The 115,343-nt window shown below is 71.7% G+C and carries 84 protein-coding genes, 1 tRNA gene and 3 rRNA genes (2 of these 88 cut by a window edge); 27 read left to right on the top strand and 61 right to left on the bottom strand.

Annotated features, from left to right (window positions below; genetic code table 11):
* Window positions 1-565, top strand: partial view of an FAD-dependent monooxygenase gene (locus tag PS271_RS22210; protein WP_398384016.1) — the 3' portion only. It extends 593 nt beyond the left edge of the window; the window shows 565 of its 1,158 coding nt (coding positions 594-1,158); its start codon lies off the left edge, out of view; its stop codon occupies window positions 563-565.
* 78 nt (window positions 566-643) lie between these two features.
* On the opposite strand, the gene PS271_RS22205 is transcribed toward PS271_RS22210, so the two are convergent.
* Complete coding sequence (locus PS271_RS22205; protein ID WP_398384015.1) at window positions 644-1,495, bottom strand: YwqG family protein; 852 nt, start codon at window positions 1,493-1,495, stop codon at window positions 644-646.
* A 116-nt stretch (window positions 1,496-1,611) separates the two neighbouring features.
* Window positions 1,612-1,845, bottom strand: coding sequence for a hypothetical protein (locus PS271_RS22200; RefSeq protein WP_398384014.1), 234 nt, complete (start codon window positions 1,843-1,845; stop codon window positions 1,612-1,614).
* A 349-nt stretch (window positions 1,846-2,194) separates the two neighbouring features.
* On the opposite strand from PS271_RS22200, the gene PS271_RS22195 reads away from it, so the two are divergent.
* Window positions 2,195-3,193 carry a TAXI family TRAP transporter solute-binding subunit gene (locus tag PS271_RS22195; protein WP_398384013.1) on the top strand — a complete coding sequence of 333 codons (999 nt, stop codon included), beginning with the start codon at window positions 2,195-2,197 and terminating at the stop codon, window positions 3,191-3,193.
* A 70-nt stretch (window positions 3,194-3,263) separates the two neighbouring features.
* Window positions 3,264-4,106, top strand: a complete 843-nt coding sequence (locus PS271_RS22190) for an NAD(P)H-binding protein (protein ID WP_398384011.1) — start codon at window positions 3,264-3,266, stop codon at window positions 4,104-4,106.
* Window positions 4,107-4,133: 27 nt separating this feature from the next.
* Here the strand turns inward: PS271_RS22190 and PS271_RS22185 are convergent, their stop codons facing one another.
* Together PS271_RS22185 and PS271_RS22180 are read right to left on the bottom strand one after the other, a co-directional pair.
* Window positions 4,134-5,576, bottom strand: coding sequence for a sensor histidine kinase (locus PS271_RS22185; protein ID WP_398384010.1), 1,443 nt, complete (start codon window positions 5,574-5,576; stop codon window positions 4,134-4,136).
* Window positions 5,577-5,591: 15 nt separating this feature from the next.
* Window positions 5,592-6,299: a response regulator transcription factor gene (locus tag PS271_RS22180; protein WP_398384008.1), complete on the bottom strand. Its 708-nt coding sequence runs from the start codon at window positions 6,297-6,299 to the stop codon at window positions 5,592-5,594.
* Window positions 6,300-6,569: 270 nt separating this feature from the next.
* Here PS271_RS22180 and PS271_RS22175 point away from each other — a divergent pair, with 270 nt between their 5' ends.
* The 8 genes from PS271_RS22175 to PS271_RS22140 all read left to right on the top strand — a co-directional run bounded on the left by PS271_RS22175 (window position 6,570) and on the right by PS271_RS22140 (window position 13,354).
* The gene (locus tag PS271_RS22175) at window positions 6,570-7,346 is read left to right on the top strand and encodes an amino acid ABC transporter ATP-binding protein (RefSeq protein WP_367130331.1); all 777 of its coding nucleotides are present in this window, start codon (window positions 6,570-6,572) and stop codon (window positions 7,344-7,346) included.
* A gap of 206 nt (window positions 7,347-7,552) precedes the next feature.
* The gene (locus PS271_RS22170; protein ID WP_398384005.1) at window positions 7,553-8,476 is read left to right on the top strand and encodes a glutamate ABC transporter substrate-binding protein; all 924 of its coding nucleotides are present in this window, start codon (window positions 7,553-7,555) and stop codon (window positions 8,474-8,476) included.
* 114 nt (window positions 8,477-8,590) lie between these two features.
* Window positions 8,591-9,241, top strand: a complete 651-nt coding sequence (locus PS271_RS22165) for an amino acid ABC transporter permease (protein ID WP_030368700.1) — start codon at window positions 8,591-8,593, stop codon at window positions 9,239-9,241.
* A complete protein-coding gene (locus PS271_RS22160) occupies window positions 9,238-10,146 on the top strand; it encodes an amino acid ABC transporter permease (RefSeq protein ID WP_398384003.1) in 909 nt (302 codons plus the stop codon). Before PS271_RS22165 ends, PS271_RS22160 begins: the two co-directional genes overlap by 4 nt.
* 234 nt (window positions 10,147-10,380) lie before the next feature.
* Window positions 10,381-12,180 carry an FAD-dependent monooxygenase gene (locus tag PS271_RS22155; protein WP_398384001.1) on the top strand — a complete coding sequence of 600 codons (1,800 nt, stop codon included), beginning with the start codon at window positions 10,381-10,383 and terminating at the stop codon, window positions 12,178-12,180.
* Window positions 12,181-12,212: 32 nt separating this feature from the next.
* A complete protein-coding gene (locus tag PS271_RS22150; protein ID WP_398386985.1) occupies window positions 12,213-12,299 on the top strand; it encodes a putative leader peptide in 87 nt (28 codons plus the stop codon).
* 84 nt (window positions 12,300-12,383) lie between these two features.
* Entirely contained in the window at window positions 12,384-12,938 is a 555-nt protein-coding gene (locus tag PS271_RS22145; RefSeq protein ID WP_398384000.1) for a cysteine dioxygenase, read from the top strand.
* The gene (locus tag PS271_RS22140; protein ID WP_398383999.1) at window positions 12,935-13,354 is read left to right on the top strand and encodes a rhodanese-like domain-containing protein; all 420 of its coding nucleotides are present in this window, start codon (window positions 12,935-12,937) and stop codon (window positions 13,352-13,354) included. Before PS271_RS22145 ends, PS271_RS22140 begins: the two co-directional genes overlap by 4 nt.
* Window positions 13,355-13,394: 40 nt before the next feature.
* Here PS271_RS22140 and recX read toward each other — a convergent pair whose 3' ends face one another.
* From recX to PS271_RS22120, 4 genes are all read right to left on the bottom strand, one after another.
* Entirely contained in the window at window positions 13,395-14,021 is a 627-nt protein-coding gene (gene recX / locus PS271_RS22135) for a recombination regulator RecX (RefSeq protein ID WP_398383998.1), read from the bottom strand.
* Between the two features lie 3 nt (window positions 14,022-14,024).
* The gene (recA, locus tag PS271_RS22130) at window positions 14,025-15,146 is read right to left on the bottom strand and encodes a recombinase RecA (RefSeq protein WP_398383996.1); all 1,122 of its coding nucleotides are present in this window, start codon (window positions 15,144-15,146) and stop codon (window positions 14,025-14,027) included.
* A gap of 217 nt (window positions 15,147-15,363) precedes the next feature.
* A complete protein-coding gene (locus tag PS271_RS22125; protein WP_398383994.1) occupies window positions 15,364-16,506 on the bottom strand; it encodes an AI-2E family transporter in 1,143 nt (380 codons plus the stop codon).
* 67 nt (window positions 16,507-16,573) lie between these two features.
* Window positions 16,574-16,768, bottom strand: a complete 195-nt coding sequence (locus tag PS271_RS22120) for a DUF3046 domain-containing protein (RefSeq protein ID WP_030368707.1) — start codon at window positions 16,766-16,768, stop codon at window positions 16,574-16,576.
* 80 nt (window positions 16,769-16,848) lie between these two features.
* Here PS271_RS22120 and PS271_RS22115 point away from each other — a divergent pair, with 80 nt between their 5' ends.
* From PS271_RS22115 to PS271_RS22105, 3 genes are all read left to right on the top strand, one after another.
* Entirely contained in the window at window positions 16,849-17,769 is a 921-nt protein-coding gene (locus tag PS271_RS22115; RefSeq protein WP_398383992.1) for a prenyltransferase/squalene oxidase repeat-containing protein, read from the top strand.
* A gap of 211 nt (window positions 17,770-17,980) precedes the next feature.
* Complete coding sequence (locus tag PS271_RS22110; RefSeq protein WP_495656758.1) at window positions 17,981-22,729, top strand: ATP-dependent helicase; 4,749 nt, start codon at window positions 17,981-17,983, stop codon at window positions 22,727-22,729.
* A 54-nt stretch (window positions 22,730-22,783) separates the two neighbouring features.
* Window positions 22,784-23,653, top strand: coding sequence for a DNA-formamidopyrimidine glycosylase family protein (locus tag PS271_RS22105; RefSeq protein WP_398383989.1), 870 nt, complete (start codon window positions 22,784-22,786; stop codon window positions 23,651-23,653).
* A gap of 444 nt (window positions 23,654-24,097) precedes the next feature.
* Here PS271_RS22105 and PS271_RS22100 read toward each other — a convergent pair whose 3' ends face one another.
* The 10 genes from PS271_RS22100 to PS271_RS22055 all read right to left on the bottom strand — a co-directional run bounded on the left by PS271_RS22100 (window position 24,098) and on the right by PS271_RS22055 (window position 38,689).
* Complete coding sequence (locus PS271_RS22100) at window positions 24,098-24,310, bottom strand: hypothetical protein (RefSeq protein ID WP_398383987.1); 213 nt, start codon at window positions 24,308-24,310, stop codon at window positions 24,098-24,100.
* 76 nt (window positions 24,311-24,386) lie between these two features.
* Window positions 24,387-24,857 carry a Dps family protein gene (locus tag PS271_RS22095; protein ID WP_398383985.1) on the bottom strand — a complete coding sequence of 157 codons (471 nt, stop codon included), beginning with the start codon at window positions 24,855-24,857 and terminating at the stop codon, window positions 24,387-24,389.
* A gap of 189 nt (window positions 24,858-25,046) precedes the next feature.
* On the bottom strand, window positions 25,047-25,430 hold the full coding sequence (locus tag PS271_RS22090; protein WP_030368713.1) for a helix-turn-helix domain-containing protein: 384 nt from the start codon (window positions 25,428-25,430) through the stop codon (window positions 25,047-25,049).
* Window positions 25,431-25,524: 94 nt separating this feature from the next.
* Complete coding sequence (locus PS271_RS22085) at window positions 25,525-26,073, bottom strand: CinA family protein (protein WP_398383984.1); 549 nt, start codon at window positions 26,071-26,073, stop codon at window positions 25,525-25,527.
* Window positions 26,070-26,699: a CDP-diacylglycerol--glycerol-3-phosphate 3-phosphatidyltransferase gene (pgsA, locus tag PS271_RS22080; RefSeq protein ID WP_356287113.1), complete on the bottom strand. Its 630-nt coding sequence runs from the start codon at window positions 26,697-26,699 to the stop codon at window positions 26,070-26,072. The genes PS271_RS22085 and pgsA overlap by 4 nt, the downstream gene beginning before the upstream one ends.
* Window positions 26,696-28,171 (bottom strand): 30S ribosomal protein S12 methylthiotransferase RimO, encoded by a 1,476-nt coding sequence (gene rimO / locus PS271_RS22075; RefSeq protein ID WP_398383981.1) that lies wholly within the window; start codon window positions 28,169-28,171, stop codon window positions 26,696-26,698. The genes pgsA and rimO overlap by 4 nt, the downstream gene beginning before the upstream one ends.
* 128 nt (window positions 28,172-28,299) lie before the next feature.
* Window positions 28,300-29,121 carry a helix-turn-helix domain-containing protein gene (locus PS271_RS22070; RefSeq protein ID WP_398383979.1) on the bottom strand — a complete coding sequence of 274 codons (822 nt, stop codon included), beginning with the start codon at window positions 29,119-29,121 and terminating at the stop codon, window positions 28,300-28,302.
* A 198-nt stretch (window positions 29,122-29,319) separates the two neighbouring features.
* Window positions 29,320-32,100, bottom strand: coding sequence for a DNA translocase FtsK (locus tag PS271_RS22065; RefSeq protein ID WP_398383977.1), 2,781 nt, complete (start codon window positions 32,098-32,100; stop codon window positions 29,320-29,322).
* Window positions 32,101-32,239: 139 nt separating this feature from the next.
* The gene (locus PS271_RS22060) at window positions 32,240-32,926 is read right to left on the bottom strand and encodes a response regulator (RefSeq protein ID WP_398383975.1); all 687 of its coding nucleotides are present in this window, start codon (window positions 32,924-32,926) and stop codon (window positions 32,240-32,242) included.
* A 255-nt stretch (window positions 32,927-33,181) separates the two neighbouring features.
* Entirely contained in the window at window positions 33,182-38,689 is a 5,508-nt protein-coding gene (locus tag PS271_RS22055; protein ID WP_398383973.1) for a HAMP domain-containing protein, read from the bottom strand.
* 214 nt (window positions 38,690-38,903) lie between these two features.
* On the opposite strand from PS271_RS22055, the gene PS271_RS22050 reads away from it, so the two are divergent.
* Window positions 38,904-41,570: a SpoIIE family protein phosphatase gene (locus PS271_RS22050; RefSeq protein WP_398383971.1), complete on the top strand. Its 2,667-nt coding sequence runs from the start codon at window positions 38,904-38,906 to the stop codon at window positions 41,568-41,570.
* Window positions 41,571-41,619: 49 nt separating this feature from the next.
* On the opposite strand, the gene PS271_RS22045 is transcribed toward PS271_RS22050, so the two are convergent.
* The 8 genes from PS271_RS22045 to thyX all read right to left on the bottom strand — a co-directional run bounded on the left by PS271_RS22045 (window position 41,620) and on the right by thyX (window position 51,906).
* Window positions 41,620-41,695, bottom strand: a tRNA-Thr gene (locus tag PS271_RS22045).
* Window positions 41,696-41,749: 54 nt separating this feature from the next.
* Window positions 41,750-42,433: a DegT/DnrJ/EryC1/StrS family aminotransferase gene (locus PS271_RS22040; RefSeq protein ID WP_398383969.1), complete on the bottom strand. Its 684-nt coding sequence runs from the start codon at window positions 42,431-42,433 to the stop codon at window positions 41,750-41,752.
* Window positions 42,434-42,526: 93 nt separating this feature from the next.
* Window positions 42,527-42,643, bottom strand: a 5S ribosomal RNA gene (rrf, locus tag PS271_RS22035).
* Between the two features lie 76 nt (window positions 42,644-42,719).
* Window positions 42,720-45,842, bottom strand: a 23S ribosomal RNA gene (locus PS271_RS22030).
* Between the two features lie 277 nt (window positions 45,843-46,119).
* A 16S ribosomal RNA gene (locus PS271_RS22025) occupies window positions 46,120-47,643 on the bottom strand.
* Together the 16S, 23S and 5S rRNA genes form the textbook arrangement of a ribosomal RNA operon.
* 565 nt (window positions 47,644-48,208) lie before the next feature.
* The gene (locus tag PS271_RS22020) at window positions 48,209-49,894 is read right to left on the bottom strand and encodes a ribonuclease J (protein ID WP_030369805.1); all 1,686 of its coding nucleotides are present in this window, start codon (window positions 49,892-49,894) and stop codon (window positions 48,209-48,211) included.
* 177 nt (window positions 49,895-50,071) lie between these two features.
* A complete protein-coding gene (gene dapA, locus PS271_RS22015) occupies window positions 50,072-50,974 on the bottom strand; it encodes a 4-hydroxy-tetrahydrodipicolinate synthase (protein WP_398383967.1) in 903 nt (300 codons plus the stop codon).
* Window positions 50,975-51,156: 182 nt separating this feature from the next.
* Window positions 51,157-51,906, bottom strand: coding sequence for an FAD-dependent thymidylate synthase (gene thyX / locus PS271_RS22010; protein WP_398383966.1), 750 nt, complete (start codon window positions 51,904-51,906; stop codon window positions 51,157-51,159).
* Between the two features lie 224 nt (window positions 51,907-52,130).
* Here thyX and PS271_RS22005 point away from each other — a divergent pair, with 224 nt between their 5' ends.
* A complete protein-coding gene (locus PS271_RS22005) occupies window positions 52,131-52,373 on the top strand; it encodes a hypothetical protein (RefSeq protein WP_120759614.1) in 243 nt (80 codons plus the stop codon).
* A gap of 124 nt (window positions 52,374-52,497) precedes the next feature.
* On the top strand, window positions 52,498-53,067 hold the full coding sequence (locus tag PS271_RS22000; protein WP_398383965.1) for an SCO5741 family PH domain-containing membrane protein: 570 nt from the start codon (window positions 52,498-52,500) through the stop codon (window positions 53,065-53,067).
* Window positions 53,068-53,083: 16 nt separating this feature from the next.
* Here the strand turns inward: PS271_RS22000 and PS271_RS21995 are convergent, their stop codons facing one another.
* The 6 genes from PS271_RS21995 to eccD all read right to left on the bottom strand — a co-directional run bounded on the left by PS271_RS21995 (window position 53,084) and on the right by eccD (window position 60,331).
* Window positions 53,084-53,542 (bottom strand): hypothetical protein, encoded by a 459-nt coding sequence (locus tag PS271_RS21995; protein ID WP_398383963.1) that lies wholly within the window; start codon window positions 53,540-53,542, stop codon window positions 53,084-53,086.
* A gap of 5 nt (window positions 53,543-53,547) precedes the next feature.
* The gene (gene dapB / locus PS271_RS21990; protein WP_398383961.1) at window positions 53,548-54,300 is read right to left on the bottom strand and encodes a 4-hydroxy-tetrahydrodipicolinate reductase; all 753 of its coding nucleotides are present in this window, start codon (window positions 54,298-54,300) and stop codon (window positions 53,548-53,550) included.
* Between the two features lie 51 nt (window positions 54,301-54,351).
* The gene (locus tag PS271_RS21985; protein ID WP_398383959.1) at window positions 54,352-55,731 is read right to left on the bottom strand and encodes a M16 family metallopeptidase; all 1,380 of its coding nucleotides are present in this window, start codon (window positions 55,729-55,731) and stop codon (window positions 54,352-54,354) included.
* A complete protein-coding gene (locus tag PS271_RS21980; RefSeq protein ID WP_398383957.1) occupies window positions 55,728-57,953 on the bottom strand; it encodes a polyribonucleotide nucleotidyltransferase in 2,226 nt (741 codons plus the stop codon). The genes PS271_RS21985 and PS271_RS21980 overlap by 4 nt, the downstream gene beginning before the upstream one ends.
* A gap of 265 nt (window positions 57,954-58,218) precedes the next feature.
* Entirely contained in the window at window positions 58,219-58,506 is a 288-nt protein-coding gene (gene rpsO / locus PS271_RS21975; protein ID WP_045934183.1) for a 30S ribosomal protein S15, read from the bottom strand.
* Between the two features lie 370 nt (window positions 58,507-58,876).
* Entirely contained in the window at window positions 58,877-60,331 is a 1,455-nt protein-coding gene (gene eccD, locus PS271_RS21970; protein WP_398383954.1) for a type VII secretion integral membrane protein EccD, read from the bottom strand.
* Between the two features lie 240 nt (window positions 60,332-60,571).
* Here eccD and eccCa point away from each other — a divergent pair, with 240 nt between their 5' ends.
* Both eccCa and PS271_RS21960 read left to right on the top strand, forming a co-directional pair.
* On the top strand, window positions 60,572-64,528 hold the full coding sequence (gene eccCa / locus PS271_RS21965; protein WP_398383953.1) for a type VII secretion protein EccCa: 3,957 nt from the start codon (window positions 60,572-60,574) through the stop codon (window positions 64,526-64,528).
* Between the two features lie 179 nt (window positions 64,529-64,707).
* On the top strand, window positions 64,708-64,938 hold the full coding sequence (locus PS271_RS21960) for a DUF397 domain-containing protein (protein WP_356286905.1): 231 nt from the start codon (window positions 64,708-64,710) through the stop codon (window positions 64,936-64,938).
* Window positions 64,939-65,061: 123 nt separating this feature from the next.
* Here the strand turns inward: PS271_RS21960 and PS271_RS21955 are convergent, their stop codons facing one another.
* The 4 genes from PS271_RS21955 to eccB all read right to left on the bottom strand — a co-directional run bounded on the left by PS271_RS21955 (window position 65,062) and on the right by eccB (window position 69,392).
* A complete protein-coding gene (locus PS271_RS21955; protein WP_398383951.1) occupies window positions 65,062-65,370 on the bottom strand; it encodes a WXG100 family type VII secretion target in 309 nt (102 codons plus the stop codon).
* 76 nt (window positions 65,371-65,446) lie between these two features.
* Window positions 65,447-65,833 (bottom strand): WXG100 family type VII secretion target, encoded by a 387-nt coding sequence (locus tag PS271_RS21950; RefSeq protein WP_398383950.1) that lies wholly within the window; start codon window positions 65,831-65,833, stop codon window positions 65,447-65,449.
* A 260-nt stretch (window positions 65,834-66,093) separates the two neighbouring features.
* Window positions 66,094-67,533 carry a type VII secretion-associated serine protease mycosin gene (mycP, locus tag PS271_RS21945; protein WP_398386983.1) on the bottom strand — a complete coding sequence of 480 codons (1,440 nt, stop codon included), beginning with the start codon at window positions 67,531-67,533 and terminating at the stop codon, window positions 66,094-66,096.
* 263 nt (window positions 67,534-67,796) lie between these two features.
* Window positions 67,797-69,392, bottom strand: coding sequence for a type VII secretion protein EccB (eccB, locus tag PS271_RS21940; protein ID WP_398383948.1), 1,596 nt, complete (start codon window positions 69,390-69,392; stop codon window positions 67,797-67,799).
* Window positions 69,393-69,573: 181 nt separating this feature from the next.
* Between eccB and eccE the strand changes: the two genes are divergently transcribed.
* The 3 genes from eccE to PS271_RS21925 all read left to right on the top strand — a co-directional run bounded on the left by eccE (window position 69,574) and on the right by PS271_RS21925 (window position 75,129).
* Entirely contained in the window at window positions 69,574-70,854 is a 1,281-nt protein-coding gene (eccE, locus tag PS271_RS21935; protein ID WP_398383946.1) for a type VII secretion protein EccE, read from the top strand.
* Window positions 70,854-71,615, top strand: coding sequence for a hypothetical protein (locus PS271_RS21930; RefSeq protein ID WP_398383944.1), 762 nt, complete (start codon window positions 70,854-70,856; stop codon window positions 71,613-71,615). The genes eccE and PS271_RS21930 overlap by 1 nt, the downstream gene beginning before the upstream one ends.
* Window positions 71,616-71,964: 349 nt before the next feature.
* Window positions 71,965-75,129, top strand: coding sequence for an SCO5717 family growth-regulating ATPase (locus PS271_RS21925; protein ID WP_398383942.1), 3,165 nt, complete (start codon window positions 71,965-71,967; stop codon window positions 75,127-75,129).
* Window positions 75,130-75,215: 86 nt separating this feature from the next.
* On the opposite strand, the gene PS271_RS21920 is transcribed toward PS271_RS21925, so the two are convergent.
* The 9 genes from PS271_RS21920 to rimP all read right to left on the bottom strand — a co-directional run bounded on the left by PS271_RS21920 (window position 75,216) and on the right by rimP (window position 87,947).
* Window positions 75,216-76,181 carry a bifunctional riboflavin kinase/FAD synthetase gene (locus PS271_RS21920; protein ID WP_398383940.1) on the bottom strand — a complete coding sequence of 322 codons (966 nt, stop codon included), beginning with the start codon at window positions 76,179-76,181 and terminating at the stop codon, window positions 75,216-75,218.
* A 51-nt stretch (window positions 76,182-76,232) separates the two neighbouring features.
* On the bottom strand, window positions 76,233-80,414 hold the full coding sequence (locus PS271_RS21915; RefSeq protein WP_398383938.1) for a serine protease: 4,182 nt from the start codon (window positions 80,412-80,414) through the stop codon (window positions 76,233-76,235).
* 456 nt (window positions 80,415-80,870) lie between these two features.
* Entirely contained in the window at window positions 80,871-81,773 is a 903-nt protein-coding gene (gene truB, locus PS271_RS21910; protein ID WP_398383937.1) for a tRNA pseudouridine(55) synthase TruB, read from the bottom strand.
* Window positions 81,770-82,225, bottom strand: a complete 456-nt coding sequence (gene rbfA, locus PS271_RS21905) for a 30S ribosome-binding factor RbfA (RefSeq protein WP_398383935.1) — start codon at window positions 82,223-82,225, stop codon at window positions 81,770-81,772. Before rbfA ends, truB begins: the two co-directional genes overlap by 4 nt.
* 51 nt (window positions 82,226-82,276) lie before the next feature.
* Window positions 82,277-82,573: a DUF503 domain-containing protein gene (locus tag PS271_RS21900; RefSeq protein WP_030369830.1), complete on the bottom strand. Its 297-nt coding sequence runs from the start codon at window positions 82,571-82,573 to the stop codon at window positions 82,277-82,279.
* Between the two features lie 165 nt (window positions 82,574-82,738).
* Window positions 82,739-85,801, bottom strand: a complete 3,063-nt coding sequence (infB, locus tag PS271_RS21895; protein WP_398383934.1) for a translation initiation factor IF-2 — start codon at window positions 85,799-85,801, stop codon at window positions 82,739-82,741.
* A gap of 196 nt (window positions 85,802-85,997) precedes the next feature.
* The gene (locus tag PS271_RS21890; protein ID WP_398383932.1) at window positions 85,998-86,279 is read right to left on the bottom strand and encodes a YlxR family protein; all 282 of its coding nucleotides are present in this window, start codon (window positions 86,277-86,279) and stop codon (window positions 85,998-86,000) included.
* A 118-nt stretch (window positions 86,280-86,397) separates the two neighbouring features.
* On the bottom strand, window positions 86,398-87,399 hold the full coding sequence (nusA, locus tag PS271_RS21885; RefSeq protein ID WP_120759658.1) for a transcription termination factor NusA: 1,002 nt from the start codon (window positions 87,397-87,399) through the stop codon (window positions 86,398-86,400).
* Window positions 87,400-87,401: 2 nt separating this feature from the next.
* Window positions 87,402-87,947, bottom strand: a complete 546-nt coding sequence (gene rimP, locus PS271_RS21880) for a ribosome maturation factor RimP (RefSeq protein ID WP_398383930.1) — start codon at window positions 87,945-87,947, stop codon at window positions 87,402-87,404.
* A gap of 169 nt (window positions 87,948-88,116) precedes the next feature.
* On the opposite strand from rimP, the gene PS271_RS21875 reads away from it, so the two are divergent.
* The 3 genes from PS271_RS21875 to PS271_RS21865 are packed head-to-tail and all read left to right on the top strand — an operon-like array spanning window position 88,117 to window position 90,319.
* The gene (locus PS271_RS21875; protein ID WP_398383928.1) at window positions 88,117-88,866 is read left to right on the top strand and encodes a hypothetical protein; all 750 of its coding nucleotides are present in this window, start codon (window positions 88,117-88,119) and stop codon (window positions 88,864-88,866) included.
* Window positions 88,863-89,360, top strand: coding sequence for a ferritin-like domain-containing protein (locus PS271_RS21870; RefSeq protein ID WP_398383926.1), 498 nt, complete (start codon window positions 88,863-88,865; stop codon window positions 89,358-89,360). Before PS271_RS21875 ends, PS271_RS21870 begins: the two co-directional genes overlap by 4 nt.
* A gap of 29 nt (window positions 89,361-89,389) precedes the next feature.
* Complete coding sequence (locus PS271_RS21865) at window positions 89,390-90,319, top strand: aminoglycoside phosphotransferase family protein (protein WP_398383924.1); 930 nt, start codon at window positions 89,390-89,392, stop codon at window positions 90,317-90,319.
* A gap of 387 nt (window positions 90,320-90,706) precedes the next feature.
* Here PS271_RS21865 and PS271_RS21860 read toward each other — a convergent pair whose 3' ends face one another.
* From PS271_RS21860 to PS271_RS21800, 13 genes are all read right to left on the bottom strand, one after another.
* Window positions 90,707-92,404: a proline--tRNA ligase gene (locus PS271_RS21860; RefSeq protein WP_398383923.1), complete on the bottom strand. Its 1,698-nt coding sequence runs from the start codon at window positions 92,402-92,404 to the stop codon at window positions 90,707-90,709.
* A 210-nt stretch (window positions 92,405-92,614) separates the two neighbouring features.
* Complete coding sequence (locus PS271_RS21855; RefSeq protein WP_398383921.1) at window positions 92,615-93,148, bottom strand: GNAT family N-acetyltransferase; 534 nt, start codon at window positions 93,146-93,148, stop codon at window positions 92,615-92,617.
* 45 nt (window positions 93,149-93,193) lie between these two features.
* Window positions 93,194-94,039: a GNAT family N-acetyltransferase gene (locus PS271_RS21850; protein WP_398383919.1), complete on the bottom strand. Its 846-nt coding sequence runs from the start codon at window positions 94,037-94,039 to the stop codon at window positions 93,194-93,196.
* Between the two features lie 262 nt (window positions 94,040-94,301).
* Window positions 94,302-95,459 (bottom strand): flavodoxin-dependent (E)-4-hydroxy-3-methylbut-2-enyl-diphosphate synthase, encoded by a 1,158-nt coding sequence (ispG, locus tag PS271_RS21845; RefSeq protein WP_194960363.1) that lies wholly within the window; start codon window positions 95,457-95,459, stop codon window positions 94,302-94,304.
* Window positions 95,460-95,645: 186 nt separating this feature from the next.
* Window positions 95,646-96,947 carry a M50 family metallopeptidase gene (locus tag PS271_RS21840; RefSeq protein ID WP_398383917.1) on the bottom strand — a complete coding sequence of 434 codons (1,302 nt, stop codon included), beginning with the start codon at window positions 96,945-96,947 and terminating at the stop codon, window positions 95,646-95,648.
* A complete protein-coding gene (gene dxr, locus PS271_RS21835; RefSeq protein WP_120754033.1) occupies window positions 96,944-98,221 on the bottom strand; it encodes a 1-deoxy-D-xylulose-5-phosphate reductoisomerase in 1,278 nt (425 codons plus the stop codon). The genes PS271_RS21840 and dxr overlap by 4 nt, the downstream gene beginning before the upstream one ends.
* A 351-nt stretch (window positions 98,222-98,572) precedes the next feature.
* Entirely contained in the window at window positions 98,573-100,507 is a 1,935-nt protein-coding gene (locus PS271_RS21830) for an acyl-CoA dehydrogenase family protein (protein WP_398383915.1), read from the bottom strand.
* A gap of 306 nt (window positions 100,508-100,813) precedes the next feature.
* On the bottom strand, window positions 100,814-101,539 hold the full coding sequence (locus PS271_RS21825) for a response regulator (RefSeq protein ID WP_398383914.1): 726 nt from the start codon (window positions 101,537-101,539) through the stop codon (window positions 100,814-100,816).
* A complete protein-coding gene (locus PS271_RS21820) occupies window positions 101,505-102,767 on the bottom strand; it encodes a sensor histidine kinase (RefSeq protein ID WP_398383913.1) in 1,263 nt (420 codons plus the stop codon). Before PS271_RS21820 ends, PS271_RS21825 begins: the two co-directional genes overlap by 35 nt.
* Window positions 102,768-103,238: 471 nt before the next feature.
* Complete coding sequence (locus tag PS271_RS21815; protein WP_398383911.1) at window positions 103,239-104,198, bottom strand: NADP-dependent oxidoreductase; 960 nt, start codon at window positions 104,196-104,198, stop codon at window positions 103,239-103,241.
* 206 nt (window positions 104,199-104,404) lie between these two features.
* Window positions 104,405-105,850 (bottom strand): aldehyde dehydrogenase family protein, encoded by a 1,446-nt coding sequence (locus tag PS271_RS21810; protein ID WP_398383909.1) that lies wholly within the window; start codon window positions 105,848-105,850, stop codon window positions 104,405-104,407.
* A gap of 356 nt (window positions 105,851-106,206) precedes the next feature.
* Complete coding sequence (locus PS271_RS21805) at window positions 106,207-107,862, bottom strand: PucR family transcriptional regulator (RefSeq protein WP_398383908.1); 1,656 nt, start codon at window positions 107,860-107,862, stop codon at window positions 106,207-106,209.
* Window positions 107,863-107,961: 99 nt separating this feature from the next.
* Complete coding sequence (locus PS271_RS21800; protein WP_398383907.1) at window positions 107,962-110,214, bottom strand: ATP-binding protein; 2,253 nt, start codon at window positions 110,212-110,214, stop codon at window positions 107,962-107,964.
* A 282-nt stretch (window positions 110,215-110,496) separates the two neighbouring features.
* Between PS271_RS21800 and gabT the strand changes: the two genes are divergently transcribed.
* A complete protein-coding gene (gabT, locus tag PS271_RS21795; protein WP_398383905.1) occupies window positions 110,497-111,846 on the top strand; it encodes a 4-aminobutyrate--2-oxoglutarate transaminase in 1,350 nt (449 codons plus the stop codon).
* Between the two features lie 99 nt (window positions 111,847-111,945).
* Window positions 111,946-112,992, top strand: coding sequence for a phosphatase PAP2 family protein (locus PS271_RS21790; protein ID WP_398386981.1), 1,047 nt, complete (start codon window positions 111,946-111,948; stop codon window positions 112,990-112,992).
* On the opposite strand, the gene PS271_RS21785 is transcribed toward PS271_RS21790, so the two are convergent.
* The 3 genes from PS271_RS21785 to PS271_RS21775 form a co-directional block, all read right to left on the bottom strand.
* A complete protein-coding gene (locus PS271_RS21785) occupies window positions 112,919-113,380 on the bottom strand; it encodes a hypothetical protein (protein WP_398383904.1) in 462 nt (153 codons plus the stop codon). The two genes, PS271_RS21790 and PS271_RS21785, sit on opposite strands and share 74 nt — an antisense overlap.
* A 304-nt stretch (window positions 113,381-113,684) precedes the next feature.
* Window positions 113,685-115,097, bottom strand: coding sequence for an NAD(P)/FAD-dependent oxidoreductase (locus PS271_RS21780; RefSeq protein ID WP_398383903.1), 1,413 nt, complete (start codon window positions 115,095-115,097; stop codon window positions 113,685-113,687).
* A 4-nt stretch (window positions 115,098-115,101) separates the two neighbouring features.
* Window positions 115,102-115,343, bottom strand: partial view of an ABC transporter permease gene (locus tag PS271_RS21775; protein WP_398383901.1) — the 3' end only. 589 nt of this gene lie beyond the right edge of the window; only the last 242 of its 831 coding nucleotides appear in the window; the start codon falls outside the window, past its right edge; its stop codon occupies window positions 115,102-115,104.

Genomic DNA, 115,343 nt, shown 5'->3' with positions numbered 1-115,343 from the left:
GGGGCACGGCGCCGAGTTCGGGCACATCGCCTTCCACGACGGGCGGGCCGAGTGGCACGCCGTCCTCAACCTCCCCGCCGGGACGCGGTTCGCCGACCCACTGGACGAGCTACGCAGACGATTCCGCACCTGGCACGACCCGATCCCCGCCCTGCTCGACGCGACCAGGCCCGACGCCGTGCTGCACCACGACGTCAACGAACTCCGCACACCGCTCCCCGCGTATGCGGTCGGCCGGACCGCGCTGCTCGGCGACGCGGCACACGCGATGACGCCGAACCTCGGGCAGGGAGCTTGCCAGGCGCTGGAGGACGCGGTCACCCTGGCCGCCGCGCTCGCCGGCGAACCCACCGTTGAGGCCGCGCTCGCTCGCTACGACGCCGAGCGCCGCCCGCGCAGCCAGGCCGTCGCGCGGGCCGCCCGGCAGGCCGGGCGGATGGGCCAGCAGCTCTCCCACCCACTGGCCGTCGCCCTGCGGAACACGGCGATGCGGCTGACACCGTCCCGCGCCGCCACGCGCATGCTTCTTCGGCACCACGCCTGGGTCCCACCCCGACTGAACTGACCCGATTCACGCCCTCCAACTCACCACCGGGCACCTTCCGCCCCTCGAAGGCCGTTGTTTTGAGCAGGCCGGTGCTCGTCAGCCGCACTGCCAGGTGAACATCGCCCGGTCGAAGCGGCGCTCGGCCAGGTCCTGGGGGCGGATCAGCCAGTACAGAGCTCCGCAGTCACCCCACATCATGTCCGCGGCGTCCTCGCTGTCGAACTGGGCCAGCAGCACCCACCCGCCCGCTTCCTCCGCCAGCCTCGGGTCGTCCCACGAGCCGTCCAGAACCGCCGCGGCGATCTCGATCTCCACGGGGTTCTGCACCGGGTGAGCGTGGCCGCCGATCTGGTGGCCCACCATGCCGTCGAAGTCCCACACCGCGTCGAGGAACTCCTGCGCGCACACCGGGTGGTCGTACCGCTGCCCGAGAGGCGCCTCCGGAGCGAAGGCTCCGCGTATCTGCGGATGCCACGGCTCGGCCGCCGTCATCGCCGGCCGTGCTGTCAGGGGAACCGCGGGATACGGCCGGATTCCTGCGGGTGCTTCCCGTTCGGACCCGCCGGACACATGGAGTACGCGTGCGCCGGGCCAGGTCTCGCGGTCCTCCGCCAGGACCAGGGCCTCCCCGTCGTCCAGCTGACCGTCGAAATAGAAGAAGAGCAGCGTCCCCTCGGCCGGCAGGTCGATGTCGAGACCACCGGCGGGCAGCGCTCCGCAGTCCACCGAGGCGATGAACGACAACGGCCCGTACCCCTCCCAGACAGGCCAGTCCACACCATCCGGCAGCCTCGGCAGCCCACCGAGCCGCCCGATCACCCCATCCGGTCCGACGGCTGCCTCAAGGCGTAGTCCAGGGCGCAGCAGGCCGGCCCACCGCTCTGCCACGTCCGAGGGCAGGTGCTGCAGAGCGAGATCACGCAGGGCGTCGGAGGATCCGTGAGTCATGCGTCCGATCATGCACGACACCACTGACACGCGACTCCGCGCTCCTCGCGGCTTCTTTCATGCCGACTTCCATGCCGACTTTCCTGTCGACTTTCATGGTGTCTTTTATGCCGCCTCTATGTCGTCAGCGCGAAGAGCGCAGCGAAGAGACCTATCGACAGCAAGGCCACCAGCAGGCACACGGTCAGCATGAGCCATCCGGCTATCAGCCCCGCCAGTGCGATCCAGCGGCCTTCCCCGCCCAGGCGTCGCGCTCTCCACCGGCCCACGTGTCCCGTGATGACGGCCCCGAGCGCGGACACGAGGGAGAACGGGATGAACAAGTGGGGGAAGAGGTACCAACTGCCCACCGCGGCCACGCTCGCGAAAGCACAGATCGCACTGAGTCCGGCCGCCTGGTTTCGGATTCCGGCCTGCTGCCCCGCTCCCTCGGACACCGGCCGGACGCTTTCGCCCCTGCTCATCCCATCCCCTGACTGTGACACCACCACCGGAAAATCCGGATGCTACCCGTCCGCCTTCTGAGCGGCGTGACTGCCGGGCGAGCTCCTGGCCGCCGGGGGGGGGCTCGATGACCAGCGCGACCTGGCGGCTCATCCGAGGTCACCGGATTGTCCCGGCTCGCCGACGCCGCGTACCGGTGTGAACCGTTATGCCGTTCCTCTCCCGCAGGCCGCCGGGGCCTGGCAGGATCCGGCCATGCTTCCCCGTTCCCTGCGTCCCGGCGGACGACGTGCCGCTCGTACGGCCGCTCTGGGCGCCGTGGTACTCGCTCTGCTGGTGTGGTGGCTGTGGTCCGTGCACGGCGACACGTCGCCCGCCGGGCGGATGACGTTCGCGACCGGGGTGCCGACCGGGGTGTACGCGAAGTACGGGGACCTCCTCAAGGAGGACCTGGCGCAGGACATGCCCTCCCTGGACGTACGGCTGCGGCGCAGCCAAGGGTCGATCGACAACCTGCGGCAGCTCACGTCCGGCGAGGCGGACTTCACTCTGGCCACCGCCGACTCGGTCGCCACCTACCGCGACGAGGGGAAACCGGGCGCCGGGAGCCTGCGCGCGTGTGCGCGGCTGTACGACGACTACATCCAGCTGGTGGTGGAGAAGGGCTCGTCCGTGCAGTCGGCGCGGGACCTGCGGGGCCTGCGGGTGGGGGTGGGGACGGACGACTCGGGGGTGCAGCTGATCACGCGGCGGCTGCTGAAGGCGGCGGGGCTGGACTTCGACAAGGACATCACGCCGGTGCGGGTCGGGATCGACAAGATGCCGGGGCTGCTGGAGCGGGGGCAGCTGGACGCGTTCTTCTGGTCGGGCGGGCTGCCCACGAACGCCGTCCAGTCGCTCGGCCTGCGGCTGTCCATCCGCCTCGTGCAGCTGGCCGATCTGATCGAGCCGCTGCACGCGCAAGGGCCGCAGACGCGCTACTACAGGGCCGCGGTGATGCCCGTGGACGCGTACCCGGAGCTGCGCGCGTCCCAGGCGGTGAAGACGCTGGCGGTCGCGAACCTGCTCGTCACCATGGACCACGCGGACGCGGATCTGGCGGAGAGCGTCACGCGGTCGGTGATGAACAGCAGGGACCGCATAGGGCAGACAGTGCACGCCGCGCAGAAGGTGGACCTCCGTACGGCGATCTTCACCGACCCCCTCCAACTGCACGTGGGGGCGCGGCGCTACTACGCGTCGGTGAAGCCCTGAATCCCGAATCCCCGAATCCCCGAATCCCCAGGGGCGGAATAGTCCGGGCACGGCCGAGGCTGAGCCGATCATGAATGAGATTCTCGTGACGGGCGCGACCGGCAACGTCGGCCGGCAAGTTGTTCTTCAACTCCTGGCCGGCGGCAGCGCCGTGCGCGCGCTGGCGCGTAACCCCGCATCGGCCGGGCTGCCGGACGGCGTCGATGTCGTAGGCGGGGATCTGTCCGACCCGGCCGGCCTGGAGCGGGCCCTGACCGGGATCAGCACGGTGTTCCTGATCTGGCCCTTCCTGACGACCGAGGGCGCTCCCGCCGTTCTGGAGGCGATCGCGCGGCGCCCCCGCCGCATCGTCTACCTCTCCTCGTCAGGCGTGAACGAGGACGCCGAACGGCAGACCGACCCGATCAACCAGCTCCACGCCGGCATGGAGCGCCTGATCGAGGAATCCGGCGCGGAGTGGACCGTCCTGCGGTCGGACACCATCGCCTCCAACGCACGAGGCTGGGCCGGGCAGATCCGCGCCACGCACGTCGTCCGCGGTCCCGGCATCGCCGCCACGGCGGTGATCCACGAGGCCGACGTCGCGGCCGTGGCGGTACGTGCCCTGACCGAGGACGGGCATGCGGGCGCGAAGCACGTCCTCACCGGTCCGCAGGTGCTGAGCAGGGCCGAGCAGGTCCACGCGATAGGGGAAGCCGTCGGCCACCCTGCGCGCTTCGAAGCGGTCCCCTTGCAGGTCGCACGACAGCAGATGCTCGCCGACGGCAGGCCACCCCTCCTTGTCGAGGCCCTGCTGGCCGCCGCAACCCGGCCTGAATCGCACTTGATCACCTCCACGGTGGAAGAGATCACGGGAGCGCCCGCCCGTACGTTCCGCTCGTGGGCGGAAGAGCACGCGGACGCTTTCCGCTAGCCGGCCGGCCCCGCCCCGCAAAGAGGCCTACGAATGGGCCTCCACCGCCCGCGGCCGCCCCGTTCCGCCCTCCCCGCCGTGGCGCGGCACCTTGATGACGGCGCGCAGGCCGCGCGGCTGGTTCGGGGCGTAGGTGAGCGTGGCCCCGCCGGCCGCCAGCAGGGCCCGGGAGATGGAAAGCCCCAGGCCCGAGCCGGAGACGTTCTGGTGGCGGCTGCTGCGCCAGAAGCGGTCGCCGATGCGGGTGAGCTCCTCGTCCGTAAGCCCGGGGCCGCCGTCGGCGACCGTGATGCCCACGCAGTCGCCCTCCACTTCGACGCTGACGTGCACCGGGGAGCCCTCCGGGGTGAACTTCAGGGCGTTGTCCACGACGGCGTCCAGGGCGCTGGAGAGGGCGACCGGGTCGGCCCAGCCCGTCACCGCGGTCGGGCCGCTGTAGGAGAGCGCGACCTGCTCGCGGTCGGCGACCGGCGACCAGGCGCCCACCCGGTCGATGACGATCTCCGCTATGTCGGTCAGCTGGAGGTCGGCCTCCGCGTGCTCGGCGAGCGCGAGGTCGAGGAGGTCGTCGAGCACGCGCGCGAGGCGCTTGCCCTCCGTCCGGACGGAGGCGACCTCCGCGTGCCCTGAGGGAAGGTCCAGCGCGAGCAGGTCGATGCGCAGCAGGAGCGCCGCGAGCGGGTTGCGCAGTTGGTGCGAGGCGTCGGCGACGAACGCGCGCTGCTGCTCCAGGACGGACTCCACGTTGTCGGCCATCTCGTTGAAGGAGCGTGCCAGGCGGCGCAGTTCGGGCGGCCCGCTGTCGGCCGCGACACGGGAGTTCAGCCGCCCCGTGGCGATGCCGTGCGCGGCCACGTCGAGGGTCCGCACGGGGCGCATCACCCACCCCGTGAGGCGGAACGCGGCGGCGACGGCGAGGAGCATGGCGGCCGTCTCGCCCGCCCCCAGCAGCAGCCAGGAGTGCAGGATCCGGGAGCGCAGCTGCCCCGTGGGCGAGTCGGTGACGACGACGGCGACGACGTCACCGTCCCGGATGACCGGGGAGGCCACCGCGAGCCGGCTGTGCTGTAGCGGCCAGACCTGCCCCGGATCGTGGCTGCGGCGCCCCGCCAGGGCCTCCTGGAAGGCCCGCTGGCCCTCGCCGTCGGCCGGCACCGTCCAGCGCCTGGGAGCGACCGCCATGGCCTGTCCGTCGCGGTAGAAGATGCCGACCCGGATGTCGTACAGCTCCTCGTAACGCAGGAGTTCGGAGCGCAGGGTGTTGAGCCGTTCGTCGGTCCCCGCCTCCGGGTCGAAGGGGCGGGTGGTGACGAACTGCGCGAGGGCGGCGAAGCGGGCCGTGTCGTCGATGCGGTCGACGACCACGCGCTGCTGCTCGGCAGCGGCGATGCTGCCGGCCAGCGGGAAGCCGAGGGCCAGCAGCACGCCCGCGAGCAGGACGATGAGGAGCGGGAGGAGTCGGGTGCGCACGGGTCAGGCCGGTCCTCACCGGGCCGGGACGACGATTTTGTAGCCGACCCCGCGCACCGTCTCGATGAGGGCGGGCAGGCGCAGTTTGGAACGCAGGGAGGCGATGTGCACCTCCAGGGTGCGGCCCGTACCCTCCCAACTGGTCTGCCACACCTCGCTGATGATCTGCTCGCGGCGGAAGACGACGCCGGGCCGCTGGGCGAGCAGGGCCAGCAGGTCGAATTCCTTACGGGTCAGCGAGACGGCCTCCCCCGCCACGGACACCTCGCGGTTGGGGAGTTCGATGACGAGGCTGCCCAGCCGCAGCGAGCGCGGGCCGGACGCCTCCTGCGCCTCCTCCGCGCCGCCGCCCGAGGGAGGCTTGCGGCGGGCGACCGCGTGGATGCGGGCGAGGAGCTCACCCGTGTCGTACGGCTTGACCACGTAGTCGTCGGCACCGAGGTTCAGGCCGTGGATCTTGGACCGGGTGTCGGCGCGGGCGGTGACCATGATGACGGGTATGCCGGTGCGCTTGCGGATCCTGCCGCAGACCTCGAAGCCGTCCTGATCGGGCAGGCCGAGGTCGAGCAGGACGACGGCGAAGGGCGCGCCGGTGTCCGGGAGCAGGGCCCTGAGCGCCTCCTCGCCGCTCCGGGCGTGCGTGACGTCGAAGCCGTGCCGGGCCAGCACCGCCGCCAGGGCCGCGGCGACGTGGTCGTCGTCCTCCACGAGCAGCAGTCTCATCCAGGCCCCCTCCCTGTGACCGCGGCGTGGGCACCCCCGCATCCACGCTGATGGACGCCCGGTCCGTCAAGGGGGTTCCGGGAGCGAAGGGGCTTCCGTTATTCACCCGGTACGCCCGCGCTACCGGCGTGCGCGCCGTGCGCCCCCTTCACGCAGAGTGTCCCTTTGCGGCCGGATCGTTATGCTCAATTTCAGCTCAGATGTAATGACGCTGTTCGTCACCGCTCATTAGGGTCCTCCCAATCGAGGAGGATGGAGCGAGGAACGCCGATGAGCGAAGAATCGGTGGCCGGGCAGGCCACGGGCGCCGCGGTCCCACTGGTCGTCCTGAAGAGCGTCAACAAGCACTTCGGCGCCCTGCATGTCCTCCAGGACATCGACCTGACCATCGCGCGGGGCGAAGTCGTCGTCGTGATCGGCCCGTCGGGGTCCGGCAAGTCGACCCTGTGCCGCACGATCAACCGCCTGGAGACCACGGACTCCGGGACGATCACCATCGACGGCAGACCGCTGCCCCAGGAGGGCAAGGAGCTGGCCAGGCTGCGCGCCGACGTGGGCATGGTCTTCCAGTCGTTCAACCTCTTCGCGCACAAGACCGTCCTGGAGAACGTGACGCTCGGCCAGGTCAAGGTGCGCAGGACGGACCGCCGCGAGGCCGAGGAGAAGGCCCGCGGCCTGCTCGACCGCGTCGGGGTCGGCGCCCAGGCGGACAAGTATCCGGCGCAGCTCTCCGGCGGCCAGCAGCAGCGCGTGGCCATCGCCCGCGCCCTGGCCATGGACCCCAAGGTGATGCTGTTCGACGAGCCGACGTCCGCGCTCGACCCGGAGATGATCAACGAGGTGCTGGAAGTCATGCAGCAGCTCGCGCGGGACGGCATGACGATGATCGTCGTCACCCACGAGATGGGCTTCGCCCGCTCCGCGGCGAACCGCGTCGTCTTCATGGCGGACGGCCGCATCGTCGAAGAGGCCCGGCCGGACCAGTTCTTCAGCAACCCGCGCAGCGACCGGGCGAAGGACTTCCTGTCGAAGATCCTGCACCACTGACCCGGACCCGCCGGAGCCCGCACCGCCGACCCGCGCCGGCGGGTTTCCTCCACCGGACTCGCGGGCGCGAACCCGTACCGCTGGAGCCCGCACCACCGGCCTCACGGCCGTCAGGGTCGTACGGGCCCTCTCACCTCTCGCCGCCCCTCCCCCGCCACGGCTGCCCGACCGCTCCGTACCACCTGCTGACGCAAAGGATGTTCACCATGAAGCTCCGCAAGACCGTCGCAGCCGCCGCCGTGGCGCTGGCGCTCACCACGGCCGCCACCGCCTGCGGGAAGTCCGGCAGCCCCGATGACGACAAGGACGGCAAGCCCAGTGACGGCAAGTCCGCGCCGGCCGTGCCGACCTACACGGTGAACACCGCGGCCGACGTCAAGGGCTCGCCCGTCTTCGACCGGATCAAGGGCAAGACGATCACCATCGGCACCAAGGCCGACCAGCCGGGCATGGGCTACGAGAACCCGACTTCCAAGAAGCGCTCCGGCTTCGACGTGGAGATCGCCCGGATGATCGCGGCGGACCTCGGCTTCGACGAGGCCCACATCAAGTTCAAGACGGTGCCGTCCGAGGCCCGCGAGACGCAGATCGCCAGTGGCGGCGTCGACCTCTACGTCGGCACGTACACGATCAACGACGAGCGCAAGAAGCAGATCGACTTCGCCGGCCCGTACTACGTCGCCGGCCAGGACCTCCTGGTGAAGTCCGACAGCAGCATCAAGGGCCCGGACGACCTCAAGGGCAAGAAGGTCTGCTCGGCCACCGGCTCCACGCCGCTCAAGCGCATCAAGGAGCCCAAGTACGGGGTGGGCGAGGCCAAGGCCCAGCAGGGCTACCAGCTGTGCGTGCAGGAGCTCGTGTCCGGCACGGTCGACGCCGTGACGACCGACGACGCGATCCTCAAGGGCTACGCCGCGGAGAACAAGGGCGCCCTGAAGGTCCTCGGCAAGCCGTTCTCCGAGGAGCCGTACGGCGTGGGCATGAAGAAGGACGACAAGGCGCTGCGGGACGCCGTCAACAACGCCCTTGAGGCGCACGAGAAGAACGGCGACTGGAAGAAGGCGTACGACGCCACCATCGGCCTCGCCGGCAACCCCGCGCCGAACCCGCCCGCCGTCAACCGCTACTGACGGCCGCGGCCGCGGCAGGCCCCGAGCCCCGCGGCAGGCCGCACGCCGCACCCCGCACGCCCCATCACCGCCCCGTCCGCCGCCGATCCGTAACAACCCGCCGGGAGAGCCGCCTTGAACGTTCTGTCGGACCACTTCGCGGAGTTCCGCGAAGGTTTCCTCGGCACCGTCGAGCTCACCGGGCTCAGCGGTCTGCTCGCCCTGGTGCTGGGCATCCTGATGGCGGCGTTCCGGGTCTCCCCGGTGCCCGCCCTGCGAATATTCGGCACCGCCTGGGTGACCCTGCTGCGCAACACCCCCCTCGTGCTGCTGTTCCTCGCCGTCACCCTGGGGCTGCCCGCCCTCGGCCTCAAGGGCTGGGACTCCTTCTGGCTCGCCGTGCTGACGCTCGGGTGCTACACCTCGGCGTTCATCTGCGAGGCCGTCCGGTCCGGCATCAACTCCGTGCCGGTCGGCCAGGCGGAGGCGGCCCGCTCCATCGGGATGACCTTCAACCAGACCCTGGGTCAGGTCGTCCTGCCCCAGGCCACCCGCACCGCCGTGCCGCCGATCGGCAGCCTGATGATCGCCCTCACCAAGAACACGGCGATCGCCTCCGGCTTCAACGTCACCCAGCTCGGCTCCGTGCAGAAGTCCCTCAACGCCGACACCGGCTACAACATCTACGTGATCTTCCTGTGGATCGCGGTCTGCTACATCATCATCACTCTCGCGATCAGCGGCCTGTTCCGGCTGCTGGAGAACCGGCTGGCGGTGGCCCGATGAGCGCGAACGTCCTCTACGACGCCCCCGGCCCCCGGGCGCGGGCCCGCAACCGCCTCTACGGGGCACTCTCCACCGTCGCGATCCTCGGCCTGGTGGCCTTCGTCATCTACAAGCTGGACGACACCGGCCAGTTCCAGCCCGGCCTCTGGGACGACTACGAGTACGCCGACACCCACCAGCGGATCGTCGACGGGCTGCTGACGACCCTGAAGACGTTCGCGATCGCGGCGGTCCTGTCGGTCGCGCTCGGCGCGGTCCTCGCGGCCGCACGGCTGTCCGACCACCGGCCGGTGCGCTGGGCGGCCACGGTGGTGGTCGAGTTCTTCCGCGCCATGCCGCTGGTCATCATGATCTTCCTGCTGTTCGCGGGGGTGTTCACCTCCGACCCGATGTGGGCGCTGGTCCTCGGCCTCACGCTCTACAACGGCTCCGTGCAGGCGGAGATCTTCCGCTCCGGGATCAACGCGGTGCCCCGCGGGCAGAGCGAGGCGGCCTACGCGCTCGGCCTGCGCAAGTCGCAGGTCATGTCGAGCGTCCTGATCCCCCAGGCCGTACGGACGATGCTGCCGTCGATCATCAGCCAGCTCGTGGTGACCCTCAAGGACACCTCGCTCGGATTCATCATCCTCTACGAGGAACTGCTCTTCGTCGGCAAGGCCTTCGCCGAGCAGACCAAGCCGGTGAACGGCGTCTACGCCTTCATCCCGATGGTGATCGTCTTCGGTTCGATCTACATCGTGCTCTGCCTCGCGCTGTCGTCGGTGGCCACCTGGGTCGAACGGCGCACGCAGCGCTCGCGCAAGGGCGCCCCGCCCGCGATGGCGACCGTCGGCGGCGCCGTCACGACCGGCTCCGCGGCAGGCGCGGACGGCGCCTCCGGCGCAGACGGAGCCCACACCGGCTGAGCAACCCCGCAGGTGACGCCCCGTCGGCCGGTCCGGTCGGCGGGGCGCGCCCCGTGCGGCGCGCCGCGGCGAGCGCCCTGATCACTTGACGCACGCACCCGCAGTGGGTTGCATACGTTCTGTGATCGAGCACCGCGTTCCCCCCGTCGGATCCCATACGTCCCGTACGCCCCGTACGTACCGTGGAGCCCCGGGCAGGGATCTCGGCCGCAGCGGATGCCCGGGAGCCGTGCCGTGGACCCGGTGATCGTCGTCGGGGCCGGCCCCGTCGGCCTCGCCCTCGCCCTGTCCCTGGCCCGCCACGAGGTGCGCGTCGTCCTCCTCGACGAGACCGGCGGGACCCCGGGCGAGGGGCCCGCGCCCGACGAGGAACGCCCGGCCCGCACGGCCGTGCTCGCCCCCGGCACCGCCGCCCTGCTGGAGCGGCTGGGGTGCGCGACGGACGAGGGCGCCCGGTGGACGGGCTGGCGCACCATGCGGCGCCGCGCGGTGGTCACCCGCCTGTCGTTCACGGCCCCCGGGGCGGCCCCGGCGGACGGCACGGCCGAGGGCACGGAGGACGCCGGGCCGTCGCCGCTGCACCTGCCGCAGCACGTCCTGACGCGGGAGCTGCGGGCCGCGCTCGCCCGCGAGGACAAGGTGCGCGTCGTCCGCGCCGGCCGCCTGGAGACGCTCCGCCAGGACGCCTACGGGGTCACCGCGCACCTTCGCGGTGACAACGCCTCGACCTGGCGGGGAAGTTACCTCGTCGGCTGCGACGGCGCCCGGTCGACCGTGCGCAAGCTGCTCGGCGCGCGCTTCCCGGGGCGAACGGCCGTCGAGCGGTACGCGGTCGCCGCGCTCCGCGCCGAGCTGCCCTGGCCCGGCGAGGCCGTGCTGCACCGCTCGCCCGCACGGGGCGGCGAAGTGAGCGCCCGCCCGCTGCCGGACGGCGTCTGGCGGCTCGACTGGCCCCTGCCGCCCGGAGGCGAACTCGTCACTCCCGACGCGCTCCTCACCCGCGTACGCGACTCGCTGGCCGCCTGGTGCGGCGACGTACCCCCGTACGACCTTCTGGACACCGGCGTGCACACCGTCCACCACCGCCTCACGCGCCGGATGCGCACCGGCCGCGCCTTCCTCGCCGGGGACGCCGCCCACCTGCTGGGCGCGCTCGGCACGCAGGGCCTCGACGAGGGCCTGCGCGACGCCGAGAACCTGTCCTGGAAGCTGGCCCTCGCCTGGCACCACGGCGCCTCCGAGATGCTGCTGGACAGCTACCAGGCCGAGCGGCGCGAGGCGGTCGGGGCGCGGCTGCGCGCCGCCGACCGGGCGCTGCCGGCGGTACGGGGCGCGGGAGGGTGGAACAACGTGCGCCGCGCGCTGCTGCCGGGCGCCCTGCGCGGGCACGACGAGTTGCTCACCGACGGCCACGTCGGGCGCGGGCAGCTGGGCACACCCCCCTCGTACCCCCGGACGCCCCTGGCCCCCGCGGCACCGCCCGCCGCGTCCGTCGCGGTGGCCACGCCCCTGGGGGCGCCGGCCGAGAACGTGCGGGTGACCGCTCCGGACGGCTCGCGCGTACCACTGCGGGAACGGCTGGGCGGCGACCTCCTGGTGGTCCTGACCGCCCCGGGCAGCGGCGTGTGGGAACGGCGGCACTGGGCGGACGCCGGCCTCATGCCGATGCTGGAGGCCGCCGTCAGCGCCCTCCCCATGCGCGCCGAACTGCTGGTCACCGACGAGTACCCGGGCGCTCCCGCCCACACGGTGCTGGTGGTGCGCCCGGACGGGCACCTGGTGGCGGCGCTGGCGGGCGTGCGGCCCGCGGAGCTGTACGCGTGCGCCGACGCCGTACGGGGCGGGGCGGCGGGTGAGGGGCTGGAAGGCCAGGGCCGGGCCGGCGGCAGGCGAGCGGACGGCACGCAGGCCGGCGGCGGCTCCGAGGGCACGGCGGCGGGAGCAGTTACGGGGGCGGCTTCCGGGAGCGTTGAGGGCTCAGGGGGCGCGCAGGCGCCGAAGGAAGCCCCCAGTGAAGCCACAGCCAACCATTGACCCGCACCGACCGCCATGATTGACTACGGAACGTGACTAACAGCGGCGCGCACTTCTGGCGGAGGGTCCACCTGGACCTCGTCCGCTACGCGGGCTGCGTCTGTCGTCCGTCCTGCTGATCCGCATTTCCTCCGCGCGGCCTGCGTGTGCGCTCTGTGCGCCGGCCGCCGCGCGCTCCTTCGCGATCACTCAGGACGGTCCCTGTGTTCCTTCCCCTGCCCACACCCGTGCCCGGCTCCTCCCCGGTCTCCTCCGGCGCCCCGGGCGCGCCTTCCGAGGCGGACCTCCTCGCCTTCGCCCGGCGCGCGGCCGCCGACGCGCAGCTGGTCTCCTCCCTCCCCCTGGATCCCGAGGGCCGCACCTGGATGCGGCTCAACGGGCCGGGCGACAGCGAGGCCTGGCTGATCGGCTGGCCGCCGGGCAGCGGCACCGGCTGGCACGACCACGGCGGTTCGCACGGCGCGCTGGCCGTCGCGGGCGGCGTGCTGACGGAGCACTCACTGGCGGCCCCGCTCCCCGCGGACGGCTGGATGGCGCTGGAGCTGGCGGACGGCGTCGACCGCGAGAGGCGGCTCTCCGGAGGACAGGGCCGGGCCTTCGGCGCCCACCACGTGCACCAGGTGCGCAACGCCTCGGCGGAGCAGCATGCGGTCTCCGTGCACGCGTACTACCCGCCGCTGCCCCTGATGCGGCGGTACGGCCGCAGCGGGCAGGTGCTGCGGCTGGAGCAGGTCGAGTGGCCGGAGGAGTGGGCGTGAGGGTCGAGGAACTGCTGGCGGCCGCCCGCGAGGGCCTGGACCGGCTCGGCCCCGCCGAGGCCGCGGCCGCTCAGGCCGCGGGCGGGCTGCTGGCCGACATCCGCTACGCGGCACTGCGCGAGCGCGACGGGACCATCCCCGGAGCGCTCGTGGTGGAGCGCAACGAGCTGGAATGGCGGCTCGACCCGCAGTGCGAGCACCGCGCGCCCGAGGCGACCGGGCACGACCTGCGGGTAGTCGTGATCTGCAACGAGGGCTACGCGTCGAGCCTGGCGGCGGCCTCCCTGCGCCTGCTGGGCCTGCACCGCGCCACGGACCTGGCGGGCGGCTTCCAGGCCTGGCGCGCGGCAGGACTGCCGGTGACACCGAGCACGGCGGCCGGGGCCCGTAGTACCGCGACTCCAGAGGCCCCGTAGTACCGGGGGCGCCACGATGCGGGGGAGGGGAAGGCCGGGCCTACCCCTCCGCCAGGTAGTCCAGCAGCTCCGGGTCCTCGCCCTCCTCCTCCAGCGCGCGGCGCACCACGCGCAGGGCGAGGCCCTCGGCATAGCCCTTGCGGGCCAGCATCCCGGCGAGGCGGCGCAGCCGCTTCTCGCGGTCCAGCCCGCGGGTGGAGCGGAGCTTGCGCTCGACCAGCTCGCGGGCGGTGCGCTCCTCCTGCTCGGCGTCGAGCTGCCCCACGGCCTCGTCGATCACCGCGGAGTCCACGCCCTTGGTGCGCAGCTCGCGGGCGAGGGCGCGGCGGGCCAGGCCCCGGCCGTGGTGCCGGGACTCGACCCAGGCCCCGGCGAACGCCGCGTCGTCGATCAGGCCCACGTCCTCGAAGCGGGAGAGGACCTCCTCGGCGGCCTCGTCCGGGATGCCCCGCTTGGCCAGGGCGTCCGCGAGTTGCTTACGGGTGCGCGGGGTCCCGGTGAGCAGGCGCAGGCAGATCGCCCGCGCCTGCTCCTCGGGCGGCAGCGGCGCCCCGGTGTCCCCGGCCCTCGACGAGGAGGGGGCGCCGCCGCCGGCTCGGTCATCCGCATCCGGTCCCGGCGGGTCTTCCCCGGCGCCCGGCCGGGGGTGCTCCCATCGGCGTGTCATGGATCAGCTCTTGGCAGCCGTGGCCTTGGCCGCCTTCGCCGTGGACTTCGCCGCCGGGGCGGGCACGGACTTGGCCGGCGCGTCCGCCTCGGCACCGGCCGCGGCGGGCTCGCCCTCCGGGGCCTCGGACGCGCCGCCCACGCCCAGCTTCGCCTTGATCTTCTTCTCGATCTCGTCGGCGAGGGCGGGGTTGTCCTTGAGGAAGTTGCGGGCGTTCTCCTTGCCCTGGCCGAGCTGGTCGCCCTCGTACGTGTACCAGGCGCCGGCCTTGCGGACGAAGCCGTGCTCCACGCCCATGTCGATCAGGCCGCCCTCGCGGCTGATGCCCTGGCCGTAGAGGATGTCGAACTCGGCCTGCTTGAAGGGCGGCGCGACCTTGTTCTTGACGACCTTGCAGCGGGTGCGGTTGCCGACGGCCTCGGTGCCGTCCTTCAGGGTCTCGATGCGGCGGATGTCGATGCGCACCGAGGCGTAGAACTTCAGCGCCCGGCCACCGGTCGTGGTCTCCGGGGAGCCGAACATCACGCCGATCTTCTCGCGGAGCTGGTTGATGAAGATCGCGGTGGTCTTGGACTGGTTGAGCGCGCTGGTGATCTTCCGGAGCGCCTGGCTCATGAGCCGGGCCTGGAGGCCCACGTGCGAGTCGCCCATCTCGCCCTCGATCTCCGCGCGCGGCACCAGGGCCGCCACGGAGTCGATGACGATCAGGTCGAGCGCGCCGGAGCGCACCAGCATGTCGACGATCTCCAGGGCCTGCTCGCCGTTGTCCGGCTGGGACAGGATGAGGTTGTCGATGTCGACGCCGAGCTTCTTGGCGTACTCGGGGTCGAGGGCGTGCTCGGCGTCCACGAAGGCCACCGTGCCGCCGGCGCGCTGGGCGTTGGCCACGGCGTGCAGGGTCAGGGTCGTCTTGCCGGAGGACTCCGGGCCGTAGACCTCCACCACGCGGCCGCGCGGGAGCCCGCCGACGCCGAGGGCGACGTCGAGAGCGGTCGACCCGGTGGGGATGACCTCGATCGGCTCGTTCGGCCGCTCTCCGAGGCGCATCACGGCACCCTTGCCGAATTGCCGTTCAATCTGTGCGAGCGCGGCGTCCAGCGCCTTCTCGCGGTCGGTGCCTGCCATGGGTTCCACCCGGTTTGCTTGAGTCGATCGCTTCACGTCCACGACGCTAACGCCTGCCACTGACAATGCGCCCGGGCGTCGCTCCGGCCTGTGGATAACCCGGCCCCCGAAGGAGCCCGGAACACGGTTCCGCACACGGCTCCACGGCGCCGGGAAACCCATAAGAATGGATGTTCGATTTTGCTGTCAAGCGCGCCACTCCGGGCCCGCCGCCCTGTCAGCCCCCCGTCTCTCCCGCCGTCCCCGTCACCTCGTACCGCCTCACGTACGCGCTCAGGAACGCCTGCAGCGTCGCCGTCGCCGGGATGGCCACCAGCGCCCCCACGGCCCCGAGCAGGGCGGCGCCCGCGACCACCGAGCCGAAGGCGACGGCGGGGTGGATGTCGACGGTCCTGGCGGTAATGCGCGGCTGCAGCACGTAGTTCTCGAACTGCTGGTAGACCACCACGAAGCCGAGCACCCAGACCGCGTACCAGGGGTCCACCGTGAAGGCCAGCAGCACGGGCAGGGCGCCCGCCAGGTAGGTGCCGATCGTCGGGATGAACTGCGAGACGAAGCCCACCCAGATCGCGAGGGCGGGCGCGTAGGGCACCCCCAGGATCACGAGCAGCACGTAGTGGGCGACGCCGGAGACCAGCGCCATGAGGGCGCGCGAGTAGATGTAGCCGCCGGTCTTGGCGACGGCGAGCTCCCAGGCGCGCAGCACCTCGGCCTGCCGGCGGGGCGGCAGCACGGAGCACAGGGACCGGCGCAGCCGGGGCCCGTCCGCCGCGAAGTAGAACGAGAACAGCACCACGGTCAGCAGCTGGAAAAGCCCGCCCAGGACGGTGGCCGAGACGTCCAGGACGCCGCTGGCGCTGCTCTTCACGTACCGCTGCAGCCATTCCGAGTGCAGCAGGCTCTCCTGGACCTGCACGCGGGACAGGCTCGTGCGGAACACCCGGTTGACCCACTTGATGACCGCGTCGAGGTACGAGGGGAAGTTCTCGACCATGGTCATGATCTGGTCGGCGAGCATCGAGCCGAGCAGGGCGAAGAAGCCCGCGACGACGATGGTGACGGCGAGGAAGACCAGGCCCGTCGCCAGGCCGCGGCGCATGCCGCGGGCGGAGAGCCGGGAGACGGCCGGCTCGATGGCCAGGGCGAGGAAGAAGGCGATCAGGATGTTCAGCAGCAGCCCGATGAGCTGCTGGAAGGCCCAGACCGCCAGCATGAAGCAGGCGACCAGGGCGAGCGCCGACACCATGGCACGGGGCAGCCAGGGCGGTATGCCGGCGGCGGGGCCGGGCGGAGTCGGCGGGATGAGCGGGGGCGGCGGGGCGGGCGGGGCGGGTTCCGGAGCGGGATCGTCTGCTGCCACGCCGCAAGTGTGGCCTACCGGGCGAACCAGAAGAATGTCATCCCGCGGCGCCGGCCCGGCATGTCCGTCAGCGTCTGTCGTCGGGGATCTCCAGGGCCCGGCACACCGCCCGCCACACGTCCTTGGCGTTCCAGCCGGCGTCCAGCGCCTCGTGCACCGTCCTCCCGCCCAGCTCGGACATCACGTGGTCGCGCGCGAAGGAGTCGGCGTACGCCGCGCCGAAATGATTCGCCATCCGCTGCCAGAAAACCGTCAACCGCATGCGCCCAGTATCCCGCCCCTGAGGGTGCTGCCCGCCATGAGCCGCTGACCGGGGGGCGTTTTCCGGCCTACGGTCGGTGCATGGCCCGATCCGGAACATCCCCCGCAGTCCGTGCCGAACAGTTCATCTGGCTCACCGCCCGCGTCCTGGAGCAGCGGAGATTCGCCTTTCACTTCCTGGACGGCGGTCCCGACGCCGTGGAAGCGGCCCTGGCGGCGTATCTCGGCGAGGACGGCGGCTACGGCTTCGCCCTGGAGCCGGATCTGCGCGGCCCCGTGAGCCAGCCGCTGCACACCGCCCACGCGCTGCGCGTCCTCGACGAGATCGGCCGCTGCGGCGACCGGCGCATGGAGCGCGTCTGCCGCTATCTGACGGCCGTCTCCACCCCCGACGGCGCGCTGCCCGCCCTCCACCCCTCCCTGCGTGGCTACCCGGCGGCCCCGTGGACCCCGGTGGTGGACGACCCGCCGAGCGACCTCCTGGCCACCGGCCCCGTGGTGGGCCTGCTGCACCGCAACGAGGTGTGGCACGCGTGGCTGTTCCGGGCCACCGACTTCTGCTGGGCCGCGGTGGAGGCCCTCGGCAGCGGCGCACGGACTCACCCGTACGAGGTGTCGGCGGCGATCGCCTTCCTGGACGGGGCCCCGGACCGGCGGCGGGCGCAGGTGGCAGCCGAACGACTCGGCCGGGTCGTCCGGGAGCAGCGGCTGGCGGTCCTGGACCCCGCGCGGGTGGCCGACTACCCCGTCTCCGAGGGCTACGCGCCGGGCGAGCACCACTACCCGCACGACTACGCGCCCACCCCGGACTCGCCGGCCCGCTCCTGGTTCACCGACGCGGAGATGGAGCGGTCGCTGGACTTCCTCGCCGCCTCGCAGCAGGAGGACGGCGGCTGGCCGGTCCGCTGGCGCGAGTGGGCGCCCGGCACCCGCCTGGAGTGCCGGCCGATGGTGACCCTCACCGCCCTGCTGACCCTGCGCGCCTACGACCGCGCCGTGTGACGCCGGCTCCTCGCCCGGGCGCCACCGCCTCACTCGCACACCACCGCACCGTCCCCTGCCGGCGCCTCATGCGCCCGGCCGCCCCTGCCCCATGCGCCCGCACCCGCCCCCGCCTCATGCACCCGGCCGCGCCCGCCCCGCGCACCCCCGCCCACCGGGACTGACCTGCGGGTCCGGGGCAATGTCAGTGGTGCGGTGCACGATGGGTGACATGGCGGACGAGACGGCGGCCGGTGCGGCGGCGGATGCGGGCGGGGCACTCGCGGGGGTCTCCCCGGCGACCCGCGCCTGGTTCACGGGGGCCTTCAGCGCGCCCACGGCGGCGCAGGCGGGGGCCTGGCGCGCGATCGGCGAGGGGTCGGACGTCCTCGTGGTCGCGCCGACGGGGTCCGGCAAGACCCTCGCGGCCTTCCTCGCCTCCCTGGACCGGCTGGCGAGCAGCCCGCCGCCGGCCGAGGCCAAGAAGCGCTGCCGGGTGCTCTATGTGTCCCCGCTCAAGGCCCTCGCGGTGGACGTGGAGCGCAACCTCCGCAGCCCGCTGACCGGCATCCGGCAGGCTGCCGTCCGGCTGGGGCTGCCCGAGCCGGAGGTGCGCGTCGGGATCCGCTCCGGCGACACCCCGCCCGCCGAGCGCCGGGCGCTCGTCAACAGGCCGCCCGACATCCTCATCACCACGCCTGAATCGCTGTTCCTGATGCTGACGTCCGCCGCCAGGGACGCACTGGCGGGCGTGGAGACGGTCATCCTCGACGAGGTCCACGCCGTCGCCGGCACCAAGCGGGGCGCGCACCTCGCCCTATCCCTGGAGCGGCTCGACGCCCTGCTGCCCCGCCCCGCGCGGCGCATCGGCCTGTCCGCGACGGTCCGGCCGGTGGACGAAGTCGCCCGCTACCTCTCGCCGCAGCGCCGGGTGGAGATCGTCCAGCCGCCGTCCGGCAAGGAGTTCGATCTGTCGGTGGTCGTCCCGGTGCAGGACCTGGGCGAGCTGGGCGCGTCCCCCGTGCAGGACAGCGGGGACGGCAAGGACAAGCCGTCGATCTGGCCCCACGTCGAGGAGCGCATCGCCGACCTCGTCCAGGCCCACCGCTCCACCATCGTCTTCGCCAACTCCCGCCGCCTGGCCGAGCGGCTGTGCAACCGGCTGAACGAGATCGCCTACGAGCGCACCACCGGCGAGCCCCTCCCCGAGCACCACTCCCCCGCCCAGCTGATGGCCGAGTCCGGCGCGGCCCGGGGGGCGCCGCCGGTCCTCGCCCGCGCGCACCACGGCTCGGTCTCCAAGGAGCAGCGCGCCCTGGTCGAGGAGGACCTCAAGGCGGGCCGGCTGCCCGCCGTCGTCGCGACGTCCAGCCTGGAGCTGGGCATCGACATGGGCGCCGTGGACCTCGTCATCCAGGTCGAGTCGCCGCCGTCGGTCGCCTCCGGCCTCCAGCGCGTGGGCCGCGCGGGCCACCAGGTCGGCGCCGTGTCCACGGGCGTCGTCTTCCCCAAGTACCGGGGAGACCTGGTGCAGGCGGCCGTGGTGACCGAACGGATGCGCTCGGGGTCCATCGAGTCGCTGCGGGTGCCCGCCAATCCGCTGGACGTCCTGGCGCAGCAGATCGTCGCCATGGTCTCCGTCGACCCCTGGGACGTGGAGGAGCTCCTGGCCCTGGTGCGGCGGGCCGCCCCGTTCGCCTCGCTGCCCGAGTCGGCCTACACGGCGGTGCTCGACATGCTCGCCGGGCGGTATCCCTCCGACGCCTTCGCGGAGCTGCGGCCGCGCCTGGTGTGGGACCGCGTGGCCGGCACGGTCACGGGGCGCCCGGGCGCGCAGCGGCTGGCCGTCACTTCCGGCGGCACCATCCCCGACCGCGGCCTGTTCGGCGTCTTCCTGGCCGGAGCCGACTCCAAGGACGGCGCCAAGGGCGGCCGCCGGGTCGGCGAGCTCGACGAGGAGATGGTCTACGAGTCGCGCGTGGGCGACGTCTTCACGCTGGGCACCACCTCGTGGCGGATCGAGGACATCACGCGCGACAGGGTCCTCGTCACCCCCGCCCCGGGCGTTCCCGGGCGGCTGCCCTTCTGGAAGGGCGACCAGCTGGGGCGCCCGCTCGAACTGGGCCGGGCCCTGGGCGCGTTCCTGCGCGAGGTGGGCTCCGCCGAGCCGGACGCCGCCCGCGAGCGGCTGACGGCCGCCGGGCTCGACACCTGGGCGGCGGACAACGCCCTGGCCTACCTGAGCGAGCAGCGCGAGGCCTGCGGCCACGTCCCGGACGACCGGACCATCGTCGTGGAGCGCTTCCGCGACGAGCTGGGCGACTGGCGCGTCGTGATCCACTCGCCCTTCGGCGCACAGGTGCACGCCCCCTGGGCGCTCGCCCTGGGCGCCCGGCTCACCGAGCGGTACGGCATGGACGCCCAGGTGATGCACGCGGACGACGGCATCGTGCTGCGGCTGCCCGACGCCGACCTGATGGGCCTCGACCTCCTCGACGCCGACCCCGCCCGCCAGGGCGCGGAGTACGACGGCGAGCAGTCGCCCGTCGGCGCCGCGGACGTCGTCTTCGACAAGGGCGAAGTCGACGGGATCGTCACCGACCAGGTGGGCGGGTCCGCCCTGTTCGCCTCGCGCTTCCGCGAGTGCGCCGCCCGCGCCCTGCTGCTGCCCCGCCGCAACCCCGGCAAGCGCACCCCGCTGTGGCAGCAGCGCCAGCGCGCCGCCCAGCTGCTCCAGGTGGCGAGCGAGTTCGGATCGTTCCCGATCATCCTGGAGGCCGTCCGCGAGTGCCTCCAGGACGTCTTCGACGTCCCCGGCCTCACCGAGCTCATGGGCGACATCGAAGCCCGCCGCGTACGGCTGGTGGAGGTGACCACCCCGGAGCCGTCGCCGTTCGCCCGCTCGCTGCTCTTCGGCTACGTCGCCCAGTTCCTGTACGAGGGCGACTCGCCCCTCGCGGAGCGCCGCGCCGCCGCCCTGTCCCTGGACTCGCGGCTGCTGTCCGAGCTCCTGGGCCAGGCCGAGCTGCGCGAGCTCCTCGACGCCGAGGTCCTGGCGGACCTGGAGCGCGAGGTGCAGTGGCTCACGGACGACCGGCGGGCCAAGGACCCGGAGAGCGTCGCCGACCTGCTGCGCCTCCTCGGCCCGCTGACCGACGCCGCACTGGCCGCACGGGGCGCCGAACCGGCCTGGGTGCGGGAGCTCGCGGAGGCCCGCCGCGCCATCCCCGTACGGATCGCCGGAGAGGACCGCTGGGCCGCAGTGGAGGACGCGGGACGGCTGCGCGACGCCCTCGGCACCGCGCTCCCCGTGGGCGTCCCCGAGGCGTTCACCGAGCCCGTCAAGGACCCGCTGGGCGACCTCCTCGCCCGCTTCGCCCGCACCCACGGCCCCTTCACGTCGGCCGAGGCCGCGGCCCACTTCGGGCTGGGCACCGCCGTCACCGACGGGGCGCTCCACCGCCTCATGGCCGGCGGCCGCGTCGTCCAAGGCGAGTTCCACCCCTCCGGCATCGGCCAGGAATGGTGCGACGCGGCGGTCCTGCGCAGGCTCCGCCGCCGCTCCCTGGCCGCACTGCGGCACGAGCTCGAGCCCGTACCGCCCGCCGCGCTGGCGGCGTTCCTCCCCCAGTGGCAGCACGTCGGCACGCACAGCCTGCGCGGCATCGACGGGCTGCTGCGCGCCGTCGAGCAGCTGCAAGGAGCGCCGGTCCCGGCGTCGGCCCTGGAGAAGCTCGTGCTGCCCGGGCGCGTACGGGACTTCACCCCGGCGATGCTCGACGAGCTCACCGCGGCGGGCGAGGTCGTGTGGGCCGGCGCGGGTGCCCTCCCCGGCAAGGACGGCTGGGTGTCGCTGCTGCTCGCCGACGCCGCCCCGCTCCTGCTGCCCGCGCCCCACCCGCTGGAGCTCTCGCCGCTCCACCACGCGGTCCTCGACGCGCTCTCCGGGGGCTACGGCCTGTTCTTCCGTCAGATCGCCGAGCGGGTCCGCGCCACCGTCCCCGACGGCACGGAGCCGCAGATCGCGGAGGCCGTCTGGGACCTGGCCTGGTCCGGGCGGCTCACCAACGACACCCTCGCCCCGCTCCGCGCCCTCCTCGGCTCCGGGCGGACTGCGGGCTCGACGGCGCACCGCGCCAAGCGCGCGGTCCCGCGCGGGCGTTACGGCTCCTTCACGGCCCGCGGCGGCCTGCCCACCGCGCCGACCGCCTCACGCGGCGGGCCGCCCACGGTCGCCGGCCGCTGGTCCCTGCTGCCCGCCCACGAGCCCGACCCCACGCACCGCGCCCACGCCCTGGCCCGCACGCTCCTCGACCGGCACGGCGTGGTCACCCGGGGAGCCGTGGCGGCCGAAGGCGTCGAAGGCGGCTTCTCCGCGGCGTACCGCGTGCTGTCGGTCTTCGAGGAGAGCGGCCAGGCGCGCCGCGGCTACGTGGTGGAGGGCCTGGGCGCCGCGCAGTTCGCCATGGACGGCGCGGTCGACCGGCTGCGAGCCGCGAGCACGGCCCGCGACCGCGCGGGCGGCGGCCCGGCCGAGGTGCCCACGGCTCCCTGGGAGGCCCCGTCAGCCGCGCCCCGCCGCACCCGGGCCGTCGTCCTCGCCGCCGCCGACCCCGCCAACGCCTACGGCGCGGCCCTCCCCTGGCCCGAGCCGCCCGCCGGGGCGGCCCACAAGCCGGGGCGCAAGGCGGGCTCTCTGGTCGTCCTCCTCGACGGTGCCCTCGCGCTGTACATGGAGCGCGGCGGCAAGACCCTGCTCGCCTGGCCGCAGCAGGAGGGCGCGGAGACCGCGGACGCCGGCGACGCAGGGCTGCGCGAAGCCGCCGAGGCCCTGGCCGGGGCGGCCCGGGCGGGAGCGCTCGGCACCGTCACGGTCGAGCGCATCAACGGCGGCTCCGCCCTGTCCTCCCCCCTGGGGCCGCTGCTGGAGACGGCGGGCTTCCACGCCACGCCCAAGGGCCTGCGCCTGCGCGCACCCTGAGCCGGAAGACTCCCGGTAAGGACCGCGGCCGGACGAGGACGGAAGGAGGAGCACATGCCCGAGGGAGACACGGTCTGGCGCACCGCGCGCGAGCTCGACCGCGCCCTGACCGGCGGTCCGCTCGTCCGCTCCGACCTGCGCGTCCCCTCCCTCGCCACCGTGGACCTCACCGGCCGCCGGGTCACCGGGGTCCTCCCGCGCGGCAAGCACCTGCTCACGCGCGTGGAGGGCGGCTTCACGCTCCACTCGCACCTGCGGATGGACGGCGCATGGCGCGTCTACGCCACCGGAGAGCGCTGGCGCGGCGGCCCCGGGCACCAGATCCGCGCCGTGCTGGCCACCGCCGACCGCACGGCCGTGGGATACCGCCTCCCCGTCCTGGAGCTGCTGCGCACCGCCGACGAGCACACCGTGGTCGGCCACCTCGGCCCGGATCTCCTGGGCCCCGGCTGGGACGCGCAGGAGGCGCTGCGCCGGCTGCTCGCCGACCCCGGCCGCCCCGTCGGCGAGGCCCTGCTCGACCAGCGCAACCTCGCCGGCATCGGCAATGTCTACAAGTCGGAGCTCTGCTTCATGCTCCGTCTCTCGCCCTGGCTCCCGGTCCGCGACGTCCCGGCGCCCGAGCGGCTGCCCGCCCTCGCGAAGAAGCTCCTGGAGGCCAACAAGTCGCGCACCGCCCGCGTCACCACGGGCGACCCCCGCCACGACCACCGCGTGTGGGTGTACGGCCGCGCGGGCCGGCCCTGCCGCCGCTGCGGGACACCGCTGTGCACCGCCGGGCAGGGCGACCCGGCCCAGGAGCGCGTCACGTACTGGTGCCCGGCCTGTCAGCCCGGCCCGGTCCCTGCCGGCCGGCCAGGCCCGGTCCGTGCCGCTCCGCCCGGCCCGGGCCCCGCGGGGACTCCGCGCGGTGGGAACGATTGATCCGAACGAGTGAAGCCCGCAGCGCCCGCAGGCGTCCACCCCAGCTCTCCCCGGCCGCGCGCCGCCGCCAGGGGGCGCAGTGCACCGGCAGCAGGCTCAGCCCCCAGCCGCCCGCGAGGACGAGCCCGTCGACCGTCGCGGGCCGCCCCGGCTGGGTGAGCAGGCGCAGCGCCGCCCACCACCACATGCCGCCGGCGGCCAGCGCCGTGACCCGCCCCAGCAGGGCGTACGGCCGGCGACAGCCCCCGAGTTCACGCCGGACCATGGCTGCCTCCTTCGGCGGACGCCGGACCGGCCGACGCTAGACCGGCTTCCCCTGGGCGTGGCAGAGCGCACCGGAAGCCGGCGGCGGCGCGCTGCGGGCCCGTACGCGCCCTCCGGCGGCGTACGACCGGGCCGCAGGGAGCCGGCCTGAGGCCCTCACCGCAGCCCCACGGCCCGCGGTCAGCCGGGGTCCTCGCCTCGCAGCCGCGCCAGTTCCTGCTCCAGCTCCGTGATCCTGCGATCGCGCTGGTGCAGGTCGGCCATCAGCCGCTGCTCCCCCTCGTGGGTGCCCTCCTGGTACACCCGGCGTACGAAGGCCCCCGCCGTCGTCTGGTCGAGTTCCGTGAGCACCATCAGCTCGTTGGTGAAGCGGATCACCGGATGCTCGTCCATGCCCCCAGGAGAGCGCGGCAGGGGCGAGGCCGCCACCGGAGGGCGCGCCGCACGAAGCGGGCCGCCCCGGACATGCTCAGGCGTTCTCCGCCTGGAACATCCAGTGATGCTTCTCAAGGTCGCCGGTCAGACCGATCAGGAGGTCCTGAGTGACCGGGTCCGGTTCCTCGGTGGCGCGGATGCGCTCCCGCATCCGGGTGATCACGGCGCCGAGCGCGGCGACGAGGGTCTGCACGGCCTCGGTGTCCCTGCACCAGCCACCGCCGACCGGGTCGATGCCGCTGGTCTTCGCGACGGTCTCGGCGCGGCCGTCCGGCGCGATGCCGAGGGCGGAAGCGCGCTCGGCGACGGTGTCGGCGTGTGCGCGGGCGCTCGCCACGACCTCGTCCAGTTGGAGGTGGACAGAGCGGAAGCGCGGGCCGATGACGGTCCAGTGCACCTGCTTGGCGACCAGGGAGAGGTCCACCAGGTCGACCAGGGCACCCTGGAGGGCGTCTCCGACGGTCTTGCGGTCCTGCTCGGACAGCGAGCTCTTGACGACAGACATCCAGATTCTCCCCATCTCAACGGTTCAGACCGTTTGTTCCGTGTTGTTCGTCTTTTTATCCGCCTTCCCGCCACCCCGCCATCGCACACCCACCACAACGACCACACCGCACACCATCGCAAAACGGATGGCTTCCGGATGCACGAAATCCCGGCCGGAGACCGACCGGGATTTCGTGGATAACGCCTGTCAGGCCGCGACTACGTCCACGGCCTCGGCGGGAGCCTTGATCGTCACTCGCTCCCCCGGCACGCCCGTCACGGACGTCACGGACACCGCATTGAACATCGGCCGCATCGGCGCGGGTACCGGCTCGCTCGCCGCTGCCGACTGCGCCAGCTCGGCGAGCGACAATTCATCGCTGACCTCGCGCATGACCTCGGACATCCGTACGTCCAGAGCGTCGCAGATTGCGGAGAGAAGCTCGGAGGACGCCTCTTTCTGCCCCCGCTCGACCTCGGAGAGGTAACCGAGCGAGACCCGGGCGGATGAGGAGACCTCGCGCAGAGTGCGGCCCTGGCGCTGGCGCTGCCGACGCAGCACGTCACCCAGCAGGCGACGGAGCAGAATCATCGGTGGCTCCCTCCTTGGACCGCGAATCCGGATCCTTCACGCCCCACCGTACCGCCTCGGGCTCCGGCCGTGCGGGGAGCTATGTCGTGTTCACTCAGGGCTGCAAACATCCATTCCCCCCGTTGTGTTCCGTATCCTTTGCGCCCGCGTTTTCCGTCAGTTCGTTCAGCAGCAGTTCCAGCACCGCCCGGACGCTTTCCGACCGGATCCGGGAGCGGTCCCCGTCCAGCGACAGCTCCCGCACCCGCGTGCGGCCGCCCGGCCCCGCGGCGGCCACGAAGACCGTCCCCACGGGCTTGCCGTCCTGGGTGTCGGGACCGGCGACGCCGGTCGTCGCGAGCCCCCAGTCGGCGCCCAGCAGTTTCCGCACGCCGCGGGCCATCTGCCCGGCGACATCGCCGTCGACGGCGCCGCGCCCGCCGAGCAGCTCCTCGTCCACGCCCAGCACCGCGGCCTTGACGCCGGTGGCGTACGCGGTGACCGAACCGCGCACCGTGCGCGAGGCGCCCGGCGCCGCGGTCAGCTCGGCCGCGACCAGCCCTCCGGTGAGCGACTCGGCGGCGGCCACGGTCTCACCGCGCGCCACCAGGGCGGCCAGGACCGCCGATGCCGTCAGGGCGCACCCGCCGCTCGCCGCGCTCATCGGCCCACGGCCCCCGCGGCCCGTCCGGCCCGCCGCAGGACGACGGCCTGCCGTACGTAGTCGAGCCCGGTGGCCACCGTCAGCACCACCGCCACGGCCATCACCCAGAAGCGGGCGGTGGCCAGCAGACCGGTCAGCGCGAGGATGTACATGCCCACGGCGACCCCCTGGGCGAGGGTCTTCATCTTCCCGCCGCGGCTGGCCGGGATCACGCCGTGTCTGATCACCCAGAACCGCATCAGCGTGATGCCGATCTCGCGGAAGAGGATCACGCCGGTGACCCACCACGGCAGGTCGTCCAGCGCGGACAGGCAGATCAGCGCCGCACCCATGATCGCCTTGTCCGCGATCGGGTCGGCGATCTTGCCGAAGTCCGTGACCAGGTTGTACGTCCGGGCCAGGTGGCCGTCGAACAGGTCGGTGATCATGGCGACGGCGAAGGCTGCCCAGGCGAAGGAGCGCCAGGCCGGGTCGTAACCGCCGTTGTGGAGCATCAGCAGGACGAACCCGGGCACGAGCAGCAGCCGCACCATGGTGAGGATATTGGCGATGTTCCACAGCCCGGCCGGCCGTGCGGCTGCCGCCGGGGCATGGCCTCCGGTGGCGGAGGCCGGGACTCCGGTCATCTGCCCGCCTCCTCGGTACACCCTCCGTCGCCGAGCGGTTCGGCGATGAGGTCGACGCCCTCGCTCGCCACCACCTTGGCCGCGACCATACGGCCGGGGACGAGCTCCGGGCGGGTGCCGAGCAGGACCTGCCCGTCGGTCTCGGGCGCCTGGTGGGCGGCCCGGCCGACGACGCCGTCCTCCTCGTCCACGCGGTCGACCATCACCTCAATGGTCTCTCCGATCCGCTCCTCGGCGCGCTGCGCGGTCAGCTCCTCGGCGAGCCGGGAGATGTGCGCGAGGCGCTCGGCGACGATCTCGGGGTCCAGCTTGTCCTCGTACGTGGCCGCCTCGGTGCCGTCCTCGTCGGAGTAGCCGAAGACGCCGATGGCGTCCAGGCGGGCCCCGGTCAGGAAACGTTCCAGCTCAGCGAGGTCGTCCTCGGTCTCGCCGGGGAAGCCGACGATGAAGTTGGAGCGGGCGCCGGCCTGCGGGGCCTTGCCGCGGATCGTCTCCAGCAGCTCCAGGAAGCGGTCGGTGTCGCCGAAGCGGCGCATGGCCCGCAGCACTCCGGGGGCGGAGTGCTGGAAGGACAGGTCGAAGTAGGGCGCGACCTTCTCGGTGGAGGTCAGCACGTCGATGAGCCCCGGGCGCATCTCCGCGGGCTGCAGGTAGCTGACCCGGATGCGCTCCAGGCCGTCGACGGCCGCGAGCTCCGGCAGCAGCGTCTCCAGCAGGCGGATGTCGCCGAGGTCCTTGCCGTAGGAGGTGTTGTTCTCCGAGACCAGCATGATCTCCTTGACGCCCTGCTCCGCGAGCCAGCGCGTCTCGCCGAGCACGTCGGAGGGGCGGCGGGAGATGAAGGAGCCGCGGAAGGACGGGATGGCGCAGAAGGAGCAGCGCCGGTCGCAGCCGGAGGCGAGCTTCACGGAGGCGACGGGGCTGGTCTCCAGCCGGCGGCGCAGCGGCGCGCGCGGCCCGGAGGCCGGTGCCACGCCCTCGGGCAGGTCGGCGGGCGGGGTGTCCTGGGCGTGGCCGGGCAGGGCCACGTCGGCGGTCTGCCGCTCCGCGGGGCTGATCGGCAGCAGCTTGCGGCGGTCGCGCGGGGTGTGGGAGGCGTGGACGCCGCCGGAGAGGATGGTCTGGAGCCGGTCGGAGATGTCGGCGTAGTCGTCGAAGCCGAGCACTCCGTCGGCCTCGGGCAGCGCCTCGGCGAGCTCCTTGCCGTACCGCTCGGCCATGCAGCCGACGGCCACGACGGCCTGCGTACGGCCCTGGTCCTTGAGGTCGTTGGCCTCCAGCAGGGCGTCGACGGAGTCCTTCTTCGCGGCCTCGACGAAACCACAGGTGTTGACGACGGCCACATCGGCGTCGGAGGCGTCCTCCACGAGGTCCCAGCCATCCGCCGCCAAGCGGCCTGCCAGCTCCTCCGAGTCCACCTCGTTACGGGCGCAGCCAAGTGTGACAAGAGCGACGGTACGGCGTTCGGGCATAGGGCTCAGCCTACTTTGTCCCGGGGCCGCCTCCGCTGCCGAGTGTCACGGCGGGGCCGGGCGGGGACGAGAGAACGATCACCCGGCGCCATGCGCCCCGGCCCTGCACGAAAGGCCTCCGCCGCAGGTCAGCCCGCTACGGGGTCGCCCTTGGTGTAGCTCAGACGCTGGACCTGGCCGTTGTCGCCGACGTTCTTGACCTCCTTGCCGTTCACGAACAGCCGAACGGCGCCCGCATTGCCGAGGACAAGATCGATACGGGTGGGGTCGGTGAAGGTCTTGTCCTCGCCCTGCTTGAGGACGCCTTCCTCCAGCAGCCGGCCGTTGTGGTCCTTGGCGGACATCCAGGTCTGGCCGTTCTCGGCGGCGAGCTTGACCGTGACCTTGTTGGCCGGGACGCCGGCGATGGCCCCGCTGCCGGGCTCCCGCTTGGGGTCGGCCGGCTTGCCGGACGCCGGCTTCTTGCTCGGCGACGCGGGCGGCTTGGCGGAGGGCGACTCGGCGGCGACGGAGCCGCCTGCACTCTGGCCCCCGCCGTTGAAGAGGGTGAAGCCGACGAAGCCGACGACGGCCACGATCGCGGCGACCATCGCCGCCGTCCAGTTGGGCCGGCGGGGCTCGGGGCGGATGCGCTCGGCGTCGAAGAGGGGTGCCGCGGGGGTCGGCGCGGGGCGCCCGCCGCGCTCGGCGTCGTAGCGCGCGATCAGCTCGGCCGGGTCGAGGCCGACGGTGACCGCGAGGGTGCGGATGTGCCCACGTGCGTAGACGTCGCCGCCGCAGCGGGAGAAGTCGTCCTGCTCGATCGCGTGCAGGATCGGGATGCGGACTCGGGTGGTGGAACTGACCTCGTCGACGGTCAGTCCGGCGCTGATACGGGCCTGCTGGAGGACCCGGCCGATCGACGGCCGGTCTTCTGCTTCTGCGTCTGCGGAGGAGTTGCCGATGGACACGTGGGCGCCTTTCGAGCGTGTAGCCACCTGCTGGGAGTTCAGTCTAGGGGGGATACGAAAGCCGCGGGCAAGCGGGAAGCCGGACTTTGTACGCCATCAGATGACTCTGCGGCGCCGACGGTGGGACATCGGAGCGCCCCCCTTTCTCAACTCGACACGCCGCCGAGAGAAACGGTTGGGCAGGGATCTTCAGCGCCGTCAGGACCCGCCGTCCCCGCGGATCACCGCGAGCACCGCGTCGAGCTCATCGGGCTTGACGAGGACGTCGCGGGCCTTGGAGCCCTCGCTCGGGCCCACGACACCCCGCGACTCCATCAGGTCCATGAGTCTGCCCGCCTTCGCGAATCCCACACGCAATTTGCGCTGCAGCATCGAGGTCGACCCGAACTGGGTGGAGACGACCAGCTCCGCGGCCTGGCACAGCAGGTCCAGGTCGTCGCCGATCTCCTCGTCGATCTCCTTCTTCTTGGCGGTGCCCACGGTGACGTCGTCCCGGAAGACGGGCGCCATCTGGTCCTTGCAGTGCTGGACGACGGCCGCGACCTCGGCCTCCGTGACGAAGGCGCCCTGCATGCGGACCGGCTTGCCCGCGCCCATCGGCAGGAAGAGGCCGTCACCCTTGCCGATCAGCTTCTCGGCGCCCGGCTGGTCGAGGATGACGCGGCTGTCGGCGAGCGAGGAGGTGGCGAAGGCGAGCCGGGACGGCACGTTCGCCTTGATCAGGCCGGTGACGACATCGACGGACGGGCGCTGGGTGGCCAGCACGAGGTGGATGCCGGCGGCGCGCGCGAGCTGGGTGATGCGCACGATCGCGTCCTCGACGTCCCGCGGGGCGACCATCATCAGGTCCGCGAGCTCGTCGACGATGACCAGCAGATAGGGGTACGGGGAGAGCTCGCGTCCGCTGCCCTCCGGAGGAGTGACCTTGCCCGCCCGGACGGCCGCGTTGAAGTCGTCGATGTGCCGGAAGCCGAAGGCCGCCAGGTCGTCGTAGCGCAGGTCCATCTCGCGCACGACCCACTGCAGGGCCTCGGCCGCGCGCTTGGGGTTGGTGATGATCGGGGTGATCAGGTGCGGGATGCCCTCGTAGGCGGTCAGCTCCACGCGCTTGGGGTCGACGAGCACCATGCGGACGTCGTCGGGCGTCGCCCGCACCATCACGGACGTGATGAGGCAGTTGATGCACGAGGACTTGCCGGAGCCGGTGGCGCCCGCGACGAGGATGTGCGGCATCTTCGTCAGGTTGGCCATCACGTAGCCGCCCTCGACGTCCTTGCCGAGCGCGACGAGCATCGGGTGGTCGTCGCCCGCGGCGTCCGCCAGGCGGAGCACGTCCCCGAGGTTGACCATCTCGCGGTCGGTGTTGGGGATCTCGATGCCCACGGCGGACTTGCCGGGGATCGGGGAGATGATGCGCACGTCCGGGCTGGCGACGGCGTAGGCGATGTTCTTGGCGAGGGCCGTGATGCGCTCGACCTTGACGGCCGGGCCCAGCTCCACCTCGTAACGCGTGACCGTCGGGCCGCGGGTGAAGCCGGTGACGGCGGCGTCGACCTTGAACTCCGTGAAGACGTTGGTCAGCGCGGCCACTATGGCGTCGTTCGCGGCGCTGCGCGCCTTGCCCGGCCCGCCCCGCTCCAGCAGGTCGAGCGTGGGCAGCGCGTAGGTGATGTCGCCGGAGAGCTGGAGCTGCTCGGCGCGCGCGGGCAGGCCGGAGCCCGCCTCGGGCGCGGGCGCGGCCTTGGTGAGGTCCGGCACGCCCTTGGTGAGGTCGGGGACTCCCTGGGTGCGGTCCGCCACCGCGCCGGGCCCCTTGCGGGCCCGTGCGCCCGGCACGGCGCCCTGCTGCCCGCTCTCCTGCCCGATGCCGCTGCTGAGCCCGGCGACGAGCGGCGTGGGCGGCACGCCGTGCAGCACGGCCCCGTCGAGCGCGGCGGCGGCCGCGGCCGCCATGTCCACGGCGTCGGGCTCGCGGCCGGACGGGGGCTCCACGGGCAGGCCGGACTGCCGCCGCGGCTTGCGCCGCTTGCCGAGCTCCTCCTCCTCGGCCTGCTCCGGGCCGGGGACCTCGCCGGCCGCCCGTCGCGTCGCAGCGCGGCGGGGGCGTGCGGCAGGCTCCTCGCGCCAGTCGTCGGCGTAGTCCGCCCCGTAGCCGTCGGCGTCCTCCGCCTCGTACTCGCCGGGGAGGGGCTCGATGACCCCGAGGCGTATGCCGAGCTGCCGCAGCCGGCGCGGGATCGCGTTGACCGGGGTGGCCGTGACGACCAGCAGCCCGAAGATCGTGAGCAGCACCAGCAGCGGTACGGCGAGGACCTCACCGACCGTGTAGACCAGGGGCTTGGAGGCGGCCCAGCCGATCAGCCCGCCCGCGTCCTGCAAGGCCTGCGAGCCGTCCTCGCGGCCCGGGGAGCCGCAGGCCACGTGGACCTGCCCGAGGATGCCGACGACCAGCGCGGACAGGCCGATGACGATCCGTCCGTTGGCCTCGGGGCGCTCGGGATGGCGGAAGAGCCGGATCGCGATGATGCCCAGCAGTATCGGCACGACGAGGTCGAGCCGCCCGAACGCGCCGGTGACCAGCATGGTCACCAGATCGCCGACCGGGCCCTCCAGGCTGGACCACGTGCCCGCGGCGACGATCAGGGCGAGGCCCAGCAGGAGCAGCGCGAGGCCGTCCTTGCGGTGGGCCGGGTCGAGGCCCCGTGCGCCGCGGCCGACGCCGCGGAAGAGCGCGCCCACGCCGTGCGCCACGCCCCGCCCCACGCGGCGGACGCCGCCGGGAGGAGCGGGCGCGCGCTTGGGGGCCCGCTTGGCCGCGGCCTTCTTCACGGGCGGCTTACGGGGCGGCGCCTTCTTGGCGGGCGCCCGGCCCGCGGGCCGGGGCTGGGACTTCTTGGCCGCGCTCCCGGAGCGCCCGGCACGCTGCTTCGAGGTGCCCGCCGCGCTCTGGGAACCCTTGCCGGACGTACGTGAGGCCATGGTGCCGAGATTACCGTTGCCGGGCGCGAGGGACACCCGCGCCCCGGCGTTCACCCGTTCGTGTCGCGCCCCAGGGATCGCAAGGGTGACAGGGCGTCAAAGGACCGGCCGGAGGCCGGAAGGCGGCGACCTGAACGGGTCAGCTGGAGGCGGGCAGCGGACTGGCCCCGCTGCCGGCCCCGGGCTCCAGGGCATCCAGCGCCCGCCGCAGCCCGGTGAGTTTGCGCTCGAGGTGGGCGGCGGTGGCGACCGCCGCGGCATCGGCCGACTCGTCCAGCTGCTTGGTGAGCGCCTCGGCCTGCTCCTCGACGGCGGCCAGCCGCGCGGACAGCTCGGCGAGCAGCCCCGCGGGCTCCTGCGCGGCGGCCGCGTCCGTACGCCCCGACTGGCCGTTCTCCAGCTGGAGCCGCAACAGGGCCGCCTGCTCGCGCAGCTGGCAGTTCTTCATGTACAGCTCGACGAAGACCGAGACCTTCGCGCGCAGCACCCACGGGTCGAAGGGCTTGGAGATGTAGTCCACCGCGCCCGCCGCGTAGCCCCGGAAGGTGTGGTGCGGGCCGTGGTTGATGGCGGTCAGGAAGATGATGGGGATGTCCCGCGTGCGCTCCCGCCGCTTGATGTGCGCCGCGGTCTCGAAACCGTCCATGCCAGGCATCTGGACGTCCAGCAGGATCACCGCGAAATCGTCCGTCAGCAGCGCCTTGAGCGCTTCCTCCCCTGACGATGCCCGTACCAGTGTCTGATCGAGCGCTGAGAGGATCGCCTCCAGCGCCAGCAGATTTTCCGGCCGGTCATCGACCAGGAGGATCTTGGCCTTCTGCACCATGGCCCGTCCTCCTCGCCCCGGCAGTGCACCGGGCGCCGCCCCAGGGGACGACTCCCTTGCGCCGCCCGTCCTTGTGCCGGTCATGGTAGCCGCACCCCGCCGGTCGCCACACCCTGTCACCGCGATGTCACTGTGCACGTAGCAGAAACGTAGTGGGGGACCAGAAGGTTCCCCGATTCGCCGGTCCCCACACGTCCTCGCGCACACTCGGTCAGCAGCGGGCCGGGGAGCCCGTACGGACTCCCCGGCTCCTCGTTACTCGGCGCGCATCCATTGCTCCATCACCGTGAGCAGATGGTCGGTGTCGACCGGCTTGGTCACGTAGTCGGACGCTCCTGCGTCGAGGCTCTTCTCGCGGTCGCCCTTCATCGCCTTGGCGGTCAGCGCGATGATGGGCAGGCCCGCGAACTGCGGCATCCTGCGGATGGCGGCCGTCGTGGCATAGCCGTCCATCTCCGGCATCATGATGTCCATCAGGACGACCACGACGTCGTCGTGCTGTTCCAGGACCTCGATCCCCTCGCGCCCGTTCTCCGCGTAGAGCACCGACAGCCCATGCTGCTCCAGGACGCTCGTGAGGGCGAACACATTGCGGATGTCGTCGTCAACGATCAGCACCTTCTCGCCGTGGAAGCCTCCGCCGAAGCCCGAGCCGAAGCCCTTGGCCGGTGGTTGCTCTGCGTCACCGAACGGCTCCGTTGGCCAGGGCTCGCCGCCCTGCGGGATCGCCGGGGACCGGTCCGCCGGAGCGGCCGGAGCGGGCCACTGCGCGGCGGCCTGTGCGGCCCGCTGGCGCCGCAGGAGCAGGCCGGCCGCCCCGCGCGCGGCCGCCTCCGGGCCGGAGCCCGGCAGACCCGCCTCCACCGCCGTGACGTCCTCGGGCCCGCCCTGGTGCTCGGGGCCGAACGGTTCCGGCCGGGCGCCCGGAGCGAGCTGCGGATACCCCTGGGGCGGCAGCTCTCCGGCGTTGAGCGGGAGGTAGAGGGTGAAGGTGGAGCCGCGGCCGGGCTCGCTCGCCGCGTGGATCTCGCCGCCCAGCAGGCGGGCGATCTCCCGGCTGATCGACAGCCCCAGGCCCGTACCGCCGTACTTGCGGCTGGTCGTCCCGTCGGCCTGCTTGAACGCCTCGAAGATGACCCGCATCTTGCTGGCCGCGATGCCGATGCCGGTGTCGGTGACCGAGAAGGCGATCACCTCGCCGTCCGGGTCGCGCAGCGAACCGGCCTCCAGGAGCTGCTCGCGGATGGTGTCCGGGACGTCGCCGCCGGCGGGCCGGATGACCAGCTCCACCGCGCCGGTGTCGGTGAACTTGACCGCGTTCGACAGCAGGTTGCGCAGCACCTGGAGGAGCCGCTGCTCGTCGGTGTGCAGCGTGGCCGGCAGCTCGGGCGAGACCCGGACGGAGAAGTCGAGGCCCTTCTCCGCCGTCAGCGGCCGGAACGTGGCCTCCACGTAGTCCACGAGCTGGACGAGCGCGATACGGGTCGGGCTCACGTCCATCTTGCCCGCCTCGACCTTCGACAGGTCCAGGATGTCGTTGATCAGCTGGAGGAGATCCGAGCCCGCCCCGTGGATGGTCTCGGCGAACTCCACCTGCTTGGGCGAGAGGTTGCCGTCCGCGTTGTCGGCCAGCAGTTTCGCGAGGATCAGCAGCGAGTTGAGCGGGGTGCGCAGCTCGTGCGACATGTTGGCGAGGAACTCGGACTTGTAGCGCATGGAGACCGCGAGCTGCTCGGCACGCTCCTCCAGCACCTGCCGGGCCTCCTCGATCTCGGTGTTCTTCACCTCGATGTCGCGGTTCTGCCGGGCCAGCCGCTCGGACTTCTCCTCCAGCTCGGCGTTGGAGATCTCCAGCGCCTTCTGCCGGTTCTCCAGCTCCGCCGACCGCTCGCGCAGCTGCTCCGTCAGCTCCTGCGACTGCTTGAGCAGCATCTCCGTCTTGGTGTTGACGGAGATCGTGTTGACGCTGGTGCCGATCATCTCGGCGATCTGGTTGAGGAAGTCCTTCTGGATCTGGGCGAACGGCTGGAACGAGGCCAGCTCGATCACGCCGAGCACCTGGCCCTCGAAGAGCACCGGCAGCACGATGACGTGGGCCGGCGGCGCCTCGCCCAGGCCGGAGGCGATCTTCAGGTAGCCCGGTGGCACGTTCTCCACCAGGATCGTCCGCTTCTCCTTCGCGGCGGTGCCGATCAGCGTCTCGCCCGGCCGGAAGGAGGTGGGCATGGAGCCCGTCGTGTAGGCGTACGAGCCGAGCATGCGCAGCTCGTACGCCTCGTCGTCGACCTCCGCCTCCTGCGGATCCGTGGGCATCACCAGGAAGAAGGCGCCGTGCTGCGCGGAGACCACGGGGGTCAGCTCGCTCATGATGAGCCCGGCGACGTCCTCCAGGTCGCGCCGGCCCTGCATCAGGCCGGAGATCCGGGCGAGGTTGCCCTTGAGCCAGTCCTGCTCCTTGTTGGCCAGGGTCGTCTCGCGGAGGTTGGCGATCATCGTGTTGATGTTGTCCTGGAGCTCCAGGATCTCGCCCGCCGCATCCACGTCGATCTTGAGGTTGAGATCGCCGCGGGTCACCGCGGTGGCGACCTCCGCAATGGCCCGGACCTGCCGGGTCAGATTGCTCGCCATCTCGTTGACCGACTCGGTGAGGTCGCGCCACGTGCCGTCCACGTCGCGCACCCGGGCCTGGCCTCCGAGCTGGCCCTCGGTGCCCACCTCGCGGGCCACCCGGGTCACCTGGTCGGCGAAGGAGGACAGCTGGTCCACCATCGTGTTGATGGTCGTCTTCAGCTGGAGGATCTCGCCCCGCGCATCGATGTCGATCTTCTTGGTCAGGTCGCCCTGGGCGATGGCGGTCGTCACCATCGCGATGTTGCGCACCTGGCCGGTCAGGTTGGACGCCATCGAGTTCACGGACTCGGTGAGGTCCTTCCACGTACCGCTGACGCCCGGCACCCGCGCCTGGCCGCCGAGGATGCCGTCGGTGCCCACCTCGCGGGCCACGCGCGTGACCTCGTCCGCGAACGACGACAGCGTCGTCACCATGATGTTGACGGTGTCGGCCAGCTGCGCGACCTCGCCGCGCGCCTCGACCGTGACCTTCTTGGTCAGGTCGCCGTTGGCGACCGCCGTCGCGACGTGCGAGATGTTACGGACCTGACTGGTCAGGTTGTTGGCCATCAGGTTGACGTTGTCGCTGAGGTCCTTCCAGATGCCGGTGACGTCCCGCACCCGCGCCTGACCGCCCAGCTGACCCTCGGTGCCCACCTCGCGGGCCACCCGCGTCACCTGCTCGGCGAAGTCCGAGAGCTGGTCCACCATCGTGTTCACGGTGGTGACCAGTTCGAGGATCTCGCCCTTCGCGTCGACGGTGATCTTCTTCGACAGGTCGCCCTTGGCGACCGCCGTGGTCACCTCGGCGATGTTGCGCACCTGCGACGTCAGGTTGTTGGCCATGAAGTTGACCGACTGGGTGAGGTCCTTCCAGGTGCCGGACACCCCCTGGACCTCGGCCTGGCCGCCCAGGATGCCCTCGGTGCCGACCTCCCGCGCGACGCGCGTGACCTGATCGGCGAACGACGACAGCTGGTCCACCATCGTGTTGAGCGTGTTCTTCAGCTCCAGGATCTCGCCCCGGGCGTCCACGTCGATCTTCTGCGACAGGTCGCCGCGCGCCACCGCCGTCGCGACCTGCGCGATGTTGCGGACCTGCGCCGTCAGATTGCCCGCCATGCCGTTGACGGAGTCCGTGAGGTCCCGCCACACGCCGGCCACACCGGGCACCTGCGCCTGACCGCCGAGGCGGCCGTCCGTACCCACCTCGCGGGCCACGCGCGTGACCTGCTCCGCGAAGGCGGAGAGCTGGTCGACCATCGTGTTGATGGTGTTCTTCAGCTCCAGGATCTCGCCGCGGGCGTCCACGTCGATCTTCTGGGAGAGGTCGCCGCGCGCCACGGCCGTGGTGACCTGGGCGATCTGCCGCACCTGGGACGTCAGGTTGCCCGCCATGAAGTTGACCGAGTCGGTCAGCTCCTTCCAGGTGCCGCTGACGCCGTCCACCCGGGCCTGACCGCCCAGCCGACCCTCCGTACCCACGTCCCGCGCCATGCGCGTGACCTGGTCGGCGAACGACGACAGCTGGTCGACCATGGTGTTCACGGTGTTCTTCAGCTGGAGCATCTCGCCGGAGACGTCGACCGTCACCTTCTGCGAGAGGTCGCCGTTGGCCACCGCCGTCGTCACCTGGGCGATGTTGCGGACCTGCCCCGTGAGGTTGCGGAAGGCGGTGTTCACCGAATCCGTGAGGTCCTTCCACGTGCCCGCGGCACCGGGCACCGCGGCCTGCCCGCCCAGCTCGCCCTCGACACCGATCTCCCGCGCCACGCGCGTGACTTCGGCACCGAACGAGGACAGCTGGTCGACCATCGTGTTGACCGTGTTCTTGAGCTCCAGCATCTCGCCGGAGACGTCGACGGTCACCTTCTGCCCCAGGTCGCCGTTGGCGACGGCGGTCGTCACCTGGGCGATGTCCCGCACCTGCGTCGTGACGTTACGGAAGGCCGTGTTCACCGAATCGGTGAGGTCCTTCCACGTCCCCGCGGCCCCGGGCACCTGCGCCTGACCGCCCAGCCGGCCCTCGGCGCCGACCTCGCTGGCGACCCGCGTCACCTCGTCGGCGAAGGTGCGCAGCGTCTCCGTCATCTGGTTGATCGTCTCGGCCAGCTGGGCGATCTCGCCCCGCGCGCTGACCGTCACCTTCTGCGACAGGTCACCGTTGGCGACCGCCGTCGTGACCTGCGCGATGCCGCGCACCTGCTCGCTCAGGTTCCCGGCCATGAGGTTGACCGAGTCGGTCAGGTCCTTCCAGACACCCGCGACGCCGGGCACCTGCGCCTGACCGCCCAGCTCGCCCTCCGTACCGACCTCGCGGGCCACGCGCGTGACCTCGGAGGCGAAGGACGACAGCTGGTCCACCATCGTGTTGACGGTGTTCTTCAGCTCCAGCATCTCCCCGGCCACGTGCACCGTGACCTTCCGGGAAAGGTCGCCCTTGGCGACCGCCGTCGTCACGAGAGCAATGTCACGCACCTGGGCGGTGAGTCGCGACGCCATCGTGTTGACGGAATCCGTGAGGTCCTTCCACGAACCGGACATACCGCGTACCCGGGCCTGCCCGCCGAGCTTGCCCTCGGTGCCGACCTCGCTCGCCACCCGCGTCACCTCGTCGGTGAACGCCGACAGCTGGTCCACGAGGCCGTTGACCGTGCGCCCCACCTTGAGGAACTCGCCCCGCAGCGGGTGCGCCGCCCCGTCCGCGCCCTGCGAGCGCAGGTCCATCCGCTGCTCCAGGTCGCCCTCGGCCACCGCCGACAGCACCCGGCCCACCTCGGACACCGGCCGTACCAGGTCGTCCACCAGCGCGTTCGACGCGTCGATCGCGGCCGCCCAGGCGCCCTCGCAGGCGCCCACCTCCAGCCGCTCCGTGAGCTTTCCCTCACGGCCCACGACCCTGCGGACCCTCGCCAGCTCGCCCGTCAGCTGCAAATTCCGGTCCGCGACCTCGTTGAAGACCGCGGCGATCTCGGCCATCACCCCGTCGCCTGAGACCGTCAGCCGCTTCCGGAAGTTTCCGTCGCGCATGGCGGACAGTGCCGTCAGCAGCCTGGTCAAGGCTGCCGTGTCGACTTCCGTCGTCCCATTGGTCCGGGACCGTCCGCCCTTCGCGCGCGTGCTCACGCCCCGCGCCGCCGCGCCAGACTCCACCGTGTCCCTCCCGCAGGGTCGATCATCCTCGTCGGGCTTCCACTTCAATCTTTCCCAGTGTTTCACCCCGGCCCGGCCAGGCCATAACAGTTCGGCAGCATCGCACACGGTCCGCGGGCACTCCGAAGGTGGAATCAGCTCGCACCGGCCTCCGCCCGTGCGGTGAAGGTAAGTAACCTGGCATCCGGCCAGGGCAATGGAGGGGCGCTGCGACATGGGTGAGCAGATCGCCGAGACCTACACGACGAGGAGACCTGTGATCACCGCGCGGGCTGCCGCCACCTTCGAGCCGGTCGGACGCTCGGTCGCCTCCGCCCGCGCCTTCGTCCGGGACACCCTCCAGGGCTGGGGCCATCCCGACATCATCGATGATGCCGTCGTCCTGACCAGCGAGCTCGTCACCAACGCCGTCGTCCACGCCGGCACCGCCGCCGACGTCCTGTGCATGCGCACCGGCACCGGCGTCCGCGTCGAGGTCGCCGACCGCTATCCCGAGCGCGAGGTGCCCCTCCAGAGCTCCGCCCGCCGCATCGGCGGCGTCGACCGCGAAGGCGGCCGCGGCCTGCTGCTGTGCGCCGCCCTGGCCACCCGCTGGGGCGTCGAGTACACGCCCACCCACAAGCAGGTCTGGTTCCAGCTCGACCTGCCCGACCGGCCCGCCGGCACGCGCTCCGCAGGCCCCGCGCTGCCCACCGAAGCCCTGCCCCTGGCCGACCCGCGCGTCCGCGTCGCCGTCGTCCAGCTCGACCGCACCGGCTCCATCAGCGCCTGGAACGAAGACGCGGACGCCCTCTTCGGCTTCACCGCCGACCAGGTCGTCGGCAAGCCCCTCACCGACTTCGCCGCCTGGCCGCACACCCCCGGCACCTCCACCGGCATCGCCGACGCGCTGCGGCTGTCTCGCTGGGAGGGCTCCTACGGCATAAGGGGCGCCGACGGCCGCATCACCCCCGTCTACGCCTCCCACCTTCGCGTCCGCGACAACGAAGGCGCCCCCTCCACCGTCTGCCTGCTGGTGCGCGAGGAGGAGCGGGCCGTCCTGCAGAGCATGCAGCGCACCCCCGCCCCCGACAGCGGCACCACCGACCGGACCACGGCCGACCCCTTCGAGGTCTTCATCGGCTCCCCCGCCCCCGACGACCTCGACGGCCTCCTCCAGCGCACCGTCGAGCGGGCGCGCGACATGCTCGACGGCGACGCCGCCTACCTCCTGCTGGCCACCGACGACGAGACCGAGCTGGAAGTACGGGCCTCCACGGGCCTGCCGTCCGCCCGCCAGCGCTTCGCCCGCGTCCCCGTCGAGGCCGGCACCGGCCGCTACGGCTCCGCCCGCATGCCCGCCGTCCACGAGGACCTCGCCGTCCTCCCCGGCGCCGTGCCCCTCCTCGCCGACACCGGCATGCGCTCCGTCGTCACCGTCCCCCTCAAGGTCGAGGGCCGCCTCACGGGCTCCCTGGGCGTCGCCGCCGAGGCCCCCGGCCGCTACAGCAACGAAGAGGCACTCCGCCTCCAGTTCGCCGCGGACCGCATCGCCCTCGCCGTCGAGCGCGCCCGCCTCAACGAGCTCGAACGGCTCCGCCGCGGCTCCCTGTCCTTCCTCGTCGAGGCCTCCGACCTCCTCGCCGGCACCCTCGACCGCGACCAGACCCTCGCCCTCATGGCGCAGATGACGGTCCCCACCCTGGCCACCTGGTGCGCCGTCTACACCGTCGCCGACCCGGCCTCCGAACCCGAGCTGTCCTACGTCCTGCACGAGGACGAGGACCGCATCGACGGCCTCAAGACCCTCCTCGGCAAGCTCGCCCCGCCGGACCCGGTGCCCACGCCCGGCGCCCGCGTCTGGACGGCCCCCTCCGAGGCGGCCCAGGCCGCCGCCGTCCGCGGCTCCCTGCGCTCCCTCGGCCTGGCCGGCTCCACCGACCACCCGGCCGCGCCCAGCACGTCCCTCGCCACGGCGGCGGCCGTCGGCGGCGAGACGGTCGTCCTGCCGCTCGTGGCCCGCAACCGCGTCATCGGCATGCTCACCCTCGGCAAGCCCACCGACGACCACTTCCGCCAGGAGATCCTGGAGCTCGCCGAGGACCTGTCGCGCCGCGCCGCCCTCGCCCTCGACAACGCCCGCCTCTACAGCGAGCGCACGGCCATCAGCCAGTCCCTCCAGCGCAGCCTCCTGCCGCCGGAGCTGCTGCACGTCCCCGGCGTCGAGGTCGACGTCATCTACCGCGCCGCGGGCGAGGGCAACGAGGTCGGCGGCGACTTCTACGACCTGTTCCCGATCCGCGACGGCGCGTACGGCTTCGCCATCGGCGACGTCTGCGGCACGGGCCCGGAGGCCGCGGCGGTCACCGGCCTGGCCCGGCACGCGCTGCGCCTGCTGGCCCGCGAGGGCTACGGCGGCCCGGCCGTCCTGGAGCGCCTGAACGCCGCCATCCTCGACGAGGGCGCCCGCAGCCGCTTCCTGACGCTGCTGTACGGCGAGCTGCGGCCGCAGGAGGACGGCAGCGCGGTCCTCAAGGTCGTCTGCGCGGGGCACCCGCTTCCGCTGCGCCTGCGCCAGGACGGCACGGTGGAGGCCGCGGCCGACCCGCAGCCGCTGCTGGGCGTCATGGAGGACCTGGAGCTGTACGAGCAGACGGTCACCCTGGATCCGGGCGACGTGCTGCTGTGCGTCACGGACGGCGTGACCGAGCGCCGCGAGGGCGCGCGCATGCTCGGCGACGACGGCCTCACGGACCTGCTGACGACGTGTACGGGTCTGACGGCCGGTGCGGTGGCCGCGCGAGTGCTGCGGGCGGTCGAGCGCTTCGCCGCCGAGCCCGCGTCGGACGACATGGCCATTCTGGCGATGCGGGTGCCGGAGCTGGAGCTGGAGCTGGACTGAGTGGTGAAATGCAAGAAGGCCCCCGCCAATTGGCGGGGGCCTTCTTCTATGGAGCCCCAAAACGGAATCGAACCGTTGACCTTCTCCTTACCATGGAGACGCTCTGCCGACTGAGCTATTGGGGCCGGCAACGAGATAAAGCATACCCCATGTTCGTACGCCCTTTTGACCATGCGGCTTTAGGCGGCTTCGGGAACCAGTCCGCCGAGCGCGTTGCAGACGGCCACGACGCGGTGGAGTTCCCGCGGGGTGAGTGCGGAGTCCACGGGCAGGGCCAGACATTGGTCGGCGGCCCGCTCGGTCTCGGCGAGCCACAACTCCCGCCGATAGGCAGGGAGTCGGTGCACGGGGGTCTGTACGGGGATGGAGCATCGTACGCCGCGGGCCCGCAGTGCCCGCGCGAAGGCGTCCCGGTCCGGTCGGCCGTTGCCGGGGATACGGACGACATAGGTGCGGTAACTGTGCTCGACGCCGGCGCCCGTGGCGGGCGTCACGACGCCCCTGAGCCGGGCGTTGAGGTAGGCGGCGTTGGCCTGCCTCCGCCGGGTGTGCTCGTCCAGGGGGGCCACGGGCTCGTGCTCGACGACGATCAGCCCGCGCCGTTCGGCGACGGCGTGCAGGCCGACCAGGTCGGCGCGGCGGCCGAAGAGGTGAACGGGCATCACTGCGGCGGTGCGGAGCGTGAGGGTCGCGGCGACCGAGGCCGGGTCCAGGCAGAGGCTGTCCGGGTCGATGTCGGCGAACACGGGCACGGCTCCGGCCCGGCGGACGGCCTCGGCTACGTCAGCCGGGGCGTATGACGGCACGACGACCTCGTCACCTGCGCCGATGCCGGCTGCCGTGAGCGTTTCCACTGTCCCCATGGGGGTGAGGATTTCCGCGGGACGTGAACGGGGTGCAAATAAAAAAGCTCCGGTAGCTGAACATAAGTTCAGCTACCGGAGCTTCTAAAATTTGTTCGGCGGCGTCCTACTCTCCCACACGGTCCCCCATGCAGTACCATCGGCACTGAAAGGCTTAGCTTCCGGGTTCGGAATGTAACCGGGCGTTTCCCTAACGCTATGACCACCGAAACACTATGAAATTGAACTCCAGCCGGATATTGGCGAGTTCGTTACTTCAGAACTAACACAGTGGACGCGAGCAACTGAGGACAAGCCCTCGGCCTATTAGTACCAGTCAGCTCCAACCGTTACCGGTCTTCCACACCTGGCCTATCAACCCAGTCGTCTACTGGGAGCCTTACCCCATCAAGTGGGTGGGAGTCCTCATCTCGAAGCAGGCTTCCCGCTTAGATGCTTTCAGCGGTTATCCCTCCCGAACGTAGCCAACCAGCCATGCCCTTGGCAGGACAACTGGCACACCAGAGGTTCGTCCGTCCCGGTCCTCTCGTACTAGGGACAGCCCTTCTCAAGACTCCTACGCGCACAGCGGATAGGGACCGAACTGTCTCACGACGTTCTAAACCCAGCTCGCGTACCGCTTTAATGGGCGAACAGCCCAACCCTTGGGACCGACTCCAGCCCCAGGATGCGACGAGCCGACATCGAGGTGCCAAACCATCCCGTCGATATGGACTCTTGGGGAAGATCAGCCTGTTATCCCCGGGGTACCTTTTATCCGTTGAGCGACGGCGCTTCCACAAGCCACCGCCGGATCACTAGTCCCGACTTTCGTCCCTGCTCGACCCGTCGGTCTCACAGTCAAGCTCCCTTGTGCACTTACACTCAACACCTGATTGCCAACCAGGCTGAGGGAACCTTTGGGCGCCTCCGTTACTCTTTAGGAGGCAACCGCCCCAGTTAAACTACCCACCAGACACTGTCCCTGATCCGGATCACGGACCCAGGTTAGACATCCAGCACGACCAGAGTGGTATTTCAACGACGACTCCACCATGGCTGGCGCCATGACTTCACAGTCTCCCACCTATCCTACACAAGCCGAACCGAACACCAATATCAAGCTATAGTAAAGGTCCCGGGGTCTTTCCGTCCTGCTGCGCGAAACGAGCATCTTTACTCGTAGTGCAATTTCACCGGGCCTATGGTTGAGACAGTCGAGAAGTCGTTACGCCATTCGTGCAGGTCGGAACTTACCCGACAAGGAATTTCGCTACCTTAGGATGGTTATAGTTACCACCGCCGTTTACTGGCGCTTAAGTTCTCAGCTTCGCCCCACCGAAATGGAGCTAACCGGTCCCCTTAACGTTCCAGCACCGGGCAGGCGTCAGTCCGTATACATCGCCTTACGGCTTCGCACGGACCTGTGTTTTTAGTAAACAGTCGCTTCTCGCTGGTCTCTGCGGCCACCCCCAGCTCAGGAAGTAAATTCCATCACCGGTTGTGGCCCCCCTTCTCCCGAAGTTACGGGGGCATTTTGCCGAGTTCCTTAACCATAGTTCACCCGAACGCCTCGGTATTCTCTACCTGACCACCTGAGTCGGTTTAGGGTACGGGCCGCCATGAAACTCGCTAGAGGCTTTTCTCGACAGCATAGGATCATCCACTTCACCACAATCGGCTCGGCATCAGGTCTCAGGCTTCATGCTGTCCGGATTTGCCTGGACAGCGCCCTACACCCTTACCCCGGGACTACCACCGCCCGGGCTGGACTACCTTCCTGCGTCACCCCATCGCTTACCTACTACCACCTTGGGTCAGCGGCTCCACCACTCCCCTTTCCCCGAAGGGTCCAGGGCGGCTTCACGGCCTTAGCATTAATGGATTCGATATTGGGCGTTTCAAAGCGGGTACCGGAATATCAACCGGTTGTCCATCGACTACGCCTGTCGGCCTCGCCTTAGGTCCCGACTTACCCTGGGCAGATCAGCTTGACCCAGGAACCCTTAGTCAATCGGCGCACACGTTTCCCACGTGTGTATCGCTACTCATGCCTGCATTCTCACTCGTGAACCGTCCACAACTCGCTTCCGCGGCTGCTTCACCCGGCACACGACGCTCCCCTACCCATCACAGCCTCCGTTGGGAGTATTGCTGCAATGACACGACTTCGGCGGTACGCTTGAGCCCCGCTACATTGTCGGCGCGGAATCACTTGACCAGTGAGCTATTACGCACTCTTTCAAGGGTGGCTGCTTCTAAGCCAACCTCCTGGTTGTCTCTGCGACTCCACATCCTTTCCCACTTAGCGTACGCTTAGGGGCCTTAGTCGATGCTCTGGGCTGTTTCCCTCTCGACCATGGAGCTTATCCCCCACAGTCTCACTGCCGCGCTCTCACTTACCGGCATTCGGAGTTTGGCTAAGGTCAGTAACCCGGTAGGGCCCATCGCCTATCCAGTGCTCTACCTCCGGCAAGAAACACACGACGCTGCACCTAAATGCATTTCGGGGAGAACCAGCTATCACGGAGTTTGATTGGCCTTTCACCCCTAACCACAGGTCATCCCCCAGGTTTTCAACCCTGGTGGGTTCGGTCCTCCACGAAGTCTTACCTCCGCTTCAACCTGCCCATGGCTAGATCACTCCGCTTCGGGTCTTGGGCGCGCTACTCAATCGCCCTATTCGGACTCGCTTTCGCTACGGCTTCCCCACACGGGTTAACCTCGCAACACACCGCAAACTCGCAGGCTCATTCTTCAAAAGGCACGCAGTCACGACACAAGAAGCAAGCTCCTTGTGCGACGCTCCCACGGCTTGTAGGCACACGGTTTCAGGTACTATTTCACTCCGCTCCCGCGGTACTTTTCACCATTCCCTCACGGTACTATCCGCTATCGGTCACCAGGGAATATTTAGGCTTAACGGGTGGTCCCGCCAGATTCACACGGGATTTCTCGGGCCCCGTGCTACTTGGGTGTCTCTTAAACGAGCCGCATAGATTTCAGCTACGGGGGTCTTACCCTCTACGCCGGACCTTTCGCATGTCCTTCGCCTATCCATACGGTTTCTGACTCGTCTCACAGCCGGCAGACTATGAAAAAGAGATCCCACAACCCCGCATGCGCAACCCCTGCCGGGTATCACACACATACGGTTTGGCCTCATCCGGTTTCGCTCGCCACTACTCCCGGAATCACGGTTGTTTTCTCTTCCTGCGGGTACTGAGATGTTTCACTTCCCCGCGTTCCCTCCACACTGCCTATGTGTTCAGCAGCGGGTGACAGCCCATGACGACTGCCGGGTTTCCCCATTCGGACACCCCCGGATCAAAGCTCGGTTGACAGCTCCCCGGGGCCTATCGCGGCCTCCCACGTCCTTCATCGGTTCCTGGTGCCAAGGCATCCACCGTGCGCCCTTAAAAACTTGGCCACAGATGCTCGCGTCCACTGTGCAGTTCTCAAGCAACGACCAGCCACCCATCACCCCGACACCTACATGCCGAGTTCACTGGGGCCGGCGTCAAGAAGGACGAGCAACGCTCGTACCCTCAGACACCCAACAGCGTGCCCGGCCCAGCCACTCACTCTCTGTGTTCCACGCCGAAGCAGTACTAACAGGGAGATCCTGAACTGTGCCGAATAGTCAACGTTCCACCCATGAGCAACCGTGCAAGTCATTCGCTTGCAGTCGGCTATATGCTCCTTAGAAAGGAGGTGATCCAGCCGCACCTTCCGGTACGGCTACCTTGTTACGACTTCGTCCCAATCGCCAGTCCCACCTTCGACGGCTCCCTCCACAAGGGTTGGGCCACCGGCTTCGGGTGTTACCGACTTTCGTGACGTGACGGGCGGTGTGTACAAGGCCCGGGAACGTATTCACCGCAGCAATGCTGATCTGCGATTACTAGCAACTCCAACTTCATGGGGTCGAGTTGCAGACCCCAATCCGAACTGAGACCGGCTTTTTGAGATTCGCTCCACCTCACGGTATCGCAGCTCATTGTACCGGCCATTGTAGCACGTGTGCAGCCCAAGACATAAGGGGCATGATGACTTGACGTCGTCCCCACCTTCCTCCGAGTTGACCCCGGCAGTCTCCTGTGAGTCCCCATCACCCCGAAGGGCATGCTGGCAACACAGGACAAGGGTTGCGCTCGTTGCGGGACTTAACCCAACATCTCACGACACGAGCTGACGACAGCCATGCACCACCTGTACACCGACCACAAGGGGGCGACCATCTCTGGCCGTTTCCGGTGTATGTCAAGCCTTGGTAAGGTTCTTCGCGTTGCGTCGAATTAAGCCACATGCTCCGCTGCTTGTGCGGGCCCCCGTCAATTCCTTTGAGTTTTAGCCTTGCGGCCGTACTCCCCAGGCGGGGAACTTAATGCGTTAGCTGCGGCACGGACGACGTGGAATGTCGCCCACACCTAGTTCCCAACGTTTACGGCGTGGACTACCAGGGTATCTAATCCTGTTCGCTCCCCACGCTTTCGCTCCTCAGCGTCAGTATCGGCCCAGAGATCCGCCTTCGCCACCGGTGTTCCTCCTGATATCTGCGCATTTCACCGCTACACCAGGAATTCCGATCTCCCCTACCGAACTCTAGCCTGCCCGTATCGAATGCAGACCCGGGGTTAAGCCCCGGGCTTTCACATCCGACGTGACAAGCCGCCTACGAGCTCTTTACGCCCAATAATTCCGGACAACGCTTGCGCCCTACGTATTACCGCGGCTGCTGGCACGTAGTTAGCCGGCGCTTCTTCTGCAGGTACCGTCACTTTCGCTTCTTCCCTGCTGAAAGAGGTTTACAACCCGAAGGCCGTCATCCCTCACGCGGCGTCGCTGCATCAGGCTTTCGCCCATTGTGCAATATTCCCCACTGCTGCCTCCCGTAGGAGTCTGGGCCGTGTCTCAGTCCCAGTGTGGCCGGTCGCCCTCTCAGGCCGGCTACCCGTCGTCGCCTTGGTAGGCCATCACCCCACCAACAAGCTGATAGGCCGCGGGCTCATCCTGCACCGCCGGAGCTTTCCACCTTTGAAGATGCCCTCAAAGGTCATATCCGGTATTAGACCCCGTTTCCAGGGCTTGTCCCAGAGTGCAGGGCAGATTGCCCACGTGTTACTCACCCGTTCGCCACTAATCCACCCCGAAGGGCTTCATCGTTCGACTTGCATGTGTTAAGCACGCCGCCAGCGTTCGTCCTGAGCCAGGATCAAACTCTCCGTGAATGTTTACCCGTAATCGGGTCATACACCACGAGAGCGGAACAACCAGGAGGAATAATCCCGGTCGTTCACAGCGTCCTCGCTGTGTGCCTTCCTCTAGAGGAAGGACTTTTCAAAGGAACCGCGTCCCGATCAAAGATGACCGGAGACGGGGTATTTTATAGTCTGGCGTTGACTTTTGGCACGCTGTTGAGTTCTCAAGGAACGGACGCTTCCTTTGTACTCACCCTCTCGGGCTTTCCTCCGGGCGCTTCCCTTCGTTGTTTCCAACCTTACCAGATCCGTTTTCCGTTCCCCCCGCTTCTAAAAGAAGCAGTCGGTTCGGATTCCGTTTCCGGCCCCCTGTTGGAGCGGGGTTTCGCCTTTCAGCTTTCGCTTTCCGGCGGTGATCCCGACTTTATCAGATCTCTCCGGTCGGAATTTCCCACCGGCCCGGAACGATCCTTCACGTTCGAGTTCATCACGAACGTTTGGGCGTTCCCGCCGCGGTGGAGCCGTAAACCTACTGGACGGCCGCGCCCGGATGCAAATCGGCACCGGGGCGGCCGTCCGTTCGGTTGACGAAGCGTCAGACCTCGACGACGACAGGGAGGATCATCGGGCGCCGGCGGTAGGTGTCGGAGACCCACTTGCCCATCGTCCGGCGGACGAGCTGCTGGAGCTGGTGCGGCTCCACGACCCCGTCGGACGCGGACTTGCCGATCACTTCCTCGATCTTCGGAACGACCGCGGAGAACGCGGCGTCGTCGATGCCCGAGCCCCGCGCCTGGATCTGCGGCCCGCTCACCACCTTGCCCGTCGTGCTGTCGACCACGATGAACACGGAGATGATGCCCTCGTCACCGAGGATGCGGCGGTCCTTCAGCGAGGTCTCCGTGACGTCGCCGACCGAGAGGCCGTCCACGTACACGTAACCCGCCTGGACCTTGCCGACGATCTTCGCCGCGCCGTCGACCAGGTCGACCACGACGCCGTCCTCGGCGATCACGATGTGGTTCTTCGGGACGCCCGTGAGCGCGCCGAGCTCCGCGTTGGCCCGCAGGTGGCGCCACTCGCCGTGCACCGGCATGAGGTTCCTGGGCTTGCAGATGTTGTAGAAGTACAGCAGCTCGCCCGCGGAGGCGTGGCCCGAGACGTGGACCCGCGCGTTGCCCTTGTGGACGACGTTCGCGCCCCAGCGGGTGAGGCCGTTGATCACGCGGTAGACCGCGTTCTCGTTGCCCGGGATGAGCGACGAGGCCAGGATGACGGTGTCGCCCTGGACGATCCGGATCTGGTGGTCGCGGTTGGCCATCCGGGACAGCGCCGCCATCGGCTCGCCCTGGGAGCCCGTGCAGACCAGCACGACCTCGTCGTCCGGCAGGTCGTCCAGGGTCTTCACGTCCACGACGAGGCCCGCGGGGATCCGCAGGTAGCCCAGGTCGCGGGCGATGCCCATGTTGCGGACCATCGAGCGGCCGACGAAGGCGACGCGGCGCCCGTACTCGTGGGCGGCGTCGAGGATCTGCTGGATGCGGTGCACGTGGCTGGCGAAGCTCGCCACGATGATGCGCTTCTGCGCGCCCGCGAACACCTGGCGCAGCACGCCGGAGATGTCGCGCTCGGGCGGCACGAAGCCGGGGACCTCGGCGTTCGTGGAGTCCACGAGCAGCAGGTCGATGCCCTCTTCGCCCAGCCTGGCGAAGGCCGGCAGGTCGGTGAGGCGGCGGTCCAGCGGAAGCTGGTCCATCTTGAAGTCACCGGTGTGCACGGCCATGCCCGCGGGGGTGCGGATGGCCACGGCCAGCGCGTCCGGGATGGAGTGGTTGACCGCGATGAACTCGCAGTCGAAGGGGCCCAGACGCTCGCGGTCGCCCTCGGCGACCTCGAGGGTGTACGGGCGGATGCGATGCTCCTGGAGCTTGGCCTCGATGAGGGCCAGGGTCAGCTTGGAGCCGATCAGCGGGATGTCCGGCTTCTCGCGGAGCAGGTAGGGGACACCGCCGATGTGGTCCTCGTGACCGTGCGTGAGCACGATGCCGTCGATGTCGTCGAGGCGGTCACGGATGGACGAGAAATCGGGCAGGATCAGGTCAATTCCGGGCTGCTCCTCCTCAGGGAAGAGCACTCCGCAGTCGACGATCAGCAGGCGGCCTCCGTATTCGAAGACCGTCATGTTGCGGCCGATCTCCCCCAGGCCGCCGAGCGGCGTGACGCGCAGGCCGCCCTCGGGCAGCTTCGGCGGGGGACCGAGTTCAGGATGCGGGTGGCTCAAAAGACTCTCCTCACCACGCACGCCACATGCCCTCAGGGCACATGGCGCGCGCGACCTTCGTGCACTTGCAGTTGTTTTCGGTCTTCAGTTGTGAAGTCCCGTGTGAAGTCCTGGCGTATTCAGTTGTGAAGTTCTTGGGCGGTCCGGTCCGCGCGGGGGCCGTGCGCCGGGGCGCCGTCAGCCGAGCTGGACGCCGCCCGCCGTGAGGTCGCGCTTGAGCTGCTCGGTCTCCTGCTCGGTGAGCTCGACGAGGGGCAGCCGCACGGGGCCCGCGGGCAGTCCCTGGAGGGTCAGGGCGGCCTTGGTCGTCATGACGCCCTGGGTGCGGAAGAGGCCGGTGAAGACCGGGAGCAGCTTCTGGTGGATCGCCGTGGCCTTGGCGTTGTCGCCGGACAGGAAGGCGTCGGTCATGGCGCGCAGGTCGCCGGCGACGAAGTGGCCCGCGACGGAGACGAAGCCGGCGGCGCCGACGGCGAGCTGCGGCAGGTTCAGCATGTCGTCGCCCGAGTACCAGGCGAGGCCCGAGCGGGCGATGGCCCAGCTCGTCGCGGACAGGTCGCCCTTGGCGTCCTTGTTGGCGACGATGCGGGGGTGCTCCGCCAGCCGGACGAGCGTCTCCGTCTCGATGGGGACGCCGCTGCGGCCGGGGATGTCGTAGACCATCACCGGGAGACCAGTGGCGTCGGCGACGGCCGTGAAGTGCCGGACCAGGCCCTCCTGCGGGGGCTTGTTGTAGTACGGCGTGACGACGAGGAGGCCGTGGGCGCCCGCCTTCTCGGCGGCGCGGGCCAGCTCGGCGCTGTGGTGGGTGTCGTTGGTGCCGGCTCCGGCGATCACGTGGGCGCGGTCTCCGACCGCCTCGACCACAGCTCGTACGAGCTGTGCTTTCTCCGCGTCGCTGGTGGTGGGGGACTCGCCGGTGGTGCCGTTGACGATCAGGCCGTCATTGCCGGCGTCCACAAGGTGGGTGGCGAGCCGCTGCGCGCCGTCGAGGTCGAGAGCACCGTCAGCGGTGAAGGGCGTGACCATGGCGGTCAGGACCCGCCCGAAGGGCGTCTGCGGTGTGGAGGTCGGAGCCATGAGGGCCACGCTACTCGTTGCTCACCGTGAGGTGCCCCCTCGGGGAGTGCCAAAGGGATCCCGGCACTGCCTGCTCGGGGGTTCAAGCAGTGCCGGGTCCGTCTTTTCAGACTAGATTAAAGCCACGAAAAGCCGCAATACGGACACCTAAGCTACCGGCCCGTACGGCTTGCCCCCTCCCCTCAGGGAGCGACGCGGCCGTTCTTGTTGAACGCGGCGTACGTGAGCGGCATGAGCTTCGCCCACTCGGCCTCCATCTTCTCGCCGACCATCTCGATCTCGCGCTGCGGGAAGGAGGGGACGGCCGCCTGCTCGTGCTGGGTGCGCAGGCCGAGGAAGTGCATCAGCGAGCGCGCGTTGCACGTGGCGTACATGGACGAGAACAGGCCGACCGGCAGCACCGAGCGCGCGACCTCGCGGGCCACGCCGGCGGCCAGCATCTCCTGGTAGGCCTCGTAGGCCTCGCGGTAGGTGTTCTCCATGACGCGCGTGGTGAGCTCGTGCTGCGCGTCGGTGCCCTCGACGAAGACGTACTTGCCGGGGCGGCCCTCCTGGACGAGCTTGCGCTCGGCGTCCGGGACGTAGAAGACGGGCTGCAGCTCGCGGTAGCGGCCGGACTCCTCGTTGTACGACCAGCCCACGCGGTGGCGCATGAACTCGCGGAAGACGAAGATCGGCGCGCTGATGAAGAACGTCATCGAGTTGTGCTCGAAGGGGCTTCCGTGGCGGTCGCGCATCAGGAAGTTGATCAGCCCCTTGGACCGCTCCGGGTCCTTGGTGATCTCTTCCAGGGACTGCTCGCCGGCGGTGGAGACGCGGGCCGCCCACAGCACGTCGGAGTCGGCAGCGCTGTGCTTGACCAGCTCGACGGTCACATCGCCGCGGAACGTCGGCTCGGCTTCTTTGGCGGTCTCGGTGGGGCTGTCGGTCACCGGCGGGGTCCTTCCAGGTGCAGTGCTCGGGCGGCGCCCAGCCTACGGGCCGCCACTGACAGCCGGTCCGCAAGCGGTCCCCTTACGGCCCCGCCGCGGCAGGGGGAAGCTGCTCACTGGTTGAGATTTTTCACAGAAGTCCCCGAAAACGGGCACCTGGAGCCGTCTTCGCTCGTCCCTATGTACGACAGCACGTTTTCGAGGTTCCTAGGAGAGCCCCCATCATGTTCCGCCGGCGAGAGCCCGTGCCGTTCGCCTTCGTCGCCGAGGCCGAGCGCTACCGCAGCAACGTCACGCCGCCGCCCCGAGAACGCGCGAGCCGCTCGCAGATAGCCGGCCGTGTGCTCGTGGGTCTGACGGTGGCGACGGGGCTGGTCGGAGCGCTGCTGTTCGGGATGCCGTCGCTGCAGCCCAGCGTGCAGGACACGCACCAGTCGCAGCGTTCCGAGGCCTCGGACGGCCGCTGACGGCAGGTGACCACCGAGGGTGGGATCCGGCGCACCGACCCTGGTGTGCCCGGGTCCCGCCCTTTTCTATAGCCTCACCGGGCACAGCCATTCGAGCGTGCGTGCTGATGAGTGAGGAAACGTCGTGCCCCTGCCCTTTCTGACCGCCGACCGCGACGTCGAGGAGCTCGCGCCCGCCACCGCCGCGGCCGTCACGCCCGCCGGGTACGACGAGGCCCCTGCCCGCCGGCAGCGCCCGTACCGGCCCGGTCCGTGGCGCGTGGGCGTCACCGCGCTGTTGCTGCTGCTCGCCTCGTACGTCCTCTTCGCCGCGATGATCATCGCGGTGGCCGGGCCGCTGCCCGTCGCGGGCGTCTGTGTGGCCGTCGCCGTCCTGGTGATCGTGACGGCTGTCCGCCTCGTGCGGGTCGGCGTGTGGGTGGGCGAGGACGGGCTGCGGCACGTACGGCTGCTGTCCGCGAAGACGGTGCCCTGGGCGGAGGTGACGGCCGTGCGCACCGTGCAGCAGCCCGTGCGGTGGCTGGGTCTCCCCCGCACCGTGCAGGGGCAGGCCGTCGTGGTGGAGCGTGCGGGCGGTGCGCCGCTGGCGACGCTCGTCACCAGCCACGGGGCGGACTTCCTCGGCCGGCCCCAGGCCTTCGACATCGCGTGCGACGCGGTGGAGGGCTGGGCGGCGGACTACCGCCGCGCCTAGGCCCTCCTGCGCGCCGCTACGCGTCCACCCGTACGGGCTTGCCGTCGTGGAGGGCGATCGCCCGCTGCATGGCCTTGCGGGCGCGGGGGGTGTCCCGGGCGTCGTGGTAGGCGACGGCCAGCCGGAACCAGGCGCGCCAGTCGGACGGGGCGTCCTCGGTCTCGGCCTTGCGCTTGGCGAAGACCGCGTCCGCGGAGTCCCGGTCGATGCGGCCGGCCGGGGTCCGTACCAGCTCGTCCACCGGCAGGCCGCCCTCGGCGTCCAGCTCGCGCGCCAGGCGGTTGGCGTCGCGCGCGAACTTGGTGGTCTGGTAGAGGAACCAGGCCCCGATGAACGGCAGGACCAGCACCGCCGCGCCGAAGGCGATGGTGACGGCGGTGCCCTGCTGGAGGAGCATCACCCCGCGGCTGCCGACCAGGACGAAGTAGACGACCAGGACGGCGGCCAGGGCGAAGTAGACGATTTTGGCGCGCACGGTGCTCAGCCCAGATCCAGGAAGTGTTCCAGGCCGAACGTCAGGCCCGGGGTCGCCACGACGCGCCGTGCGCCGAGCAGGATGCCCGGCATGAAGCAGCTGTGGTGCAGCGAGTCGTGCCGGATGGTGAGCGTCTCGCCGGTGTCGCCGAACAGCACCTCCTGGTGGGCCAGGAGGCCGCGGAGCCGCACCGCGTGCACGGGCACGCCGTCGACGTCGGCGCCCCGTGCGCCCTCCAGGGCCGTCGTGGTGGCGTCGGGCTGCGGGGGGCAGCCCGCCTCGCGCCGCGCGGCCGCGATGAGCTGCGCGGTGCGGGTGGCCGTGCCCGAGGGGGCGTCGGCCTTGTTCGGGTGGTGCAGCTCGACGACCTCGGCGGACTCGAAGAAGCGGGCCGCCTGCCGGGCGAAGGTCATGGTCAGGACGGCCCCGATGGAGAAGTTCGGGGCGATGAGCACGCCGGTGGCGGGGGACGCCGCCAGCCAGGAGTCCAGCCGCGCGAGGCGCTCCTCGGTCCAGCCGGTGGTGCCGACGACGCCGTGGATGCCGTTGCGGACGCAGAACTCCAGGTTCTCCATGACCGAGTCGGGGTGCGTCAGCTCGACCGCGACCTGGGCTCCCGCCCCGGTCAGCGTCTCCAGCTTGTCGCCCCGGCCCAGCGCGGCCACCAGCTCCATGTCGTCGGCGGCCTCGACGGCCCGTACGGCCTCGGAGCCGATCCGGCCCCCGGCGCCGATGACCGCCACGCGCAGCTTGCTCATCGTCCCTGCTTCCTTCGAACCCCTCGACCAGGCGATTGTCGACCAGTCGATTTAAGAAACGGCCTCGTGCAGGCGTGCGGCCTGCTTGTCCTTCAGCGGGCCGATGACGGACAGCGAAGGACGCTGTCCCAGTACATCGCGGGCCACCTCGCGGACCTCGTCCGGGGTGACGGCCGAGATGCGGGCCAGCATGTCGTCGACCGACATCTGGTCGCCCCAGCACAGCTCGCTCTTGCCGATGCGGTTCATGAGCGCACCGGTGTCCTCCAGGCCGAGGACGGTGGAGCCCGCGAGCTGCCCCACGGCGCGGCTGATCTCCTCGTCCGGGAGGCCCTCCGACGCGACCTTGTCGAGCTCGTCGCGGCAGATCTTCAGCACGTCGTGGACCTGGCTCGGACGGCAGCCGGCGTAGACGCCGAAGAGGCCGCAGTCGGCGTAGCCCGAGGTGTAGGAGTAGACGGAGTAGGCGAGGCCGCGCTTCTCCCGGACCTCCTGGAAGAGCCGGGAGCTCATGCCGCCGCCGAGGGCGGTGTTGAGCACGCCGAGCGCCCAGCGGCGGTCGTCCGTGCGCGCCAGGCCCGGCATGCCGAGGACGACGTGCGCCTGCTCGGTCTTGCGGCCGAGCACCTCCACGCGGCCGGCCGTGCGGATCGTACGGGCGCCGGAGCGCGGGGCGACGGGCGTCGCGTCCGTACGGTGCAGGGCGCCGGCCCGGTCGAAGGCGGCGCGGACCTGGCGGACGACCTTGGCGTGGTCGACGTTGCCCGCGGCGGCCACGACCAGGCGCGTGGGGTCGTAGTGCTTCTTGTAGAAGCGCGCGATCTGGTCGCGGGTGAGGGCGTTGATGGTGTCGACCGTGCCGAGCACGGGGCGGCCCAGGGGGGTGTCGCCCAGCATGGTGTGCACGAACAGGTCGTGCACGCAGTCGCCGGGGTCGTCCTCCGTCATCGCGATCTCTTCGAGGATCACGCCGCGCTCCGCGTCCACGTCCGCCGCGTCGATCAGCGAGCCCGTGAGCATGTCGCAGACGACGTCGATGGCCAGCGGCAGGTCGGTGTCGAGCACGCGCGCGTAGTAGCACGTGTACTCCTTGGCCGTGAACGCGTTCATCTCGCCGCCGACGGCGTCGATGGCCGAGGAGATGTCAAGCGCGCTGCGCTTGGCCGTGCCCTTGAAGAGCAGGTGCTCCAGGTAGTGGGTGGCGCCGTTCAGGGCCGGGGTCTCGTCGCGGGAACCGACGTTGGCCCAGATGCCGAAGGTCGCGGAGCGCACGGACGGCAGGGTCTCGGTGACGATGCGCAGACCGCCCGGGAGGGTGGTGCGGCGGACCGTGCCGATGCCGTTCTCGCCCTTGAGAAGCGTTTGGGTACGGGCGACGGCCCGCCCCTCCGAGGAGGTGCGGGCCGTCTTCCGTGTACTACGGGACGTCACTTGGCGGACTCGTCCTTGGTCTCGTCGGCCTTGTCGCCGTCCTCGCCCTCGATGACCGGGATCAGCGAGAGCTTGCCGCGCTGGTCGATCTCGGCGATCTCGACCTGGACCTTCTGGCCCACGCCGAGCACGTCCTCGACGTTCTCCACGCGCTTGCCGCCAGCGAGCTTGCGGATCTGCGAGATGTGCAGCAGACCGTCCTTGCCCGGCATGAGGGAGACGAAGGCACCGAAGGTGGTGGTCTTGACGACCGTACCCAGGTAGCGCTCGCCGACCTCCGGCATGGTCGGGTTGGCGATGCCGTTGATCGTGGCACGGGCGGCCTCGGCGGCCGGGCCGTCGGCGGCACCGATGTAGATGGTGCCGTCGTCCTCGATCGTGATCTCGGCGCCGGTGTCCTCCTGGATCTGGTTGATCATCTTGCCCTTGGGGCCGATGACCTCACCGATCTTGTCCACGGGGATCTTGACGGTGATGATCCGCGGGGCGTTCGGGGACATCTCGTCCGGCGTGTCGATGGCCTCCATCATCACGTCGAGGATGTGGAGACGGGCGTCGCGGGCCTGCTTGAGGGCCGCGGCCAGGACGGAGGCCGGGATGCCGTCCAGCTTGGTGTCGAGCTGGAGCGCGGTCACGAACTCCTTCGTACCGGCGACCTTGAAGTCCATGTCGCCGAACGCGTCCTCCGCACCGAGGATGTCGGTGAGGGCGACGTAGTGCGTCTTGCCGTCGATCTCCTCGGAGATCAGGCCCATGGCGATGCCGGCGACGGGGGCCTTCAGGGGCACACCGGCGTTCAGCAGCGACATGGTGGAGGCGCAGACCGAGCCCATGGAGGTCGAGCCGTTGGAGCCGAGCGCCTCGGAGACCTGGCGGATGGCGTACGGGAACTCCTCGCGCGTCGGCAGGACGGGCACGATGGCCCGCTCGGCCAGGGCGCCGTGGCCGATCTCGCGGCGCTTCGGCGAACCGACGCGGCCGGTCTCACCGACGGAGTACGGCGGGAAGTTGTAGTTGTGCATGTAGCGCTTGCGGGTCACCGGGGAGAGGGTGTCCAGCTGCTGCTCCATGCGGAGCATGTTGAGGGTGGTGACGCCCAGGATCTGGGTCTCGCCACGCTCGAACAGGGCGGAGCCGTGGACGCGCGGGATGGCCTCGACCTCGGCGGCGAGCGTACGGATGTCCGTCACGCCGCGGCCGTCGATGCGCTTCTTCTCCTTGATGACGCGCTCACGGACCAGGGACTTGGTCAGCGAGCGGTACGCGGCGGAGATCTCCTTCTCGCGGCCCTCGAACTCCGGCAGGAGCTTCTCGGCGGCGATCTCCTTGACGCGGTCGATCTCGGCCTCGCGCTCCTGCTTGCCGGCGATGGTGAGCGCCTGGGCGAGCTCGCCGCGGACGGCCTTGGTCAGGGCGGCCAGGACGTCGTCCTGGTAGTCCAGGAAGACCGGGAACTCGCCCTCGGGCTTGGCGGCCTTGGAGGCGAGCTCGGACTGGGCGCGGCACAGCACCTTGATGAAGGGCTTCGCGGCCTCGAGACCGGCGGCGACGACCTCCTCGGTGGGGGCGTCGGCGCCGTCCTTGACCAGCTGGATGGTCTTCTCGGTGGCCTCGGCCTCGACCATCATGATCGCGACGTCGCCGTCCTCCAGGACGCGGCCGGCCACGACCATGTCGAAGACGGCGTCCTCGAGCTCGGTGTGGGTCGGGAACGCGACCCACTGGCCCTTGATCAGGGCGACGCGGGTGGCGCCGATCGGACCGGAGAAGGGCAGGCCCGCGAGCTGCGTGGAGCAGGAGGCGGCGTTGATGGCGACCACGTCGTACAGGTGGTCGGGGTTGAGCGCCATGACCGTCTCGACGATCTGGATCTCGTTGCGCAGGCCCTTCTTGAAGGAGGGGCGCAGCGGGCGGTCGATCAGGCGGCAGGTGAGGACGGCGTCCTCGGAGGGCCGGCCCTCACGGCGGAAGAAGGAGCCGGGGATCTTGCCGGCCGCGTACATCCGCTCCTCGACGTCCACGGTCAGGGGGAAGAAGTCGAGCTGGTCCTTGGGCTTCTTGGAAGCGGTGGTCGCCGACATCACCATGGTGTCGTCGTCCAGGTACGCCACGGCGGAACCGGCGGCCTGCTTGGCCAGGCGGCCCGTCTCGAAGCGGATGGTGCGGGTGCCGAAGGCGCCGTTGTCGATGACGGCCTCGGCGTAGTGGGTCTCGTTCTCCACCAGGGATATCTCCTCGTCTGCGTCCCGGCCCGTGTGGCGGGGACGGTGGCGGAGGAGCGTCTGTGCTGGCCGGTCTTCGATCGAAGCACCCGGATTTCCCTGATCCGGGGGCCACTACCGAGGACCGGCGGCGAGCGGAGCGCTCCTCCTCGTACGGTTCGGCACTCGTGCCGTCGTGGACACCAGACTACAAAGGTTCTGCTGTCCACGAGATACGCAAAGGGAGCGGCTCCCAGATGGTGGGAACCGCTCCCTTCACGGTGTCTTACTTGGCGCCGGCGGCACCGCGGCGGATGCCGAGGCGCTCGACCAGGGCGCGGAAGCGCGTGATGTCCTTCTTGGCCAGGTACTGCAGCAGGCGGCGACGCTGGCCGACCAGGAGCAGCAGACCACGACGGGAGTGGTGGTCGTGCTTGTGCTGCTTGAGGTGCTCGGTCAGGTCCGAGATGCGGCGGGTCAGCATGGCGACCTGGACCTCGGGGGAGCCGGTGTCGCCCTCCTTGGTGGCGAACTCGGCCATGATCTGCTTCTTCGTAGCGGCGTCGAGCGACACGCGGTACTCCTTCTGAGTGTCTTTTGGCCACCGAGTGCCCCTGGTCTCTTACTCAGGGGAGCTTCCGTTACTCGGGAGGCGGGGTCCGCTGGGCGCTGTCCCCAGAGGCCGGTGAAGGCACTCCGGAGGCGCGTACACAAACGGCCGTTGCACAGAGTACCAGGCCGGGCCAGGGGGCTGGCCGCGGAGGGGGCGGGGGCTGGTGGCGCGGGCCTCATGCGGGGGCTGCGTGGGGGCCTCATGCGGCGGGGTCGGCCGCCGCCTCATGCGGGGCGGGGGTGCCGCCTCATGCGGGCGCCCGTGCGGGGCTGGTCCCGGCCTCATGCGGGCGTCCCGTGACCGCCCCGTGCGGCCGCCTCATGCGGACGCCTCAGCCCGCCGAGAGGCTCCGGGCCGCCGAGTACAGGTCGAGGACCGCCAGGCACAAGGGTACGAGCGCCAGGAGCAGGGTGCTTTCGGCCAGGTCGGAGACGCGCCCCCAAAAGGGTGACAGGCCCTTGGCGGGGACGATCAGGGCGACAGCGGTGAGCAGGCCGCCACCAAGGGTGACCGCGGCGGCCAGCCAGAGCGTACGGACGTCGAGGGAGCCGCCGGCCGCGCCGGCGGGAGGCAGGAGGGAGAGGCCGAGGACGAGCAGCACGAGCGCCGCGAGGCCCGCCCCGAGGACGGCGGCGACCTGGGCGGTGTAGCGGAAGAGGCGGGCGCGCAGCAGCATCGCCAGGCCGGCGGCGAGGGCGAGGAGCCGGGGCCAGGGGCCGCCGCCCGGGGTGAAGGCCAGGACGGCCGTGGAGCCGGTCACGACGGCCGCGCAGCCGCCGACGAGCCCGAGCAGCAGCTCGTGGCCGCGGCGGACCTGGGCGGCGATGCGCGGGGCGTCCACGGGGTCGGCCTGCGGGGCGCCGCCGCGGGAGGGCGTCCGGTCCGCGGTGACCGCGGCGCGCGGGGCGGCGTAGCCGATGGGGAGGCGGGCGACGCGGGCGGAGAGGCCGGGCAGGAAGGCGATGGCCCCTATGGCGACGACGGCGCAGACGGCTGCGGCGTCGGCCGGGCGGGCCTCGGTGAGGACGGCGCAGAAGGCGGCCACGGTGCCGGTGGCCGCGGCGGCCAGGGCGGCGACGAAGGGGGCGTCGCCGGCCGGCATGACGGCGACGAGCACGGCGGCGGCGACGAGCACCGTCGCGCAGCCCAGCAGGAACTGCAGCCGCCCCGCCCCCTCGCCCGGGGCGGGGGCGAGGATCCCTGCTCCGGCGATCATCACGTGCGGGAGGGCGGCGAGGCCCAGGGCGACGGCGGACGCCCGGTCCGCGTACACCCGGGCCCGTACGCCCGCGAGGGCCGTCAGCAGCACGCCGGCAGCGGCGGCGACGGCGCCCGGCAGTCCGTGCATGTCGTGCCGGACGGGGTCGGCGAACCACAGGGCGAGGCCCATGAGGGCGAGCAGCAGCGCCCCGCCGGCCAGGCCGCAGGCCCGCAGGAGGCCGTCGTTCCAGAGGGTGTGGTCGCGGGTGACGGCGGAGGCGACGGCGTCGCTGACGTCGTCGTGCACGGCGGGCGGCAGGGACTCCGCGAAGGGGCGCAGCGCGAGCAGGTCGCCGTCGAGGACGCGCTGGGCGGCGAGCGAGCGGGCGCTGTCGAGGACGGTGCCGTCACGGCGTACGAGGTGGTAACCGGTGGGGGTGCCGGCCGGTTGGGTCTGGCCGGTCAGGCGCAGGATCTCCGGGTACACGTCGGCGACGGCGATGTCGTCCGGCAGGGCGACGTCTATCCGGCTGTCGGGCGCGACGACGGTCACTCGGCAGAAGCCGGTCGCAGCGGGCGTACTCACCTATCAGGCCCCTTGATTCACTTGGTTCACGGTGCGCGGCCGTGCTCCGCGGGCGGCTGTTCCCGCCCCGTGCGGGCCGGCCCGCGCGCGGCTGTGCGCGACTGTGCGGCCACCCTATCCGGGGGCTCCCGTACGTACGTCGATAGGATCACCGTTCCGCGCAGGGGGGCCGTCGCCGACAGGGCGACAGGCGGCACCACGCGGAACTGTTCTTGCCGCGCGGAGGGGTTGAGGCATCCGGTGAGCCAGATCGTGGTCAGTCGTCCCCCACGGGCCCTGCCGCCGGAGGTGCCCGGCGAGGAGGTCCTCCTGGAGGCGCCCCCGGAGCTGCCGAGGGACCGTCAAGAGGGGCTGCTGATGCAGCTGCTGCCGACGCTCGGCATGGCCTCGTCGATGGTGTACTTCTTCATGCCCGGCGCCGCCCCCATGATGAAGATCATGGGCGTGCTGATGATGTGCTCGACGCTCGGCATGACCGTCGCGATGATCGTCCGGCACCGGCAGGGCGCCCAGGGGCGAACAGCGGACATGCGTCGCGACTACCTCAAGTACTTGTCGCAGACCCGGCGCACCGTGCAGCGCACGGCCAAGGCGCAGCGGGACGCGCAGTTCTACCTGCACCCCTCCCCCGACCAGCTGTGGTCGGTGGTGGCCGAGGGCACGAGGCTGTGGGAGCGGCGCGCGAGCGACGACGACTTCGCACAGGTCCGCGTCGGGCTGGGCACGCAGCAGCTCGCGACGCCGCTGGTGGCGCCCGAGACGGCGCCGATAGACGAGCTGGAGCCGCTGACGACGGGAGCGATGCAGCAGTTCCTGGCGACGCACGGTTCGCTGGACGGCATGCCGGTGGCGCTGTCGCTGCGCGCCTTCTATCACGTGACCCTGTCGGGCGACCCGGAGTCGGTGCACGGGGCGGCGCGGGCCCTGGTGGCGCAGCTGGTGACGCTGCATTCGCCGGAGGACCTCGTGGTGGCCGTGGTCTCCGCACGGGGCGCGGCGTCGTACTGGGAGTGGACGAAGTGGCTGCCCCACGTGCAGGTGCCCGGGGCGGCGGACGGCGCCGGCATGAGGCGGCTGATCGGGGACGACCTGACGGAGCTGGAGGACCTGCTGCGGCCGCGTCTGGAGGGCCGTACGCGCTTCAGCCGGGACGGTCAGCCGGTGCTGGACCAGCCGCACGTGGTAGTCGTGCTGGACGGCGCCGCGGTGCCGGCGGACTCGGTGTTCGCGGCGCCCGAGGGGCTGCAGGGCGTGACCGTCGTCGAGGTGGTGACGGGCGATCTGGGAGAGCCGCGCGGCGGGCTGTCGGTGGTCGTGCAGCCGGGTTCGCTGCGGCTGGTGTCGCAGGTCGCTGTCTACGAGGGGGTGCCGGACACGCTCGCCATGGAGGCCGCGGAGGCGCTCGCGCGGCAGCTGGCGCCGATGCGCATGGGCGGGGGCGGCGACGGCGACGAGCCGCTGCTGGCGAACCTGGACTTCACGGATCTGCTGGGGCTGGGCGACGCGGGCTCGGTGGACGTGGCGCGCACGTGGCGGCCGCGTTCGGCGGCGGAGCGGCTGCGAGTGCCGATCGGCGTCAGCGAGGACGGCGCCCCCGTGATGCTGGACCTGAAGGAGGCGGCGCAGGACGGCATGGGGCCGCACGGGCTGTGCGTGGGTGCGACCGGTTCCGGCAAGTCCGAGCTGCTGCGCACCCTGGTGCTGGGGCTCGCGGTCACGCACAGCTCCGAGACGCTGAACTTCGTCCTGGCCGACTTCAAGGGCGGTGCGACGTTCGCGGGCATGTCGGAGATGCCGCACGTGGCCGCAGTGATCACCAACCTCGCCGACGACCTGACGCTGGTCGACCGCATGCGCGACTCGATCACGGGTGAACTGCAGCGCCGGCAGGAGCTGCTGCGGTCGGCGGGCAGCTACGCCAACATCCACGACTACGAGAAGGCGCGGGCCGCCGGTGCCGCCCTGGAGCCGCTGGCCTCACTCGTCCTGGTGATCGACGAGTTCAGCGAGCTGTTGACGGCCAAGCCCGACTTCATCGACATGTTCATCCAGATCGGCCGCATCGGCCGGTCCCTGGGCGTGCACCTGCTGCTGGCCTCGCAGCGGCTGGAGGAGGGCCGGCTGCGCGGCCTGGAGACGTACCTGTCGTACCGGATCGGCCTGCGGACGTTCTCGGCCGCGGAGTCGCGCACGGTGCTCGGCGTGCCGGACGCGTACCACTTGCCGTCGGTGCCCGGCTCGGGCTACCTGAAGTTCGGCACGGACGAGATGACGCGCTTCAAGGCGGCGTACGTCTCGGGCACGTACCGGCAGGACGCGCGCACGGGGCCCGGCACGGGGCCGCTGCCGATCGAGCGCCGTCCCGTGCTGTTCACCGCCGAACCGGTGCCGGTCACCTACACCGCCCCGGCGTCCGTGACGCCCTCGTCGCCCGGCCCGGGCGACGACGCGCTGGCGGACACGGTCCTCGACGTGATCGTGCGCCGGCTGGAGGGCCAGGGCCCGCCGGCCCACCAGGTGTGGCTGCCGCCGCTGGACCGGTCCGCGGCTCTCGACGAGCTCCTGCCTCCCCTGGCGGCCGTGCCGGGCCGCGGCCTCACGGCGCCCGAGCATCCGCGCCTGGGCCGCCTCAGCGTCCCGATCGGCCTGGTCGACAAGCCCTTCGAGCAGCGCCGGGACGTGCTGTACCGCGACTTCTCGGGCGCGGCGGGCAACATGCTCGTCGTCGGTGGCCCGCAGTCCGGGAAGTCGACGCTGATGCGGACGCTGGTGTCGGCCTTCGCGCTGACGCACACCCCGGCCGAGGTGCAGTTCTACGGGCTGGACTTCGGCGGTGGCGGCATGAGCGCGATCGAGGGCCTGCCGCACGTGGGCGGCGTGGCGTCCCGGCTCGACCCCGAGCGGGTGCGCCGTACGGTCGCCGAGGTGGCGGGCGTCCTGGCCCGCCGCGAGGAGTACTTCCGGGCGAACGGCATCGACTCGATCGGCACGTTCCGGCGGATGCGGGCGTCGGGCGAGATCACGGACCAGCCGTGGGGCGACGTCTTCCTCATCGTCGACGGCTGGGCGAGCTTCCGGCAGGAGTACGAGCTGCTGGAGGGCCTCGTCTCCGACATCGCGGCGCGCGGCCTGGGCTACGGCGTCCACGTCGTGGTGACCGCCTCCCGCAACATGGAGGTCCGCGCCTCCCTCAAGGACCAGCTCCTCAACCGGCTCGAACTGCGGCTCGGCGACACCATGGACTCGGAGTTCGACCGCAAGGTCGCCGCCAACGTCCCCGCCGGGGTGCCCGGCCGCGGCCAGCTCCCCGAGAAGCTCCACTTCATGGCCGCGGTGCCCCGTACCGACTCCGACAGCGACCCGGAGACCCTCACCGACGGCACCGCCGCCATGGTGCGCGCCGTCAGCGAGGCATGGGGCGGCCCCGGGGCGCCCGGAGTGCGGCTCCTGCCGCGCCGGCTGCGCGCCGACGAACTGCCCAAGGGCTTCGAGCACCCGCAGCACGGCGTGGCCTTCGGCATCGACGAGACCAACCTGGAGCCGGTCTTCGTCGACTTCGAGACGGACCCGTTCTTCCTCGTCTTCGGCGAGAGCGAGTCCGGCAAGACCGCCCTGCTGCGCCTCCTGGCCAAGCAGATCACGGAGCGGTACGGGCCCGACGAGGCGAAGATCGTGGTCGGCGACTACCGCCGTACGCTCCTCGACGTCGTCCCGAGCACGCACCTGCTGGAGTACGCGCCGGTCGCCTCGGCCCTGACGGTGCACGCCGACGCCCTCAACCGCCTCATGGAGCGGCGCGCCCCGCAGCCCGACATCACGCCGCAGCAGCTGCGCGACCGCAGCTGGTGGTCGGGTCCGCGCTTCTTCGTCATCATCGACGACTACGAGCTCGTCTCCACCGGCAGCGGCAACCCGCTCTCCGTCCTCACCGAGAACCTGCCCTTCGCGCGCGACGTCGGCGTGCGCTTCATCATCGCGCGCAGTTCGGCGGGCGCGTCCCGGTCGATGTACGAGAGCTTCATGCAGCGGGTGAAGGACCTGGGCGCCCAGGGCGTGCTCCTGTCCGGCGACCCGGGCGAGGGCGACCTGCTCGGCGGCGTACGGCCGCACCAGATGCCGCCGGGACGCGGGTACTTCGTGTCGCGGAAGCGGGGGGTGCCGCTGGTACAGGTGGGGTGGCTGCCGGAGGAGGTGTGAGGGGTCCTATACCACTCGGCCCCGCCCCAGGGGCGTTCTGCGAGTACCGTCCCGGAACCAACTCTGTGGTGGATCCATCCGGAGTACGCTGCTCACGACTGTTGCCCCGGTGGACGTCAACTGGCATGGCGTCCAGGGGAATCCGGCGGAATTGCGCACCGAAAGGCGGCCCCTGCCCCATGGACGAACACGAGAAGGACGAGCTCTACGCCCGTGACATCTCCGGTCTCGAATGGCTGAGCGCGCCCGAGGCCAAGGACGACGAGGAGCGCGTCGAGATCGCCTACTTCTCCGATGGTGCAGTGGCGATGCGGTCCTCGACCGACCCCGATACCGTTCTGCGCTACACCCCGGCCGAGTGGCGGGCTTTCGTGCTGGGTGCGCGGGACGGCGAATTCGATCTGCAGTAATCCGGAGTAAGCCGGCGGACAAGCGTGCAGGGGGTGTAATGCCGGTGCCCCGGCTGTCCACCCCCTGCATGCCGTCGTGCGGCCCGTCGGCGGCTGGTTCAGCAGCCGGCTCCGCAGCCTGGCTCAGTAGCTGATGTCGAAGAGCTGCGAGGCCTTCTTGTCGGTGGCGTGGAAGTGCTCGCCACCCTTCAGGACGAGGTCCGCGACCTGCTTGAGCGTCGCCTGGATGTGCGCGCTCCGCTTACGGAATTCGGCATCCACCTGAAGCATCATCTGGTGGGCCTCACCGTGCCAGCCGGCTGCGACGTTCTCCACAGCCTGGCGCATGTCCTCGAGCTCCCGCTCGATCACGCCCGCGGCCTTCTTGATGTCATCGTGCGCGGTCTGCAGGGAGCCGTAGCGGACTACAAGCTCTCCACCCTGGTCTGCCATGTGTCCCCACCCTTTGTGGTGTTGTTCATCGGTCGAAAGTGCATCGGAACCGGCGGGCGCGGGCGCCCGGGCCGGTTCAGTGGAGGTCGATCGCGCTGCGCTGCTGCGGAGGGTTGTGGCCGCCGCCGGCACCGCCGTGTGCGGAGCCGCCGCTGACGTCGACGCCCCTCATCTGGGCGGCGATCTCCCCGTCGGTCGCCCCGGAGGCGCGGTGCGTCAGGACGACAGCCTCCCGCACCCGGTCGATCATCCGGCGCACGCGGTCGTGGTCGTCGTTCAGGTCGCTCTGCGCCTTACGGAAGGCCCGGTGGGCCTCGCCCTTCCACGAGCCGCCGTCCAGCGTGGCGATGACGTTCGCCAGCTGGCGCAGGTTGGCCGAGAAATGTCCGCTGGTCTTGTCGATGGCGTCCGTGAAGGCCTTGAACGCCTCGTCAGTGACCTTATGGCTGTCGTTCTCCGACATGTTCCGCCTTTCCCCCGAAGGGCCTGTCTTCCAAATGTGTAAATGACGCCGGACACCGGTAGTGCGGGGTGGGGCGACGCCGGTGCCTGATCGCGTGCCGTGCACCGTCCCGTGGTCGGCTCGCCCGCCGTCCGGTCACTACCTCGAGCCCTCCCCTGGAGCGCCGCGAGGGCGCTCATATCACTCTAGCCACTCACGACGCGTGCCCCAACCACGTACATACCAGGTCGCTTTGCAGCCTTGACATACCGTCACAGACCTCACGAGCCGCGCAGCCCGCGGCGTCGCCGGTGTTCCCGCCCCACGACGGCCGCCCCCGCGATCGCCGCGACGAGCACAGCCGCCCCGCCCAGCACGTACGTGGCGAGGCGCTCCTTGCGCTGCTGCGGGGTCTCACCCGCGGCCAGCGGGGCCACGTCGGGGGCCCGTACGTTGCGCGCCTGGGGCTTGGCCGGGGTGACGCGGTCGATCGGGTGGGCGTCCTCTGTGAGGGCGCGGACGGGGTCCACGACTCCCCAGCCGACGTAGCGGTCGTGGCCGTTGGTGGCGCGTTCCGCGGTCTGTTCGATCTGGGCCACGACCTGGTGCTGCTTCCAGTCGGGGTGCTTGGCGCGGATAAGGGCGGCGACGCCGGCCACGTACGGGGCGGAGAAGCTGGTGCCGTTGTCGACGCACTGGCCGCCCAGGGGGACGGTGGAGACCATCTCGACGCCGGGTGCGGCGACACCCACGAACTCGCCGGGCTGCGAGAAGGGCGCACGCTCGTTGTTGCGGTCGGACGCGCCGACCGCCAGGACGCCCTTGTACGCGGCGGGGTAGGTCTCCTTGACCTCGCCGCCGAGGCCGTCGTTGCCCGCCGAGGCGACCACGACGATGTCCTTGTCCAGGGCGTCCTTGACGGCGAGTTCGAGGTCGGAGTCGGGGAGGAGGGCCTTCGTCGTGTCCTGGGAGATGTTGATGACGCGTGCCCCGGCGGCGACGGCCAGGCCGATGCCCTGAGCGAGGGTGCGGGAGGTGCCCGTGCCCTTCTCGTCGTTCTGGCGGATCGGGATGATGACCGACTCCGGGGCGATGCCGACGAAGCCACTGCCGGTGGACGGGCGGGCCGCGATGATGCCCGCGACCTTGGTGCCGTGGCCCACGAGGTCGAGGGTCGGATCGGGCTTCGGCTTCTCGGGCTCCTTCTCCGGCGGCTTCTCCGGGCTCTTCTCGGGGCTCTTGGACGGGCTCGGCTCCGGGGACTTCTCCGGCTTCCCCGACGCGTTCCTGCCGCCCCCCGAGGGGCTGGCCGACGGGCCCGGCGACGGCGTGCCCTTGCCCTTCTTCCCGTCCTTCGAGCCTGCCGCGGGGCTGGGGGACGGTCCTGGCGCGGGCGCCTGGGGCCCGTCCTTCGCGTTCGCCCTCACACCGGTCGCGTCCTTGGCGCCGCCGGCCGTGCTGCTGCCGTCCTTGGCCGCCTCCGGCATACCGGTGAGCAGGTCGGCCCCGCTCGCGGCGTCGACGGCGCCCTTCAGCTGCGGGTTCTTGACGTCGACGCCCGTGTCGATGACGGCTACGCGGACCGGCCGGCCGGCGCTGTCCCGGCCCTTGGTGTCCTGCCAGAGGCGGTCGAGGAGGATCCGCTGGAGGGACCAAGGGGTGCCCTTGATGGGCTTGGCGGGATAGGTGCACTCGCCGCTGCCGTCGAGGTTCACCGGCATGGGTGAGGCCTCGTGCGGGGGCGTGGCGTGGTACGCGGGTGGGGCCTCATGCGCGAATACGGGGTTGTGCGCGGGCAGGGCCTCATGCGCGGCCCCGTGCGGGGATGCGGCGTAGGGCGCGGGCCGGGCCCCGTGCGGGGGTACGGCGTCCCTCGCGGCGGCGGGGGACGGCGCCGCGGCGGCGGATGCGGCCGTCGCGCCCATGGTGAGTGCCGCCGACAGGGCGAGGGCAAGTGATGTGGTCGTTCGTGGCATCGGCTGTCTCACGATCCCTGCGGCTGCCTGGCGCTGTTGGTGTCCAGCCGCGGCCCCGTCGGCAGGAACTGCGACCAGTTCGCCGGCACGGGCAGGGGCTCGACCTTTCCGTAGCCGAGCCTGGTGCGTGCCTGGTCGGCCTCGGCGGGGCCGGCGCTGCCCGCCGCCTCATGCGGCGCCTCAGGCGAGCCGTCCGGGTCCGCCGACGGGGTGGCCTTCTTGCCGATCTTCGACTTGCCCGCGCCGCTGTCGCTGTTGGACTGGACCGCGTAGCGCAGCCCCGTGTCGGTGACGAGGAAGACCGATCCGCTGTTGGTCTGGCGCCCCGTGACCTGCCGGTAGAGGAGCCCGGAGCCCGGGGTGACGTACGCGCTGGTGGCACCGTCCGGAATGGTCGCCGGGTACTCGCTGCCCGCCCAGGTGGCGAGTTCGGTGGTGCCGCCCGCGGACATGCCCCCGAAGATGCTGCACACCGTCTTGTTCGTGGTGCCGGACTCGGTGAAGTTCGCCTGCCGGGGCATCGTGGCGGGCCAGTGGTACTGCCCGTAGAACTCGTCTTCCGCCGGGGTGAAGGCGGCCGCGCTCACTCTCTCGGGCACGCCGGCCTGGCCGAGCGCCGCCAGCTTCTTGCTGTTGAGGAGCAGCTTGGCGACGAGCGGCGAGACGCGCTGGACCTTGCCACGGAGCACCACGTAGTTCTGGGTGCCGCTGCCGGTGGGCGCCTCGAGGACGGTGCCGACGCGGTCGGCCTTGCCCGGCAGGGTGCCGATGCCCGCGTCCGCGCCGATGTCGCCGCCGGTCTCCGGGAAGACGATGGGCGCGCCGTCGTGCAGGGTGTCCAGCCAGTCCTTGGTGACGGGCTGGGCCTTGGCCCCGTCGTTGAAGACGGAGCGGAGCAGCAGGTTGTGGTCGGAGGCGTCGGCGGACCGCCAGTCCTCACCACCGAGCAAGTACTTGGTGCCCTGGGGGTCGACGAGGTAGCGGGCCTCGTCCGGCCCCTGCACGTACAGGGCCTGGTTGCCGCGCAGGCGCTGTTCGCCGGTGAGCTTCTTCAGCTTCGGGTCGCGCCCGGCGAAGAGGAAGACGGCCTTCTGGGTGGTCCGCCCCGTGCCGCCGGGCTGCTCGCATACGGCCCACTGCTTCTGCTTGCCCGCCTCGTCGGCGCCGGGCATGCGGTCGGGGGCGTACGGGATGCCGAGCGTGGGGCCGCGCGGGATGTGGCCGTTGTCGAGCTCCTCCTCCTTCACCTTGATGACGGTGGACTTCTCCGGGGTCAGGAGCAGTTTCGCGGAGGCGAAGTTGAGGACGGGGTGCAGCTGTTTCTTGCCGTCCGTCTTCAGGACGACGTAGCGGGTGGTGGACTGGCTGCCGACGATGACGTGTGCGGCCTCGTCGTCCCAGCCCTTGGGGGCGGTCGGCCGGAACATGCCCCATGCCCCGAAGCCGGCGACCAGCACCGCGCCGGCCACGAGGCCGGGCAGGACCGCGCGCAGGGGGCGGGGTGCTCCCTCCTCCGTCCCGCTGGGCGAAGGCTGCAGGAAGGCCGCGATCGTGCGCTTCCTCGCGAAGATGTAGGCATTGAGCTCGTCCCGCCGTGATGCCATGTGTAGCCGCTCTCTCCTCTGGTCGTCGGCGTCGGTCGACAGGCGCTGCGCTTGGTCGGGTTGTCGTACCGGCCCCTACTATGCCGGTAGGGATCAGCGCGCCTGTCAGGGCATGCCGCTGATCGGATTCCCGGCCGGTCCACGGAGACGGCCGAAAACGGCTGAGGGGGCTGTGACGGGCATGGGTGCCGCAACGCAGATGCGGGCGCGGGGGAATGCCGCGCACGGGGCGACCGCCGTCGCCCCGCGGGCCGCGGCACGAGGCGGGGGCACGGGGCCGGTGCGGCTGCAGCAGCTCGTGCTGATCGAGGTCGCCGCGGGCCTCGTGCTGCTCGGCTGGGCGTCCGGCCCGCTGCTGCTCGCCCCGGCCGCCGTGGTGGCGGTGGTGCTGGTGCTGCTCGCGCTGGTCCCGCTGGGTCAGCGGCCCGTGGCCGAGTCGCTGCTGGCCTCGCTGTCGCTGCGGGCCCGCGTCCGCAGCGCGGCACCGGCGGACGCGGGCACGGACCCGGCGATCGCTCCGGTGGTGGAGTGCGAACCGGCTCTGCGGACGAGCACGTTCACGGACCGCGGGCAGCGTGCGGTCGGCCTCGTGGGGGACGGCACGTTCGTGACGGCCGTGCTGCGCGTCGACGCCTTGGACGCCCCGCTGCGCCCCGTGCGGGCTGAGAAGGCGCTGCCGCTGGCTCTGTTGCGGGACGCCTTGGACGTCGACGGCATCCGGCTGGAGTCCGTACAGGTGCTGCAGAGCACTCTGCCGGCGCCGGCCCCGCACCTGTCCTCGGAGGCGCTGGCCGCGCGGAACTACGCGCCGCTCCAGGCGCTGTCCGGGGCTCCGGCGGTACGGACGACGTGGGTGGCGCTCAAGCTCGACCCCGAGCTGTGCCCGGAGGCCGTCGAGGCGCGCGGCGGGGGTGAGGAGGGCGTGCGCCGCTGCGTGCTGCGTGTTGCGGATCAGCTGGCGAGCCGGCTGCAGGGGGCCGGGTTCCGGGCGGTGCTGCTGTCCGAAGAGGATCTGACGGCCGCGCTGTCCACGGCGGCGAACATCAACCCTGTGGCCTCCGCGCAGGCCGCGCGGTCCGCCACGCCCGCACGGCGCACGCTGGAGGGCCCCCGGGCGCTGCGGTGCGACGACCGCTGGCACACGACGTACTGGCTGGCGCGCTGGCCGCAGCTCGGGCCCGGGGCCACCCCTCTGCCGCAGCTCGCCGCACACCTCACCTCGCTGCCCGCCCTGTCGACGACGCTGAGCCTGACGCTGGGACGCGGAGGCCTGCGCAATGGGCGTCATGCCCCGACGCTGACCGCGCACATCCGGGTGACGGGGCGCAGCTCCGACGAACTGGCCGCGACGCGGCGGGAGCTGGAGCGTGCGGCGCGCGCCGCGCGGACCGGCCTCGTGCGGCTCGACCACGAGCAGGTGCCCGGCATGCTCGCCACTCTGCCCCTGGGAGGCACGCGCTGATGGCCACCACTACGACCTCCCCCGCGGCTACGGGTTCGCCCTCCGGTGCCCGTACGGGGTGGCTCCGTGCCGGGCGCGGGCTGCTCGGGCCGCGCCGCGGCCGGCACGAGCTCGCTGCCGAGGAGTTCGAAGCGCTGGCGCTGCCCGTCGGTGACGACGGTGTGGTCATCGGCACCGACCCGCATGAGGCGCCCGCGGTCCTCGGGGTGGCCCGCCCCGTGCCGTTCGACGCCGTCCTGATCGGCGGCGCCTGGACGGCTCAGGTGATCGCCCTGCGCACGGTCGGCATCGGGGCCCGGATCGCGGTGGAGACCGGCCGCCGCCAACTGTGGACCGGGCTCGCCCAGGCCGCCAACAGCGGGCAGCCGTGCGTGACGCTCCACGACGTCGGCCGGGTGCCGCCGCAGGGGCCGTCGGTGCACAGCCCGGTGCTGGTCGTACGCGACTGCGGTGCGCGACCGCCCCGCGGCCGGGTCGTGGCCGCGCCCTGGCAGTCGGTCCTGACACTGCTTCCCTACGTCGGGCCGGACGCACCGCGCCTGCTCGGCGGTGTCGACCTCGTCGGCATCCAGCGGGTCTCGCCGGAGGAGGCGGAGCTGCTCGGCCGGATCCTGGGGCTGCCTCAGGCCGACGTCGAGGCGCTGCCTACGCTTCCGGAGACGGTGACGCTGTGGTGCGCCCGGCGGGCGTGGACGTACGTCGACGTGCGGGCGAGCGAGGCCGAGACGAGGCTGCTGGGAGCCCCGCGCCGCATGGACTGACCGGCCGCCGGACGGATCGGCCCTTGCCGGACCTGCCCTTGCCGGGGACGAAAAGCAGTTTGTTGCCGCCGCTGTCCTCCGAGTTGCTGTCCGACAGCCTGCGTACTCCCGCGCTCCCCACCGGCCTGGTTGGTCCGGCACGGGGCCGCAGGTGACGCACGGGGCGGCCGGTGGGGTGGGGGCGGGCCTGCCCCGGCGGTGCGTATGGCGATTAGGCTGGGTGGGAGTACGGACGGGGGACCTCCACGGCATCCCCTGTCGCTAACGGGGGACACCCAGGCGGTCGGACGACGGGAACGGTCGGGCCCGACAGGCATTTCATGGGCGCTAGACCACACCAGGAGGCAATGTGAGCAGCGATCGGGACGAGATCCGCGCAGGCGGGTCCGCAGCCGGCGAGGACCGGTCCGACGCCGGTCACGAGCAGGAAACCGACACCATGGGCGAGTTCACCATCGACTACACGCCCCCTGCCTGGTACACGCAAAACGCCTCCTCCGCCGTGACGCCGACGGCGGGTCAGGGCGGCACCGGGGGTGACGCGCAGCCGGTCCTGCCACCCCCGCCTTCGGGTGAACCGCTGCGGATGCCGCCTTCGGCGGCCGAGGACCGGAACGGCCTCGCGGAGCCTCCTGCCGAAGCCCCCTCCGTCTCCCCCGCTCCTTCCGCGGGAGGCGGGGCCAGCAGCCCTGCCACGATGCCGTTCTCCGCAGCGGTGCCGCAGGACGAGGCTGCGGCGGTGCCGAACGCCGGGGCGGTGTCCGGTGCGGAGAGCCCAGCCGGAAGCCTCACGGGCGCGGCGCCTGCCGCGGGCGGCCTCTCCGCCTCGGGTGACGCCGGCTCGGCAGGCCCGCACGGGGCCGACGCCGAAGCGGGCACGGGGCAGGCGCATGAGGCGGACGCCGTGCAGGCGCATGAGGCGGACGCGGGCCACGACACGCCGGCCCGCTCCGAGTCCGGTGCGAACCCCTCGGCGGACGACAGCACTTCCTCCTCTGGCAGTGCTGCCGGCGAGGAGAGTTCAGAGACGGCTGAGTCCACGCCTTCTGCCGGCTCTCCGGTTCCCGAGGCCGCGGAGCCTGCGTCCGAGGCCGAGCGCGCCACCGCCTCGCGCCCCGAGGGCACCATGCGGTTCTCCGCCGCCGCTCTGCGGGACAGGGTTGCCGACGAGGCGGGCGGGCAGCCGGCAGAAGCGGGACAGGACGCGCAGGGGGCCACGTGGGCTCCGCCGCCGGTCCCTCAGGCCGCACTGCCCCCGCTCCCCCCGGACTTCGCCCCGGCGGCCCCGGCTCCGGTCCCGGCCCCGAACGCGCAGCAGCCGTCCGACGCCCCTGCGCCGCCCCAGGCGGCCCCGCAGGGCTTCCCGCCCGCCCCGGGCCCGTACGCCGCGCCCCAGGCCCCCCAGGACGGTTCCGGCGCGCCTGCCCTCGCAGCGGCCCAGGAGGCCGCGCACGGGGCCGGTGGCGCCCCCGTGCCGCCGCACGGAGCAGCGCCGGTTGCCTACCCGCCGGTGCCGCCGCTCCCGCAGCCGGACGCTCAGGCCGCCCCGGTGCCGCCTGCGCTCAACACCCCTGCGCCGCAGGACGGCTACGGATACCCGCGCCCCGATGCGCACGGCGCACCCGTACCGCCGCCCCTCGACGGCCAGCAGCCCCACACGGCGCCGGCACCGTATGCGGCTGCTCCGGCACCGCAGGACGGCTACGGGTACCCGCGTCCTGAGGCGCACGGGGCGCCCGCACCGGCGCCTCATGCCTACCCTCTGGCAGCGCCCCATGCGCAGCCGCAGCAAGCCGCCGTCACGCCTCCCGCGCAGACCACGGCCGCCCCGGCACCGCAGGGCCTCACCGGCCCGCATGAGGCCCCCATGCCGCCCGCCCCGCCCGCCCCGAACGCCCAGGCGCCGCAGGACGGCTACGGGTACCCGCGTCCCGCAACCCCCGCGCCTCATGCGGCGCCTCATGCCCCCGTGCCCCCTGCGCTCGACGGTGCCCCGCGTGCCGACGCGCACGGCGCCCCCGTGCCGCCGTCCCCCGACGCCCAGCAGCCGCCCGCGGCACCGGCACCGGCGCCCCATGCCGACGCGCAGCAACTCCCCCACGCCCAGAACGGCTTCAGCGGCTCGCCCGCACTGCCGCCGGCCGTGCAGGCGCAGCCGGGCCCCACGGGCGCGCATGAGGCGGCGGCAGCACCCGCCCCCGCCCCCTACCCGTACGCCCAGGCGCCCTACGCCGACGGCGGCCTCCCGCCCGCTCCGGACGGGGCACAGGGCGGGCTGCCCAACGACCCGCGCGCCGGGGGCTGGCCCACGGTGACGCCGGAGCAGCGGCAGCGTTCCGTGCACGGGGCCCCGCTCGGGTTCACCGCCTCCATGGAGCTGTCCTCGGAACGGCTGCTGCGCAGCAAGCCGAAGCCGAAGAAGCAGATGGCCACGCCCCGCTTCAAGTTCGGCGGCAAGAAGGAGGAGGCGGAGCGGCAGCGCAAGCTGGAGCTGATCCGTACGCCCGTCCTCTCCTGCTACCGGATCGCCGTGATCAGCCTCAAGGGCGGCGTCGGCAAGACGACCACGACCACCGCGCTCGGCGCGACGCTCGCCAGCGAGCGCCAGGACAAGATCCTCGCGATCGACGCCAACCCCGACGCGGGCACGCTGGGCCGCCGCGTGCGGCGCGAGACGGGCGCGACGATCCGCGACCTCGTCTCGGCGATCCCCAGCCTGCACAGCTACATGGACATCCGCCGGTACACCTCGCAGGCGCCCTCCGGCCTGGAGATCATCGCCAACGACGTGGACCCGGCGGTCTCCACGACCTTCAACGACGAGGACTACCGGCGGGCGATAGACCTGCTGGGCCGGCAGTACCCGGTCATCCTCACCGACTCGGGTACCGGTCTGCTCTACAGCGCCATGCGCGGCGTCCTCGACCTCGCCGACCAGTTGATCATCGTCTCCACGCCGTCCGTCGACGGCGCGAGCAGTGCCAGCACCACGCTCGACTGGCTCCATGCGCACGGCTACGCCGAGCTCGTCTCGCGCAGCGTCACCGTCATCTCCGGGGTCCGCGAGACCGGCAAGATGATCAAGGTCGAGGACATCGTGTCGCACTTCGAGCAGCGGTGCCGCGGCGTGGTCGTCGTCCCGTTCGACGAGCACCTGGCGACCGGCGCCGAGGTCGACCTGGAGATGATGCGGCCGAAGACGCGTGAGGCGTACTTCAACCTCTCGGCCATGGTCGCGGAGGACTTCACCCGGGCCCAGCAGCAGCGCGGCGTCTGGGGCGGGGAGCCCGCACCGCAGCAGCAGCCGCAGCAGGCGCCCCCCGTGGGGCAGATGCCGCCCGCCCCGTACGCCCCGGAGCAGGCCCAGCAGCCCGGCCAGCCGCCCGCCTCCCCGTACCACCCCTACGGCCCGCAAGGCCCGTACGGAGGCGCACAGCCGCCCCAGCAGCCGGGCCCGTACCCGCAGCAGGGACAGCCCGGCGCACCGGGCGGTTACGGCTACCCGCAGCAGTAGCACCGCACGGAGCGGAAACACGAGAGGGCCCCATGCGGCAACCGCCGCATGGGGCCCTCCTCGCGTCTCCAGGAGTACGCCGGCCGTCAGGCGGCGTCCTTCTCCTTCTCGTGTGCGGCCACCATGTCCCGCGCCCGCTTCACGTCGCCCGCCATGCACAGCAGCAGCGCCTCGATCGACTCGAACTTCTCCATGCCGCGCAGGTAAGCCAGGAAGTCCACGGCCGCATGGAGCCCGTAGAGGTCGAGGTCGGTCCGGTCGATGGCGTACGCCTCGACGGTGCGCTCCGTCGCGTCGAACTGCACGTTCGTCCCGACGGAGATCGCCGCCGGCATCGACTCGCCGCCCACGGTCAGCCAGCCGGCGTAGACGCCGTCGGCGGGGATCGCGGTGTGCGGCAGGGTCTCCACGTTGGCCGTCGGGTAGCCGAGTTCACGGCCGCGCTGCGCGCCACGCACCACGACGCCCTCGACGCGGTGCGGGCGCCCGAGGATCTCCATCGCGCCCGCGACGTCGCCCTCGGCGACCAGACGGCGGGTCAGGGTGGAGGAGAACGGCTCCCCGCCGCCCGCCTCGCCGCTCACGTGGAGGTCGATGACCTCGACGTCGTAGTCGTACGTGGCGCCGAGCTCCGCGAGGAAGTCGACGGTGCCCGCCGCCCGGTGGCCGAAGCGGAAGTTGGGCCCCTCCACGACGAGCTTGGCGTGGAGCTTGTCAACGAGCACCTTCACCACGAACTCGGCGGGCGAGAGCTTCGAGAACTCCGCCGTGAACGGCAGGATCAGCACCGCGTCCACGCCCAGCCCCGCCATGAGCTCCGCACGGCGGTGGTGCGGCGCCAGCAGCGGCGGGTGGCTCCCCGGCCGGACGACCTCGCTCGGGTGCGGGTCGAAGGTCACCACGACCGCGGGCACGCCGAGCTCGCGCGCCCGCTCCACGGCCCGCCCGATGATCAACTGGTGCCCGCGGTGCACACCGTCGTACGAGCCGATGGTGACGACGCTGCGCCCCCAGTCCTGGGGGATGTCCTCCAAGCCACGCCAGCGCTGCACTGTGCCCGCTCCTCGCCCGAACCCGAACTTTTGTCTGTCGATTACGCAGGACTAAGAGTGCCATGCCGGTTCTCGGCGCCCCGCATCGGCCGGTCCTGTGACTGTCAGGTCCGGGCAGCCGTCCCGCCCCGCGTGCTCCGCGGCGCCCTCCTCCCCCGCCCAGGCGGTGAGCTTGATGCGGGCCCGGGGGCCCACCACGACGGCCCACTGCGCGGGCGCGGAGCGCAGCCAGCGCAGCACCTGCTCCCCGAAGACGGGGATCTCGCGGGCCAGCTGCACCATGCGGCGGTCGAAGCACGCCGCCCCCTCCGGGCTGCGGGCCATCAGCAGGCCGGTGCGGTGCACGAGGTCGCGGGTACGGGCCTCGGTGCGCTCGGCAGCGCCCGCGGCCACCGCGCGCAGGAGGGCGTCCAGCACGGTCACGTCGCGTTCGAAGGGCCCGTACTGCTCGCGCTCCAGCAGGACCTCCAGCAGTTCCTGCCTCAGGGGCCTCGACAGCGGCGTGCCGGGGAAGGCCAGGACAGGGGCGAGCGCGCGGCGCACCTGGGGCGGGCGGCTGCTGAGCAGGTGGACGACGAGCGGGAAGAGGACGGAGCGGGCCGCGGGGCCCTCTTCGAGCCGGCGGTCCACGAAGGCCGCCGCGAGCTCGGCGCCCTCCGGGTGGTGCTCGACGTACTCCTGCACGAGGGCCGCGGCCCTCCGGGCGAGCGCCGGGGTGGTGACCCCGGCGAGGGTGCGCAGCACATCTCCGGGGCCGTCGCCGCGTACGTAGAGCCGGGCGCGGTAGGCGGCGAGGACGGGTTCGGGGTGGGTGGCCAGGGCGGGGGCGAGGGCGCCGGCCGGGAGGTGCGGGTCGCAGGCCGCGAAGAGGTCCAAGGCGCGCTGGAGGTGCTTGGAGCGGGTCTCCCGGTCGCGGACGAGCAGGGCGAGCGCGGTGCCGTGCAGGGCGCCCTCCGCGGGGCGGGCCAGCAGGGCGAGCGCGGCGTAGCGCAGCAGCTCGCGGTCGGCTGCGGTGGTCACGTGCGGCGCGGCCTTGAGGGCGTACGCGGCCGCCGCCACGTGCCGCTCGATGCGGTCGTCGTGGGCCCACCGGTCCACGGCGCGGCAGATGGCGGACGGCTCGTCCTCGGCGAGGGCGGCGAGGAGTTCGTCGGCGCGGGGGTGGGCGGCGTCCACGAGAGCCTCGGCGAGGTCGTCGACAGCGCGGTGCCGGTGAGTGTGGAGCAGGACTTGGGCGGCGGTGGAGACCGTGAGCCTGAGGTGATCTCCGTACGGGGCGGCCTGCAGGGGGCGTTCGTCGGAGAACCAGCGGCACAGCAGGGCCTGCGCGGCGCACGGCTCCTCGGCGAGGACGGTCATGACCGCCGGCAGGAAGCGGTCCGTGTGCGGCGGCTGGGGCGTCTGCTGGGGCTGCACGGGGCCCGGCACGGAGCTCTCCAGGGCATGGGGCTGGTACGGGCTCTGGCCGGGCGGCGGCGCGTCGGCCGGCAGCAGCAGCCGCAGCAGGTCGAGCCGCTCGGCGAGCCCGAGGGGCAGCCGGAGCCAGAACCAGGGCCCGAATTCGGCGAGCCCGCCGAGGGAGCCCGTGGCCCCGCTGTCGAAGCCGCCGAGGGCCAGGGAGCGCCCCGTGAGGCGCTCGGCGAGGAGCCGGAGGGCGCCCAGGTACGGAGTGGCGTCGGGCACGCGCAGGAGGGTCTCGCCGAGGAGGTGGGCCGCCCACCAGGCGGGGTCGGGCAGTGCGGGACGGCTGCCGTCGTCCAGGGCGGCGGGCTGCCCGGACGGCGGGAGCGCGGCCACGGCGTCCACCAGGGAGCCCAGGCGGCGGGCGAGGGCGTCGGGGCCGGAGCGCCGCCCCAGGAGGAGGAGCGCCTGGAGCACGGGGCCGATGCGGTGGCGGGGCACGGGCAGCGGCTTGCGGGCCTTCTGCCGGGCCGCACGGCGGCTGCGGCGGCGCGCGGCCGTGGAGCGCGAGGCGCGGCTGGATCCGGGGGGCGGCGGCACGTGGCCCTCCGGCGCGGGCCCCCCGCCCGGCCGGGACGGCAGGGCGTCGTGCTCGCCCGGGCCGTCCTCGGACTCGTACCAGCGGTGGACGAGGGTGTGCAGGGCGGCGTCGAGGTCGAGGTGGGCGCCCTGCAGCCAGTCGGCGAACTCCTCGTGCGCGAAGCGGTAGCCGGTGCCGGCCGGGACGAGCAGGCCCTCCGTGAGGACGGCGGAGGCCCAGCCGTTGCGCCACGGGAAGAGCTCTTCGAAGGCCTCGCGCTCCAGCTCACCCTGCCCGGGGCCGAGGCACCGGCGGGCCGCCTCATGCACCTGGCCGGCCACCCGTGCGGCGAGCCGGCGCACCGCCGTGCCGCGCAGCGCGGGGCGGCGCCCGGCGGCCAGCCGGACGGCGATGCGCAGGCAGACGAGGTCCAGGTAGGCGGAGAAGACGTCCCAGCGGTCGGGGGGCCGCGCCCCGTCCTCGCAGGCCCGGCCGCCGGGCGGGGTCCCGTCCGGGAGCGCCGCCCGCACCTCGGAGAGCAGCCGGAGGGCGAGCGGGTGGGCGGCGTCCGTGTGGTGGATGGCGTCGGGCGGGATGCCGTAGAGGGCGCGGGCCCGCTCGGCCTGCACGGGGCCGAGGTCGGTCAGGCTCACGCACGGCGGGAGGCTGCGCGGGGTGGCGGAGGCCGCCGACACGTGGAGCGCGCTGCGCGGGAAGAGGTCCCCGGCCGTCTCCCAGTGTTCGGGGCGGCAGGCGACGACGAGCCGCGCGGACGTCTCCTCCAGCCACTCGGCGGTCGCCGCGGTCCACGTCGGCAGGGCGTGCGCGAGGACGGGCGGGACCTCCTCGGGGCCGTCCAGGACGACGAGGAGGGGCCGCCCCACGCGGTGCCCCAGGGCGGCCACGGCCTCGGGGCTGGCCTCGGCGGGGTCGCCCACCGTGCCGGCGGCACCTGCGGAGGCCGTGACGATCCGCGCGGCGGCCGCCAGGGCGCGCGCGACCGCGTCCCGCAGGCTGGTGTCGCCCTCCTCCAGGTCCGCCCCGCGCAACCAGAGGGTGGGAGCGGGTTCGGCGCCCCGTGCGCGCCGCGCGGCGAGGGAGAGGAGCTCGGTCGTACGGCCCGTCCCGGGGCCGCCGACGAGTCCGAGGACGGCCGGCGCGGGGCTGTCCGCGGCCTCCGGGCCGTCCGGATCGTCCGGGGCATGGGGCGCGGGGAGATCCGGCGGGTCGTCGGGGTTCCGGGCACCGGGCAGGTCGCCGAGCCAGCGCCCGCCGGGGCCGCCGCCCGGGGTGCCCCGCCAGGAGCTCGGCGGGACGGTCACCACCAGGACGCCCGGTGCCCCCGTGCCGGCCTCGGCGGGCCCCGGTTCGTCGGGCGGCGGCTCGGGGGCGGGCGGCCGCTCGGCGTCCTCGGGCATCCACTCGCCGGTGTCCGCGGGGGCGTCGGCGTCGGCGCCCTCCGTGCCGGCGATCTCCTCGTCCTCTTCGTCCGGTTCCAGGAAGCGGGTGAACTCGCGGGCGATCTCCGGGCGCTCCACGGGGTCGCGCCAGTCGCGCGCCGTGATGATCGGGCCGAGGGACGTCGCCGTGAGCTGGAGGGCCCCCGCGAGGTTGAGGTCGGGGCCGAAGGCGGGGACCGTGGCCGCGTTCCGCTCCAGCAGGACGGCCAGGGGGCCGTCCGGGGAGGCCGCGGCCGCCGCACGGAGCGGGATCGCAAAACCTCCGGACCGGCGTTCCGCATGGAGCGCGGTACCGAGGACGGCGACGACCGTGCCCGTGCGGGCGTCCAGGACCGGCCCTCCGGTGGCCTCCTCACCGAGCCTGAGGCCGTCACGCTCGCCCAGGGAGAGCTCGACCGCGGCGTCGAGCAGATGGAAGCGGTCGGTGGCCGTGTAGGTGACGAGCGCCTCTCCGATGACCTGGGCGCGCTGCCAGTGGCCCGCCCTCAGCCGGACGCCCGCCCCGTCCTCGATCCGCTCCGCGGCCGCCACGGGCAGCGGGGCCACTCCGAGCCCCTCCGTACGCACCAGTGCCAGGTCGCAGCCCGGGAGGGACGTCACCGCGTCGGCACCCACCAGGCACGTACGGTCGCCCGGGGCCAGCAGCACGAGGCGCGCGAGGCCGTCGACGGCCTCATGGCTGGTGATCATCGTGCCGCGGTCGTCGGCGATGAAGCCCGTACCGCGCGGCCTCCCGGCGAGGTCTCTGATGCGTACCAGGAACTCGTCCGCATCGGTCCGCCGACCGCTCATCCGCCGAACCTCCCCGCCGTGCACTTTCCCCGACCGTAGGCAGGGGATGATCGGCAGGACCAGATCACAGCGGGAACGCGCCCCCTTCCACTCCCGCCGTTCACTCCGAGCGCCTGCCCATTGGGGTGAATTGTGGGTGCGGTGTGGATAGACAGCTGTGAGGAGGGGGATCGTGGGGCGGGAGCGCCGGATGGCAGTCTCCCGCCCCACGGTAGTGGGGCCCCAGGGCATGCGAACACTCCGGCGGGCACGCGAAGGCCCCGGGGCAGGCACGCGAACGCCCCGGTGGGGACGACAGCGCCCGGGCGTACGGCAACGCCCTCGTGGATACCCGGACGTACGGGAACGCCCCCGTCGCTACCAAGGCGTACGGGAACGCCGCCCGTGGATATGGTTCCGCCCCGGCACATGCCGGGGCGGAACGCTTGGAGCCGGCCTACCGAAAGGCAGGCGTGGCTAGCCGAAGACCGCCAGGCTCTTCGCCCGGCCGCCCTGGTTCTCCAGCAGGACCAGGAAACGCCCGTCCGGACCGAAGGCCGCGATCGGCCCCGTCGTCTCGAAGAGCGGGACCCGTATCCGCACGCCGTTGGCAAGCAGGCGCGCCTGCTCCTCCGTGACGTCCCAGCGCTGGAAGGCCGCGGCCGCCGCCTCGGCGACGGGCATGATCGTCAGCTCCTCCTGGAGCTGGTCCAGCGTGCGGGCGTCGCCTAGACCGTACGGGCCGACGCGCGTGCGCCGCAGGGCCGTCAGATGGCCCCCCACGCCCGTGTCGGCCCCCAGGTCGCGCGCGAGGGCCCGTACGTACGTACCGGACGAGCAGACGACGGAGACCAGCACGTCCTGCACGGGGGTGCCGTCCGCGGCCTCGCCCGGGTGCACGGCGTGCACCGTGAAGGACGAGACGGTCACCGGGCGGGCGGGGATCTCGAAGTCCTCGCCCTCGCGCGCCCGCTTGTACGACCGCTTGCCGTCGATCTTGATCGCGCTGACCTTCGACGGCACCTGCATGATGGCGCCCGTGAGCTTGGCGACACCGGCGTCGATCGCCTCACGCGTGACGCCCGAGGCGTCCGCCGAGGACGTGATCTCGCCCTCGGCGTCGTCCGTCACGGTGTTCTGCCCCAGGCGGATCGTCGCGACGTACTCCTTCTCGGTCAGCGCGAGGTGACCGAGGAGCTTGGTCGCCCGTTCGATGCCGAGCACGAGGACGCCCGTCGCCATCGGGTCGAGCGTCCCCGCGTGACCCACGCGCCGCGTCCGCGCGATGCCGCGCATCTTCGCGACGACGTCGTGCGAGGTGAAACCGGCCGGCTTGTCGACGATGACGAGGCCGTCCGGCGGGGTCTCCTTGTGCTTCATTCGCCGGCAGCGTCCTTCTCGTCCTCGTCCTCGCCCGGCTTGCGGTACGGGTCGGCCTCGCCCGCGTACGCCGCGCCCGAGGACGCCTCGCGCACCTGCGCGTCGGAGGCGCGGGCCCGGTCGAGGAGGTCCTCGATGGTGCGGGCGTTCTCCGGCAGGGCGTCCGCCACGAACGTCAGGGTCGGCGTGAACTTGATGCCGGCCGCACGGCCGACCTCCGAGCGCAGGATGCCCTTGGCACTCTCCAGGCCGGCAGCCGCGCTGGCGCGGTCCTCGTCGTCGCCGTAGACCGTGTAGAAGACCGTAGCCTCCCGCAGGTCGCCGGTGACCCGGGTGTCCGTGATGGTCACATGCGAGCCGAGCCGCGGGTCCTTGATTCCGCGCTGCAGCTTCTGGGCGATCACCTCGCGGATGAGGTCCGCCAGCCTTTTCGCACGCGCGTTGTCGGCCACTGGTCCGTCTCCTTCTTCTTGTCCATTGTGCTTGTGGCGCCGGTGACGCGCTCAGTCGTCGTGGTCGCCGTGGAACCGCCGCCTGACCGAGAGCAGCTCCACTTCGGGACGTGCGGCGACCCAGCGCTCGCAGCGGTCCAGTAGGTCGGTGAGGTGCCCCGCGTCCCCGGAGACCGCCGCCACGCCGATCGTCGCCCGGCGGTAGAGGTCCTGGTCGCCGACCTCCGCCACGCTCACCGCGTACTTGCGGTGGAGCTCGGCGACGATCGGGCGGACGACGGAGCGCTTCTCCTTCAGCGACCGTACGTCGCCGAGGAGGAGGTCGAAGGACAGAGTCCCTGCATACATGCGTGACGGGTGAGGCCCACCCGGGAGGCGTGAGGTGTACCTGCTGGTACGGGTGTACCTGCCGGTACGTGTCGGTGTACGAGCTCTTCGAACCGTACACGCAACGGCCGGGGCCGATCGACGGAATAAGCTCCGCCGACCGGCCCCGGGGTCGAGCTATGCGATTCAGCCGCGCGGCTTCTCGCGCATCTCGTACGTCGCGATGACGTCGTCGATCTTGATGTCGTTGAAGTTTCCGAGGTTGATACCGCCCTCGAAGCCCTCGCGGATCTCAGTGACGTCGTCCTTGAAGCGACGCAGACCGACGATGTTGAGCTCCTCCGCGATGACCTTGCCGTCGCGGATGAGGCGCGCCTTGGTGTTGCGCTTGACCTCGCCGGAGCGGATGAGAACACCCGCGATGTTGCCCAGCTTGGACGAGCGGAAGATCTCGCGGATCTCCGCCGTACCCAGCTCGACCTCTTCGTACTCCGGCTTCAGCATGCCCTTGAGGGCCGCCTCGATCTCCTCGATCGCCTGGTAGATGACCGAGTAGTACCGGACGTCGACGCCCTCGCGCTCGGCCATCTGCGTGGCACGGCCCTCGGCGCGGACGTTGAAGCCGATGACGATGGCGTCGGAGCCGGTCGCCAGGTTGATGTCGGACTCGGTGACCGCACCGACACCGCGGTGCAGGATCCGGATCTCGACCTCTTCGCCGACGTCGAGCTGGAGCAGCGAGGACTCGAGAGCCTCCACCGAACCGGACGCGTCGCCCTTGATGATGATGTTGAGGTCCTGCACCAGGCCAGCCTTGAGCACCTTGTCGAGGTCCTCGAGGGACACCCGGCGGGTGCGCTTGGCGAAGGCGGCGTTGCGCTCACGCGCAGCGCGCTTCTCGGCGATCTGGCGAGCCGTGCGGTCCTCGTCGACGACGAGGAAGTTGTCGCCGGCGCCCGGGACGTTGGTCAGACCGAGGACGAGGACCGGGGTCGACGGACCCGCCTCTTCCACGTTCTGGCCCTTGTCGTCGAGCATGGCGCGGACACGGCCGTAGGCGTCACCGGCGACCATCGTGTCACCGACGCGGAGGGTACCGCGCTGGACGAGCACGGTGGCCACGGCGCCGCGGCCACGGTCGAGGTGGGCCTCGATCGCGATGCCCTGCGCGTCCTGCTCCGCGTTGGCGCGCAGGTCGAGCGCGGCGTCGGCGGTGAGGACGACGGCCTCGAGCAGCTTGTCGATGTTCAGACCCTGCTTGGCGGAGATGTCGACGAACATCGTGTCGCCGCCGTACTCCTCGGCCACCAGACCGAACTCGGTGAGCTGACCGCGCACCTTCGTCGGGTCGGCGCCCTCGACGTCGATCTTGTTGACCGCGACCACGATCGGCACGTCGGCCGCCTTGGCGTGGTTCAGGGCCTCGATCGTCTGCGGCATGACACCGTCGTTGGCCGCCACCACGAGGATCGCGATGTCGGTCGACTTCGCACCACGGGCACGCATGGCGGTGAACGCCTCGTGACCCGGGGTGTCGATGAAGGTGATCTTGCGCTCTTCGTCGTTGACGTCGGTGGAGACCTGGTAGGCACCGATGTGCTGGGTGATGCCACCGGCCTCGCCCGCGACCACGTTGGTCTTGCGGATGGCGTCGAGCAGTCGCGTCTTACCGTGGTCGACGTGACCCATGACGGTCACGACCGGCGGACGCGCGACGAGCATCTCCTCGCCGCCCTCGTTCTCACCGAACTCGATGTCGAACGACTCGAGCAGCTCGCGGTCCTCCTCCTCGGGGCTCACGATCTGAACGGTGTAGTTCATCTCGCCGCCGAGGAGCTGCAGCGTCTCGTCCGAGACGGACTGCGTGGCCGTGACCATCTCGCCGAGGTTCATCATCACGGCGACGAGCGACGCCGGGTTGGCGCCGATCTTCTCCGCGAAGTCGGTGAGGGAGGCACCGCGCGACAGGCGGATGGACTCGCCGTTGCCGCGCGGCAGCATCACGCCGCCGACGGACGGGGCCTGCATGGCCTCGTATTCCTGGCGCCGCTGACGCTTGGACTTGCGGCCACGACGCGCCGGACCGCCGGGACGGCCGAAGGCGCCCTGCGTGCCGCCACGGGCACCCGGACCGCCGGGACGGCCACCGAAGCCGGGACGACCGCCACCGAAGCCGCCGCCACCGCCGCCGGGGCCACCGCCACCGGGACGACCGGCGAAGCCGCCGCCGCCACCGGGACGACCGCCGCCGCCGGGACCGGCCGGACGACCGGCGAAGCCCGGACGGGCACCGCCGCCACCGGGACGACCGGCACCGCCGCCGGGACCGCGACCGCCGCCACCGGGGCCCGGACGCGGGCCGGCAGCCGGACGCTGCGGCATCATGCCCGGGTTCGGGCGGTTACCGGAGGGAGCGCCACCGGGACGCGGGGCGCCACCGGGGGCACCCTGCGGACGGGGCATGCCGCCCGGGGTCGGACGGGCGCCGCCCGGACCCTGCGGACGGGGAGCACCGCCGGGACCACCCTGCGGACGCGGAGCGCCCGGGGCACCCTGACCACCGGGGCGCGGAGCGCCACCGGGACGGGGGGCCTGCGGACGGGCCATGCCCGTGGATCCACCGGAGGTGAAGGGGTTGTTGCCCGGACGGGGACCGGCCGGACGGGCGCCACCGGGACGCGGGGCACGCTCGCCCGCACCGCCGGGACGCGGACCACGCTCGGGACGGCCGCCGTCACGCTGACCGGCGGGGCCGGGGCGGGCGCCGCCGGGACGCGGACCGGGCGTCGCGCCGGGGCGCGGCGCGGAGGGACCCTGGCCCTGGCCCTGGCCCTGGGCCGGCGGCGCGGAGAACTCCGCGGCGGGCACAGGGGTGACCGGGGCAGGCTTGGCCGGAGCCGCCGGGGCAGGCTTCGGACCCGGACGCGGGCCGGGAGCCGGCGCGGCCGGGGACGGCGGCTTGGGGGCAGCTGCCTCCGCCGCCGGCTTGGGGGCGGCGGGACGGGGCGCACCCGGAGTGGGGGCACCCGGCTTGGGGGCCGCGGCCTTGCGCGGCGCCGCGGGCTTCGCACCGGGCTTGCCGGCGCCGCCGGGACCCTGCAGTGCGTCTGTCAACTTGCGGACAACCGGCGCCTCGATCGTCGAGGACGCCGAACGGACGAATTCACCAAGTTCTTGGAGCTTGGCCATGACGACCTTGCTCTCCACTCCGAACTCCTTGGCGAGTTCGTATACCCGGACCTTAGCCACTTCGCTCCTTCTAGGTCCGGGGTGTCCACCGGACCGTCGCTACTTCATGGGCGTACTCATCGCGTACTCATCGAGTGCTCATCGCAATCTCGACCTACTTCCAACTCGCGAGGTACCTGACCGCACGGTTACCCGTGCCGTGCTTCTTACAGTGGGGCCACCCCGCGCAGGTGCGGGGCCGATCTACTGCCGTTCTCTACTGCTGTTCGATCTGCTCGATGCACCGGCGGAGCTCCGCCGTATCGAGCGGCCCCGGGCTTTTGAGGGCCCTGGGAAACGCCCGGCGGCGGACCGCCAGGTCGAGACAGACCAGTGTGGGGTGCACGGAGGCACCCCGGCCGGGCAGCGTACCGCGAAGGTCGGGGACGCAGGCGCCCTCGATCATCACGATCCGCAGCAGATCGCCCTTGGCCGCTCGCTCCCGGCATCCCACACAGGTTCGCTCAGGGCATGCGCGGGCATGCGTCCGGCCAGACACTCTTCAGTCTACCTCCCCGCGCCCACCCCACCCCTGGGGGGCAGCGATCGGGCACGTATGCGTTTCGGCCACGATGCCGGGGCCCGCACGGATGCGGACCCCGGTGTCGTGAACGTGATCAGGCTCGGCCGGATTCCCGGTCGGGCTGCTCGGTGTCCGGGCGGATGTCGATGCGCCACCCGGTCAGGCGGGCGGCCAGGCGGGCGTTCTGCCCTTCCTTGCCGATCGCCAGGGAGAGCTGGTAGTCGGGCACCGTCACCCGGGCGGAGCGCGCGGCGAGATCCACGATCTCGACCTTGCTCACCCGTGCGGGGGACAGGGCGTGGGCCACCAGCTCGGCGGGGTCGTCCGACCAGTCGACGATGTCGATCTTCTCGCCGTGCAGCTCCGCCATGACGTTGCGGACCCGGCCGCCCATGGGGCCGATGCAGGCGCCCTTGGCGTTGAGGCCGGAGCGCGTGGAGCGGACCGCGATCTTGGTGCGGTGGCCGGCCTCGCGGGCGATGGCGGCGATCTCCACGGAGCCGTCGGCGATCTCCGGCACCTCGAGGGCGAAGAGCTTCTTGACCAGATTCGGGTGGGTGCGCGAGAGCGTGACGGACGGGCCGCGCACGCCCTTCGCCACCCGTACGACGTACGTGCGCAGGCGCGTGCCGTGCTTGTACTCCTCGCCGGGGACCTGCTCCTGCACCGGCAGGATGGCCTCCAGCTTGCCGATGTCCACCAGGACGTTCTTCGGGTCCTTGCCCTGCTGGACGATGCCCGCGACGACGTCGCCCTCACGGCCCGCGAACTCACCGAAAGTGATCTCGTCCTCGGCGTCACGCAGACGCTGGAGGATGACCTGCTTGGCGGTGGTCGCGGCGATCCGGCCGAAGCCGGAGGGCGTGTCGTCGAACTCGCGGGGCTCCTCGCCCTCGGCGAGGTCCTGCGGGTCCTCCTTGGCCCACACCGTCACGTGACCGGTCGACCGGTCCAGTTCCACGCGGGCGCGGCGGCGGCTTCCCTCGGTGCGGTGGTAGGCGATGAGGAGGGCCGACTCGATCGCCTCGACCAGCAGGTCGAAAGAGATCTCCTTCTCTCGCACCAGACCCCGCAGGGCACTCATGTCGATGTCCACGGCTACGCCTCCTCTTGGCTCTCGTCGGTTTCGTCAGCGGCCTGCGCCGCCGCGTCTGCGGTCTTCTCCGCGGCCTTGCGGTTGAACTCGATCTCCACGCGCGCCTTCGCGATCCCGTCGAAGGACAGTCGCCGCGAGGTGGGCTTGCGGCCCTTCACCCCGGGGACCTCCAGGTCCAGCCCCTCGTCGTCCGCCGCGACGATGCGGGCCACGAGCTCGCCGCCCTCGGTGAGCTGCGCCTTGATCAGGCGGCCGGTGGCACGCACGTAGTGACGGTGCTCGGTCAGGGGACGGTCGGCGCCGGGAGAGGTGACTTCCAGAACGTACGGGGCGCCGCCCATGGCGTCCGTCTCGTCGAGCTTCTCGGAGACGGCGCGGCTGACTTCCGCGCACTCGTCCAGCTCGACGCCCGCATCGGAGTCCACCACGATGCGCAGCACACGCCGCTTGCCCGCCGTGGTCACCTCGATCTCTTCCAGATCCAGCTCCCGCGCGCTCACGAGAGGGGCCAGCAGCTCGCGCAGCCGCTCGCTCTGGGTGGTGCTCATCCGGGTGACTCCTCGGCCGCGTGTGCTGTTGTGGGAAAGTCGCGTGTCAGGTCAAAGCCTATCTGTTCCGGCAGCCGACTGACGATTCGGTGCCTCGTCCATGGCCATCGGGTGGCGCGCCGGTACGCTCACGTGCGGTGATCATGACCCTACCGGCGGAAAGAGGAACGTGGCGTTCACGACGACGACGCGGGGCCCGGCCGGCCCGCACCGACGCAGGGTACTGGCGGGGGGCGCGGCGGCTCTGCTGAGCGCGGCCGGCGGGGGGCTGCTGACCGGTTGCTCAGGCGACACGGGGGCGTCTTCCGACGCCTCAGGCCGCTCGGGCGAGGAGCGGCTGCGGGCCGCTGAGGGGCGCGCCTCGATGGAACTGCTGGCGCGTTACGACGCCACGATCGCGGTGCATGGGGCGCTCGCGGAGCGGCTGCGTCCGCTACGTGGTGAGGTGGCGCTCCATGCGGAGGCGTTCGGCGCGACGGCGGGGGCTTCGGGCGTGCCGCGGGGGGCGTCGGGCGAGGCGGGGCGTGAGGCGGGCGCGGGGGCTGCGCATGGGGCGGACGCTGCGGCTTCGGGGCATGAGGCGGGCGCGGAGGCTTCGGGGCGTGGGGCAGATGCTTCGGCGGGGCATGAGGCGGGCGTCGAGGCTGCGCATGAGGCGGGGCATGAGGCGGGCGCTGCTTCTGCTGATCCCTCGTCGGCTGGTTCTTCCCCCTCACCGGCTGGTTCTTCGTCGCCCCGTGCGGACGGCGTGCCGGGCGATGAGAAGGCTGCGCTGGCGGCGCTGGCCGACGCCGAGCGACGCACGGCGGACAACCGCACCAAGGCTCTCGGCTCCGCCTCACCCGAACTCGCCCGGCTGCTCGCCTCCGTGGCCGCCGCCGGAGCGGCCCACGCGTACCTGCTGGGGAGCGACTCATGACAGAGACGGCGAGCCCCCGTGCACCGAAGGACGCTGCCGCCCGGAAGACGTTGCAGGCCCTCCAGGCCGCGCTCGCGGCCGAACACGCCGCCGTGTACGGCTACGGGGTCGTCGGCGCGCGCGTCGCGCAGGAGCGGGCGGCGGAGGCGCGTGAGGCGTACGACGCGCACCGTGCGCGGCGGGACGCGATGAGCCGCACCGTACGGGATCTGGGCGGCGTGCCGGAGGCCGCGGCCGCCGGGTACGCGCTGCCGTTCGCCGTGACCGACGCGGACGGCGCCGTGCGGCTCGCGGCGGAGCTGGAGGCACGCGTCGCGGCCGTGTACGCCGATCTCGTGGGTGCCGCCGGCGATGCCCTACGGGGCGAGGCCGCCGGTGCGCTGCGGGAGGCGGCAGTGCGCGCCGTGCGCTGGCGCGGCGGCGGCGTAGCCTTCCCTGGGCTCACGGAGCGGAACGCTCCGGACCGGCCCAGCGGTTCACCGGACCGCACCTGACCAGCAAGGACGAAAAGGACAGCACAGGGATGAGCAACGCCGACGACCGCTTCGCACCACCGGAGCGGCTGGTGCGGGCCCTGGGCTCCGAGCCGGCGGACGAGGCTGCCCGCGAGTGGCTCGCGTCCCTACCCGAGCGGGTGCGCGACGTCGCGGAGCGGTGGGAGCTGACGCCCGAGCGGGTGCACCAGCCCGGCGGGCGGAGCAGCGTCGTCGTCCTGGTGCACGGGGCGGACGGCACGGGCGCCGTGCTCAAGCTGGAGAAACCGGGTGGGGGCGTCGCACTGGAGCAGGCGGCGCTCGCGCACTGGAACGGCCTGGGGGCAGTCCGGGTGCTGCGCGCCGAGCCTGAGGCGGGCGCGCTCCTCCTGGAGCGGCTGCGGCCCGGCGTGAGCCTGCGGTCCCTTGCGGAGCAGAAGGCGGTCCTGGAGGCGACCGCAACGCTGCAGCGGCTGTGGGTGCGACCCACGGAGGATCACCCCTTCACGACGGTGGCCGACCACACGGCACGGCTGGCGGACGCCCTGCGGAAGCGGTCCGAGGAACCGTGGGCCGCCGACGTGCGGGCCCTCGTCGACGAAGCCCTGGAACTGCGGGACGCGCTGACGGCCGACTCCGGCGAGGCGCCGTCCCTGCTGCACGGCGACTACCAGCAGGGCAAGGTGCTGGCGGGCGACCGAGCTCCGTGGCTGGCCGTGGGCCCCAGGCCACTGGTGGGCGAGCGCGCTTACGACCTGGCATGGCTCGCCCTGGACCGGGTCGACACCCTGATGGCCTCCCCCGGCGCCGCGGCGATCGCCCGCCGGCGTGTGGCAAAGCTGGCCGACGCCTTGGACGTCGACAACGACCGGCTGCGGAGCTGGACCCTCTTCCGCGCGGCCGAAGCAGGCGTCAGGGAACTCGCCGGCGGCGCCCGCGCCCGGGGCGAACTCCTACTGGAGTTCGCGGGACTGCTCTGACGGCGCATGGGGCGCGGGGCATGGGGCGGGATGCGCGGCATGGGGCGGCATGAGGCGGCGGCCGGGTGAGGCGCTCCGGCCTCATCCCCGCCTCATGCGCCGCCCCATGCGCCACGCCTCATCTCATGGCCCGCGCCCCACACTCTGGGCCTCATGCCCATGCTCCCCGCCCCATGCGGCACATACGGGCCCCACGCGAAGAGAAGCACCTCGCCTCATGCGGGAAGAAGCGCCTCGCCTCATGCGGGGAGAAGCGCCTCATAGGGCGGGCGCCTCATGCGGGCGGTGGCAGCAGCGCTCCCGCCGCCCGGTTGCGGCCCCATGCGGCTCCCGCCGGCCCGCCCCATGCGGCCGGGGCACGAGGCCCCGACCGTCTCCGACGGAACGTCAGCGCAGTGCGCTGAGGCGCTCGATCGCCTCGGCGACCGGCAGTTCCTCGCGGGTGCCGGTGCGGCGGTCCTTCAGCTCGACGACGCCCTGGGGCGCGCCACGGCCGACCACCAGGATGGTCGGGACGCCGATCAGCTCGGCGTCGGTGAACTTCACGCCCGGGGAGACGCCGTTGCGGTCGTCGACGAGGACCCGGACGCCCGCCGAGCCCAGCTTGTCCGCGAGCTCCAGGGCGAGTTCGGTCTGCACGGCCTTGCCCGCCGCGACGATGTGGACGTCGGCAGGCGCGACCTCGCGGGGCCAGCACAGGCCGGCCTCGTCGTGCGTCTGCTCCGCGAGGGCCGCCACGGCGCGCGAGACGCCGATGCCGTACGAGCCCATGGTGACGCGGACCGGCTTGCCGTTCTGCCCGAGGACGTCCAGGCCGAACGCGTCGGCGTACTTGCGGCCCAGCTGGAAGATGTGGCCGATCTCGATCGCCCGCCCGATCTCCAGGCCCGCACCGCACTCGGGGCAGGGGTCGCCCGGCTCGACCACGACGACGTCGAGGTACTGGTCGACCTCGAAGTCCCGTCCGCACACCACATTGCGGGCGTGCTTGCCGGCCTTGTTGGCGCCGGTGATCCACGCGGTGCCGGGCGCCACGCGCGGGTCGGCGATGTAGCGCAGCCCCAGGCCCTGCGGGCCGACGTAGCCCCGTACGAGGTCGGGCCGGCCCACGAAGTCCTCGGCCGTGACCAGTTCGACGACGGCGGGCGCCAGGTGCTCCCCTAGCTTGCCGAGGTCGACCTCGCGGTCGCCGGGCACGCCGACGGCGGTGATCTCGCCGTCGACCTTGACGAGGAGGTTCTTCAGGGTCGCGGACGCCGGTACGCCGAGGTGGGCCGCGAGCGTCTCGATGGTCGGCGTGTCCGGGGTGTCGAGCTCCTCGACCAGGCCGTGGCCGGCGGGGTCCGCGGGGCTCACCCTGACGGTCACCGCTTCGGTGTTGGCGGCGTAGTCGCACTGGGGACAGTCCACGAAGGTGTCCTCACCCGCTGCGGCGGGCGCCAGGAACTCCTCGGACGCCGAGCCGCCCATGGCGCCGGAGACGGCCGAGACGACGCGGTAGTCGAGGCCGAGGCGCTCGAAGATGCGGGTGTACGCCTGGCGGTGCAGGCGGTAGGACTCGGCGAGGCCTTCGTCGGTGGTGTCGAACGAGTAGGAGTCCTTCATCTGGAACTCGCGCCCGCGCAGCACGCCGGAGCGGGGGCGCGCCTCGTCCCGGTACTTCGTCTGGACCTGGTAGAGGATCACGGGCAGGTCCTTGTAGGACGTGCACTGGTCCTTCACGGTGAGGGTGAAGATCTCTTCGTGCGTGGGGCCCAGCAGGTATTCGGCACCCTTGCGGTCCTTGAGACGGAAGAGGAGGTCGCCGTACTCCTCCCAGCGCCCGCTCGCCTCGTACGGCTCCTTGGGCAGCAGCGCCGGCAGCAGGACCTCCTGGCCCCCGATGGCGTCCATCTCCTCACGCACCACGCGCGAGACGTTGTCCAGCACCTTCTTGCCGAGCGGCAGCCAGGTCCAGACACCGGCGGACGTGCGGCGGACGTAGCCGGCGCGGACCAGCAGCTTGTGGCTGGCGGTCTCCGCGTCGGCAGGGTCGTCGCGCAGCGTCTTCAGCAGCGTCGTGGACATGCGCTGGACATGGGCCATGGTCGGTCTCTCCTGGCAGGGCGTAGGGAATTGCCAGGAGCCTAGCGGGAGCCGAGGGCGCCCCTGAAACGAGTTCTCGGTGACGGCGGCCACGGCCGCCTCATGCGCGGTCGTCGGACACCCCAACAGAACCGCATGAGGCGCGCCCGCCGGGCCGTAGAGCACCCCTACGACCGGAGCAGTGGCGCCCTCCTGCTTCCGCCTGCCCCGTCACGCCAGGAGCGGCAGCGGCGCCCCCATCACCACGTACGGACTGGGCGCGCTCGGGAAGTGCACGGGGCGCGCCAGGTCGCGGTACCCGAGCTTGCGGTAGAGGGCGCGGGCAGGGGATTCGGTGTCGATGGCCGAGAGGATCGAGCGGGGCTCCGCGGCGCTGTCGGTGATCGTGGTGATGAGGGATCGCCCGATGCCCCGTTTCTGGAAGTCGGGGTGGACGTGCAGCTCGGTGATGACGAAGGAGTCGTCGAGCCAGCCGTCGGCGCCGGTGGCGCGCAGATACGGTTCGACGACGCCTGACCACCAGTGGCCGCGATCGTTCGGCATGCCGTAGACGAAGCCGACGAGCCGCCCGCTGCCGGTCGTCGCGCCGAGGGCGCGGGAGCCGCGGGAGGCAAGGTGGCGCAGCACGATGTGGCGCCGTACGGCGATCTCTTCCTCGGTGAGCCCGAAGGCCAGTGCCTGCACGGCCAGGGCGTCGTCGACCCGCGCGGCGAGGTCGAGCGGCCCGACCACGATGTCATCCATGCGGGGAGGCTACCCGCCCGTACCCCGCGCACGGGGCCGGGCGGCTCAGAACAGCACGCTCATGAACGCGCCGGTCTCCTCGAAGCCCACACGGCGGTAGGAGGCCCGTGCCGCGGCGTTGTAGTCGTTCACGTAGAGGCTGACGACCGGCGACACCTCGGTGAGGGCGTAGCGCAGGACGGCCGCCATGCCGGTGACGGACAGGCCGCGGCCGCGGTGCTCGGGGGCGACCCAGACGCCCTGGATCTGGCAGGCCTGGGGCGTTGCGGCGCCGATCTCCGCCTTGAAGACGACGCGGCCGTCCTCGATGCGGGCGAAGGAGCGGCCGGAGCCCACGAGCTCGGCGACGCGGGCCTGGTAGAGGAGGCCCCCGTCGCCGGCGAGCGGGGAGACGCCGACCTCTTCGGTGAACATGGCCACGCAGGCCGGCATGATCACTTCCATCTCGTCCTTGCGGATGCGGCGGACGAGGGGGTCGGGCTCGATGTCGGCGGGCATGGAGCGGGTGACCATGAGGGGCTGATGGGCGCGGACCTCCCGCGCGGGGCCCCAATGGGGCTCGAGGAGCGACCAGAGTGCGGCGGTGGCCTCCGCGGGGCCCACGATGGACGAGCAGCGGCGCCCCGCGCGGCGCGCGCGGTCGGCGAAGGCCCGGACGGCCTCGGGGCCCGCGCAGATGGGGACGAGGTTGGCGCCGGCGTAGCAGAGGGATTCGAGGCGCCCGTCGGCGTACCAGCCCCACATCTCGCCGCCGAGCCGCCAGGGGTCGAGGCCCGCGACCTGGACTCGGGCGGCGACGAAGGCGTTGGCGACGGGGTCGCGGCCGAGGACGGCGAGGGCGGCCTCGATGTCGCCGGGCTCCAGGACCTTGGTGGTGGTCGTCGTCAGCACGTGTGGATTTGCCTCACCGTCACGGGGCCCGAGGCCATGGGAAACAGGTCTTGGAACTGTACCTCCAGGCCCCCGGACGCACCCCCCTCGCGGCCCGCACGGGGCGGGAAACAGCGGTGCCCCGCCCTCCGTACGGGACGGAGGCGGGGCAGTGCCTCATGCGCGCCGCATGAGGCCGCTCGCGCAGGGGTGCGTCAGGCGCCTCATGCAGGGCCGCATGAGGCGGCTCAAGCAGCAGGGCACGGGGCCGCGGGAGGAGTGGTCAGCCGGCGATGCTGATCTTGGGCTCGCCGGACGCGACGCCGTCCTTCTCCATCTGCTCGGCGATCTTCATGGCTTCCTCGATGAGGGTCTCCACGATCTTCGACTCCGGCACGGTCTTGATGACCTCGCCCTTGACGAAGATCTGGCCCTTGCCGTTGCCGGAGGCGACGCCCAGGTCGGCCTCACGCGCCTCGCCCGGACCGTTCACCACACAGCCCATCACCGCGACGCGCAGCGGCACCTCCATGCCCTCCAGGCCGGCACTGACCTGATCGGCGAGCTTGTACACATCCACCTGCGCCCGGCCGCACGACGGGCACGAGACGATCTCCAGCCGGCGCTGCCGCAGCCCCAGGGACTCCAGGATCTGCATACCGACCTTGATCTCCTCCGCCGGCGGCGCCGACAGCGACACACGGATCGTGTCACCGATGCCTTCCGACAGCAGCGCACCGAACGCCACCGCGGACTTGATCGTGCCCTGGAACGCCGGACCGGCCTCCGTCACACCCAGGTGCAGCGGATAGTCACACTGCGCCGCCAGCTGACGGTAGGCGTTGACCATCACGACGGGGTCGTTGTGCTTCACGGAGATCTTGATGTCCCGGAAGCCGTGCTCCTCGAAGAGCGACGCCTCCCACAGCGCCGACTCCACCAGCGCCTCAGGCGTCGCCTTCCCGTACTTCTGCAACAGGCGCCGGTCCAGCGAGCCCGCGTTCACACCGATCCGGATCGGCGTGCCCGCATCGGAGGCCGCCTTCGCGATCTCCTTCACCTTGTCATCGAACTGCTTGATGTTGCCCGGGTTGACCCGGACGGCGGCGCAGCCGGCGTCGATGGCGGCGAAGACGTACTTCGGCTGGAAGTGGATGTCCGCGATCACCGGGATCTGCGACTTCTTCGCGATCACCGGCAGCGCGTCCGCGTCGTCCTGCGTGGGGCAGGCCACGCGCACGATCTGGCAGCCGGAGGCGGTGAGCTCGGCGATCTGCTGGAGCGTGGCACCGATGTCCGACGTCCTGGTGGTGGTCATCGACTGCACCGAGACGGGCGCGTCGCCTCCGACGGCCACGGAGCCGACCTGGATCTTGCGGCTGACCCTGCGGTCGGCGAGCTTGATCGGAACGGAAGGCATTCCAAGCGAAATCGCAGTCATGTGGCGAGCAACCCCAAGGTGTGAATCAAGGTCCCGAGATCGGCGGGCTCCGCTTCGAGATTACGGCACCCGGTCCGTTGGAAGCACATCCCACCGCGGAGGCCCCTCAAACGCGGGCGACCGGCCACAAAATCCGGCCGGTCGCCACAAACGGGCGTTTGTCCTCACTCTCACGGACGTGTCGCGCTAGGTGAGCCGCACCGGGTTCACCACGTCCGCGATGAGGACGAGAAGAGTGAAGCAGATGAAGATTCCCGCCACCACGTAGGCGACCGGCATCAGCTTCGCGACGTCGAACGGCCCCGGGTCGGGGCGGCGGAACACCTTGGCGAAGGCGCGCCGCACGGACTCCCACAGCGCCCCGGCGATGTGCCCGCCGTCCAGCGGCAGGAGGGGCAGCATGTTGAACAGGAACAACGAGAGGTTGAAGCCGGCGACCAGGAACAGCATTGTTGCGATCTGCTGCGACGGCGGGATGTCGAGGTTGAACACCTCACCGCCGACCCGCGCCGCCCCGACGACGCCCATCGGGGAGTCGGCCTTGCGCTCGCCGCCGTCGAAGGCGGCGTTCCACAGGTCGGGGATCTTGCCGGGGAGGGCGATCAGCGACTCGACGCCGGACTGCACCATGTCGCCCATACGGTCGACGGACTGGCCGAAGCTCTGCGGCACCACGCCCGTGGCGGGCGCGAAGCCGAGGAACCCGGCCGTCACGTACTGCCCCTTGATGGGCGCGCCCTTGCTGTCGTACTTCTGGACCTGGTTGGAGATCAGGTTCGCACTCAGGGTCTTGCGGACGCCGTCCCGCTCGACGGTGACGGTGGCCGGGCCGGTGGTCCTGCGGATCTCCTTCTGGAGGGTGGCCCAGTCGCCCGTACGGTGGCCGTTGAAGGCCACGATCTTGTCGCGCGGCTTGAGGCCGGCGGCCTTGGCCGGGGAGTCCGGGTTGCCCTTGCCGCACTTGTCGGTGGGGGCACTGGCGGCGACGACGCACTCCGAGACGGTCGAGACGGTCGTCGTCTGCGTGCTGATCCCGAAGGACATCATCACGCCGAGGAAGACCGCGACGGCCAGGATGAGGTTCATGAACGGGCCGGCGAACATCACGATGACGCGCTTCCACGGCTTGCGCGTGTAGAACAGCCGGCTCTCGTCGCCGGGCTGGAGCTCCTCGAAGGCGGCCGAACGGGCGTCCTCGATCATGCCGCGCCACGGCGAGGTGGAGCGGGCGGAGATCCGCCCGTCCGCGCCGGGCGGGAACATGCCGATCATGCGGATGTAGCCACCGAGCGGGACGGCCTTGATGCCGTACTCGGTCTCGCCCTTCTTCCGCGAGAAGATCGTCGGCCCGAAGCCGACCATGTACTGCGGCACGCGGATGCCGAAGAGCTTCGCGGTCGACAGGTGGCCGAGCTCGTGCCAGGCGATCGAGATGAGCAGGCCCACCACGAAGACGACTATCCCGAGGACCGTCATCAGTGTCGTCATGCGCGGGCCTCCGAGGTCGCCTTTGCGGTACGGGACGCCGGGGCCGTCCGCGCTGCCAGTTCGCGGGCCCGGGCGCGTGCCCAGGCCTCCGCTTCCAAGACGTCCGCGACGGTGAGACGGGTTCCCGTGGTGGGCGTGCCGTGTTCCGCCACCACCTCCGCGACCGTATCGACAATCCCGTTGAACGGCAGCCCGCCGGCGAGGAAGGCGTCAACGCACTCCTCGTTGGCGGCGTTGAACACGGCGGGCGCCGTGCCGCCCAGCCCGCCGACGTGCCGGGCGAGCCCGACGGACGGGAAGGCCTCGTCGTCGAGGGGGAAGAACTCCCAGGTGGAAGCCGTGGACCAGTCGAAGGCGGGGGCCGCGTCCGGAATCCGCTCCGGCCAGCCGAGGCCGATGGCGATGGGGCCGCGCATGTCGGGCGGTGTCGCCTGGGCCAGCGTGGAGCCGTCGACGAACTCCACCATCGAGTGGACGTAGGACTGCGGGTGGACGACGACCTCGATGCGTTCGAAGGGGATGTCGTACAGCAGGTGGGCCTCGATGACCTCGAGGCCCTTGTTGACGAGAGTGGCGGAGTTGATCGTGATCACCGGCCCCATGGACCAAGTGGGGTGGGCGAGCGCGTCCTGGGGGGTCACGGAGGCCAGCTCGGCCTTCGTACGGCCCCTGAAGGGCCCGCCTGAGGCCGTGACGACCAGCTTGCGGACCTCGGCGCGCGTGCCGCCCAGCAGCGCCTGGAAGAGCGCGGCGTGCTCGGAGTCCACCGGGATGATCTGTCCCGGCTTGGCGAGCGCCTTGACCAGGGGGCCGCCCACGATGAGCGACTCCTTGTTGGCCAGCGCGAGCGTACGGCCGGCCTCCAGGGCTGCCAGGGTCGGCGCCAGGCCGATCGAACCGGTGATGCCGTTCAGGACGGTGTGGCACTCGCTGCGCGCCAGCTCGGCGGCCGCCTCGGGGCCGGCGAGGATCTCGGGCTGCGGCTCCGCCCCGTACTGCGCGGCCAGCGCCTCACGCAGGGCAGGCACGGTGTCGGTACGGGCGACGGCGACGGTGCGCACCTTCAGCTGCCGCGCCTGCTCGGCGAGGAGCCCCACGCGGCCGCCGGCGGCCGACAGCCCGGTCACCCGGAAGCGGTCGGGGTTGCGGAGCACGAGGTCGATGGCCTGGGTACCGATCGAGCCGGTCGAACCGAGGATCACGATCTCGCGCTGTCCGCCCGCGGCGGTGGGGGCGGAGTAGCGCAGATGCGGGTCAGCGAGGGAGTCCGTCATGGGCTCCATTGTTGCCTCTTCCGCACGGAAGACGGACAGGGAGCCCCCGTCCGCCCTCCGTGGGTGACATCCCCATGAAGCGGGGGCGCGCCTGCATGGGGCGGCGCGGCACACGTATGAGGCGGTACGGCCGTCTGCATGGGGGGGCAAACCTCTGCCTGAGGCGGTACGCCCCCCTCGCTCCGTATGTGGGCAGTGCGGGCCCGCATGAGGCGGTACATCCCTCCGCATGAGGGCGGTGCGCGCCGGCATGAGGCGGCGGAGCAGCCCGCCTGAGGCACGCGAGGCGCCGCGTATGAGGCGGAGCGGCGCCCCATGGGGCGCGAAAACGCCCGCATGAGGCGGCCGGGGTCAGCGGATGGGGCGGTGGACGTTGTCCGTCTTGGCGGGGCCCGGGGTGGCGTCCGCGATCCACGGACCGTCGCCACTGGGGTCGAGGATGCCGGCCTCGAGCCACTCATACGCACCGGACATCACGCCGGAGACGACCTTGCGGTCGAGTTCGTCGGTGTTGGTCCACAGCCGCCCGAAGAGCTCCTCGGTGCGGATCCTGGCCTGCCGGCAGAAGGCGTCGGCGAGCTCGTACGCCTCCGCCCCGTGCTCGCCCTCGGCGCGCAACCGCTCCGCGCGGACGCATGCTGCACTCATCGCGAAGAGCTCAGCTCCGATGTCGACGATGCGGCCCAAGAAGCCCTGCTTGGTCTCCATACGGCCCTGCCAGCGCGACATGGCGTAGAAGGTGGAGCGCGCGAGTTTGCGCGAGGAGCGCTCCACGTAGCGCAGGTGGGTGGCGAGGTCGCGGTGGCCCGCAGGGTGGAACTCCGCGTACGTGCGCGGGAGCTGCCCGGGGCCGGTGACCAGCTTCGGCAGCCAGCGGGCGTAGAAGCCGCCTGCGCGGGCGCCTGCGCGGGCCTTGTCGCCCAGGGACTTCTCGGGGTCGATGAGGTCGCCCGCGACGGAGAGGTGGGCGTCCACGGCCTCACGGGCGATCAGCAGGTGCATGATCTCCGTGGAGCCCTCGAAGATGCGGTTGATGCGGGCGTCGCGCAGCATCTGCTCGGCGGGCACCGCGCGCTCGCCCCGTGCGGCGAGGGAGGCGGCGCTCTCGTAGCCGCGTCCGCCGCGGATCTGCACGAGCTCGTCGGTCATCAGCCAGGCCATCTCGCTGGAGTACAGCTTGGCGAGTGCGGCCTCGATACGGATGTCATTGCGGTCCTCGTCGGCCATCTGGCCCGACAGGTCGAGGACGGCCTCCAGGGCGAAGGTCGTCGCCGCGATGAAGGCGATCTTCGAGCCGACCGCCTCATGCCGGGCGATGGGCTTGCCCCACTGCTCGCGTGCGGTGGACCACTCGCGGGCGATCTTCAGCGCCCACTTGCCGCCGGCGACGCACATGGCGGGGATGGACAGCCGCCCGGTGTTGAGCGTCGTCAGGGCGATCTTGAGTCCGGAGCCCTCGGGGCCGATGCGGTTGGCGGCGGGGACGCGCACCTGGTGGAAGCGCGTGACGCCGTTCTCGAGGCCGCGCAGGCCCATGAAGGCGTTGCGGTTCTCGACGGTGACGCCCTCGGCCGTGGCCTCCACCACAAAGGCCGTGATGCCGCCCTTGTGGCCTTCGCTCCTGGGCACCCGCGCCATGACGACCAGCAGGTCGGCGACGACGCCGTTGGTCGTCCAGAGCTTGACCCCGTCGAGAACGTAGTCGTCGCCGTCGGGGACCGCGGAGGTGGCGAGGCGCGCGGGATCGGAGCCGACGTCGGGCTCGGTGAGCAGGAACGCCGAGATGTCGGTGCGGGCACAGCGTGGCAGGAAGGTCTCCTTCTGCTGCTGGGTGCCGAAGAGCTTGAGCGGCTGGGGGACGCCGATGGACTGGTGGGCGGAGAGCAGCGCGCCGACGGCGGGGCTGACGGAGCCGACGACGGCGAGGGCCTTGTTGTAGTAGACCGACGTGAGCCCCAGGCCCCCGTACTTGGTGTCGATCTTCATGCCGAGCGCGCCGAGCTCCTTGAGCCCGTTCACCGTCTCGTCCGGGATCCTCGCCTCCCGCTCGATGCGGGCGGGGTCGACGCGGGTCTCGCAGAAGTCGCGGAGCTTCGCGAGGAACTCCTCACCGCGCCGTACGTCCTCCAGGGCGGGCGTCGGGTGCGGATGGATCAGATCGAGGCGGAACCGGCCGAGGAAGAGTTCCTTGGCGAAACTGGGCTTCTTCCAGTCCTGCTCCCGGGCCGCTTCGGCGACCTGGCGTGCTTCGCGCTCGGAGACCTGTCGTACGGATGGTGCGGTCATGAGGCACCTCGCCGCTTCAGTCGGGGCCGTCCCGGTCGGCTACCGACCGGTACTACTGGACCGTATGTACCCGATCCTCCCAGCGTCTACCAGACCTCGCGCAACGATCCGGTCGGGGGCGGCCGGAGCATGGGACCGGTCGGCATGGGGCGGGGCATGAGGCGGAGCATGAGGCGGGGCTCCGCACGCAGGACCGCGGGAGCATGAGGCCGCATGGACAGCAGCGGAGGGGTGAGGCGGCGTAGGGGCGCGTGGGGCCCCGGGGCGGTCTGGTGGCCGGGGCCCGGGCGCGGGGCCCGGCGTCGCTCAGTGTCCCGTGCCGGGGACGACGAGGCCGTTCTCGTAGGCGACCACAACCGCCTGGGCGCGGCTGCACAGCCCGAGCTTGGCCATAGCGCGGTTGAGGTGGGTCTTGACGGTCGCCTCGCTGATCACGAGTTCGGCGGCGATCTCCGCGTTGGACAGGCCTCGTGCGGTGAGCCGCAGCACCTCGAGCTCGCGTCCGGTGAGCGCGTCGAGGGCGGTGCCGGGCGGGGCGGAGACACCCGCTTCCGGCCGCCGGGTGAAAGCCTCGACGAGGCGGCGGGTGACGCTGGGGGCGAAGAGCGTGTCGCCCCCAGCGACCGCCGTGACGGCGGCCAGGAGCCGCTGCGGGCCCGCGTCCTTGAGCAGGAAGCCGGCCGCGCCCGCACGCAATGCCGCGTACACGTACTCGTCGAGGTCGAAGGTGGTGAGCACCAGGACGCGGGGTGCGGGGGACGGCGCGTCGTGCAGGATCCGTTCCGTAGCGGTGATGCCGCTGAGGTCGGGCATCCGGATGTCCATGAGGATCACGTCGGGCCGGTGCTCGGCGGCGAGCGCCACGGCCTCCTCACCGCCGGACGCCTCGGCGACGACCTCCATGCCGGGCGCGGCGCGCAGCAGCGCGGCGACGCCTGCGCGGATGAGGATCTGGTCGTCCACGACGAGGACGCGTATGGCCTCCGTGCCACCCGCCTCATGCCCCGTCGTCCCGCCGGCCTTCCCCGTCATCCCCCGCCGTCCCTTTCCCGCGCACCGCCGGTTGCAGGGGAAGGGTGAGCCGGACTTCGAACCCGCCCTCGTCCCGCGGTCCTGCGGCCAGGGTCCCCCCGTAGATCCTGGCGCGCTCCCGCATACCGATCAACCCGTGTCCACCCGACGGTACGGGGATGGCCGGAACGCTTCCCCGCCCGTCGTCGGTGACCCGGACGGACAGCTGGTGCGGCAGGAATGCGACGTGGACCGTGGCCCGCGCGGGGCGGGCGTGTTTGATGACATTCGTCAGCGCCTCCTGGACGACGCGGTACGCGCACAGGTCCGGCCCCTGGGCGAGTGGGCGCCGCTCCCCCTCGATACACAGCTCCACTTCCACGCTTGCCGCCCGTACGCGCTCGACCATGTCCTCCAGCCGGTCCAGGCCGGGCGTCGGCTGGTAGGGGCCGTCCTCGCCGGTGCTCTCCCCGACTCCCTCCGGGCCGACGCGCAGCACGGACAGGAGCCGGCGGAGTTCCTCCAGTGCTTCGCCACTGGCGGCCGAGATGCTGCCGAGTGCGCCGTGGGCAGTGCCGGGATCGGCGGTGAAGACGTAGTGGGCGAGCCCTGCCTGGACGGAGATCACCGACATGTGGTGGGCGACCACGTCGTGCAGTTCGCGGGCGATGCGGACGCGTTCCTCGGCGACGGCCCGGCGGGCGTTCTCCTCGCGCTCGCGCCGCAGCTGGTCGGTCAGCTCGGACAGGGTGCGGTTGCGGGCGCCCAGCTTGCGGGCGTTGTCGCCGAACTTCCAGAGGATGAACGGCACGACGAGGGCCTGGGCGACGGCTGTCGTGGGGGCGTTGCTGCCTGCGAGCAGAGCCCCCGCGACCCACACGGCGGCGAAAACAGCTCCGCAGGCCGCGGCATGAGCCGTACGGCGCATGGAGGCGACCGTGTAGAGGGCCAGCATCAGGGCCCCGCTGTTGACGACCGGCCAGAACCCCGCGGCGATGTACCAGAGCCATAACGCTGCGGCACCGGCGAAGACCATCAGCGGGGCACTGCGGCGGGCGGCAAGGAGGAGGTTGATGAGGCAGATCAGCGTGTAGCCGAGGGCATCGGGCCGGTCCCAGTACCAGCCTTCCGGCGGGCGTTCGCGGGCGAGCAGCAGCGCCACGACGGTGAAGCCCGCCGCCAGCGGCACGTCCAGCGCCGCCCTCGGCCGGCCCTCAACGTGCCCTCGCAGCGCCCGAACGGTCCGCATCGCCGCAGCGTAGCCAGCGTGGGGGCGGCTCGGCATCGGTCAGGCGGAGGCTGTCCGGTCTACCGCGATGGTTGGAGACCGCCGGGCGTCTGCTGCGCGGGTTGAGGGCGGAATTCCACCCGTTACGGGACGACCGCCGCGCAGGCGCTCCGTACCGTCGGTGAGGCCGGCCCGGTAGCAGTCACGGGGGCGGGCCGGCGGGACGGGGGGAACCACGGGGGAACGCAGTGCGCTCCGTGCTCCAGAACGGGGCTGCGGGGCGCACTGTGCGTGGACGAGGCAGCAGGGCACCGGCATGAGGCGGAGGCACGGCGCTGGCGCCTCATGCCGCGGCGTGGGGCGGGCGGAGCCCGGCATGGGGCGGGGGGCCTCATGGGGCCGCCCGGCGCGTCATGCAGGGCGCATGAGGCCGCTCGCATGAGGCCGCGGCGACCGCCGCACGAGGCGGGAGCGCCGGCTGGCATGAGGCGGTCAGTCGCCGACGGTCAGCACGATCTTCCCGGAAGTGTGCCCCGTCTCCCCCAGCTCGTGCGCCTTGGCTGCCTCGGTGAGGGGCAGGACTGCGGCGATCTCCGTGCGGAGCCGCCCGGACTCGACGAGCTCGCTGATGCCCTGGAGGCCCGCGAGGTCCGGCTCGACCATCATGCGCACGGCGCGGATACCGCGTTCGCGGGCCTCGGCCAGGACCGGCTCCTCCAAGGGGAGGAGCGAAACGAGGGTGCCGCCGGGGCGCAGGGTGCGCAGGGAGCGGGCCGGGTAGTCACCGCTGATGGACTCCACGACGACGTCGAGGTTCTCCAGTTCCTCGGCGAAGTCCTGCTCGCGGTAGTCGATGAGTTCGTCGGCGCCGAGAGCGCGCAGGAAGTCGTGCTTGCCGGTGCTGGCCGTGCCGATGACGTACGCGCCCCGGGCCTTGGCGATCTGCACGGCCAGATGGCCGACGCCGCCCGCCGCCGCGTGGATGAGGACACGCCGGCCCTCCGCGACCCGGGCGGTGTCGACGAGGGCCTGCCATGCGGTGAGGGCCGCGAGAGGCAGGGCTGCGGCCTGTACGTGGTCGAGGCCCTGGGGCTTGGGAGCGAAGTGCCGGGCGGGTGCGGTGACGTACTCGGCGTAGGCGCCCGCGGGGCGCGGGAAGCGTGGCATCCCGTAGACCTCGTCACCCGGGGCGTAAAGCGTCACGCCGTCACCGACCGCCTCGACCACACCCGAGACGTCGAAGCCGAGGCCGAAGGGCGGGATGTCGCCCGTGTAGTAGCGGCCACGTGCCCGCGTCTTCCAGTCGACCGGGTTGACGCCTGCGGCCCGTACGCGCACCAGGATCTCGGTGGGGCCCGGCACGGGGCGGTCGGTCTCGACCAGCTGCAGCACCTCGGGGCCGCCGGCGGTCTCCTGGCGGATGGCGTGCATGCGGGCGGGGATGGCGGTCATGGTGGCGCTCCTTGGAGTCGTGCCGTTCGGTTCGTCGTCCCCAAGGCTCGCGGAGATCATGGACGGCAACGAGTGGCCTGACTGTCATGGTTCGCAAAGATCGGGCCAGGGGTGTGGGGCCGCGGGCCGGAACGCCGACGGCCGGAGCGCGCTCCATGCGCGCCCCGGCCGTCCGGTGAGGCTCTGCCGCCTGAGGCGGACTCCTGCTAGAGCGCCAGGCCCGTCAGGACGAGCACCCGCTCGTAGGTGTAGTCGTCCATCGCGTAGCGGACGCCCTCGCGCCCCACGCCGGACTGCTTGGCGCCTCCGTAGGGCATCTGGTCGGCGCGGTACGACGGAACGTCGCCGATGATGACGCCGCCGGTCTCCAGCGCGCGGTGCGCCCGGAACGCTGTCTGCAGGTCGTGCGTGAAGACGCCGGCCTGGAGGCCGTACGGAGAGTCGTTGACCGCGGCGAAGGCGGCCTCCTCGCCCTCGGCCTTGGTGATCGTCAGAACCGGGCCGAAGACCTCTTCGCAGGCGATGGTCACGTCCGCCGGCACGTCCGTGAGCACGGTCGGGGCGTAGGTGGCGCCGTCCCGCTTGCCGCCCGCGAGGAGAGTGGCGCCGTTTTCCACAGCCTCATTCACCCAGGACTCCACCCGCTTGGCCGCGTCCTCACTGACCAGCGGGCCGACGTCCGTGGCGGAGTCCGAGGGGTCACCCGTGACCTGGGCCTCGACGGCGGCGACGACCTTGGGCACGAGGCGCTCGTACAACGAGGCGTCCGCGATGACCCGCTGCACCGAGATGCAGGACTGGCCGCCCTGGTAGTTGGAGAACGTCGCGATGCGCTGCGCGGCCCAGTCGAGGTCCTCCTCGGAGGACCAGTCGGCTAGGACGACCGCCGCGCCGTTGCCGCCCAGCTCAAGGGTGACGTGCTTGCGCGGGGCCGAGTCGAGGATCGACCAGCCCACCGGGCCCGAGCCGGTGAAGGAGATGACCGGCAGCCGCTCGTCCTGGACGAGGGCGGGCATGCGGTCGTTCGGAACCGGCAGCACGCTCCAGGAGCCCGCCGGCAGGTCCGTCTCGGCCAGGATCTCGCCCAGCACGAGGGAGGAGATCGGGGTCGCCGGGGCGGGCTTGAGGATGATCGGCGCACCGACGGCGATGGCCGGGGCGACCTTGTGGGCGCTCAGGTTCAGCGGGAAGTTGAACGGCGCGATGCCCAGCACGGTGCCGCGCGGGAAGCGGCGCGTCAGCGCCAGACGGCCGGTGCCGCCCGCGTCGGTGTCCAGGCGCTGCGCGTCGCCCGCGTTGAAGCGGCGCGCCTCCTCGGCGGCCCAGCGGAAGACGGAGACGGCGCGGCCGACCTCGCCGCGGGCCCACTTGATGGGCTTGCCGTTCTCGGCGGAGATGAGCTGGGCGATCTCCTCGGTGCGCTCGGTGAGCCGCTTCGCGACGTGGTCGAGGGCGGCGGTCCGCACGTGGGCGGGCGTCGCCGCGAACTCCTCTCGTACAGCGTGCGCGGCGGCAACGGCCTCCTCGACCTGTGCCTCGGTGGGCACGCTCACGGTGCCGACGAGACGGCCGTCCCAGGAGTTCGTGACATCAAAGGTCTCCTCGCCGGTGGCCTCGCGGCCGGCCAGCCAGAACGCGTGGGGAGCAGTCACAATCCCGGCCCTTCCCAAGTGGTGTGGATATTGCTCCCCCACCGTAGGTGCGGGGTGGCCGGGCGCCGATTGTCCGTGGTGGAGCAGTACTGCGGGAAGGAGCACCGCAATGGCGGGGTGGCAGGGCGCGTCAGGACCTCCCCTGCTCCTGCCCCGGAGCCTCTCTTGCCGGGTCTACGGCTGCCTGCCGTCGTCTTCGGTCCGGGGGCATGGCTCGCACGGGGCCAGGGCATGGGGCGGTTGCGCTCGCCGCCTGAGGCCGTCGGCGCCGCCCCGTGGCCTGAGGCCCCGGCTACTCGGCTTGAGGCTGCCGCCGCGCCTGGCCTGGGGCCGTAGTCGCTCCTGGCCTGAGGCAGTCACTCCTGGCCCGAGGCCGTGGTCGCCTTCAAAGCCAGCCACAGCTCCATGCGGACGTCCGGGTCGTCGAGCGAGCGTCCGAGGATCTCCTCCACCCTGCGCATGCGGTAGCGGAGGGTGTGACGGTGCACGCCGAGGTCCGCCGCGGCCGCGTCCCACTGGCCGTGTCGGGAGAGCCAGGCCCGCAGGGAGGCTACGAGGTCACCGCGGCCTGTGGCGTCGTGCTCGTGCAGGGCCCGCAGCATGCCGTCTGCAAAGGCGCGTACGGCGTCGTCCGCGAGGAGCGGCAGGACGGAGCCGGCGGCTACTTCCTCGTGTTCGACGAGGACCCTGCCGCGGCGGCGCGCGACGGACAACGCCTGCTCCGCCTGGCGGAAAGCCGCCGCCGAGGCGATGGGTCCCGCAGGGGCGGACAGGCCGATGACGAGGTCGCAGGCGGGTGCCGCGGTGCTGCGGTCCCGCGGGCGGGTCTTCGTCCCGCGCCTGGTCTCTATGGCGCGGGCGTGCTCCCCGCATGCGGCCGCCACCGCTCCGCCGTCGGGCGCAAGGACGATGAGCCGTCCACCGTCCGGGACGACCAGCAGGGGCTCCGCCACCCGGCCCGCCGCGGTCTCCAGGGTGTCCGCGAGCACGGCGAGCGGGTCCACCGAGGCCTCGGCATCCTCCTCGGGCGCCGCAGCGTCGACGTCGGCGGGTGCCTCCGCCGCCTCGGCGACGATCACCCGGAACGGCGCGTCCAGCAGGCTGCCGTACAGGTCACCGGCCACGGCCCGCGCATGATCAGGTTCGCCGGCCAGCAGCATGCGCAGCAGCGCCGCGCCCAGCCGCTGTTCCGCCTCCCGCAGAGCCCTGGAGCGCTCGGTGGTGAGGGTGAGCAGGGCGATGGCGGAATGCACGGCATAGCGTTCGGCGGTGCCCAGGGGCGCGCCCGTCCCGACGGCCAGCACTCCGCGTGCGCGCCGCCCGGAGCCGAGTGACTGGAGTTCGACGCGGTCGGCTCCCTCCTCGGCAGGGTCCGTGCCCAGGACGGCGGTCGCCGGCGCGGGGCGCTCGCGCAGCCGCTCGACGTCCGCTCCGAGGCGCGCGGCACGGCGCGCGGCCCACTCGGGCGCCGCCGCGACGACGCCGCCTGAGGCGTCGTACAGCGCCGCCCAGCCGTCGAGGTGCGCCGCCAGCCTGGCGACGAGGGCGGCCGGGCCGTCCGGCGCGAGGGCGGCCCGGGTGAGTTCGCGTTGAGCCTCGAACCCGGCGGTCACCGCCCGGTACTGGTCGGCGGCGAGGGCTGCGGACACGGCCTTGGTGATGGCGATGAAGGGCGTACGACGGGGCACCTCCAGCAGGGGCAGGCCCTCAGCAGCAGCGGCGTCGACCAGGGCCTGGGGCACCGTCTCGTAGTTGACGCCGACCGCGAAGCCCAGGCCCACGACGCCGGCGCGCACGAGGCGGCGGACGTACTGCCGCATGGCCTCCGGATCCTCCGCATCGATCTTCAATGCGGTGATCAGGAGCAGTTCGCCGCCGTCCATCCATGGCACCGGATCGGCCAGCTCGCTGACGTGCGCCCAGCGGACCGGCCTGTCCAGCCGGCCCTCCCCCGCGAGCACGGTGAGTTTCAGCGCGGAGTGGTGGACGAGTGAAGCGAGCGTGGGGGGCATGGCACCTTCGGAGGGGTGTTGCGACAACAGTGCCGCCGCGTATGAACTACTGCCACCGATTCTGCCTCAGTGGAGCAATCGCGGGGAACACAAGTCGCTTCACCGCTGCAGATCGATCAGCACCGGAGGCGCGCTGCTGCCCCGTACGGAGGTCACGGACAGTACGGCGTGCCCCGCGGGTACCCCGTGCGCCAGTTCGGAGGCGGACCAGCGTTCCCGCTCCACCTTGCGCACCGTCACGGACTGGGCCGTTACGGCGCGCCCCGTGACCAGCCTGCGCACCACATGGGTGACCCGGGTCAGCGGCTCGTGGGCGATGACCTGGCGGTCGGTGACGTCACGGGTCTCCACCCACTCCTTGCCCCACACCTCCGCGAAGCGCGCCCCGTCCCACGTGGTGATCCCGGAGAAGGCCATGCGGCAGCCGACGGCGCCCAGCAGCGCACTGCGCAGGGACTCGGGTACGTCGTCGAGCGTACGGAGGGTGAGCAGCGCCCCGGCGTTGGCGGAACGGAGCCGCGCCAGGCCCCGCACCGCCTCGGCGGTGACGGCGTGGGTGGCGTCGTCGAGCACGAGGCAGGCGAAGAGGGAACGGTCGCCCCGGGCGACCGCGCACTCCGTGAACTGGGCGAGGACGAGCCGGGCCAGCATCCGCGACGCCTCGGCGTGCCCGCGCTCAGGCAGGTCGATCCGGACGCGCAGGGGGTGCTCCAGGGCGCGTAGGGAAAAGGTGCGGGAGGGGTCGGTGGTGTCGAAGAAGCGGGCGAAGGCGGGGCGGTCGAGGAGCGCGAGGCGGTCGGCGAGCATGGGGCCGGCGTCGCCGGGGCGGTGGGCCTGCCGTTCCCGCGCGTCGACCTCGCGGACGAGGGCCTCATGCCCCGCGTCCACAAGGGCCGCGCGCAGAGCGCTTACCGCGGAGGGCGAGCCGTCCAGGAGCTCCCGCAGTTCGGGGACGGACGGGAAACGGCCGTGGGCGGCGCGGTAGGGGCCGAGGATCTGGGCCAGGGCCGTTGCGGCCCGGCGCCCGCCCTCGCCCGGCAGCGTGGCGGTGAGGTCGCCCACGAGCCCTTCGGCGAGGACGGCGGCGGCCTCGTCGGAGTCGTCGGTGCCTCCGTACAGGTCCAGGTCGTATGCGGAGTCCTGCCGGCCGATCCGCACCACGACGTCGAACGCCTCATCTGGCGCCAGCCCCGCCCCTGCCGCGCCGACCGCGACGACGGCCGCCCGGCCGGCGAGGGCTTGCAGGCACTGCGACTCCAGCACGGGGCGGACCAGACGGTCGGTCTTGCCGCTGCCGGGGGGGCCGACGGCGAGCAGGGAAGTGCCCAGCAGGCCGGGATCGAGCGCGTAGCCGGCGCCGCGGTGCACGTAGGGATTGCGTTCGTCGTCCAGGGCAGCGCCGATGCGCACCTGCCGGGTGACGAGGTCGTGGCGGGCGGCGCGTACGGGCAGGTCGCGCGCACCGGACGGGTGCGCGCAGGCAGCCGCTCCGTGCCGCAGAACGGTTTCGGTGAAGGCGGCGAGCCGTCCGGGCTGCACACGTACGGACTGCCAGGCGCGCTCGATGCGGGAGTGGTCGACGTCGTTCATCAGCCCCGCGCGGGCCTCTGCGGCGAGCCGGTCGGCGGCCTCATGCGCGTCGGCGGCGCGGAGCTGCGGCCAGTCGGCGGGGTCCTGGCGGGGGCCGCCTACGGCGGCAGGGATGACGCCTCCGTCGTCCCACAGCCGCGCGAGCAGCGGGGCGGCGTACCGCCGCCAGACCTGGGGCCAGCGCCCCAGGCGGCCGAAGACGTAGATGAGCGCGCCGAGGCAGATGGCGTAGTAGATGTAGATGGTCCACACCGCCGCCATGCCCTGGTGCCAGGAGTCGGGGGTCAGGACGGTCAGGGGCCAGAGCCAGTACGTGCCTAGGTAGCCGTTCCAGAGCAGTGAACCGAGCAGCCAGCCGCACAGGAGGGCGATGACCGCCCCGCTGAGGAGCTGCCGCCCGGGGATGCGGTCCGGCTCTTCCGGCGGCTTGGGGCGGTAGCCGTACGCCCAGATGCCGGGACCGGCGGAGACGCGCGGCGCGCGGAGCCAGGTGAGGAACGCGGACCGGTCGTTCGAGGCCGCCTCAGGCGGCCTCCCGGGCTGCTGGGGCACGGCACGGGGCCGGGGCGGGGCCTCCACGGGCATGGGGGGAGGTGCCCTGTGCGGCATGGGCGGCGCGGCATGAGGCATGGGCGGCGCCGCCGGCACGCCCGTGTACTGCTGCGGGCGGGGCGGGGCTCCGGCCGCCCGGGCAGACGCCTCCGCCGCCCCAGGCGGGCCGCCTCGTGCACCCGGTGCGTCGTACGTGCCCTCGTGCTCCATCGCTGCCCCTCGCCCCCCGCCGGCCGGCTTCATGCTTGTCGTGTGAGTGCGCGCCGCAGCTCAATCTAGTGGCCTGGCGTGACGAGTTCAGCGCTCCGTGCCATGCCATCCTCGTGATCACCCGGGGAACGTGCGGGCGGGCCCGGTGCGCCCCGCCATATCCGGTGCGGACAACGCGGCGCGGCCACTTCTCCCGAACGGAGCATGCCCGACACCCGCCGCCGCCCCTAGCCTGCGACTAAAAGCCTGTCCGAAGCCCGTTCTCTCCCCCTGGAGCACCTCATGACTGAACTGACCGGAGGCCCGGCCCTCCCGCAGGAGCGCCGAATCGTCACCTCGATCCCCGGCCCGAAGTCGCAGGAGCTGCTGGCCCGGAAGAACGCGGCCGTCGCGGGCGGCGTCGGTCTGACGCTGCCGGTGTTCACCAAGCGCGCCGGCGGCGGTGTGCTCGAGGACGTGGACGGCAACTCCCTGATCGACTTCGGCTCCGGCATCGCCGTGACCTCGGTCGGCAGCTCCGCCGAGGCCGTGGTGCGCCGTGCGACCGCGCAGCTCGCCGACTTCACCCACACCTGCTTCATGGTGACGCCGTACGAGGGCTACGTGGAGGTCTGCGAGCAGCTCGCCGAGCTGACGCCGGGTGACCACGCCAAGAAGTCCGCGCTGTTCAACTCGGGCGCCGAGGCCGTCGAGAACGCGGTGAAGATCGCCCGCGCGTACACCAAGCGCCAGGCCGTCGTCGTCTTCGACCACGGCTACCACGGCCGCACGAACCTGACGATGGCGCTCACTGCCAAGAACATGCCGTACAAGCACGGCTTCGGTCCGTTCGCCCCCGAGGTCTACCGCGTGCCGGTGGCCTACGGCTACCGCTGGCCCACCGGCCCGGAGAACTGCGCCGAGGAGGCCGCGGCCCAGGCCATCGACGCCATGGCCAAGCAGGTCGGCGCCGAGAACATCGCCGCGATCATCATCGAGCCGGTGCTGGGCGAGGGCGGCTTCATCGAGCCCGCCAAGGGCTTCCTGCCGCGCATCGCGCAGTTCGCGAAGGACAACGGCATCGTCTTCGTCGCGGACGAGATCCAGTCCGGCTTCTGCCGCACGGGGCAGTGGTTCGCGTGCGAGGACGAGGGCATCGTCCCGGACCTGATCACCACGGCCAAGGGCATCGCGGGCGGTCTGCCGCTCGCCGCCGTGACCGGCCGCGCGGAGATCATGGACGCGGCGCACGCGGGCGGCCTGGGCGGCACGTACGGCGGTAACCCGGTGGCCTGCGCTGCGGCGCTCGGCTCGATCGAGACCATGCGCGAGCTGGACCTCAACGCGAAGGCCAAGCGCATCGAGGAGGTCATGAAGGGCCGCCTCTCCGCCATGCAGGAGAAGTTCGACATCATCGGCGACATCCGCGGACGCGGTGCGATGATCGCGATCGAGCTGGTGAAGTCGGGCACGAAGGACCCCAACCCGGAGGCCGCCGGCGCCCTCGCCAAGGCCTGCCACGCGGAGGGCCTGATCGTGCTCACCTGCGGTACGTACGGCAACGTGCTGCGCTTCCTGCCGCCGCTGGTCATCGGCGAGGACCTGCTCAACGAGGGCCTGGACATCATTGAGGGCGCCTTCGCCCGCCTGTAGCCGCGGGTAGGGGACAGGGGTGAAGAACCTGTGCGGAGCGGGTGGTGGACGGGTGATCCGGCTGTCCGGACCGCCCGGCCTGCCGTACGGTTTCTGCAGATGAGAGAAATACCTCGTCCGCAGGGGACTGCGGGCGGAGCCGAGCCGGTACGTCCCCAGTGCCGACCCGGCCGTGCCTTCGCGCACACCACTGGAGCCCTGTGCTCCGGACATCCTCACCGATCGGATGGCCGCCCGCCCCATACCCCCCGGGGCGCGCGGCACCCCGGTCCTCACGGCGGCCTCGGAACCTCCCCCCCTGTTCCGGGGCCGCCGGCATTGCGCCGCCGCCTCATGCGCGGGTTCTTCCCGGCGCTGTGTGTCCTGCTCTTCGTTCTGATCACCTGGCAGGTCGCGGGCCACGGGCCCTTGCGGGCGCTCGACGAGGATCTCGGCCGTACGGTCGGGGGTTCGTCCATTCCGGGGGGCGCCGCGCAGTTCCTCGCCGATCTCGGCAACGCGTCGGTCGCGGTGCCCGTGTTGATCGCCGCCATGGTCGCTTCCCTGCTCCTACGCCGCCGGCACCGGACCAGGCCGTGGCTGCCGGCGGTGTGGGCGGCCCTCACGATGACGGCCGTCCCGGCCGTGATCGTGCCGGTGAAGGCCTGGATCGGCCGCACGGGGCCACCGGCCATGGCGGCGTCCGGGGCGCACGACGGTTTCTTCCCTTCAGGTCACACGGCTACCGCCGCGGTCGCCTACGGGGCTTCTCTCCTGCTGCTGATGCCACACCTCGGCTCCGCCCCACGGGTGCGGCCTCATGCGGGCGTCTCTCCGCCGCCCCATGCCGCGTGTTCGCGTACCGCGCCTCATGCCGGCTCTGTTGTCGGCAGCAACCCGCCTCATGCGCGCCCCACCCGCATGAAGCCCCGCAGCCGCTACGCGCGCACGCGCGCGTGGGCAGCGGTTGCGTTCGTCCTCCTGAACGCGGGCGTGGCGGTCGGTCTGGTGCGGTGCGGCTACCACTGGCCGCTGGATGTGGTGGGCGCCTGGTGCCTGTCCGGCCTCCTGTTGTGGGGGCTGGCACAGGGCCTCATGCGTCCCGTTCGCGGGCGAGGGTCACGGCCGCCTCATGCATCGACAGCTCCAGCAGCACGGGGTCGGTGAGCGTGCCCGTACCGTCGGGCGGGACCACCCACCGGACGCCTGAGGTGGCACGCGACGGGTGGGGCACGACGACCCAGCTGCCGATCCCGGCAGCGCGCACGTCTGTGGCAAACCATCCGGCAGCAGTGCCCGGGGGTACGAAGAAGCCCATGCGGCAGTCGCCGAAGTCCGCCAGGACGGGGCCTACCTGCTCCGTGCAGCGGGACAGGATCTCCAGCGTGGGACGACCCAGTTCGCTGGAGAGGATGAGGACGTCCCAGAGCCTGCCGGCGGGCAGCAGCGTCACCCCGAGGGGGTTACGCTCCCATTCCCACCGGCAGGTCCCGGGATCGGGTGCCGCCGTCGCCAGCCACTCCACCGCGCTCGGCCTCCCCGCGTCGTCACTCATGGCAGTGCCTCCGTTCCGTGTCCGCTCGTTCTGCGTTCACGGATGGAGAGGCCCCGGAGTGCGGATCATTACGCGGGTTTACGGACCTGGTGGAGGTGAAGGGTTCACTGTCCGCAGGACGGCGCGCCCCGGAGCGCCTGCAAGCCGCGCATGGGGCACCAGGCAGGACGGGCATGAGGCCGGCATGCGCGGCGCCGCATGAGGCCCGCAGCCCCCGCCGCATGGGGCGGCTCGAGACCCCAGCGCATGAGGCCGACAAGCCGGTCGGCGCATGAGGCGGCTCCCCGCCCCCGCCCCGCCGTCCTCAGCTGTCGAACCCCAGGCCGACCTTGTCCATTGCCTTGAGCCAGAGGTTGCGGCGACCGCCGTTCTCGTCGGCCTTCGTCATCGACCACTGGGTGATGCCGATGCCCATGGAGCGCACGGGTTCGGGCGGGAACGGCAGCGGCTTGCTGCGCACCATCTCCAGCTCAGTGCGCTCCGTGCGCTCGCCCGAGAGCAGGTCGAGCATCACGTCGGCACCGAAACGGGAAGCGCCGACGCCCAGCCCCGTATAGCCGAGGGCGTAGGCGACCTTGCCCGCGTGCGCCGTGCCGAAGAAGGCCGAGAAGCGCGAGCAGGTGTCGATGGCGCCGCCCCAGCTGTGGGTGAAGCGCACGTCCTCGAGCTGCGGGAAGCAGCGGAAGAAGTGCTCGGCGAGCTTCTGGTACGTGGCCGGGTGGTGTTCGTACTCCGACCGGACGCCACCGCCGTAGTGGTACACGATGTCGTAGCCGCCCCACAGGATGCGGTGGTCGGGCGTGATGCGGAAGTAGTGGAAGTGGTTGGCGGCGTCCCCGAGCCCCTGGCGGCCCTTCCAGCCGACGGCGGCGAGCTGTTCGGCGCTCAGCGGCTCCGTCATCAGGGCGTAGTCGTAGACGGGCGCAATGTAGGAGCGGACGCGCTTGACCAATGAGGGAAAGGCGTTGGTGCCCAGGGCGGCGCGACGGGCGAAGACGCGCCCGTACGGGGTGCGGACGGCGAGGCCGGCGGCGCGGGAGGACAGTTCGGTACCGGGCGTGTGCTCGTAGATGCGTACCCCGAGCTCCGTGCAGGCGCGTTTGAGGCCCCATGCGAGCCGGGCGGGGTGCACCATCGCGACCCCGTCGCGGTCCCAGAGACCGGCCAGGAAGGTCGGGGAGCGGACCTCGGCGCGCAGGGCCTCCCCGTCGAGGTACTCGTAGCCCGTGAGGCCGAGGGCCTCGAGTTCCTCGGCGGCCTCCTGGAGCTCGTGCACCTGGTGCGGGGCGGTGGCGATGTCGATCTCGCCGGTGCGTTCGAAGTCGCAGTCGATGCCGTACCGGGTGAGGGTGGCCTCGATGCCGTCGAGGTTCTTGAGGCCGAGTTCGTGGAGCGTGGCGAACTCGTCGGGCCAGCGTGAGGCGCCGTTGGCCCAACCGTGGGTGAGGGAGGCGGAGCAGAAGCCGCCGTTGCGGCCTGAGGCCGCCCAGCCGGTCTCCCGGGCCTCGATGAGGACGACGTCCCGGCCGGGGTCGCGCTCCTTGGCGAGGAGCGCGGTCCACAGTCCGGAGTATCCGCCGCCGACGACGAGCAGGTCGCAGTGCTCGTCGCCGACGAGCGCGGGAAGCGCCTCCGGCCGGGAGGGGTCGTCGAGCCAGTAGGGCCGGGGAGCGGCGTCGGAAAGTGCTTGGACAGGGTTCATGGCACGAGCGGCCATGTTCTCAGCTCCTTTTTCGGCGCCCGCCGATCAGCTGACCGGCGAGGACGCACAGCACGGCGATGGCGAACATCGCCGTTCCGATGACATTGATTTGAACGGGTGTGCCCCGTTGTGCGGATCCCCAGACGAACATGGGGAAGGTCACAGTCGAGCCGGCGTTGAAGTTCGTGATGATGAAGTCGTCGAAGGACAGGGCGAAGGAGAGCAGGGCGCCCGCCACGATGCCTGGGGCGGCGATCGGGA

The sequence above is a fragment of the Streptomyces sp. SCA2-17 genome (assembly GCF_044336695.1).
Note: the sequence above shows the minus strand (reverse complement) of the source record. Positions and strands in the feature narration are given on the sequence as shown.

Bases quoted from the DNA above. Each gene is read 5' to 3' on its own strand.
- truB (WP_398383937.1), bottom strand. From the start codon at position 81,773: ATGAAGCACAAGGAGACCCCGCCGGACGGCCTCGTCATCGTCGACAAG.
- eccE (WP_398383946.1), top strand. From the start codon at position 69,574: ATGGGTGCCGCAACGCAGATGCGGGCGCGGGGGAATGCCGCGCACGGG.
- PS271_RS22005 (WP_120759614.1), top strand. From the start codon at position 52,131: ATGTTCCGCCGGCGAGAGCCCGTGCCGTTCGCCTTCGTCGCCGAGGCC.
- PS271_RS21930 (WP_398383944.1), top strand. From the start codon at position 70,854: ATGGCCACCACTACGACCTCCCCCGCGGCTACGGGTTCGCCCTCCGGT.
- PS271_RS21790 (WP_398386981.1), top strand. From the start codon at position 111,946: ATGAGAGAAATACCTCGTCCGCAGGGGACTGCGGGCGGAGCCGAGCCG.
- dapA (WP_398383967.1), bottom strand. From the start codon at position 50,974: ATGGCTCCGACCTCCACACCGCAGACGCCCTTCGGGCGGGTCCTGACC.
- PS271_RS21960 (WP_356286905.1), top strand. From the start codon at position 64,708: ATGGACGAACACGAGAAGGACGAGCTCTACGCCCGTGACATCTCCGGT.
- PS271_RS21870 (WP_398383926.1), top strand. From the start codon at position 88,863: ATGACAGAGACGGCGAGCCCCCGTGCACCGAAGGACGCTGCCGCCCGG.
- pgsA (WP_356287113.1), bottom strand. From the start codon at position 26,699: ATGACCGGAGTCCCGGCCTCCGCCACCGGAGGCCATGCCCCGGCGGCA.
- PS271_RS21800 (WP_398383907.1), bottom strand. From the start codon at position 110,214: ATGGAGCACGAGGGCACGTACGACGCACCGGGTGCACGAGGCGGCCCG.
- PS271_RS21860 (WP_398383923.1), bottom strand. From the start codon at position 92,404: ATGGCCCATGTCCAGCGCATGTCCACGACGCTGCTGAAGACGCTGCGC.
- dapB (WP_398383961.1), bottom strand. From the start codon at position 54,300: ATGAGCAAGCTGCGCGTGGCGGTCATCGGCGCCGGGGGCCGGATCGGC.
- recA (WP_398383996.1), bottom strand. From the start codon at position 15,146: ATGGCAGGCACCGACCGCGAGAAGGCGCTGGACGCCGCGCTCGCACAG.
- PS271_RS21950 (WP_398383950.1), bottom strand. From the start codon at position 65,833: ATGTCGGAGAACGACAGCCATAAGGTCACTGACGAGGCGTTCAAGGCC.
- PS271_RS21900 (WP_030369830.1), bottom strand. From the start codon at position 82,573: ATGTATGCAGGGACTCTGTCCTTCGACCTCCTCCTCGGCGACGTACGG.
- PS271_RS21805 (WP_398383908.1), bottom strand. From the start codon at position 107,862: ATGCCCCCCACGCTCGCTTCACTCGTCCACCACTCCGCGCTGAAACTC.
- PS271_RS22040 (WP_398383969.1), bottom strand. From the start codon at position 42,433: ATGGGGACAGTGGAAACGCTCACGGCAGCCGGCATCGGCGCAGGTGAC.
- PS271_RS21915 (WP_398383938.1), bottom strand. From the start codon at position 80,414: ATGAGCGGTCGGCGGACCGATGCGGACGAGTTCCTGGTACGCATCAGA.
- gabT (WP_398383905.1), top strand. From the start codon at position 110,497: ATGACTGAACTGACCGGAGGCCCGGCCCTCCCGCAGGAGCGCCGAATC.
- PS271_RS21815 (WP_398383911.1), bottom strand. From the start codon at position 104,198: ATGACCGCCATCCCCGCCCGCATGCACGCCATCCGCCAGGAGACCGCC.
- PS271_RS21830 (WP_398383915.1), bottom strand. From the start codon at position 100,507: ATGACCGCACCATCCGTACGACAGGTCTCCGAGCGCGAAGCACGCCAG.
- PS271_RS21780 (WP_398383903.1), bottom strand. From the start codon at position 115,097: ATGGCCGCTCGTGCCATGAACCCTGTCCAAGCACTTTCCGACGCCGCT.
- PS271_RS21855 (WP_398383921.1), bottom strand. From the start codon at position 93,148: ATGGATGACATCGTGGTCGGGCCGCTCGACCTCGCCGCGCGGGTCGAC.
- PS271_RS22050 (WP_398383971.1), top strand. From the start codon at position 38,904: ATGGGTGAGCAGATCGCCGAGACCTACACGACGAGGAGACCTGTGATC.
- PS271_RS21955 (WP_398383951.1), bottom strand. From the start codon at position 65,370: ATGGCAGACCAGGGTGGAGAGCTTGTAGTCCGCTACGGCTCCCTGCAG.
- PS271_RS22160 (WP_398384003.1), top strand. From the start codon at position 9,238: ATGAGCGCGAACGTCCTCTACGACGCCCCCGGCCCCCGGGCGCGGGCC.
- PS271_RS22090 (WP_030368713.1), bottom strand. From the start codon at position 25,430: ATGATTCTGCTCCGTCGCCTGCTGGGTGACGTGCTGCGTCGGCAGCGC.
- PS271_RS21820 (WP_398383913.1), bottom strand. From the start codon at position 102,767: ATGCGGACCGTTCGGGCGCTGCGAGGGCACGTTGAGGGCCGGCCGAGG.
- PS271_RS22065 (WP_398383977.1), bottom strand. From the start codon at position 32,100: ATGGCCTCACGTACGTCCGGCAAGGGTTCCCAGAGCGCGGCGGGCACC.
- PS271_RS22115 (WP_398383992.1), top strand. From the start codon at position 16,849: ATGGCCCGATCCGGAACATCCCCCGCAGTCCGTGCCGAACAGTTCATC.
- PS271_RS21865 (WP_398383924.1), top strand. From the start codon at position 89,390: ATGAGCAACGCCGACGACCGCTTCGCACCACCGGAGCGGCTGGTGCGG.
- PS271_RS22205 (WP_398384015.1), bottom strand. From the start codon at position 1,495: ATGACTCACGGATCCTCCGACGCCCTGCGTGATCTCGCTCTGCAGCAC.
- PS271_RS22085 (WP_398383984.1), bottom strand. From the start codon at position 26,073: ATGAGCGCGGCGAGCGGCGGGTGCGCCCTGACGGCATCGGCGGTCCTG.
- PS271_RS22095 (WP_398383985.1), bottom strand. From the start codon at position 24,857: ATGTCTGTCGTCAAGAGCTCGCTGTCCGAGCAGGACCGCAAGACCGTC.
- PS271_RS22175 (WP_367130331.1), top strand. From the start codon at position 6,570: ATGAGCGAAGAATCGGTGGCCGGGCAGGCCACGGGCGCCGCGGTCCCA.
- PS271_RS22105 (WP_398383989.1), top strand. From the start codon at position 22,784: ATGCCCGAGGGAGACACGGTCTGGCGCACCGCGCGCGAGCTCGACCGC.
- dxr (WP_120754033.1), bottom strand. From the start codon at position 98,221: ATGACGGACTCCCTCGCTGACCCGCATCTGCGCTACTCCGCCCCCACC.
- PS271_RS21840 (WP_398383917.1), bottom strand. From the start codon at position 96,947: ATGACGACACTGATGACGGTCCTCGGGATAGTCGTCTTCGTGGTGGGC.
- rimO (WP_398383981.1), bottom strand. From the start codon at position 28,171: ATGCCCGAACGCCGTACCGTCGCTCTTGTCACACTTGGCTGCGCCCGT.
- PS271_RS22060 (WP_398383975.1), bottom strand. From the start codon at position 32,926: ATGGTGCAGAAGGCCAAGATCCTCCTGGTCGATGACCGGCCGGAAAAT.
- PS271_RS22190 (WP_398384011.1), top strand. From the start codon at position 3,264: ATGAATGAGATTCTCGTGACGGGCGCGACCGGCAACGTCGGCCGGCAA.
- PS271_RS22100 (WP_398383987.1), bottom strand. From the start codon at position 24,310: ATGGACGAGCATCCGGTGATCCGCTTCACCAACGAGCTGATGGTGCTC.
- PS271_RS22110 (WP_495656758.1), top strand. From the start codon at position 17,981: ATGGCGGACGAGACGGCGGCCGGTGCGGCGGCGGATGCGGGCGGGGCA.
- eccB (WP_398383948.1), bottom strand. From the start codon at position 69,392: ATGGCATCACGGCGGGACGAGCTCAATGCCTACATCTTCGCGAGGAAG.
- recX (WP_398383998.1), bottom strand. From the start codon at position 14,021: ATGACACGCCGATGGGAGCACCCCCGGCCGGGCGCCGGGGAAGACCCG.
- rimP (WP_398383930.1), bottom strand. From the start codon at position 87,947: ATGAGCACCACCCAGAGCGAGCGGCTGCGCGAGCTGCTGGCCCCTCTC.
- PS271_RS22120 (WP_030368707.1), bottom strand. From the start codon at position 16,768: ATGCGGTTGACGGTTTTCTGGCAGCGGATGGCGAATCATTTCGGCGCG.
- PS271_RS22170 (WP_398384005.1), top strand. From the start codon at position 7,553: ATGAAGCTCCGCAAGACCGTCGCAGCCGCCGCCGTGGCGCTGGCGCTC.
- PS271_RS21825 (WP_398383914.1), bottom strand. From the start codon at position 101,539: ATGACGGGGAAGGCCGGCGGGACGACGGGGCATGAGGCGGGTGGCACG.
- PS271_RS22180 (WP_398384008.1), bottom strand. From the start codon at position 6,299: ATGAGACTGCTGCTCGTGGAGGACGACGACCACGTCGCCGCGGCCCTG.
- mycP (WP_398386983.1), bottom strand. From the start codon at position 67,533: ATGCCGGTGAACCTCGACGGCAGCGGCGAGTGCACCTATCCCGCCAAG.
- ispG (WP_194960363.1), bottom strand. From the start codon at position 95,459: ATGACTGCGATTTCGCTTGGAATGCCTTCCGTTCCGATCAAGCTCGCC.
- PS271_RS21785 (WP_398383904.1), bottom strand. From the start codon at position 113,380: ATGAGTGACGACGCGGGGAGGCCGAGCGCGGTGGAGTGGCTGGCGACG.
- PS271_RS22195 (WP_398384013.1), top strand. From the start codon at position 2,195: ATGCTTCCCCGTTCCCTGCGTCCCGGCGGACGACGTGCCGCTCGTACG.